Below are 114,493 nucleotides of genomic sequence, written 5' to 3' on the forward strand. Positions count from 1 at the left end.
TACCGGCACGGCTTGTACGAACGCTCCAGGAAACCGGGGCTGTACGACCAGCCGTCACCGATCCACGAGGACTGCGAATTGCGCGCGGAGGTCTCGCCGTCGATGGACTGGGAGTTGTACGACAGCGCCACCGACGGCGCACCGCCGCCCAGGGCGGGCGGGGTGGCGACTGGGTAGCTGTAGGTGAACGCTCCCGATGCGGACTGCGTCCAAGAGCCCGACGCGGACAGCGAGGTCGCCGTGTAGTCGCCCTGCGAACCACCGGTACCGGCCACCGCCGCGACCGCCACCGACATCGGCGCCACCGCGGGGCCGACGATCCCGGACGCCTTCGACTTGAGGGTGCTCACCCGGTTGCCAGTCGGGAGAGTCACCGCTGCGGTGAGCTTCTGCGCCGTGGTGTCGTTGGTGGCGGCCAGCGGGGTTTGGACCTGGCAGGCCGACACCTGGGGGGTGGTCAGGGCGCAACCCGGCATCGTGACCAGATGCAGGCGTGAGCCCCAACCACCGCCATACGCCTGGGCGATCGCACTGTAGTCGAGTGCGACCTGGACCTGACCCGGGTCGTTCCTTCCGTCCGAGCGCGCCAGGCCAACCAGCAGGCCATCGACGTTCGCGGCCTGCGCCGCGCGCCTGCCGGCCGTTTTCACGGTGACCGATGACGGCGGCGGCGGCGCCGTGGTTTCCGCCCCGGCAGCGCTCTTGAACGGCTTGGTTGCGGCATGGGCAGGAACGGAGCTCACCCAGACCGGCGAGTTACCCGCCCGCTTGGGGGAAGTGGCCGCAGCGACGCCCGTGCGCGATTTAGACGTGTCCGCGCCCGACGTCGAGGCCCGCGCACCGCTAAGCGGTGCCAGGACCACCGAATCCGTGCTTGCCGCAGGCCACTTCGGCATCTGAGGTTCGTAGGCACGCTGAGCGCGCGCACCCTTGGGGATAACGGCCCGAGCCGAACCCTCGGCCGCGGTGACCGCATGTCCGTCCACTACCGGCTGAGCCGGCAGCTCGCCGTCCGCCCAGACCTTCCCCTTGTAGTGGTAGCCGCCGACGCCTTCGGCGGATGCCAGCGGAACGATCAGCGACAGCACAGCAACCGTGGCCACAGCCACAGTGGCACGGCGCGTCGCAGGTCTCTTCCGGAAAACAGAAAAAGGGCGCGCTGAAGAACGCACTCTCAAAGTCCCCACCCCAAAGTGCGCGGCCCGAAGGCCGTCATAGGCAGGGCCATCATTCGACCCTGCAAGATCGACGGAACCGTATTGCTACACACGTACGATTCGCAATAGCCTGCCTCGGCACCCCTCCCGGGTAACTGCTGAAACTTTTCGTACTCTTTACGCAAGCTTCACGTAGGGCATGCGGAGCACCGGGGGCGTCGTGCTAGGGGCGAAATCTATACAACCCAGCATCAGCCATCCCGCGTTCGTGGCGGGTCGCTGTCCGAATGGGTTTTTGCAGCAGAAGATATGGGGGGCGACACCACATGCGCAGACATCACCGTCCGGCTCTACGACGCCGGAGACTTAGACAACATTTGACTGTCCTGTCGGCAGCGGCCGGTTTGCTCATCTCGCTTTCTGGCCAAGCCATGGCGGACATCGCGCCACCCGCAGGCCCGACCCAGCCGACCTCGGACAACCCCACCCTGGCGGCACTCCGCCAGGCGGCGGCCGAGGGCAAGCCCGTCCCAGTAGGCTCGCTGACCAACGAGACCAGCGAGGCGGTCGCCAATCCCGACGGCACTGTGAGCACCACCACGAGCCTCAAGCCCGTCCGGGTCGAGAAGGCCGGTGCCTGGAAGACGCTCGACGCCACACTCGCGAAGAACGGTGACGGGAGCTACAGCCCTGCGGCGACCCCTGGCGGCGTCGCCCTGTCGGGTGGAGGCGCGGGGCCGCTGGCGGCATTGACCGATGGCAGCGGGCACCGGCTCGCCATCTCCTTCCCTCATGCGCTTCCCGCCCCGACGGTGAAGGGCAACATCGCGCTGTACGCGGAGGTTCTTCCCGGGGTCGACCTCCAGGCATCGGTCAGCAACCAGGGTGAGTTCAGCGAAGTCCTGGTCGTCCACGACGCGACCGCCGCGGCCAATCCCGAGCTCAAGAAGCTGCGCCTGGCCACCAGTACCGACGGATTGACCCTCAGCACGGACACAGCCGGCCACCTCGCTGCCAAGGCATCCGACGGAAGCCTCGTCTACACCAGTGCCGCGCCGCTGATGTGGGACTCCTCCACCAGCCAGCAGCCGACGGCATCCTCGCCGAAGTCCCTGACCCGCACGGCGGTGGCCCATCGCAGTGGTGCGGCCGCCGACGATCCCACCGGGACATCCTCGGCCACCGGCCCCGGTACCGGGGCGAAGGTCCAGCAGGTCGGTATTACCGCCGAGGCCGGTGCCCTCACCCTCACTCCCGACGCGAACCTGCTCACCGGGTCCGCGACCACCTACCCGGTCTACATCGACCCCACTTTCAGCAGCCCGCTCACCGGGCAGACCGGTCACTTCACCGTGGCCCAGGAGGGCTGCCCCAGCCCCGGCAACCCCAACCCCGCGTATGACAAGGAACAGGACAACGGCCAGGGAGTCGGCTACCAGCACTACTCCTCCCGCTGCTACGGCATGCAGGAGGCGTACTACGAGATCAACACGCGCAACCTCTACAAGAGCATGGTGATCTCCAAGTCCACCCTGACGCTGGCGGAGACTTACGGCGCGGATGTGGGCTGTGACAACACCTGGCCGGTCACGCTGAAGGAGACCGAGTCCATCAGCGACAGCACTTCCTGGGACAACAAGCCCAAGGTGGTGGCCACGATCAAAACGCAGGACGTCAAGAGCGCCTGGCCCGACTGCGGAACGCGGTACGTCAGTTTCGACGTCACCAGCCGCATCAAGGCCGTTGCCGCCGCGGAGAAGCCGACCTGGACGTTCGGACTGTACGGCGACAGCGACAAGTCGTCGACCAACTACGGCTACATGCGGTTCAGCGCCAACCCCTACATCACCACGGTCTTCGACCTCCACCCGGCAGTCGACAGTGCCAGCACCACGCCGGACTCGATGAACCCGAGCGGGGCCGCCTGCAACAACGGCACCCCCGGCTGGATCGGCGCGACCACCCTCACCGGCGGCAACAGCAACATCACACTCAATGCCAAGGTCGCCACGTACATGAGCGGCGTCAACCTCAAAGCCGTCTTCAATGTCTGGGACAACCGCAAGGACAACGGCAAGGGCGTCGGCAGTACCGTGTCCACACCCAGCAGCCCCTATGTGGCCTCCGGCACGACCGTTCACACCAACATCGGCACCGAGGTACAGGACGGTCACGCCTACGGGTGGGAGGTCCATGCCACCGACGGCACCCTCGACAGCCCGCTGCTGACGTCGTGTCACTTCAACGTGGACCTCACCCCGCCCACCCCCGCGGCCTTCGGCGACTCAGCTGCCTACCCGCCACTGGGCAGCGACCGCACCCCCACCGCGCACGCCGGCGACACCGGCATGACCATCCCGGTCACCAGCACCGACCCCACCCCCACCGGCTGCGAACTCGCGCCGTGCGTCAAGAGCGGCATCCGCCGCTTCGAGTACTCCCTCGACATCCCCATCCCGCCGACCGGCGCGAAGACCGTGTCCGCCACACCGGACAGCAACGGCACCGCGAAGGCGAACATCCCGATCAGCCTCACCGCGCAGCAGTGGGGAACCCACACCCTGTACGTGCAGGCCGTGGACGGCGCGGGCAACGCACGCCCCGCTACCTACAGCTTCTTCGCTCCCTGGAACCCGGCGACCAAGGTCACCGCAGGCGACGTGACCGGCGACGGTATCCCTGACCTGCTCACCCCGGACAAGAGCGGCAGCCTGCTCCTCGTCCCCGGCAACACCGACCCCGCCGCGACCCCGGTGACCGCGTCCACCGCGTCCCAGAGCCCCGACGGCACCAGCTGGGACAACTACCTCGTCACCCACCGCGGCAGCCTCAGCCAGTCCGGTGTGGACGACCTGTTCGCGTACAACAAGAGCACGCACAAGATGTACGCCTACAGCAACGACGCCTCCAGTAACGGCACGCCTGGCCACTTCACCGACGCCAGCGGCCTCATCCCCATCCCAAGCAAGCCGGACTGCAACGCGGCATCCGCCTGCGACGGGTACGACACCACCTGGGCGTCCGTCACCCAGCTCCTCGCCCCGGGCAGCTTCGACAACACCCGCGGCCTCGCCGACCTGATCACCGTCGAGAACAAGAAGCTCTGGTACTACCCCGGCACCGCCACCGGCGGGCTGCACCTCGGCAAGGCCGTGCTCCTGGGAACCGGCGACTGGTCACACACCACCCTCATCGCCCCCGGAACAGTCGGCGGCACCCCCACATTGTGGGCCCGCGACGACGCGTCCGGCGTCCTCTACTCGTACGCTTTGCGATTCGACGCCAACGGCATCCCCGCCGCCCTGGCCGCACCGGCCAGCCACGCCCTCGTCTCCGGGGTGACAGGATCAGGCGGTGGAAGCCTGTGCCTGGACGTCGACCACGGCTCCACTACCAATGGCACGAAGATCCAGATCTGGGGCTGCAACAACTCCGCACCGCAGCAGTGGGCTCTGGGCACCGACAACACCGTTCGCAACTACGGCAAGTGCCTGGACGCCACCGGAGGCGGCACCGCCAACTGGACCCCCATCCAGCTCTACACCTGCAACGGATCAGGCGCCCAGCAGTGGAAGCCCGGCCCCGGCGGCTCCCTCGTCAACCCGGCCTCCGGGCGCTGCCTGGCCGACCCGTCAGCCAGCACGACACCCGGCACCCAGCTCATCCTCGCGGACTGTGCCACCCTCGCTGACCAGATCTGGTCCGGCAACGCTGCGAACCCGCTCCCGGCACAGGCCGCGCTCCTCGCCCCCTACCTCGACAAGGCGACCTATCCCCTGGTCTCCTCTCCCGGCGATGTGAACAGCCAAGGCGGCGACCCCGACACCAACCCCGACCTCTACGCCACCACCAACCGCGACGAGATCACTGAATACTCCGGTAAGGCACCCGTCAGCGGCCTTGCCCAGTTCAACCCCCGAGTCACCCTCGGCTACCTGCACAAGCGCACCGGAAGTGACGCCGCGGGCGACCTCAACGGCGACGGTATCCCCGACCTGACTGCCATCGACAAGGACGGCCAGTTGCGGGTCTACCCCGGTACCGGCGACGGTGGCCAGGCCAGCGGACCCCATCTCGGTGGTGGCTGGGCCGGGGGTGACATCAGCCACCGCGGCGACTGGACCGGCGACGGCTACGAAGACCTCGTCGCGCACCTTCCCGGCGACGCGTCCCACCTGTGGCTCTACCGTGGCACCGGATTCGATGGCTTCACCGCCCGTTACGCGCTGAACCGGCCTGCCGGGTCACCCTCGCCCGACTGGTCCAAGACCGCCCAGGTGATCACCGCGGGAGACCTGACGATGGACTCCTATCCGGACCTCCTCGCCATAGAAGACGATGCCCTCTACCTTCTCCCGGGCACCGCCGATGGCCAGCTCGGTGCACCCACGAAGATCGGCACCGCCGGCTGGAGCGGCATGGAGCTCCTTGCTCCCGGTGACGTCAACGGCGACGGCCTGGGCGACCTGTGGGCCCGCCGGAAGTCCAGTGGTGACATCTACCAGTACCTCAACGAGCCCGCCAACCCGGGCACCCCGCTCGGCATCGGCGGCAGTGCCCTGCTTATCGGCGGCGGAGTATCCACCTCCGGATACCCGTCCGTCGCGGCCACCGGCGACGGCAACCAAGACGGCCACCCGGACCTCTGGACCACCGTCACCACCGATGACCACCTGCACTTCTTCGTCGGCACCGGTAGTAACAGCGTCGGCTTCGCCCCCGCTACCGACGTCAGCGGAGGAGGCTGGACCACCACCATCAAGCAGATCGCCTAATCAAAATCCACCGCCGCCCCGCTTGCCGCTCCTCTGAGCGGCAAGCGGGGCTTCTGAAACTGCCAAATGAGTTGGACAAGCGTTCTCGTGTACGACCGCGAGGACGATAGCGGTTCAAGGACTGAGAGGGATCCGGGTCCAGACGGTCTTCCCCGGTGGTGGGGAAGGGGCCCATCCCCAGGCGGAGCTGAGTGCGGCAACGATTTGTAGCCCGTGTGCGGGTTCGCCGTGGCGTGGGGGCGGTAGAAGGCGGGGGGGTGCGGGGCTGGGGTCGCTGACTGCGCAGACCAGGTCGGAGACGCGTAGGTGCAGGGCCAGCCAGAAGGGGCCTGTGAGGCATTGTGCCCTGGGGCTCGCATGGCGCAGGGCGTTGGTCATAAGTTCGCTGACGACGAGTTGAGTGTCGTGGGCGAGGTGGCCGTTGTCGGGCTCGTGCGGGGAGAGCCTCCAGCGGGTGAGACAGCGCAAGACGAATGCGCGTGATTCGGCCACACTGCGCGGTACGGCTCTGAACTGGTGTGCGGCGAACACCGCGGGACTGATGCCGCGTTCGAGTCCGGGGTCTGCGTCGCCCGTTCGAGTTAGTGCAGGGAGTGATTCCGAGCCAACTTCCGGTCTGCCCGCATGTGGCCTGTATGGCGGGATACTGGCGCGCTGGTCTGTGGGCCCGATCACTGCTGGTGGCACCCCCGTGAGGCGTTCTCTTCGAACGGCATCGCCGCCGCGAAGGCATGAGGGTACGGTCATTTATCCCTCCGATGCAATTGCATGTGGAATTGCGTGGTGCCGCGTGGGGGCGGGAGGGGTGTGAGTGGTGAAAGGAGCGAATGGTGATGCATCGGTTTGAGAATGGCATGTCCGCCGACCTTTTGGGCGAGGTCGGGTGGACGAAGAGCAGTCACAGCAACGGAGCCGGGTCGTGTGTGGAGGTTGCGGCGCTGCCCGGCGGGGACATGGCCGTGCGTAACTCGCGGTTTCCTGGTGGGCCCGCTCTGGTCTTCACCCCGAGTGAGGCACGGGCGTTTCTCGCCGGGGCGAGGGAAGGGCAGTTCGATTTCGTGACTGACTGAAAATCCTGGGGGAAAGGGAGATTCGGCGGCGTTGGCCCCAGAGGTCGGGATACTGGTGCTCCATGTGTTGTGACGCAGGAGACCACTATGCCCGCAGCCGAACCGTCTCTCCCTTCCCCCATACGGCTGGTGGGGGCCCGAGTGCAGGGGCCGGCCCCCTCGGAGCGGGCCGCTCTTCGCCGTGCCGAGGCACATCCCACCGCTCTCAAGGTCATCCTGGGCGGGCGCCTGCGCCGGCTGCGCGAGGCGGCCGGGCTGGAAGAGAGTGACCTGACGAAGCAGCTCGGCTTCAAGCCGTCGAAGATCAGCCGGATCGAGAAGGGCCGGCAGGGATGCAGCGAGCTCGATGCGCGCGCCATGCTGGGTTTGTACGGGGTGAGCGACGTTGAAGAGGTCGAGGAGTTCGTCCGGCTGGTCGATCTGTCCCATCAGCCGGACTGGTGGAAATCCTGGCGCGATGTCGTCAGCAAGTTCTTCAGCCCGCTGCTCTCCCTGGAGGGAGCAGCCGAACTGATCCGGATCTACGAACCGGTCTACGTGCCCGGCCAGTTGCAGACCGCCGAGTACGCCCGCGCCGTGATCCGCGCCGAGTGGCCGACCCGCTCCGCCCACGAGATCGACCGGATGGTCGCGCTGCGCCAGGCCCGCCAGCACCAGCTGGAACAGCCCGGCGCCCCTGTCCTGTGGGCGGTCATCAAAATGGACGCACTGCTGTGGTCGGTCTCCGACCCGGACATCCTGGCCGCCCAGATTCGACACCTGATCGGGTGGGCCCAGCGCCCCAACGTGAAGATCCAGGTGGCGCCCGTCGACGTGTTCCGCACCGTCCCGGCCTCTACGAACATGACCCACCTGTCGTTCGCCGTGCCCGACCTGGACAACGCGGTCTACAGCGAGCATCTGGTCGGCTCGATGTTCACACAGGACCCCCGGGAAGTTGAGCACTATCTGACGCTGCTGGACAGCCTCGCAGCCCAGGTCATGACGTGCGATGCGTCCCTTGCCTACCTGCAGAACCTGGCTGCCGGGGGATGAACCCCGGGCGGCGAGCCCGCCCGGGGGCCCGCCGCTACCGCACTTGCGCCACTCCGCCCCACTCCTTCCACTCCCAGCTGCGCTGAGGACGCGCGAGGTCGTTGTCCGGCATCCATGCGGACACCTCCACCAGCCCCGGAGGGTCGAGGAGCGCGAGATCTTCGTGCTCGAAGTAGGCGGCCACCTCGTGTTCTTCCCGAACTCGGCCCCAATGATGGTCAGTGGCTTCATCCATGAAGTCGGTGACGAAGGTACGGACCTTCGGGTCAGCGCTGACCAGCTGACAGATGACCAGGAAGCTGCCCGGCACCAGGCGCCGCACCACATTGCGGATGAGGTGGGCAGGGTCGTCGTCGGGGATGCAGTGCAGCACCGAGACGAACAGCGCTGCCACCGGCTTGGAGAAGTCGATGATGCGCCGGGTGTCGGGATGGTCGAAAATTCGTGCGGTGTCGCGCATGTCGGCCTGGATGACCGTGGTGTACGAGTTCTCGTCCAGCAGCGCCCGGCCGTGAGCCAGCACGATCGGGTCGTTGTCGACGTAGACGATGCGCGCCTCGTCATGCACCCGCTGGGCGACCTGGTGGACGTTGTCCCGTGTCGGCAGGCCGGACCCGTGGTCGATGAACTGCGTGATTCCCTGCTGCTCGGCCAGGTAGCGGACCACCCGGCGCAGGAACTGACGGTTATTAAGCGCGAGTTCCTTCGTGCTGGGCACCTGCTCCAGCAGCGCGGCACACGCGTCCCGGTCCGCCTGATAGTTGTTGGTTCCCCCCAGGTAGTAGTCGTACATACGGGCCACGCTGGGCACCGTCGGGTCGATCGCCGGTGGGCTCCACGGCTCCCCTTGCATGCAGACCTCGCCGCGTCGAGTAGAGATGAGCGTGCGGATGAATCTGCCATGGTAGAGAGCACGGGCCGTAACCGATAGCGCACCCAAGGGTGATCCGGAAGTGCGGATGAGGGTTCCGGCCACGCCGGGCTCTCATCGCTGCGCGGGCCGTCAGTCGGCGCGCCGCCGTGTGCGCTCGGCGTGCCGCAGGTGACTGGTCACCGTCCCCCGATCCAGTCCCATCACCGATGCGATCGCCGTATCAGACAGCTGAAGTTCCTGTCGCAGCAACAGCGCATCGTCCTGGGCGAGCGTAAGGGCCTGCGTCCCCTCGAGTGTGAAACCGCCCGCCGCGCTGACCCACGCACGCAGCACTCCCCACGCCACCGCGGACGGCCGTCCGCTGCCTATCACCGCGGGCCACATCGTGACCAGTTCACCCAGTGCCCCGGCCACACACGCGCGAGCCGTCTCACGGCTCGGCAGCCGCAGCAGGGCATAGCGCAAGTAGGCGCCCTGATACTGGAGGCAAAAAGCCGTGTACTCCACAGGCAGCGTGATCGACACCACCGTCTGCGAGGGGGCGCCCGGCGCCGTCCACGTCGCGCCGCCCCCTGCAGCCCATGGGCGCTGACGGCCTTCACTCATGACTCTCCTTCTCCCATTATCGGCTGGTGGACGGCAAGGCAGGGATCAGCCGGCGCCCTCGCCGCCGAACTGGGGCGGGGCGCCGTCGTGCAGCGGCATCTGCAGACACAGCAGGAAGGCGTAGTTGACGTCGTCCCACACACCGCGCAGGTCCTGCGGCTGGGCGTTGAGCGCGGTGAGCAGTGCGCTCGTGGTCTCCCAGCACGGCACGACCTCCCCCCGCAGCGCACCCTCCACCACCGCAGGCGGCACCACTTCACCGCTCAGACGGCTCACCTGTTCATAAGGCGGGCAGCCGGCGGCCAGATACATGCCGCGCAACGCCGACCCCAGCCGGGCAACCGCCTCCTCCAGAGACGGACGGGGCGCCGGGGCCAGGCCCTGCGCTGCCTCCCACAGCGGCCGCACGTCCCCCGCGTTCGCACCGACCGCCTCGGCCAGTGCCTGCGCCGCGGGCCAGGTGGGCACCCGGTCCCCGGAGACGATCTTCGACACGTAGGAGCGGGACAGCCCCGTGCCGTGTGCGGCCTCCTGCATGGACAGGCCCGAGCGGCGCAGCAGAAACGACAACGCGCACGAGAGGCTGCTCGACGCACGGGACCGGGCTAGAGCCGCCTCATCCAAAACCGACTCACTCGCGCCCGCACGGGCGGCGGGCACGAGGGCGAGGTGAGCCGTGCGGCCGGCCGAGCGCGATGCCGCCCGCCGTTCGAACAGCCGTCGCACCTCGGCCTGGCTCCAGCGTGCACTCGCGGTCGTGGCGCTCGTGAAGGACGAAGCCCCCACCTCCTTCCAACTCGCTCCCCGAGCCCGGGCATCCATGACCGCAGCCGCCGCATAGCACTCCAGCTCCAGGCCGACCCGCCGCGCAAGGGTGAGCAGACTTTCAAGGTCCGCGTGCGCGTGCTCACCCTCCAGCAGCTCCATCACCGCACCCTGCACCCCCTCGGCCGCACTGAGCGCTGTCGGGAACACCGACCGCACCGCCTGCCGTTCACTGGCCTTCTTGCGCTGGGCACCACGTCGGCACCGCCGGTCGCAGAAGACCCGCTTGCGACCAGGCCCGCGCACCCGGGTGAAGGTCTCCCCGCAATGCCGGCACACGCCCTGACGATCTGATTCAGACACAGACAAGCACCACCCCGCCGATTTCGACCGCGCCATTGGTGCGAGCCCTGAGCCCCACGACGACACAAACAGGGGACCAACGCATCGCACTGGGATGGGGTGTGCAGCCGCGGTTTCACCCGCCGCCGCACGCCCCTCACCACTAACGGCAGCGGCACCGGCACCGGGCTGCGACGGCCGGAACGGCACCGCACACCGTCAGCGCCGTCACGGCGAACCACGCACCCGCCGCGGTCTGCCACCTAGGCGTGAACAACACGATGGGCACCACCAGCAAAGCGAGAAGGACACCGAGCAGTCGCGTGACAGCCCAGGCACGCCGACTCCACTCCTGCACCGGCCGGTTGGTACCGTCAAAGCCCGTCGGCTCGTCAGCCGCGAGGGACTGTTGACCGTTCATGAGACTTCCTTCCTGAGCGGTTGGGGCGGGGACTCCTGGTGAAGGATTCGAAGCCGTATTACCAGGGGCCCCCGCGGCAGTGCGATGAAAGTAGCGTGGCCGACGACCGTCGTGCCGCCAGAATGGCCACAAACTCGAAAATCCCGAGGTGGCGGCTAAAATACAGGGCCGAACGCACTCTCGAATTTGGGGCCGAATGTGGCGCAGTGGCGCCTGGGTGATCAAGTCTGCCCTATGGCTGTCCATAGCTGATCGAAATTGATCGCGCCTCATCCGCTTCCCTACCCTAGGCCGGTCGGGTGTTCGAGAGTGGCCAGGCGGCACATTTATGGGGAATAACGGAAAGAAATTGCGTCAGCAGGATCGCAATTGCATTTCTTGCCGAGGTCGAAAGCTGCACTCTGTATCTCCCGGCGGAGGCCCGCGTGACAGGGTCGCGAAGAATCTCGGATCCGCCCACCTGTCGAAGTCTCCGATCCCCGCGCCGGCCGAGCACTTGGACGTGTAGCTCCATGCGCCTGGCACCACCGGCCGCTGGACACCGGCTTGTCCGTGCGGGCCGACGAGCCGACGATGGTCTGCAAGGGGCGGCCGAGTCCGTATGTGTCACCCGGCACCCGCAAGGCTGGCGACCTCCGACGCACATCCCGGCATGTGGACGCGATGGGTGTGACTCTGTCAGGATCCTCGCGGCACAGGAGCTGCACGCATGACGCCCGCAGCTTGGCGGCGGGCCGATCGAGGGACGACCGTGTTTGTGGTCCCCATGCCGGCTCCCCTCGACGTGACCAACCGCATCGTGAGCTGGGGGCAGAAGTGGTGGCGTCATATGTGCAGGTTCGCTGGGACCACGAGTTCGCGGAGGAACCGGCGGTTATCTTCAGCGAGATCGACGACGACTGCTACGAGGTTCGTAAAGTCGAGGTCTACCGGGATGGACGGTCCGACTGGGTCGACGCCAGCCGGGAGACGGACACGATCGGCCTGGGCGAGGTCCCCTTCCCGGACCTACAGGAGATCAACTCCCAGGAGGACTTCCACGCGGAGACCATCACCGCCGCAGAGTTCGAGGTGGCTTGGGCGCGAGCCCGCCGCACGAGGCGACGAGAGTTCAAGGATGGATTGGCTTCAGATCAGGTGGAAGTCACGCGCCCGCAGTGAAGAGCTGCACCCTCGCAGCGTGCGCTGGTCCCCCACAGGGCCGACAGTGTCGAGCAGGGACTGGAGTTCGGAAAGTGGGGACTTGGGCGACCACGCCGCCGGTGTGGCCGAGGATGACAGTTAGCCACGGACAGCCCGGCTAGAGACAGGCGGGGTGTATGCCCAGGTCAGGGCCTTGCGGTCCAAGGGCATCAACGCTGTTGTGAGAATTGTGTGAGACGTAGAAGCCCCCGCCGGATGCTCCGGCCGGGGCTTCTGTGCGCAGCGGGTCACGCTGGTGAGGGGTGCGCCTCTTGGGTCCCGCTGTATTCGGGCTGGCCGCTGTCGAGGACGCGGAGCAAGGATGCGGTGACGACGCGTGTGCTGCGGCCGATGCGTAGTACGCGGCAGGGGAACTGCCCGCGGCGGACGAGGTCGTAGCCCTTCGCCCTGGAGAACCCGAAGGCCCGGGCAGCGTCTTCGACGCTGCCGGTTCCGCCCCAGGTGGCGCGGATCTGCTCGGGGCTGTGCTGGGCGTCCGTATTCGATATCGCGTCGTTCTGGCTGTGCATGTGTGACTCTTCGGTTCCTTTCGAGACGGCTTCGGTCGCGGAAATATCCCCGAACTCTGTGACGTTGCCCTCTGGCAACGTGATCGCGGAGGGGGAGTGGTCGGTCTGAAGCTGTTCAACACGGCGGGCGGAGTGAGTGAGGTCGTGGCGCGTCTGGCTGAGGTCGAGGCGGATGTGCAGGATCTTGTCGAGGGGCACATGGAGAGGATGCTGGGCGTCAGGTTCCTGGCGAGCGAGTTCATCATCGACTGTGTTGATGGCGGGCGGATCGACTCGCTGGGGCTCGACGAGAACGGGGCGCCGGTGATCGTCGAGTACAAGCGGGGCACCGACGCCGGTGTGATCAATCAGGGTCTCTACTACATGGCGTGGCTCGTGGCCCATAAGGACGCCTTCCGGAGCCTGGTCCGCGACCGGCTGGGGGCCGAGGCTGCGTCCCAGATCTTGTGGAGCGCTCCCAGGCTGATCTGCGTGGCGGGTGACTTCACCCGCTACGACGCGCACGCCGTACGCGAGCACCGGCGCAGCATCGACCTGGTGCGCTACCGGTATTTCGGCAGCGACCACTTCGGCCTGGAGACAGTGGCCTCGGTCACGGGGCGCTCGGTCGAGGCCAAGCGGGTACGCCGTCGCGCGCCCGGGGTGCCGCCGGTTGGGCAGCAGGGTGGTGCGATGGCCGAGCTGACTGAGGCGGTCGACGAGGTCTTGGTCGGGCTCGGGGACGGCGTCACCCGGGTGCAGCGCAAGCAGTACCGCGCCTACCGACGGCTGCGGAACTTCGCCAGCGTCTGCCCGCCGCAGCAGACCAAGATCCTCGTCTACCTCAAGGCCGACCCGAACGAGGTCGACCTCGTCCCGGGCTTCACCCGGGACGTGACGGGGCTCGGTCACCACGGTACGGGGGACTTGGAACTGCAACTTCGTACGGAGCGGGACTTGGAGCGCGCCGGAGACCTTCTCCGCCTCAGCTACGCCGCGGCATAGAGACCTTTCGCCGGGGCGCTGGCTCAAACGGGGTGTGGAGTTGTGGGCTGTTGTCGTCGTGGTGTGCCTTTCGAAGTGACGGGCAGGGAATGGCGGTGGACCACTAAGTAGTGCGGACGATCCCCGGTTTTGCTAACCGGGGATCGTCTGCTATGTATCGCCCTGATGCTGTGGCTGCTGGACAGCATGGATGGTCCCGAAGCGAGTGAGGGCCAGACGGGCCGTCCGACTGATCGGCAGATGCATGTGCCGCCTGACCACAGAAGCGGTCACGATTCTGGCGACTCGGTCGGGCTGTTCCAGCAGCCGTGGTGGTGCTGCGGTTCGGAACCGCAGAATTATTGGTCACCAGCGAGCCGATCCAGCCCGACGGATCGCCGTGATGGTGCTGCGGTCCTGGACCGCAGAGGTAGGTGCACGCCCGTCATCACTCACATTAAGTCTCTGTGGCCGCGGTGGTGCTGCGGTTTGAGACCGCAGAGGTGCACTCTCATTCCGGTAGACCTAGGCAATGACGTTCAGCGTGCCGTGGTGGTGTGCGAAAGAGTCGCAGTAACTGACGGGATGCTGTAATGTGTTCGAGCTGAAGATGTGTCCGTGGTGGTGTGTGGCTCGTTAGCCACAGAGATTACGCCAGGCCAAGTATTAGGCTGATATCGGCGCAATCGCCATAATGAGGCCGCGAATTTGAATCGCAGCGATACGTCGAAGCCGTGGCCGCGGGGCGGAGTTGAAGCAACTGCCTGACTAGGTGTTCGTTGATGAGGCTCACAAGTTCAATCCCAGATGGTGCTGCGATTCGAGACCGCAGAGGCAGGCGACCACGTGGCGGACAGCCTCGGTGATCGCGATGCCGTGATGGTGTTCCGGTTCCAGACCGCAGCGGCATCTGGCCTTTGGGATCCACGCCCGGGGTCGCTCATGCCGTATGGTGCTGCGGTTCGAAGCCGCAGGGGCAGATCCGCCGGTACGCGATCCGCGAGCACGCCTACGAGCCGTGATGATGCTGCGGAGCTGGCCGCAGAAGTGGTGCCGCCCGGCAGTGATCAAACCGCCGTACTCGCCCTTGCCGTGATGGTGCTGCGGTTCGCGACCGCAGCGGGGGCTACATGGCCATGCTGAACACCTGCGATCCGAAGCGGCTGTGGTGGTGCTGAGGTTGGGGGACCACAGAGGTAGACGGGCCTTGGCTGAGTCGGCCTTCGCTTCGTGGATGCCGTGGTGGTGCTGCGGTTTGGAGCCGCAGAGCGAACATATGTCGGCGACCAAGTCGACGTCGCCGACGGTGCCGGGGTAACGCTGCGGCTGGAGACCGCAGAGGCGGTAGCGGTGCCGGTGTCCCGAGCTTCTTGCGGATGCTCCGACGGCCGTGGTGGTGCTGCGGCTCCGAACCGTAGAGATAGGCCGCCGCCACGCGCACACGATCAAGCCGGAGCAATCGCCGTGATACTGCTGCGTTTCGGAAACGCAGAGGCAGAGAGGGACAGGTCGCAGTGCACGCCCGCCTCGGCGCGGTTGCTGTGGTGGTGCTGTGGTTCGGAATCGCAGAGGCAGTGCGCGCACCCTCGGGACTGGACATGCAGCCGCGGTGGTGCTGCAGTACGTGACCGCAGAGGCGAGCCCGTAGTGGACCGGGAACCGTCCGGACCAGCCGACGCCGTGGTGGTGCTGCGGTTCGAGACCGTAGAGGCAGGCGATGGCAGCCGAGACGACCGGCGGCGGTGCGTCGCCGTGATGGTGTTGCGGTTCGAGACCGCAGAGACAGTCGAGGGCCGGGTATGCCTTCCCCGCCTCATGGTTGCCGTGGTGCTGCTGCGGTGCTGGCCGCAGAGACGGGCCAGTGAGGCAAGCACCAGCGGAGCCATGCACACGCCGTGATGGTGCCGCGGTTTGGAACCGCAGAAACAAGAGGCCAGTGCGATCGCCCCACAGAGGGCCGGTTTGCCGCCGTGATGGTGCTGCGGCACGTGGCCGCAGAGACGATGCCAAGGTACTGCTCGACCCCGCCCCAGCCAGCGTTGCCGTGATGGTGCTGTGGTTCGGCCCCACCTAGGTACGTCGCCGGGCAGTGCAACCAAGTTGACCTGATGGTAGCCGTGGTGGTGCTGCGGCTCCGAACCGCAGAGGTATCTCGATCTGGCGTCGGGGGATTCCGGTTCCGGTGATGCCGTGATGGTGTTGCGGCTGAACCGCAGAGTCAGTGCAATTGCATCCTGCTGGGAGCGGGTGGACTGCTCGCCGCGATGGTGCTGCGGTTCCGAAGCGCAGAGGTAGCAGGCCCCTACAGATGACCATGCCGGACCGTTCGAAGCCGTGGTGGCTTTGCGGGTCGGAGCCGCAGAGGCAGAACATCGCTGAAGAGACCCATTCGGGGGTCTACCAGCCGTGATTGTGCTGCGGTTCGTGACCGCAGAGGCCGGTCGCGGCCGTCCTGGTGCCGGATCCAGGTGTAGACGCTGTGGTGGTGCTGCGGTTCGAAACCGCAGAGGCAGAAGGTGGCGATCGCGATGTGCTGGCCGAGCCAAAGCCCGTGATGGTGCTGCGGTTCATGACCGCAGAGACAGCTTCGCCCAGCCTCTCGACGACGTAGCGGAGCCCCTTGCTGTGGTGGTGCTGCGGTATGAGACCGCAGAAGCAGCATGCAGGCCATGGCGAGAATCCCTACCCACCGCGGGTCGTGATGTTGGTTCCGAAGTTGTGGGTTCATGGGTAGGTGCGACGGCCGAGTTGGAGAGGGCCGTCGGCTTGTGGGAGGCGCGTGCGGGGGGCGCTGTAGATGGCGGTAACGGCGAGGTTGCGGAGTTTGGCGGGGTCGGGGTTTGGGGTGCGGACGAGGGGGTGTTCGAGGAGGGTGGTGATGCTGGTTGTGGTGAGTGGGGATTGCCAGATGGGCCAGGTGAGTGCGCCGTTGGGGGCGGTGCGGTCCCAGCTGGTGGTTTGGGCGTAGGTGGTGTCGCCGGTGAGGCGGAAGGTGGCGAAGCCGTGGAGGGCGAGCCAGGTGGCTCCGGGTACGCCTTGTTGGGTGGGTTTGCCTTGGCTGACCATGTGGGCGTCGCCGGTGGAGTGGTGGTCGAGGTTGGCGCCGGCGTAGCCGTCGACGCGGCGCCAGGCGGTGAGCGCGGCGAGCAGGTGGGTGGGGTCTTTTCGGCATTCTTCGGCGGCTTTGATCCAGTTGTTGGCCAGGGTCATTTGTCCGCCGCGGCCGAAGAGCGGGGTGCTCGATGTGTAGAGGGCTGGCTGTTTGCCGTGTGTGGGGCGGGTGTTGCCGGGGTTCTTCTCGGTGGCGGCGATGCTCAGTTGGTTGACGAGTGCGGTGAACCAGTGGGCGGTGGGGGTCCTGTGCTCTCGCTCGGCCTGGGCGAGGCTGCGCAGGTGGTGTAGAGCGGTGTCGATGGGCATGCGCAGGGCGTCGCTGGGCCCGGTGCGGGGCAGCGAGAGGATGCGGGGGGCCAGTGGCAGGGGCTCCTTGGCGGGGTCGTCGGGTAGTTGTGCGCTCAGCAGGTCGGCGAGGGTTTGGTGAGTGAGGGGCTGGTGGGTGTGGAAGACGGCGGGTGCGTCCGGGCCGCGCCAGGAGAGTCGGGCGGGCTGGCCGAGGATGGGGTCAGTGAGCTGGAGGATGCCCAGGGCGGCGAGGAAGCCGAGTGGGGAGTTGCTGACCAGGGCGGGCAGTTCGAGTTCGTGGTGGGGCATCGGGGTTAGCTGCCTTCCTCGGAGCAGGCCATGTCGGCCAGGCGGACGACGGCTTCGAGCAGGGCCAGGCCCCAGGGGCCGTAGTGGCGGTTGAGGGCGTCGAAGCGGTCAGGGCCGGTCCAGTCGGTGCCCATGGCGGCGCTGTTCACGGTTACGTGCTGCTGGTTGGGCATGAGGCAGGTGACGTCGACGGGCTCGGGGTCGGTGACCGGTGGCAGGAGCGGTCGGGCGTGTCCGTGGTGCGAGGCCACCAGGTGCACGATGAGGTCCTCGTCGAGGCCCTGGGTGTGGGCGGGGCTGGTGGCGAGCCATTTGTGTACGGCCAGGGCGCTGAGTGCTTCGTGGCGCAGTTCGGGGTGCCAGTTGGCCTGGCGGGCGGCGCGGCGGCGGCCGGTGCGGTCGGCCGGGTCCATGCCGGATTTGGCCAGGGGCTCATCGAGGGATTCGGCGAGGAGGCGGTCGCCGGCGCACAGCATGCACTGGAAGCGGGGATGGTGTTTGCCGCAGTCGTGGGCGTGCGCGCCGGTCTCCACGGCCGCCACCAGGGTGTCGGCCAGTTCCAGTCGTACGGCGAAGTCGGCGGCGCGTGCTGCGACGGCTTTGCTGTGCTGGGTCAGGCTGACGGGGCGGGTGAGGGAACTTCCGTCAGCGTCCTCGTCGTTGACGCCGGCTGTGCGCTCGATGCGGTCGGCCTGCGGGCGGGCGGGGACCAGGAGCAGGCGTGTGGGGTTGGTTGCGTCGAGGATGGCGTGGCCGGTCTGGGCCGAACGGCCGTCGGCGGTGATGTCCCAGGTGGTGATGGTCCGGAGCTGGCTGAGGCGCTGGTGCAGATCGTAGGAGTAGGAGCCGAGCGTCGGCTGCGCGGAGTCTGCGGCCGGCAGCAGGCCCAGGAGTCGGTCGAGGAGGTGGTGGACGATGTCGGTGACGCTATCGTCGTCCTCGCTGGCCAACAGCTTCTTGGATGCCTGTGTGATGGCCGTCGTGGCCGCGTGGGCGGTGGCCTCGTCGAATCCGCCGAGCAGCGCCAGGGGCTCGGCGTCCAGGCGGGTCGCTGGGCTGTCGGTGCGGGGCGGGAAGTCTGCGAGGTCGACGACGGGAGCGCCGGGGGTTCCCGTCCACCCGTACGCGTCGTGGCCGCTGTAGTGCGAGGGCAGGACGATGGTGCTGCCGGGGCGGATGTCGCGAGGGCTGATCGCGGGGACCCACTGGTTGTCACGGTCGTCGTAGCGCAGTGCCGGTGCCATCGACCGCTGTTGTTTGTCCGCAGCAGGCATCGCGTCGTCCGGCATACCTTCCAGGTCGCTGGTGGTGTCGTCGGCGGTCGGCTGGGTCAGGAAGCGGCGCAGCTGCCGGGCGGGGATGGCGACGGTTTCGCCGGGATGGGGTGGGACTTGGGCCATGCGAGCCGCCCACTGGTCCCAGTCCGGCTGCCTGTCCAAGATGGGGAGGTCGCTGCGCCACAGGACCTGGACGTCTTCGGGCGTGGTGCTCAGGCCGTGGAGGAAGGGTGCGGTCGGCTGGTCGGGCACCGGGGTGGGGCTGGTGCGGGCCCAGGAGTCCAGCAGGGTGCGGTGCAGGACGGGGATGCGCGGTGCGGGCACATTCAACGACTCGGTCTTGATGCCGGCCAGCAGGGCGGGCAGTGTGGTCGGGTTGATGACCAGCCCGTGGCGCAGGCTGTCCCGGAGGGCATCGGTGCTCTGGCCGACGGGGTTGGTGAGGGGGGCGTGGGAGGCGAGCCATTCCCAGGTCGCGTGGGCGGCCGGACCGTAGACGGGGATGTCCTGCGGATCCGGTACCGCGGCGCGGATCACGATCGCTGGCGCCCAGGGGAAAGCACCGGTGCGGTCCAGCCGGCCCAGGCGCTGGATCAGCGGAGCCGCCGCCGCGTTCTCGCTGATGAGTCCCGCGAAGGACACATCAACACCGACCTCGACGGTCTGGGTCGCGACGACCACTAGCGGCCGGTCACGATCGGCGCTGATGCCCTCGAACAACTCGCGCACCTGGCCGCTGTTCAACAGGCGCTCGCGATCCTCGCCGCGGCAGCGGCCGGTCAGCAGGACCACGTCGATGTCGTCGCGGGCAACCAGACATTGGAAGGCCGCGCGGGCGGTATGGATGGTATTGGCGACGACGCCGAGCACGGGGCGGGCCACGAGCGGCAGCATGACGTCCACGGCCTGCTCGGCGGCCTGCGCGAAGGCGAGCGAGGGATGCTTGGCGAGCGTGCTCGCGTCCCACAGGGTCAGGCAACGCTGGGCATTGAGGCGGTCCCCCGCGACAGGGTGTTCGCGGTCCCTCTCGGTGATGTGGTGGCGCGGGCGCGCGGGATCAGCAGCGGCAGTGGCGGAGAGGCTGACGACCTGAACGCCACGGTGGGCAAGCTCCGGGTGGAAGGCGGTCCGCTGGTAGGCGGCGCAGTCGACGGCCGTCGTGAGTAACGGCAGAGCGATGTGCGCCTCGTCCACCGCCAGCAGCGCATCGGTGCCGCACAGAGCCGCATCGATGGGCCGCATCCTGGGGCTGGTGTGGTAGCCGCGAAAGAGCAGGCGGCTGCCGTACTGGTCCACGGTCGAGGTGATCACGGCGGGCTGGACGGGGGAGCGCAGCCAGCGCGAGGCCCAGTCCACGCCGCCCCGCATCCGCACGGCTTCCAAAGCGGTGCTCTCACCGCTCAGGGTGCGCAGCGCCTGGGCGACGCGGCCCGTCAGGGACTCGTGTGGGGCGCTCTCCAGGGCGTGCTGGATGGTGCGGGCGTGCTCGTGTGCTTGGTCGACGACCAGACGGCGGTCGACGACGAAGAACAGCCGCAGCGGCACACTCCGCTCCTGCCCAGTGGCGCACTGCCAGGCGAGCAGGAACATCCAGATGTCGATCAGGCTGGTTTTGCCCAGCCCGGTCGGCACATCCAGGTCCAGCCAATTCCCCGTCTCCTCAACCTTGTTGAGGTAGTCGCTCTGCCAGGGGAAGGGGCGGTGGCCATGTACGGCTTCGACGAAGCCGGGGAAGTCTCCAAGGACGAGGCTCATGCGTTGGCCTTCCTTGGGTCCGTGGGCACGCACAGGCCCAGGCCGAAGTTCTTTTTGCTGCCCAGCAGCACGGGCCCGGTGACGGGCTGGGAGAAGGTCAGCTGGACATGGCGGACGGGTAGCGGCCGGTCTCCGTCCCTACGACGTACCGCAACAGGACGAAGTGTCGGAGCGCCGGGCACGAACGCACCGGTGCGCAGGACCTCCACTGCATCGGGCACGGGCAGGCCGGCCAGGCGGCAGCTGGTGGCCACCGAGTCCTCGATGTTGCCACCCCGGGGGAAGTGATCGAGGACCATGGGCAGTGCCGTCGTCCATCGGTGCGAGGCCCGTGTCCACTGCTCCGGCATCACCGACTTGAGGGAGTTCATCGCTGTGACGCTGGCGCGGACATAGGTCAGTGATACGGGTCGCTTCAGGCTGGGTAGTTTGAGCTTGCGCAGTCCGCCGCCCATGCGTAGGAGCACGGCCAGGAGCGCTCTGCGGTGCGCGGGATCCAGGTCACTGGGCAGTGCGACCGCGATACCCCGCAGCCGGCCGTCGGCGTGCGGGTGGCCGACGAACGGCAGCCCCAGGTAGGCGCAGAGGCGGCGCTCGTCTCCCTTTGTCTTGTGGCCGTGGACGGCGACCATGGCCTCGACGTCGTGTCCCGCCTCCGACAGCAAGCCCATCACCTTCTCCCGCAAAGCGCCGGTCGCCTCAACCGTCAGCGCGGGGTCCAGGGAGAACCGGGAAGGGAAAGCGAAGGTCATCAGGTCCTCGAACGGTCCCGCCTGCGGCTCCTCGGTGGAATCCGGCTCGACGGCTCCCTGGCGGATGTAGGGGAACGTCCGGTCCTGCTGCCAGGCCGACTCGCCCTGCTCATGCGCCACCCGCAGCCGCTGCAAGTAGCCCTGATACGGGGCCCGAAGCGGCTGCACCGTGCCTGTCGTGCAAGGCCCCTCGCTGGGGTGCCACATCTCCCACTCGGTGCTGTGGTCCTCGGCCGCGGAGTGCTCAGCTGTGTCGGCGGTGACGAGGGCGTGGCCGCCGGCCCGGCCGATGTAGGGCACTGTCCTGGCCAACTCGGCCAGGACAGTGAACACTCCCCTTGGTGGTTCTGATGGCCATACGAACTCCAGCCGAGGCTGAGCCAAGGAGCGCTGCGGCCACACCTTCGGTTTACCCCCGTTGGTCCGTCCGGGCAGCACCGCATGACCGGGTTTGGCCGCCGAGGCGTTCGTCGGCACCCAGGACATCCTCGGGATCTCGGCCTCCGTGGTGCGGGACGGCACCCGTAGTGCAGGGAGCGGCTGCTGCTCCAGCCAGGACAAGGCGGCGTCCTGGACCGGATCGGTGGGATCAGCCACAGACACCAGGGCACAGAAGATGCGGGAGGGGTGCGGGGGCCACTCGGCGTGGCTGCGATCGAGGGTAGACGCCTGGTAGGAAGGGTCTAGTAGGTCGACGGTGATGCGAAAGGGCATCGGGTCACTCGCTCTCGGCTTCGCCGACCCCGGCGATTACATACGACTTGTCGATCGCCTGCTGAAGGCTCGGGTTGGGGTGCAAGATCAACGGTTCGGACGCCCACTGCACGCCGGCATCATGGGCTCGATCGCGTGCGATCTCGAACAGCTCCAACGCCTCCTCGTGAGTGGACAGCTCCAGCGCATCGAGCACCGGCTCCCCGTCACGGCCGCGCTGGACCCAATCGATGCGCTCTGACACCATGAGTAGTTCGCAGCCGGAGCGCAGGTGCAGGGCAGGGGCAGCAAAGGCGAGCCGGTCGCCCAGGAGCGCAATAGCGGCCACCAGGGCCCGTGCAGCCTGCGTTAGCTCGTCGCTGACGGGACCGAAGCGCAGCATCGCCAATTTCGCCAGGCTCAGCGAGGCGCTGCGCTGTACGGAGGTGACCGAGACGCCACCCAGCCCCTCCGAAGGCGGAATCATGCCGTGCCCGAGCTCCGACATGCGCGCCCTCTTGACGCCCGCCTTCGGCTTCTCGGCGGGCGAGGGAATCCAGCCGGTCTCAGTCAACTGGACCGTCTCACCAGCCAGGTTGAGACGGTCGAAACGCCCGGCTCCCCGGACACCGGCCAGCGGCTTGATGCCGATCATCTCGGACCGATAGGCGCGAGGGATTTTCACCTGGATACGACGCTTGCGGTGCGAATCCCACGCTCCGTAAGCGAGATCGCTCGGGGCCAGACGCAGATACCCGCTCATGTCGCCGGGGCAGGCGTCGCGCAGCGCCATACCCGGCTCCGTCGCATCGAAGACAACACCCGCACCGTCGACAGAGTCTCGGAAGTACGCATCACGCGAGCGATGCGGGGCTTCCAGACTCGTCATCCGCACCGGCACCCCCAGAGACTCGGTCACCATCTCCAGATGCGGAATGAACGCGGTCTGCCGCCGAACCGCATCCAACAGAGCGGTTTCGCACCGGTTGGCTTGCGACTGCGGCTGGTCGAGAAGAACGACTTGGGTCTCAAGACCGTCCACGTACCGGGGCTCGACAAGGTGGGCGGCGGCGTTCGTCTCCTTTCCCTTCACCGTCGGAGGGGACACAGGTGTCCCGACGCCGGCCAGCGGTTCGTAGTGCGCGGTGATGCGAATCGCACCGTCTGCAGACCGAAGGCTCGCAGCGGCCAGCAACCGTTCGTAGACATCCTTCATGGCGGAACCTTCCGTTTCACCGGGGAATGTGCGTGCCTCAGCGCGACGGACGAGAACAGGGGCCAGCCGGTCGAGGCAGACGTCATGCAAGCAGCGACGAAGGCGCGCAACAACGAGCACTATCGCGGTGAAAATGACACGCTGTCAGTGCTGGTAGGTAAGGTGCCCAGCCGTTCAGCGCGAATGTTCGTGGGTGCTGTCGGGCTGAGGCCACCAGGCCGTCGTGTGGCACCAGTCTGTTGCGGGCCGTCGAGCTCGCGTATCGATGTGTGACAGAGCCCCTAACCAAGCGTCAAGAACGGGCGAAGGAACGTTCTCTGACGCGTTGTCGTTGCGCTGGATGCCACGGCACGTCATCGGTGCCGATGAACCGGGCAACGGGGGTGTTGGTACGCACGCCGTCCCTGAGTCACTCGTCTTGAGGCAAGCTAGGCGGCTGCTTTTGGCTCAACTTTGATGTGATCTGAATCACAAAGAAGGTTGTCGCTGTTCGGAGGGTCGAGTCTGCGGTGACGTCCGCGACCTGGGCCGGAGGGGCGGGACGCTGTGCGTCTGGCTGCTGTGGCTCAATGGTTCGCCGAGGATGCAGCGCGGCGTTGGCGGCAGCAAGGTTGGGGACAACACTCATCGTTTCCCAGCCTGTGACGAAGATCTTTGAATTCGGCTCTGGCTGGGGCTTGGTACGTTCTGGCGTATGACGCTGCGTTCGGTGGATCTGCGTAAAGAGCCGGTGGAAGCCGTACTGGACCGTGTGGAGCGAATGCTGGGGGCGCGCCTTGATCCCGGGACTGTGGTGCGTAAGCGCCGGTCTGTGGGGGCGCGTACGGACCGCGAGACGTGGGTGCGCGTCGAGCGGCGTGGACTCGACCGGATCGGGGTTCAGGGCGGGGACGGCACCGCGTCCGCGGAGGCCCTGCGCGGGATCGCCAAGCCGGCCTGGCGCGCCGGTGTCGCGTGGCGGGACGAGGCGGAGCCGGTGATGTGGCGGGCGGACGAGACTGGACTGCTGCCGGGTGCCCCAGTGGGCAGCGCCGTGGTGGCAAAGGACCCGGGACTGGCCGAGGAGTGGTGGGTCTCGCTGAATGCTTCACTGGAGGCCCTCGCCGCGCAGCACACGAACCGGATCGCGACACCGGATACCGAGACCCTCACGCAGGAACTGGTCACGGGAACGACCCACAGTGTCTTCCCCGGCGTCGATACGGCGGTGACCGATTGGCGTCCGGCCCATGCGGACCTCAACTGGGCGAATGTGACGGCGCCGGTGTTCTGCGTGTTCGACTGGGAGGACTGGGGCATGGCTCCGCGCGGCCTGGATGCGGCAAATCTGTGGGGGGCCTCCCTTGCCGTCCCGGCTCTGGCCGACCGCGTCCGCAGCGAGCGGCGCAGCGATCTGGCGAGCCGGGACGGCAAACTGATGACGCTGTTCGTCGCTGCGAAGATCCTTGGTCCCTACGCTGATCCCGACGACCCCCGCCTGGCGCCCGCGCGGAAGATGGCGGAGCAGCTGGTGCAGGAACTTCAGGCAAGCTGACGGGCTTTGAGGAGCTGGCGGTACTCCTGGACCACGTTCTCGTCGACCTCGTACGCCAGGGCTTCGGTCAGCTCCCGCAGGTGGTCGACGTTGTCCGTGCCGACCGCGACCGCGTCAACCCGAGGCAGGCCGTAGGCGGAGCGGAACGCGGCCTGGGCCTTCGTGGCCGGCGCGGATTCCCGCAGGAAGACCCTTGGATCGAACCGCTCCCACACCTGTTGGGCTGTACTTCCGCCAAAGGGGCTCATCCCCCAAAGCAGCGACGGACGCCACCGCGTCGCCAGGCTCTCTGCTGCTTCGAGGACATCGACCCCGACCAGTAGCCCGGCGCGGACCATGAGGACGTCAGGGCACGGCACGTCGCAGTCCACGAGCGGGCGCGGGTCCCAGGTTGAGACCCCCCAGGAACGGCAGAGCCCCGCTCGTGCGGTGTCGGCCAGGGCCGCGCACGCCAGCCCCAGCCTCCCGGTGTCGGATGCCGAGTGCTCTGGGTTGTGGAGGAACACCACATCGGGCTCGCGCCCGAGGTCCTTGACCGCCTGCTCGACAGCGGTCCGCAGTCGGGCGGGATCGACACTGTGGCCCTCGGGGAAGAACCCGACCTTGGTGGAGAGTGAGAAGTGCGGCAGCAGGTCGCCAGCCGTTGACTTCAGGATCTCGTGGGAGCGATGGCGAAGATAGTTGGACGCGGTGTCGATGCGTTTTATGCCGAGGTCGGCGGCTGCTTCGAGGAGGTCACGGGCGTGACCAGACCGGTGTAGCCCGAGAACGATTCGCCCGTCAGCGGTTCGCACAGCCCCTCCGTGATCAACAGGTCGGCCAGAGTGGTGATGTCCACGGATGCGCCGTCGAGGTAGACCGGGTGGCCCGACAGGAGCATCCGGAGACCCGGTTCTGCGCGCTCGTGGAAGGTCAGCCGCTTGCCGCCGGCGCACACTTGGACCGTGTCACCGGAACGGACGATGGAGGGCGTGAACTCGGTGACAGCCGCGACTCCGTCCGGCAGGCCGAAGGCAGCCACGTGAGGCAGATGACGTGCGGGCGGGGTACTGGACCTCAGTTCGTCCAGGTAGCGCTCGGGACTGTAGCCGGCGGCCAGGTCGCTGGGCTTGTCCGCCAGCACCGAATGCGAGGCTCCTTCCGCACTCTCCAGATTCTGGCGGAATGCCTCGTCGGCGCGGGCTGCGTCGGAGAGGAAGTTCGCCCACGTGACACCGGTCCGTCGGGTGAACCCGAACGTCACATGCAGCGAGTGACCACCGCTTCCAGAGCCGAGACGGGTGGCGGTGTGCCAATAGCCGCGGGGGATGTGCATGACGTCTCCAGCACGCATGGTGCCCTTCCACAGCACCTCCTCCGAGGGCGTACGGTTGCGTTCCGCGCCGCGGTACATCGGTGCCGGCCGGGACGGGCCGCGTACCTCCCATGATTTCTCGCCCGAGAGCTGTACAGCGATGACCTCGTGATCGTCCCAGTGCAGATGGAAGCCGTCGGTTTCGCCGACCGCGAGGTAGGCGTTCGCGGAGGTCAGTTCGCCCGACCACCAGCCCAGGGCCCGGCAGGAGACTTCCAGTGTCGGGTCGAAGAAGTCCACATGGTCCAGGACAACGGTGCCCCCGTCGTTGAGGATCCGTCCGAGGGCCGCCATGTCGGCCTGGCTCACGGCCTGCCTGCGCCGGTTGACGGTGGTGGGCAGGAACGTCGACGGGTGTATTTCGTCGCCCTGGGCATAGCAGCGCAGCTGCGGATTGGCCAAGTGGCGGCGCTTGATCAGGTCCAGCAGCTTGTGTGGGGTCAACAGCCGTTCGGGTAGCTCCGGGTCCGTGAGACGGCCGCGTGCGAACGCGGTCCCCACGGAACCCGGCCCGTCCCAGCCGAGAGCCTTCTCGATGTGGGTGACGAGCCGGTGCTCCATGGGTTCCCCTTACTCCTTCGGGAGGTTCAGGCCGCGGTTGTCGCCGTCATCGCCCGCGCTGTTCTGCGAGCTGGTGATGTCGGACCGCTCGGACTCGCTGCGGTCGTGAGCGGTCGCCAGTTCCTCGACGGCGATCAGAAGCGCGGGGCTGGTCCCCGCTTGTGCGGATGTGCTGTCTGCCATGCGCGCTCTCCTCTCGGATTCTCCCGGCCACCACCGGGCGAAGGGTCTGAGTAAACCCGTGTCCCACGCACGGCAGTAGGGTCCGATTCGGACAGGTGTGCGACTGTGTCACGCGGGGCCTCGCTTGCCAATGGCGCCACAGGCTGGTGGCTGAGCGCGCTAGGCGCTCAGCGAGGCGGCTATGTCCGGAGCGGGGCATGATGGTGGAACCGCTGATGCCCTATCCGGGGGCATCGGCCCCATGGTGAGGCCAGTAGGTGTTGCCCTCGCTGCCTTCTGACGCGTACCGGCGGATGCAGCGGCCTTCCACGGCGATGCCGCTCGTGACCGAGCACAGGCGGCCGATCAGCTGTCGCGCCAGGAAGAACCAGAAGGTCTCGAAGGTGGCCAGGACGGCGAGGCCCACCCAGAACATCGTCGTCTGCGCCGGGCAGAGGCTCATCGCCTGCGCCCGGGAAGATGCGCGGCCGGCAGCGCTGCTGCCGCCCGAGCGGGGGCTGCGTTGCGGAGTTCCGGGGCGCCAGCTGCTGGAGGTACGAGGCGACTTCCTTGGCCCTCGGTCATCTCGAAGGCGATGTCCTGCACCAGAGCGGTGGGTGCGTGTGCGGACAGGTGGAGTGCCCAGGTGGGCTGGTGGACGGCGTGGCCGCCCCAGATGGTCCATGTGGGAAGGGAGCCGTTGGTCTTCTGGGCGGCGAAGGCGTCGAACTGTACGCCGCCTTTCTCGGGGCCGGGGGCCTGCCATGCGATGTAGCGCCCGTCGATGGAGTGCTTCCAGCTTGCATCGGCGAGCGGACGGGTCGCCTCGGCGATGGCGGCCTCGTTGCCACGGGGGGACAGGAGCGGACCCCGTGCGTTCTCGGCGGCGACCGTGTTCAGCAGTGCGCTGATGATCGCGGCCGGTGTGGAGGCGGTGGCTGTGCTGTGCCACAGGCGGTCGCTCACCGGCGTTTCGTAGGCGGCGACGGTCCAGTTGATGTCGTGCGGCCCGGTCTTGTGCTCGAACTCCACGCGCAGGGTGAGGGATTCGTGGTTGGCGATGGTGGTCTCGTCGTGCGGGCGGTACTTCTCCCAGGCGGGTTGGGAGTCGAGGAAGTCCTTGAAGAGGGCTTCGTGGTCGCCGGGGTCGGCGGCGTACACCGGCACCAACTCCGTCTTCGCCGCCTGCGGCTCCACGGGCGCGTCAGCGGTGCTGGCCGACGCTGATGTCGATAGGGCGGCGATGGCTTGGGCGGTCTGCTGTTCTGTGTCGGTGGGTGGCGGCGGCCCGGGGCGTACGGCGTCGCCGTACAGGCGCTCGAAGTCGGCGATGGCTTCCTTGGGGGTGTCGTAGGTGCCGCTGACGACCCGCAGGTGGTCCTCGCCGTGGAGGTGGACGCTGTCGGCGTGCCGGTAGGTGCCCACGGCGACGGTGGTGTGGCCGTCGTGAGCGTGCAGGTGGATGACGAGGCGGCCGGAGGCGATGTCGTCGTGGATCTTCTGGGCGTCGGCGGACACGAGCCGGATCTCGTCGCGGTTGAGCCACGTCATGGGGTGGTTGGCCCAGGTCCACTCGGTGTCGATCTCCTCCTGCAACTGGACATGAACGTCCACGGGGATGCCGGCGTCGCGCAGGAGGTTGGCGGTGATGTTGGCGTAGTAGGGCTCCTCGTGGTCGATGCGGACGAGGAGCATCGTGCCGTCGTCGGCCGGCTGGAAGCCTTGCGAGGCGAGGGTGGCGCGGGCGGTGTGCAGCGTGTGGCCGGTGAGGGTGGCGACGACGGCGCTGGGGTGCTGTGGGTGCAGGGCGAGACGAACGTGCACATCGGGTGCGGTGTCGGGCATAGGGGCTCGTTTCGCCGGTCCGGGCCGACGAAGGGTCGGCCCGTACCGGGGGTTTCAGCGGGTGGCTCGGACGGGGGTTGGGGCGGTCCGCGGTGGCGGGCCGGCCCGAGGGGCCGCCGGGGTGCGGGCCGGGCGGGCGGTACGTGGCGTGGCCGGGCCGGTGGCCTGGTGCCAGCGGGCGCGCACGGCGGTCAGGTCGGCCAGGGCCCGTCGGCTGCCGGTGATCAGCTGGTGGGGGCTGTTGGCGGGGTCGTCGGTGAAGGCGGCGATGCTGACGGCGACGCTCTGCGCGCGGCTGAGCAGGGCACGCTCAAGGACCTTCTCGCCCCAGTACTCGGGGGAGCCGACCGGCGTGGAGAGCAGGGCCAGCAGGTCGGTGGGGGCGATGCCGTGTGCGAGGAGGCCGCGGTGCTGGGCTTCCCAGAGCACAGTGATCGGGTCGACTGGGTCGCCGCGATGGGTGAGCGCGGCCAGGCACTGCCATAGCGCCGCGTGCAGGGGGAGCGCGAAGTCTTCGGGGACGAGCCAGCGCATCTGGCTGGTCTGGGCGGGGTGCGCGGTCGCGGTGGCGATCAGGAGGCGTTCCTCGTCGAGGGCTTCCTCGCTGGTGTCTCTGGCAGGTGGGGGTGGTTGTGGGGTGCGGGGCAGGGAGCGGGGGTGCGGGGTGAAGCGGCCGGAGAGGTCGTCCAGGAACCGGGCGAGGGTGTCGGCCTGCTGGACGGTGGCCTTCGCGCGGTGGGGCAGGGTGGTGTCTGCTGCGGTCTGGGCCAGGCGTTCGGCGTGGAGGCGCAGGCTGCGGCGGGCGTGGTCGGCGCGGATCATCCGGGCGTACGTGGCCGCGTGGCTCGGCCAGGGGCAGACCTGGATGAGGGTATGCAGGTAGGAGGCGGTCAGCCCCGGGGCGTGCGGGTGGGCCGCGTCCAGGACGGTGTTCAGCCAGGCCGGGCTCGTGCGGTGCTGCTCGGGGGTGGGGGCCGGTGCCGTGTGCATGGCGCGGAACAGCTCGCCGTGCGTGTGGTTGGAGAAGTGGCCCTGATCCAGCGTGCCGATCTTGTCGAGGCGGTGGGGGTCCAGCAGGAGGGCGCCGAGCAGGGATTGTTCGGCGTAGTGCACGGGTGGGGGCGGCGGAAGGCCGTCCAGGTCGTCGTTCTCGTCGGCGGGGGAAGGGGGCATTAGGCGGCCAGGGTGAAGTCGTCGGGGGTGAGGGTCTTGCCGAGGTGCGGGGCGAGCAGGTGGGCTGCGAGCCGGGGTGGGACCGCGTTGCCGACCTGGCTGAAGATCTGGCCCTTGTTGCCTTGCCAGGGGTAGTCGGCGGGGAAGGTCTGCAGGATCCCGGCCTCGGCGGCGGTGATCCGGATCGGATCCGGTGCCGGGACGGTGCCGGGCGGCGTGGGGGCGACTGGTTCGGCCTGCCGCACGCACTCGTTGGCACGGTGGCCAAAGAACAAGGTCCCGGCCGACTCGTCGATGGTGCGGACGGTGGCGTTGGCCTGGTTGTTGTTGCGCAGGGTCCAGCGCCACACCGTGGGCGTTGCTCGGGTGGCAGGGTGTTCGGTGGGGACGGTTCGCTCCGCCCGGCCATCCGTCACGGGGGCGGTCGAGTTGGCGGGTGGGTGCGGTTTCCAGGTGCCGCGGTCGCGGGCATTGCTGAGGGCTTTGCGGGAGCCGGAGGGGAAGGGTTCAGGTCCGCCGCCGGGTCCGCCTCCGGCGCAGACGGTGGGTACGGGGCGGTCGGTGGCGCCCCAGCCGAGTGCCTCGGCCATGGACACCCAGCGGGCGCGGCCCGGCCCGAACAGGCTCTCCGGCTCGGCGAGTTTGGCGTGCGTGGGCGGCGGGGGCCCAGCGGCGCGGGTGCGGGAGGCGAGCAGGATCGCCCGTCGCCTGGTCTGCGGTACCCCGTAGTCGGCCGCGTTCAGGATGCCGGTCCACACGGAGTATCCCCAGGTGCGCAGGATCGCGGCGTACTGGCGCCACAGGGGCAGCACGTCGGGTACCTCTTCCATCGCGACCCACTCCGGCTGACCGTGCTGGTGCACGGCGTGCAGGTAGCGCATGGGTTCGGCGGCGAGAAGGGAGCGTTCGTCACGGCATGCGGCGAGCAACTTGGCGCGGGTATCCAGCCCCTGAGCGAGGTCGGCGACCGCCTGGTGAACCAGGGGCTGGTCGACGAGCCCGAGGCGCTTGCCGGCCATCGACCATGCCTGACAGGGGGGTGACGCGATCAGCCCGGTGATCCTGCCGAGGAACGGCCACACCGGATAGGCGGCGACATCGGTGCGGATCGTCAACTGCCCCGCTGCCGCGCGGGTTTTGCACGCCCACTCGTCCCATTCCAGGCCCACGTCCCGTACGCCGAGCACGGTAAGAGCCTGGCTCCATCCCCCCGGACCAGCAAACAAATCAAGTATCAAGAAGCCAGCCCGAAATCGTCCTGAACCGGCTCGACTTCACCGCGGCAAGCCCACGGGGAACAGCGTCGATAACGCCGTCTTCCAACTCCTGGGCATCTGCCTTGCTGTCGCCGAGTTCCTGCTGAAGGGCGGCCCATTCGGCGGCGGTCACGTGGTCGATCGGCGCCTGGTCGAGTGGCACGCGCGAGCGGAGCAGGAATGCCTCGCCGAGCAGCCGGTTGCCGGTGGCGGTGGCGGTGGCGCGCGCATTTCCCTTCCGGATGGCCGCGTCGAAGGCCACTACATCTTCCCACTCCTGCGGCGAGGAATCCCTGATATTTCGCCACTGCGCATTTCCGTGAAAAGGGCAAGTTATTGAGAATTGAGACAAGGATGTGACCTTTCGATAGGGGGTGCGGGGGTGTGAAGGGGCCGCGTGGCAAGCCCTCAAGCTGGGGCTTGCTGAACTTGGCAAGGGTGGGGCATAGCAACTTCATGGCCTTCATCGACGAGAGCGCCGCGTAGGGAGGTCGCGGGGTCTGCCTGCACTTCCTGCAGGTGGTCCCCGTAGCCTCAGCGCATGTCCCGTGATTCATTCGATTGCCGCTGCGTCCTCTGCCACGACTATGGCGACCGCGACGAAGCGGACCGGGTAGACCTGACGGTCATTGAGAACGTGCGGCAGCACGGTTGGCACGTCGTGATGGTTCCCGAGGACGAGGTCGGCCCTGGGTTTGCCTACACCGTCGGCCTGGCGCACACGTACGGTGCTCCTGAGCTCGCCATGTTCGGGCTCGACGTCCATGACATGCACCGCATTCTCAACGCGGTCGGAGGCCGGGCCGCTGGCGGTGCGGTACTGGAGGCTGGTCAAGAGCATCAGGGCGTGGTCGAGGGCCATCGATTGGTGCTCAGGGCCGTCGACTTGCGGTGGTACAGGACGTTCTTCGGGAGGGCGATCCGGTTCTACCGGCGGCCTCCTTTCCCTTTCCTGCAAGTTGCGTGGCCCGATGCGGGCGGCCGCTTCTACTGGGAGGAACAGGCTGAGGAGAGTTACTGGCATTCGCAGCCGCGGCTGTGGCTGCCCCCGGGCGACCACCCCGAGGGTGTATGGACCGCGGAACTGTGAACCACAGACCTCGCGATATGGAGAAGACCGTGGCTGCCGCGGACGGTACGGAGCTGCTCAACTACCCGGAGATGGTCCGATACGTCGATGCCGTCGTGGAAGTTCTTGACGGCTTCGGCTGTGCTCCGGATGGGCGTTGGGACGAGTCACGAGCGGTCGCCCTCTGCTGGACGGAGGGCCGCGATTCGTGGCCGTATGGGCTGCTGGTGTTCTGGCGAATGAGGGACGGCTGGCATTCTGTGCCGCTCGATGTCCACGGAGATGCTGCTGTGCACGAGGCTCAGCCGCTTCCTGACCAATGGCTGGAGCGGAACCTGGCCTGTCTGCCGACCGGCATCCGCACCGACGTAGCCGACTGGATGGATGTTCTGAGGAACGGCAACTCCCGCCGCCGGCCCAAAGCCGAACTCACCTGGAAGAACTACCTGCTGCAGGTCCGGCCGATCCTGCTGTCCTGGTCGGGGGAAACACGGAACCCTTCGCGAGATGTCCAAGGCCGAGGTCGTTGCCGCCCTCGAAGCACCGACGTCGTTCGGCGGAGACGGGCACACCCGGCTGACCGCGCTGCGTTCGCTCTTCGCTTTCCTCGAGGCCCAGCAGAAGGTTTTCGCCGATCCCGCCCCGCCGGCTGAGCCGTAACGTCACCCGCAGGCCGGGACAGGGGATCCTCACCCGCCTGCCGGCTTCCGTCCTGGAAGAAATCGGAGTGATCACGCACACCCCCGCAACGTGGCTCGTGACGGTGCTGACCGGTCACCACGCGCTCGGAGCGGTACACCTCCAGGCCCTGGCTCTGGAGGATGCCGATCTGCCCAACCGCCGGTTCACCGTCCAGGGGCAGTCCCGCCCTGTCGACGACCTCACCCGACGAGCCATCCAGCGGTACCTCGATTACCGAAACCGCAGGTGGCCGAGTACGACCAACCCCCATTTCCTGATCACTCAGCAGACTGCCCATCACGACAGCCCGGTCAGCCGGTGGTGGCTCGGACTTGCCCTGCGTGGCCAGGAAGCCAGCCTCGATCTTCTGCGGCAGGACCGGATCCTCGGCGAAGTCGAAGCCGCAGGGGTCCGCGACCCTCTGCACATCGCGGCGGTCTTCGGACTGCGACCCGATACCGCCCAGCGGTATGTCGATGCCGTCTACGGACGCCGCGACCCCACCGCGAACCTCTGAGCGCTTCAAAGGTCAACCTCAAGCTCTCACGGTCCCGAGTGCGTACGTTCGCGGTGAGGAGGATCATTGAGCCCGCCTCTACTTTCCGCGTTCTGGTGGGCGCTTTGGTACCAGGGGAGGTTCGATGCGCCGCGTGCTCGCCCTCGTGCTCTCTGGGCTGCTTGCCGCCGCAGTGGCCTGCTCGGATGAGACGGTCACCACCACGCCAGCAAGCAGCCCCCCGGTGAGCCGTACACCGGCTCAGGAAACGCCTGACACGGAGCAGCCGAGCCCCACTCAGTCCCGGGCCTCTTCCGCCACGGCGGGGAACACCCTCGATCTCACAGGCAACAATGATGGAGAGAAACTCGCCGTCACCGTTGTAAAGGTGGTCGATCCGGCGGGCGCCAAGAACCAGTACTCCAGTCCGGACGCGAGCATGCGCTTCGTGGCGGTCCAGTTCCGACTCAAGAACACCGGGACCGCGGTCTACAACGACTCTCCGAGCAACGGTGCGAAGGTCGTGGACACCCAGGGCCAGCAGTTCGACGCGACGTACGGGGACACCAACGCCGGCCCCGCATTCCCCGGCAGTGTCACCATCGCGCCAGGCGACACCGGACTGGGCTTCATCACCTTCGAGGTCTCAGTGGCCTCCAAGATCGCCAAAGTACAGTTCGCGATGAACAGCGGATTCTCCGGAAACACCGGCCAATGGACTGTGCCCTGACATCACCAGGTGCCGCGTCGTGACCTCGGTGAGGCCGCCTCATTTCCGGCATAGCAGGTATTTTGCGGAGGTCGCCGTTCTGGCCTTCACCGTGACGCCCTCCGTGAACGGCGTCTTTGTCTATCGACTGAAGCGGCGACTGACCTGCGACGTCGGCCTTCGAAACGACTTCTGAACTTGAGGGTGCACACTGGCTAAGCAGCCCTGTCGACCCCTCCAGTTCCGCCGCGTCAGCCCTTCGGTGATCCTGAACTTGTGGCCTCTAGAGGGGCATTGAAGCGAACCGGTGATGCGGATCAAGGGCGTCTTGGCGAATGCTCCCGGACGTCACCCGGAAGATTGGGATGCCTGCCGGTGTGGCTATCTCACGCTCCAGCCGGTCGAGGTGAGAATATGCGGCCTTGGGTTCCCGCTGTGTGTCCGCGAATATCGCATAGTCGATCTTCGGGAGGGCTCCCTCGGCCGACAGGCAAAGTAGCGCTGTGCTTTGAACGCCGGCGCCGGGAGAAAGTGCGCGAAATGCGGGCTGTGTCAAAAGGGGTTCCGATCAGAAGGGGCGGGGTCGCAAGAGGGGAAGGGATTTCAGCGCCCGCGCACCGCACCGGCGGGCGGCGGGGTGAAATGGTGCGGCAGAGAGGCGGGCTGGGCGAGGGTCCTGGCCGCACGCTGGGCGCGGCGGGCGCTGTCGAGGGCGCCGAGGTAGTACGGAAGGAGCCGGTCCTGCAGCCGCCAGGCGGCGCGGGCCGGGCTGGCGGGAACCGTGATGCACGGAGGCGCGAGCATGCGGTCGGTGATGTCCTCGTGCAGGTCGTCGGGGATGAGCGGGCAGACCAGCACGCGCTCGGCCCGGTGGGGCAGTAGATACAGGCCCTGCCCGTTCGGGCCAGTCAGGACGGCGTCGGTGACGGGCTCGAACCGGGCGAGGGAGGGGCGCTCGTCGAACGGGGTCCAGACCCGGTCGGTGCGGGCATGGCGGTGGTCCGGTCCCGAGTGGTGATGGAGCCCGGCGGACCAAAGGCCAGGAAGCCAGCGGGCCAGGGCGGGGGCGAACTCGGCGAGACTTACGTGGGAGATGGACAGGTCCTTCGGTGTACGGGGCAGGGCTAGGTGGCCGCACCGGAGGCGGGCGGGACGCGTCGCGTCGGCGGGTGGTTGAGTCATGCCCGGAAGCGGTGCCGAGAGGCGGGTGCGACAGCCGGTGCTGGCGCGGTGGTGAGCTTCGGCGCCTGTTCGGCCGCAGGTTGCGGCGCGGACGTAGAGGAATCGAGGACGGCGGCAACGTCCGCGACATGCCGGGTGCAGGCGAGAGCCTGCTGGTTCGTTGCGGCGTGAGTGATGGCCCGCAACGTGACGTCGGGGTCGCTGTTGCCGCATTCCAGGCAGCAGCGGTGGCCGGGGTTCCAGTCGTCGGGGACGTTGTGGATCTGTGTCATAGGCGGTTCCAGGTGTGCTGACGCTCGGCGCGCAGATGCAGAGGGACGTGCGGGAAGCCGAGCGGAACGAGGGCGAAGGGTGAGTTCTATGCGGCGGGGCCGTAGTCGGACTTCCTGGGCGCGGCCTTGGCGACGGCCCGCTCGGTGATGCCCGCCGAGGCGCGGGCCGAGGCGGCGGACAGCTCGTCGGCGCCGGGCTCGAGATACCAGGGGCGCAGGTCGAGCATCGCGGCCCGCAGTCCGGTCGCGAACACGAGCGCGGTGCCCTTGGGCAGGGCACGGATGGCGTCGGCGGCCAGGATCCGCTCCTGCCGCATCGACACCGACGTGCTCTTCCCGGACTCGGAGTGCGAGGTGGAGGTGGTCTCGACGTCGTGGTCGCCGATCAGGCGGCTCAGTTTGTCGGCGAAGTCCGGGTCGTCGATTCCGCTCCCGATCACCTTGATCGTGGAGGCGGACCACATGGCGTCCATGCCGGCGTCTGACCACACTTTCTGGCCCTGCCGGTAGGACTGCAAGATCGTGATCGGGATGATCCCGCGGCTGCCGAGGTGGGAGTACAGGTCCGGCAGGTCACTGATCTTGCACACGTTCGCGGCCTCATCGAGGATCGCGAGCATCGGCGGGTCCAGACGCCCACCGGCGCGCTCCGCCTGGGCGGTCGCCGACCGCATGACCGAGTCCGCGCACGCCGCGATGAGGGCCGAGGCGCCGCCCCCGCCATCCTTCGACAGCAGGTAGAGCGTGTCCTTCGAGGTGACGAAGTCGGCCGGCCTGAACTCGGGGACGTCCTTCTGCGGGGTCACCCAGCGGGCGATCTCGCTGTTGAGGAGGGCTGAGGCGTACTGCCTCGCGGTCTCGTAGATTCCGTCCCTCGTTTCGGGCGGACCTTCCACGGTCCCTTTGAGCTGGGCGGCGACCGCGGCGAAGCCGTGGTCACGCAAGACGTCCAACGGAGTGCGGTCGGCGGGGAAGGCGAGCCATTGCATGACGTCCGTGATGGGCCGCTCGTCGAGCGCGGCAGCGAGGAAGAGCTGGCTGAGGATGTTGCTGCCGGCCTTGGACCAGAAGTCGCCCTGCGGGGAGGCGTCGACGCTCGCGGCCAGGAAGTGGCCAGCCAACCGCCCTGCCCCGTCCAGGGACTTGGCGTCAGCGAGGGGGTTCCACCACATCTCGCGGGCAGCATGAGCGATCTGCTGGGGGTCCATCGACCACGTCCGGCCGACAGCTGCACGCGCGTCGAGGGTGGCCGTGTAGGCGTCGCCGGCGGCCTTGTTGGAGGTGAGCAGGACCGGGCCGGGCGCGTTGAGGATGGAGGGGATCGCCAAGCTGGTGGTCTTACCGGAACGCGGCGCCATGATGGCAACGGCGACGTCCTCATACCCCATGCGCACCTCGTACTTCGTGCCCTGGAGGTTGCCGAGGAGGATGCCGGTGTCACGGGCGTCGATGTGCTTGGTGTTTTTCAGGCTCGGGCGCAGCGAGCGGGCTTTGGAGGTGATGGCCTTGGCCATCAGCGGCTCGATGTCGGTGTGCTTGGCCATGCCGTCGATGCGCTTCTTGCGCCCGCCGCTGGTGTCCTTGTGCCGCGTGTAGAGCACGGCGGCAGTGATGCCGAGCGCGATCAGCACGGCGCCGGGCAGGATCCGCGTCCCGATCAGCAGGGACGTTTCTCCCAGGTCGGGCCAGAGCTGTTCGGGGTGCAGGAGGGCTTGAACGGGCTGGTAGGGGGCGCCGTGCCCGGAGTCGGTGGCCCAGGCGGTGATCTGTCCGCCGAGCCAGGCGAGGTTGGACAGGGGAACGCCGACGGCGAGCGCTCCGAGAAGGACCTTGAAGACGATGTCGGTCGCGTCGGTGGACTTGGTGGAGGGCTGGGGCAAGAGGGCGGTTCCAGAGGGGGAGTTGGGTACTGGCTGGTCAGCGGGTCCGGCGCGGCTTGGGCACGTTCAGCGAGGAGGGCGCAGCGGCTGGTGGCGGAGGGGTGCGCCGCTGCGCGAGGGCGGTGGTGCGGCGTTCCAGCGCGAAGGCGAAGGTCTCGGCGCTGATCTGGCCGGGGCTGATGCGACCGTGGGTGGCGGCCAGGTGGGGCACGCCGTGCGGTTCCCGGACCAGGTGCGTCTTGTCGGCCAGTGCGCCGAAGAGCGCCGAGACCAGGTGGGGCGGGGTGTTGCCGTACACGTACGCGCGCCAGATGGAGGGGAGGTGGTGGACGGAGGTCTCGACGATCCAGCTGGCGGTGCGGCCGTCTTCGTGGACGGTGAGGTCGACGCGGGGCCAGGCCGTCGGATGCGGTCATGCCCTGGGGAGAGGTGTGACCGTCGTGGTGGCGGGGAGCGTGCCAGCCTGCCGCGCGCAGCGTCTCGTACGGGTCGCCCGACACCATCGGCCGTGGGCCTGAGGCGGTGAGGGCGTCGGTGACCGCAGCGATGATCTCGACCGGAGTGTGGGCGTCGAAGGTCATCGACCAGGCCCGCTGGTCACCGTGGTGCGCATGGCGCAGGGTCCACCACGGCTCGGCCGGTCCGGGTCGGGGGCGATGCGCAGCTGGGCGAGCTGGTCGGGGCTGGTCAGGATGACCCGGGGCACCAGCGGGTCCTCGGCGGTGCTCCAGTGGCAGGCGCGGTGGAGCGGGACGGTGACCCAGGCCGGGTCGCCGGGGCCGGCGAGGTAGCGGGGCGCGACCAGGACCACGTCGACGTCGTGCGGCAAGCCGGTCACCTCCGGGCCGACGCAGACGGCGCCACGGCGGGAGCCGCAGGGCGTACGTGCGTCGTGGCCGAGGTCAGGGCCGGTGGGCGGAGCGGGTGGTCCTGGGCGGCGGCCTGGATTTCGAGGAGAGCCTTGCCGTGACTGGCCCAGTCGTCGAGGTAGGACCAGGCTTCCTCGTTGCGTTCGGCGAGCGCGTCGTCGTACGCGAAGCTGCCCGGCCGGGCGGACGGGGGCAGCGCGTCACGGGCTTCGAGCCATTGCTGCTGCAGCGTGCCGAGCTGCTTGAGGGCGTCATCGAGGACGCCCAGCTGCCAGGGCCAGCGGGACTGGAGGTGCGCGGGGTTGAGCTGCTGCACCTGGACCTCGGCGGTGGCCAGCAGTTCCTTGGCGAAGGAGCGGACGCGATTGAAGGACCGCCAGGTGTCCGCGTCGCGTTTGACGGCACGACGGCTGTGCTCGTCGTCGTCGAGGGGCCAGCCGTCGAGGTCACTGTGCTCCTCTCGCCAGGCGTCGAAGTCGGCGAGGATCTGCTCGCTCTCACGCAGGAAGGCGGCGAGCTGGTGCAAGCGCTCGCGGTGAATCTCATTGGGGGCGGGGGCAGTGGGGGACAAGAACGCTCTCAGACGGATGAAGGAACAAGGGCGGGCGGTGAGCCGGGCGGCAGCGCCGCCCGGCTCGCTCAGCGGGCCCGGCCGGGGGCGGGAGCGACCGGTGCGACGAGGGGCACCGGTGAGGCCGCGGTGAGCGCGGCCGTGCGGCGGGCCTTGCGCGCGGCGGCACGCATCGCCTTGAGCCGCACCTCGTGCGCAGCGGCGAGCTGCTCGTCCTGCGGGCCGCGCTGTTCCTGGGTGACCAGGTGGGAGTGCGGCACGTCGTACATGCCGCGCTGCACGGGCCCGGCGTCGGCCAGGGCGCTGGCGAATGTGGCGATCAGGTGGGGCGGCGTCTGCTCGTCGAGGTAGGCGTGCCAGATGCGCTGAAAGCCTCCGCCGCCGGTGGGCAGGGCGGCTTGGGCCCGCCAGTGGAAGGTCTCACCCGGCTCGACGGACCATCGTTCCAGGCTGAGGATGCCGTCGGGGTGGCGGGCGATCTCGTTGCCGTGTTCGTCGCGCTCGTAGGACCAGCCCGCCGCGGTCAGCGGCGACCAGATCGGCGGCGTCTGCGCGGGGGCGGGTTCGAGTAGCGCGTCGGTGAGGGCGGCGAGGATCTCCACGGGAGTGTGCGCGCCGAACTCGGTGTACCAGCGCCGGCCGTCTTCTTCCTGGCCGCGGATACGCCACCATGCCCCGTAGGGCTCGGGGTCGGGCTCCAGCACCACGGTGTGCCGGTAGTCGGGGCTAGCCAGCAGGACGTGGGGGAAGGCCGGGTCGGAGTGGTTCGCCCAGCCCGCGGCCCGCAGTGCCTGGGTGATGTGCCGGGGATCGCCGCGTCCGGCCAGATAGCGGGGCTGGGTCTCGAACCAGATGGTGTCGTGCGGGGCGTTGGCGCGGGTGGAGATGTAGGGGCGGGTCACTGGGCGGCTGGCGCCTCTACGGTGAGGTCGAATTCATGACTGCCCAGGTGGCGAATGTCCCGGTGCAGATCATGGCAGTCGGTCACTTCGGGGGCGGCTGCTCGCATCCTGGCGATGATGTGGCGGATCTCGACGGGCCGCGGCAGGAGCGCGTATCCCTCGATGAGGCTGGCGGTGGAGCGCAGGATGTTGCCCAGCGCCATGGGTACCCCGGAGTCCTCGTCGAGGACCTGAGCCAGAACCGTCCGGGCGTCGCAGAAGGACGATGGCTCACGGAGATACTCGTCGACCTCATGCAGGACGTGGAGGGCCTCGGAGATCTCGTCGGCGCTCGGCGCACGACGGGCGGGGCTCATCGGCCGCTCGCTGGAGCGGTGCGGCCGGTGTTCAGGCGCTGTACGTCCCAGTGCAGAACATGCCAGTCCGTGACTTCCTGGGCAGCTTCGCGGAAGGCGTCCATGACCAGGCGGGTCTCGTCGGGCACGGGGAACGCGGCCTGCTGGCCGATGAGGTGCTCGGTGCAGCGCAGGGCGCTGCCGAGCAGGATCGGGACGCCGTCGTCCTCGTCGAGCAGCGGCGCGAGGAGCGGCAGTGCGTCGTCGAGCGGGGGATGCGTTCGCAGGTAGGCCGCGAGGTCGGCGAGGGTGCTCGTGGCCTGGCGGACCTGGTCGGGGGTGGGGGCATCGGGTGCGCGGTGGGGCAAGTCGGGGTGCTTTCGGTTTGAGGCCGGGATGGCCGGAGTGCTGGTCAGCGGCGGGTTCGGGAGCCTGCCTGGGCGTACGGGCCGGCGGCGGGCGTCTGGCGTCGGGGCCGGGTCGTGGCCCAGGAGTTGCGGGCCCAGGTGGCGGCGCGGGCGGCTCGGATGCGGGCCTGCTGCCAGGCGGACAGCTCCTCGGGCCGCACCGACACGGAGGTGGTGCGGATGCGGGTGGAGGGCGGCACATGCCCGCGCGGGCGCATGACCTGCTGCGGGTCGGCCAGCGCGGTGCTGAACGCCTGGACGAGGTGCATCGGGGTGGAGGCGGTGAAGGAGGCGTCCCAGATCCGGCCGTGCTCGTTGCGGGCCCCGGCCCACCACAGAGCCTCGCCGGGCTTGGACTGGTGGAACTGCATCCACGCGCCGCCGTCGGGGCTCATGGCGGTGAAGTGCTGGCCCTGCTCGGTCTGCCAGCGCTGTTCCTGCAGGGGAGCCCACACGTTGGGCGCGTGCGCGGAGCGGGGGCGGGTGAGCGCGTCGGTGAACCCGGCGACGATCTCCACGGGCACCTGGCGGGTGAAGGTCGCGTGCCACGCTTCCTGGCCGGGAGCGGCCGTCCCGGAGATCGTCCAGCCGCCGGGCTGGACGTGCGGGTCGTATCCGATGCGGACCGCCTTGTCCGGGCTGTCGAAGACCAGCGGCCCGCCGGTCCTGGACCTGTCGTTCCAGCCGGAGGCGCGCAGGAACTCGCTGACGTAGCGGATGTCGCCGCCGCCGGCGAGGTAGCGGGGCTCGACCAGGTAGTGCTGTTCGGCTTGCTGGGCGCCGGGGCCCCAGCCGGTCCACTGCTGCTGTTTCACCGGCTTCTCCTGACGACCATGGCGGAGGCGACGGGCGTGGGCGGCAGGGTGCTTGCCGTGGAGGGCGGTGTCCCGAGCTGCTTGATGGCGTCGGCGTGCTCGTCAAGATCCATGCCGACGCTGTGGAGTTCGTTGGCGGCCCGGCCCATCGCCAGCCACACCATGGGCGGGAGCATCCCTCGGTGGGGCTGGCTCTGGGCGAACCGGGAGCCGGTCTCCACCAGGTGCGTCACCCCGGTCAGGAGCCCGTTGTCGATGTCGAGGACCTCGCTGAGGATCTCGGACGCCTGGAGCGGGGTGGCCTCGGTGAGGCACTCGTCCAGGACCCTCAAGCGAAAGGCGATGTCCTTGGCGAGGTCTGCGGCGAAGTTGAACTGGTTGGTCATGGGCCTCCGTAGGGCGAGGGCGAGGAGTGGTCAGCCGAGGCGGCCGAGGCGACCGGCTTCGCTGAGGGTGGCTTCGGGGCGGGCGCCAGCCAGAGAGATGGGGCGCTCCGTGCTGCCGACGGCGACGGCGCGCAGGTAGCGGCGGAACAGGGCTGCGGCCAGGCGCGGCTTTCGCGCGGCGGTGATGGGCGGGGGCGTGCGGTCGAGTGCGGGGATGTGCGGTCTCTCTCGGGTGGCGGGGCCGGCCCCTTTGCAGGGGTCGGCCGAACAGGATGGTCAGGGGGAGCGACGGGAGCGGTGGCCTCTGGCGGAGGGCGATGTCGCAGGGGCTGGGGCCGGTGGCGACGGTCGCTTTGAGGCGCGGGCGGATGGGTAGGCGGTGCCGCCGAAGTACGTCGACGTCGCACTCGTCGGCGAGCGTCAGGGACGGGGGCTCCGGGGCGTTGTGGTTCACCGCCGGGCGGAGTTGGCGCGCCCGGGGGCCTTGGACGCGGGCCGGGCGCCAGCCGGAGGTGTGGCGGTGGGGTGGCGGTGGTTGCGGATGTCCGCGACCGCCTCCTGGTAGGCGGTGGGATCGAAGAGGTCGTCGGGGATGTTGACCACGTATCCGGCCAGAAGCAGGGAGGGCAGGGCCCGGGTGGCGGCCTTCTCCTGCTCGTCCTCGCTGAGGTGGCCGGGGACTTCGTGCCAGACATAGACGGGGCCAGCCGTCACCGTGGTCCTGCGTTCCAGGCCGAGGGCGTCGAGCAGGGCCAGGAGCTGCTCGGGCGCACCGGTGGGGGTCTCGGCGTAGACCGTGTCGGTCAGGGGCTTGCGGTAGATCTCGACATCGCTGCCGTAGTCGTCGGCTCTGTTACCCACGGGCGGGGCTTCTCCCTTCTGATGGGGCCTATCGCCGCCGGGCAGGCGACTTGGACGTGGCCGCCATGGGGGCGGCCTCCAGGGCCGGCTTGGCCTGCGGGAGCCGCACGCTGACGCCGATGCCGAGCCGGTCCAGCTGCGCTGCCGCCCGCTGGATCGCCTGGGCCTGCGCGGCGGTGTCCTTGCCGGACAGCACGAACGCGTCCTGGTCTGGGTCGTAGACGCACCCGTTGGCGGCGAGGATCTGGGCGGCATCCGCCCGCTCGGGCTTGGTGACGTGGAAGTCCCGGCCGCTCAACGTGATCACCACAAGCTCCGGGGACGCGGCCGGGGTGAGACGGGCAGCATGGTCGTGGACCTGGGCGAGGGCCCTGTCATAGCGGGGCAGCAGGTCGGTGGTGATGTCCGCGGCGGCCTGGACCGGGTCGTCGGGGACGACGATGCCGTCGGGCTCGCGCACGGTGCGGAAGGCTTCCGCGGGGATACCGGCCGGAGCGACGGCGCCGACGAGGAACTCCTCGCCGCTGCGGGGGCGCGCGATGACGTACAGGCGGACGCCGTCATCGCGGGTGAGGACCGCGTCCTGGTCCAGGACGTGCTCGGCAATCGCCTGGGCGAGAAGGTTCATGTCCCACACGTGTTCGGCGCGGGCGAACTGGTCGGGGTAGTGCGCATGTATCTGGTGCTCGCTGGTCCAGTGGCCGGGGAGTTCGTCGGCGAGGGCGATGGCGAAAGACGCCAGGTCGGGGGCGGATTCGTAGTCGTGCATGGGTTCCTCGGGGATGGTGATCAGCGCCGCTGTCCGACGGGGGCCGGGAAAGCGGGCGCCGAGCTGGGCGTTGGGGTGGTCCGGGGCGGGGGCGGGCAGCCGCAGACGGCGGAGGCTTCGCGCTCGCCTGGGCCGACTTCGGCGCTGCACACGCTGCGCTGCGGGTGAGGCGTGTGCCGGTCGGCGAGATCGGCGCGCACGCCGGCCAAGTCGGCGCGGAGCACGTCCAGACGGCTTTCGGCGAGGTAGCGCAGCCGGGCGGCGGTGTCGATGTCGGCTGCCCCGCCCAGGCTCTGGCAGAACTCGGCGGTTGCCGCGAGGACATCGTCGAGTGCGGTGAGGATGCCGTCATGGGCGGCGGTGAACTCGTTCAGGGCATCCGCGACCTCGTCGGTGGTGGTCGCCTGGCGGATGCGTTCGGCCTGGTGGGCGACCAAGGCGCCGAGGGGGAGGTAGTGCGCCTCGCGCAGTTCGGTCTCGAACGCCTCGTCGCAGGCGATGTCGTACTTGACGGCGCGCAGCCGGGCCACGGCCCGGGTGGCGAGACGTTCCTCCTCGGCCTCGTCGAGGCCGGTGGGCAGCCGGTGGTACTGCTCGTGTACGCGGACGACGGGGACGAAGCCGGTGCGCTCAAGGATGCTGTGCGCTTCCGGGTCGCCTCCGCGGGCGAGGACTTCGCCGGAGTGCACGTCGCGTTGCAGGGTCAGGTGGCGGTCGGCAAGGGCCAAGGGCAGTGCTTTCTCAGGGGTGTTCAGCGGGAGCGGCGCGCGGGCGCCGAGTGTGGTGCCGGCGGTGTGATGGAGACCAGGGCGGCGCGCTGGCCTGCTCCGGGGAGATCCGCTGCGGTGGTTTCCAGGTCCTGCTGGATGCCGTGCAGACGCCGGGCGATCCACTCCAGCCGGTGGGCCGCGTCGGGCCCGTAGGCGTGGGGCAGCTCCTCCAGCCGGTGGGCGGCCTGCTCGACCAGGCCGCGCACCGAGGCGATGGGCCCGTTGGTCTCGTCGGCGAGCTGGCACATCAGCGTGGCGAGCTGCGCGGCCACCGCGGGCGGGGAGTGATCCGCCACCGTCCTCGGAAGTGCGGGGCGTTGGGCCAGCAGATGTGCGGGCAGCGGGCGCCCGCGGTGGGGCTGGGCGGGCACGAGGCCCAGGTCCCCCTCGATCAGGTGGCACTCCGTGCGGAGAACCTCCTGCAGGGGCCACGGCTGTCGGGCCCAGGCGCCGTCTGCGCGGATGAGGTTGGCGATCACATCGAGCCGGCCGGGGCGGGCCTGCAGAGCGACCCAGCGGCAGGCGCGCTCATCCCCGGCGGGGGCGAGGCCGGTGACGCGGGTCAGCCGCTGGGCGATCTCCGCCCACTCCGGCGGACGCAGGTCCCGGTCGGCGGGGTGCAGCCGGACCGCCACATGGAAGATCTCGGGGTCGTTGGCGTTCGGCCCGGCGGCGTAGGGGTGGAGATCGCGCGGCGCGAGGAGGTACTCCTCCCAGTCGGCGAACCTCCACGCCTGCGGGCCGCCCGCGGCGATGCTGGAGTCCAGGGGCGCGCTGGCCACCACGAGATCACCCAACACATCCTGTTCGTTCATCTCGTGGCCCAGGGCCGCGGACAGCGGGAAGGAGGGGAAGAACTCCGCCTCGTGGATGTACGGGATCACCGGCCGCCCCGGGCATCTGCGAGGTGCACGAGTTGGTTCAGCGCGGTGGTGGAGTACCACCCGCAGTCGATCACGGTGCCCGCGTCGGCGAACTTCGGGATCAGGTAGTCCTTCAGGGCGCGCAGGTAGATCAGGCAGTCGGGGCAGCGCCGCGAGAGATGGACCAGGTAGCGGGGGTGGGCGGTGACGAAGGTCTGCTGCCCGCCGTTGGGGTCGCGCAGCCGCCACCCGTCCTCGTCGGTGGGCGTGTGCCAGGACGGGTTCACCACCGTCATGGCATCGCCCCACAGCTCCCCGCCGGCCACGCCCTTGAGGATGACGACCTGGTCGCCGGGCCGGAAGTGGCCATGGGTCATGTCCCTCGTGGGCGTGAGGATGTCGGCGGGAACGTAGGGCGGGCGAACAGCTTGGGGCACGAGGGGGTCCTTCCACGAACGGCACGGGGTGGCGGCGGGAAGGACAATGGTCCGCAGGATCCCCGGTTTTGCTAACCGGGGATCGTCGGGTATAAGGCATCCCTCGCCTGCCCCGAAGAGTTCACCGTGCCCTAGCGGAACGGGTTCTCCGTGCCGCGATCGGCCTCGGTGGCGGCATCGAGAAGCTCGGGAAGATCAGTGCCTTCAGCGTCCCGCTGGTCGATCCACCACCCGGCGCGGGTGATCGTGCGGATCTTCTCTTCGAGTACGGCCCAGTCCGCCTCGTCCCAGGTGTCGCCTTCGGTGACCAGCGCCGTGTAGGCGGCGGTAACCAGCTGGTGGCGGGAGCGTTCGCCCCACTCCAGAGCCTTTTCGGGGCCTTCGAGCGCGGGCATGTCGAACTGGACGGCCCAGTCGGCAGCCGCCTGCTGTTCGGCGGCGCGGCGGGCGGCGAGCCACTCCTCCTTGCTCGCGCTGTCGCCATCGCGGGCGGCCTTCCAGCAGTCGGTGCACTCCTTGGAGGCGAGCCAGCGGGCGAAGGCGGCCCGCTTGTCGGCGGGGCGGTCGGACAGATTGCGGGTCACGGCGTGTCCACAGGTGTGGACAACTTCATAGGACGTTCGCACAGCCATGGGTGAATCTCCTTGCAGGTAGCGGGTGTTCAGCGGGCGGCGTGCGCCGTTGTGCGGCGGTGCCGGCCCCGGCGGCGGGCGGTGGCACCGGGAACGGCGATGTCGCGATGGTCGACGAGCAGGACGGTCAGCGTGAGTGCGGCGCCGGCGGCGGGCAGGGCCGCACCGAGGTGGGGATGTTCGGCGAGCGTTCCGGCCAGGGCGGTCCCGGCGGCCTGGCCGGTGCCGACGGCGGCGATCAGCCAGGCGTACGCCTCGGTCGTGGTGCCGGGTGGGGCGAGGGCGTCCACGGTCAGGAACGCCGAGGTGATCACGGCGGTGAGCAGCAGGCCCGGCACGGCCGTCAGCGCGACCGCGGAGACGGGGCCGGTGGCAGCCATCAGCGGCAGCCATCCGGCCGCGAACAGGGCTGCTGCCGTGAGGAGTTGCCCGGTAAGCGAGCCCGGCCAGGTCCGGCGCCCGTAGAGGAAGCCGCCGACGAGGCTGCCAGTGGACAGCGCGGCGGGGATCAGCCCGGACAGCAGGTCCATCCCGAGATCCTCGGCGAGCGAGACTGCCCACACATTCATCGATCCCAGGGCGAGACCGGTGCCGCTCACCGCGACGAACAGCCACCGCAGCCCCGGGTGGGCCAGGGGGCCGAGCGCCCCGGTGCGGCGAGCCGTGGGGGCGGGGCGCCAACGCCGGGAGGGCGCGGCGCTCAGCACCACGGCGGCGCCGAGCAGCCCGAGCACGGCGCTCACCACCATCGCGGTGCGCGGGCCCGTCGTCGTGGACAGCACCGCGACCAGCGGGGGCCCGGTGACGTAGATCAGCCCCTGGACGCCGGTGTCGAGCGCGAGCGCGGCCCGGCGCTGCGCCTCGTCGGGCAGGACAGCGGGCCACAGAGCCCGCAGTCCTGCCTCCAGCGGCGGGGTACTCAGCCCGGCGAGCGCGACGAGACCGGCCGCCGTCCCGGGACGGGCGGCGACCTCCACCACCGACAGGGCGAGCAGGCAGACCGTGGTGAGCAGGACCGCGGTGGCGGTCACCAGGCTCTGCCCGCGCCGGTCGACCATGCGGCCCAACACCGGCTGCCCGATGGCGGAGGCCAGTCCGTACAGCGCGCACAGCAGCCCGCCCGTCTTCAGCGATCCACCCTGGTCAGCGACGAGAAGAAGTACTGCGACCGGGCACATGCCGTTGGGAAGGCGGCCGATCAGCGTGCCGAACAGCAGGCGGGCGACGTGGCGTTGCGCGAGCAGCGGGCCGGAGCCAGTGGTAGAGGTCAACGAACGCTTTCTGGGGTGAGACACCCCGGGACGGGGTGCTAGCGGCGGCGGGCCGCGCCGGGGGTCGGGGGTGCGGCCGGTCCTGTGGGCGGCGCGGGCGCAGGTGCCGGGGGTGCGGAAGGGACGTGGAACACGGGGCGTGGCGTGCGGTGGGGTGGCAGAACGCCGGCCCCCAGGCCCTCAGTGGCGGACTCGATTTCCTCTCTGAGCGCGCCCAGCTGCCGCGCGAGGACGGACAGGCGGGCGGCGGAGCGCTGCCCCTGCTTCGTCTCCAGCGCATCGGCGAACGCCGCCGCCCGGTCGAGGAGTTCGGCCAGGCGGGGCAGCGGACCGCAGGAGAAGCCGGAGTCGTCCACGGCATCGAGCAGCGCCATGTAGACATCCCCGGAGTGCCGCGCCTCGTCGACCTGCCAGACCAGCTTCGCGACCGGCACCTCCGCTTGGGGAGCCTGGGGCGCGAAGGGCGCGAAGTTGCGGTTCAGGACTCCTGCGGGTACCGCGGGCGGGGCCGCTTGGACCGCCTCGTTCACGGTGTCGTAGTGGCCGAGGACCCGCACCTGTTCGCTGCCGAGTTCACCGGCCAGCACCACCACGGTCTGCTCGCCGTTCTCGACGAGATAGGCCCGGGTGATCAGCTCGTTGTCGGCGCTGTACCAGACGTCGTCGATATCCAAGTCGCCGCGCCGCCAGGCTGCCTGCGCCAGGTCCGTCCAGAGCTGCTGTTCCTCGGATGTCAGCGCTGGGCCTGTGGGGCGGTGCTGTTCGGCGAGGTTGCTGATGATGAAGGAGCGCTCGGCCCAGGCCGGAACGTAGGGCCACAGCTGCAGGTGACGGACAGCGGATGCATCGGCGGTGGGCTGGTCGGCGGGCGCGGACCGGATGCGGTTGATCTGTCCGGTTGCGTGGGCCAGGTCGTCGATCAGCTCGTGCCAGGCGGCATGGTGCCGGGCCGGCGGCATGGCGTCCACGGCGGTGCGTGCGGAGGCCAGGAGCGTGTCCGCGTGCGGCAGGACGTGACGTTCGAACGCCTCGGCGGCTTCCTGGCGCTGGCCGCGTGCGATGGCTGCCGTGGCATGGGAGGCGTCCGGGGCGTTGGCCGCGTGGGCCCAGGCGCGCTCGTAGCGCGTGTGGATCAGCGCGAACTGGCCGTTGAAGGTGTGCAGTTCGTCGAGGGCGGTACCGAGGGTTTCGGCGCGGGTATCGGTGATGAGGTACTCCGAGGCAGGGTTCAGCGGCGCGGGCCGGGGGCAGGCGCGGCGACGGCCGGCAGGGGCAGCGCGGCGGTGGGCAGCGCCTTGGGCTTGGCCGGGATGACGGACGCAGGGGGTGTGGCGGCGCGTGCCATCTCGATCAGCTCCTCGCCGTCGATGAGCCACACCGCCCCCGCATCGGCGAGCGCCTCGGGATCCGGGTCGTCCAGCGCGTCGAGGTTCAGGCCGTCCTCCATGCGATCCAGGAAGATGGCCTGTTCGACCGGGAGCGGCGTGGTGCCGCCGCGCAGGGTGGCGATGAATGCGATGGCGTGGGTGCGGAACCGGTAGAGCGCCGACTCCAGGTCGACGGTGTCGTACGTCCCGGGTTCGCGCTCCTGGACCCAGCGCAGGTCGTGCTCGGCTTCGGCGAGCCGCGAGAGATGGACGGCCCGCTCGTAGTCGGGCAGCAGGCGCGTCTGGATGAACCGGGCGGCGAGCCGGGCGTCGGAGGCGGTGATGCTGCGCGGAGCCGGGTCTGTCACATGGACGTGATCCGGGCTCGGGGTCAGGGCGCCGACCACGTACGCGCCGTCCGAGGGACGCTCGATCAGCAGCAGCTCGGTGCCGCCGCCGTCGCGGAGGATCGCCGCGAAGCCCAGGCTGTTCTTCTCCAGGAGGTCGTGCAGAGCGCCGGTCTCCCACACGTAGTCCCGCAGATAGTGCTGGTCCTGCGGCTCGCGCAGGGGCTCGATGTCGGCCATCCAGTGGCCGGGCAGCGCCGCCACGATCGTCTCGGCGATGTCGCCGAGGTAGGGGCGGGGGTGGGTGGCGACGCTCACCTGGCAGTCACGGGCGGCTTGGTGGAGATGGGTGAGTGCTTGACGCGCTCGGGGCGGGGCGTCCAGCGACAGGGTGCGGATCTCGTTGTGGTTCGTGGTGAAGCCGGCCAGGTCCAGGGAGGTCTCGGCCCACCTGCGGCCGGTCCCGCTCGGCAGGGCAATGATCTTGTCGTGGGCGCTGAGGTACAGCGTGATCTGGGCGGAGGGGGGCATGGGGCCTTACGTCGTGAGGGATCAGCGTCGGGGCGGCTGCGGGGACTTGGGCGCAGGCTTGGACGGCATCGAGGCGGGGATGCGCGGCGGCCACCAGTTCACCGGCGCGCGGTGCCCGGCGGCGGGCAGCAGGTTCGGGTCGAGATCGACCTGGTAGCCCGCGGCGCTGAGCATCTGGGCGGCATGGGTGGCCTGCCGGTTCTCGTTGTCCTGGCCGGTGTCGAAGTGCAGCCGGATCCACACGCCGCGCAGGGTCGGGCGGAAGATGAAGCCCGCACGGACGAGGATCTGGGCGGCGAACTTGTCGACGGGACCGTCGACTTCGACTTCGCCGCCGTTCTTGCGTGCGATGCGGATGGGCTCGGTGCTCATGCTCACCGCCCCCGTGCCGGCCCTGCGCCCTGGGAGCCTGGGGCGAGGGGGGCGGCGGCCGGTTGGGGTGAGGGCCGTGCCGGGGCGGTGGACAGCGCGGGGGCGCGCTGTGGCGAGGCGACCGCGGCGGCCTGGGCGATGCGCTGGCGGCGCTCCATCAGCCCGTTGCGGACGTACGGCCGGGCGGGCTCGGGGGTGACCGCGGGGTCGAGCGAGTAGTCGGCTTGCACGGTGAACCCGTGGACACGCAGGTCCTGTACGGCCTGGCGGGTGCGGCGCTGGCCGTCCTGTTCCGGCTGGGTGATCCGGTACACGCCCGGCAGGTCGGGGACGGGCTCGAACTGCTCGCGGGTCAGGAACCACTCGGCTAGGTGCGGGGTGACGGCGGCCGTGGGGGCGGCGACGAAGCCGTACTCGGGGTGGACGGCGAAGTGGAAGTGGTCGGACAGAGGGCGGATCCTTTCTGCGTGGGTCAGCGGTGTGCCGCCGACGGCCGGGCCGCGGCGGGGGCTGCCGGGCGGGCGGTGAGCAGGCGCGGGCTCGGAGCCGACAGCGCCACCGGTCCGCCGGGGACGGCGGCACGGGCCTGGCGCTCGAACGCCTCGCTGCCGGCGAGCCAGGTCTCGATCGCGGGCAGGGCGGCGAGACCGAAGCGGCTGCGCGCCTGTTTCCACCCGCCGACGGAGAACAGGACGCCGCTCAGGGCCTTGTCCTCGTCCCGCGTTTCCTGGCTGTCGGCGAGTGCCGTGCGCAGACGGCCCAGCGCGGCAGCGTCCTGGGGCCAGGCGGTCATGGCGGGGCGGCACCGGCTGAGCAGGACGGGAGCGTGCTCGAGAACGTCGCGGAAGGAGAGCCAGGCGTAGTCCGCGAACGTGCGCTCCATCTCGGGAATCATCTGGGCGTCGGCGAGCGGCACAGTCGCTGTAGCGGCCGGACGCCTTGATGGCCTGCAGCGTCTCGTACTCGGACCGGATGCGCTCCAGCGCACGCAGGACCGTGTCGAGCCGCCGCTGGTGCAGGGCCCGGCTGTAGAAGGGCAGGAACGAGGTGACGGCGAGGCGAGCAGCGCGGGCCGGTTCGCCGGGCAGCACGATGCTGCGCGGCGCATTCGGCTCCTCCCAGTTGTCGTCGTACTCCTCGGTCGCGAAGGCGCCCAGAAGATAGCCGCTGCTGTGACCGGGGCGCTCGATCAGCAGCAGTTCGGTACCCATCCCGTTCGTGAGGACGACCGCGCCGGGCACGGGGTCGTGGAGCAGCGCCTGGAGGAGGTCGCCGCTGTCCCACAGCGGGCCGATGAGGTCCTCCTGCACGAGAGGGTTGTAGTAGAGCTCCAGGCGCGCGCTCCAGGTGCCGGGTAGCCGGGCAGCGACGTCCTCGCCGAAGTCCCCGAGGTAGGGCCGGGGGCTGGTGGTGATGGTCGCGCCGTGCTCGTGGGCGCGGTGCACCAGGGCGCTGGCCATCTGGCGGGTGGCCGCTCCATCGGTCAGCGGCGCGGCGAAGGCGCCGCCGGGGATCCGCCGGGGCCGCTCGGCTCTGCCGCCGGCCTCGGTGTGCAGCTGCGCGGCGGTGGCGATCAGCTGGGTCCGGGCGGTGGCGCACTTCTCGGCCGCGATGATCCGCAGCGTCTTGGGGTCGCCTCGCAGGTGCGAGGTCTCCACCCCGGGGATGGCCTCGCGGTAGAAGCCGGTGGACACACAGTCCAGGGCCCCGGTCAGGTGGCCCATGGCGCCGGTGATGGCGGTCATCGCCTCGGCGAGCCGCATCAGAGTTTGGCGCTCGGGGAGGTAGACCGTCTCAGGTTGAGCGAAGCATTCCTGCGCACGTTCGCCGACGTAGAGAAGGTGGTGCGCGAGCACGGCGATGTCGTCGGTGAGCGCCACCGGGTCCACCTCCGCATGGCTGGTGGGCAGCTGTGCGGCGACCTCATTGAGCCGCCGGGCGAGGTAGTCCAAGGTCGTCTGGGTGACACCGGAGGCCATCAGACAGCCAACTCAAGCCCGCCGGTGCGCGAACGTTTCAGCGCGGTGCGCAGCGCACGGCCGTGCCGGAACGCGAACTCGCGGGCGGGGCCCTCCAGTTCAAGGAACGCGGCGCCGCCAGCGGTCATCTGGGCGGGATGCTGTCGGTAGTAGTAGACGACGTGCGGCAGCAGCTCGCCCGGTGCGAGGTTGGTGACGCCGTTGACCATGACGAAGTCCTCGCCCTGGGGCAGTCCCCCGTGCCCGCCAGCGGCCACGACCAGTTCGGTGCGGGCCAGCAGCATGGTCTGGCCGAGCGGGATCTGGGCTTCGGGACTGGTCCAGTACCCGGTCACGTCACCGGGCTGGTGCACGCCGGGGGGCGTCGGGCAGCGCCAGATCGTGGTGGAGCCGTCTTCGTGCAAGTCGGCGCTCCAGCCCGCCACCCAGCCCAGACCGGTCTCGGTGATCCGCTGGTGCCGGACGGCGAGGCTGTCGTGCGGCACGAGATCGTCGTCGTCCATGTAGCACACCAGAGGGGTGCGGACGGTGCGCAGGCCCAGATTGCGGGCGGCGGCAGCACCGACCGGGCGGGGCAGTTCGACCACGCGGATGCGGGCATCGGCGGCCAGCGGTTCGGGCAGCAGCGTGCGGTCGGCCCCGTCGAGGACGAGTACGGCCTCCCAGGGCACGGTCTGCCGCATCAGGCTGGCGTGCAGTTCGGCGAGGTAGCCCAGGCGTTCGGGCCGCAGCCGGGTGGCGATGACGACCGTGATGTCGGGACGGGAGTGCGAGGACAGGACGTTCTCCAGAGACGAAAGGGGCGAGGTCAGCGGTGGGCGGCGGGCCGTGCGGCCGGTGAGGCGGGTGCCGGCGCGGCGAGGGGCGGCGCGCTGCGCGGCGGCCGTGTGGCGGGCACCGGTTGTCCGGGAAGCCACAGGGAGGGATGGTCGCTGAACCGGGTGCGCGGATCGGTGTCCCAGGCGACGACCGGCCCGCGGGCGACTTCCGTGAGGCTGATCACCTCGATCCCCTCGGGGCGCAGGATGTAACCCCACTCGAGATAGCTGGAGTTGGCCTCGGTGATGACCTCCCGCTCGGCCGGGGAACCGTCGGCGTTGACGACGTTGTGCATCTGGCGGCTGGGCCACCGGTCGCGGCCGGCCAGCTGGGTCGCCAGGGACTTGGGCGCGCCGTCGAGTAGGTCGGTGCCCAGCTCGTCCCAGGCGACGTCCACCTCGTCGACGAGGTGGACGCTTATGGCCTCGACATCGCGGTTGAAGCGGTACTGGTAGGCCGCCAGGAGCAGCGGAAGACGGCTGCTGGGGTAGCCGTCGAAGTGGACGTACACCCCGGTGTAGCCGGTGTCGGTGGGGCGGGCCACGAACGAACTGGTGGACAAGGAACCTCGAAGGGGGGAGGAGGGGAGTGGAACGGCTGAAGGAGCGAGGAGTTGGGTGTGCTCAGCGGCGGCAGGGGGCGGCTCAGTGACGTGCGCGGGGGCGGGCGGACACTGCGGCGGATACCGTCGCGGGTGGGGTCTGCGCGGTGCGTGGTGGGCGTGTGGCGGGCACGGGCCGGTCGAATCCCCACAGGAGCTGCTGATCGCTGAAGCGGCTGCGTGGATCGGTGTCCCAGGCGACGAAGGGGCCGATGTCTGCCGCGTGCAGCGGGACGACCTCGATGGCGTGCGGGTGCAGGACGTAGCCCCAGTCCAGGCCATCGGTGTCGTAGTCGGTGATGCGCACGGGCGGATCCCCTGCGGGGCGGTCGTCGTACTGGGCGCCGGGCGAGGTCCAGTTGACGGAGAGATCGGCCCGCAGGTGCGCGGGCATTCCGGTGAGCAGGTCGTTGCCGAGCGTGGACCAGCCGACGGGCACCCGGTCGATCAGGTACGCGGCGAGGGCGTCGACGTCACCGCCGAATCGGTGCTGGTAGGCAGCGAGGAGCAAAGGGAGGCGGGCGCTGGGGTAGCCGTCGTGGTGGACGTATACGCCGGTGAAGCCGGTGCCGTTGGGGCGGGCGATATAGGAACGGGTAGACAGGGGGCGCCTCCGTCGGGGCGGGCCAGGAAGGACTCGTGGGCAAGGAACCTCAGGGGAGTCGAGGTCACCGGCTGGGGGCCGGTCCGAAAGGGGAGTTCGGCGGCTCCGGGAGGGAGCGCGCAGGTGGTGCTGGCCGGGCAATGGCCCTGCGCCGTCGGTGTCGGCGCGGGAAGGTACGCGGCGCGCAGTGAGGCCAGGCTGGCGTGCCTGCCGACGGCGAGCGCGGACCACGCGTGGCTGGCCGCGTCCATGAGCAGCCGCGGCGGTGAGCCCGTTGCCGCACCGCGGTGCTGGTCACGCCACTGGGCGGCGGCCTGGAGATAGTCGCTCACCGCGCGGAGCACGGGCTCGGCGGCCTCCAGCAGATGAGAGGTGACGGCATGGACCTCAGCTGGTGTGTCGGCCGCAGCGAGGGCGTCCAGGTACGGAGCCAGGTCCAGCTCTGGCGCTGGCCGGTCGGGCAGCGGGTGCGCGGCCAGGAAGGACTGGGCGTCGCGCTGCGCCCACCGGCGCAGGTCGCTGCGGGTGACGGCACCCTGGCGCGCGGCGCGCTGCTCGGCGCCGCGCCCGGCATGGTCGTTCGGCTCGAAGTCAGGCGGAAGCGGAGTTCACCGGCGGGCCGGAGGCGTCGGTGCGGGCGCAGGTGTAGGCCAGCAGCGTGGAGGGCGCGGCCTTCGCGGGGACGGTGGCGGCGTCGTTGCAGACGAACGTGTACTGGATGGAGCTGCGCGGAACGTCGTGCAGCCAGGCGCGGTCGTCCTTGCCGGGGTTGAGCTGCAGACCGGAGCGGGCGACCGCGTCGGTCTGGGTGTGGGTGTGGGAGAAGAAGACCAGCGCGCCGCCGTCGGTGGTCTTGAGCGCGTACGCGTCGCCGTAGCGGTTGGTGGCGCTGGCGAACGTGCTGGTGCCCTGGCTGCCGTACTGGGTGACGGTCTCGTCGTGGACCTTGATCTGCAGGCTGCTCGCCTTGCTCTCGGTGAAGATCTTCTTCCCGGAGTTCTGCCCGCCGGTGGCGAAGTTGTCCAGGACGCCCTCCCTGAGCCGATCGGCCCCGACGGCGAGGTCCTTGTTGCTGTTGGCCGCGACGGCGGTGGCGTATCCGTCGGCGTCCAGGGCGACCGTGGGCAGGTCCGGGCCGTACATATCGGCGACGGAGACCATCTCCCACCGCTTGTGCTGCGGCTGTTCGGCGAAGACGGCGAGTCGGCTGGGGGCCTTGCCCGGGGTGGCGGAGAGCGCGGCGGCGAACCAGCGCGGCTGACCGTTCGCGATCCGCGGGATGTACAGCTGGGTGTTCTGCGTGTCGTACGCCCACGGCGTGTACGCCTTGCGCTCGGACGGGGTCAGGCCCTCGGACTCCTTGTACTCGGAGACCGACATGGCATACATCGGGCCGTCTTCGACGGTGTCGAGCAGGTCGCGGTCGTTGTCGGTGTTGGCCTTGTTGTTGACCTGCGAGTACCGGTCGATCGCGTCGAGGGCCTGCTGCTTGGTGAGCGCGGGCGGCAGCTCCCGCGGCTTGTCGGCGCTGGCGGACGGCGTGGAGCTCTTGGTCTCGGGGCTGTCGCTGCCGCTGCCGCAGGCGGTCGCGGCCAGTGACACGCAGACAGCGGCGATGGCCAGGGGGAATCGGTGGAGGGTGCGGCGGATGAGGTGCTCCTGGGGAAGGGGGGTGGGTGATCCGCCTCTAGGGTCCGGGCAATCCCCGGTTTTGCTAACCGGGCATTGCCCGCTATGTTTCGCCCTCCCTGGCCGGTGACGCGGGGCGCGAAGCTGCCCGCAGCGGGGCAGTGCGCGACGTCTGTCCAGGTCAGTGGAGGGTTCTGGAGGCGGTGGGTGATACGGGTGGAGACACGGGCAGTGCGTCAGGTGACCGAGTCCGGTGATGGGGAGAGGGAGACGGTGCACGGCGTGTGCCGACGGCCGCCGCAACGAGCAGGTCGGCGTCCCGGTGCAGGTCGCCGGCCGCGTCGGTCAGGTGCCGGTGGGCGCTGCGGAGCCGTTCGCCGAGGACCGCGCGTGCGCGGCTGAGGGCCTTGGCCCGCTCCGGCGTACGTGGGCCGGCGCTGATCTCATGGAGGCGGCCGATCTGGACGACGGCCTCACCCAGCTTGGCCAGGGCCCAGCCGAGAGGATCGGCCGCACGGGTCAGCAGGACGACCTTGTCGTGGGCAAGGGAGTCCGGCGCGCTGGGATGCCGCTTCACCGCCCGGCCATGGACGGCGGCTTCATGCGCGAGCGAGGCGAAGATGCCCGCAACGACGTGGACTTGGTCTTCTACCTCCTCGCTGATGCTGGCGAGCGAGTGAGCGGACTCCGGGGCAGGCAGGTCGTCGGCGGCATGGTGGATGCGCTCGGCCAGCGAGTGCAGATGCGCTGCCTGGTCCAGGCCGGCGAGCGGACCGGGAGGCTCGGGCGGCGTCACCGGGTGCGACCAGGAGGGGGCGCCACTGCCGTCGGCAGCCCGACGCCGATGCCCGCAACAGTCGCCTTGGTCGTCTGGCGTACGGGAGGACCGGGGAGCCAGGGCGCGCATGCGCTCGACGGCGACGTGCAGGTCTTCACCGAGCCCGCGCAAGGTGGACGCGGCGTCCTCCAGGTCGTAGTGGAGGTCGAAGGCGTCGTCGTGGTCGGACTCCTTGGCCTTCTCGGCTGCCGCTTCGAAAAACTCGGCGAGCCGCTCCAGCAGGCCGTCGGTCGGCTCCAGGACCTGGTCGGTGAGGTCGGCGGCGTGCTCGTAGGACGTCGTGCCGTTGAGCTGATCGGTGAGCGCGAGCACCTGACGGCCGTACACGTAACGGCCGCCTGGATCGGTGGGGGTGGTGACACCCGCAGCGGCGGGGACCGCGGGGAGTGGAGAGGACGTGGGCAGTGGGGATCTCCTGAAGCAGGGGACGGGCAGCGAGGCCCGGGGCGGAACTAGCGGCGGTGGGCGACGGGCGTCGAGCCCGGCAGCGCGGCGCGGGTGTTCAGCGCGGGCGCCGCGGCGGGCGGCGGCAGGCTGTGCCGGAGGTTCACGCCAATGCCGCGGGCGGCGAGCTGCTGTGCCACGGCCTGGACGCGCAGGGCCTGCCCGGCCGCGCCGTACGTGGCGGGCAGCAGGAAGGCGCATTGGTGCGGGTGGTACTGAAAGCCGTGGATGTAGAGCGCATCACGGGCCTCGGCGGGCACCGTCGTGTACGGCGCGCCGAGGACGCCGTCGGCGTACCGGGTCAGCGTGAGGACCTGGTCGACCTCGGGCGGCGCGGGGCGCAGCGGGGGCTCGGGCCGGACCTGCTGGTTGTGGCGCACGGCCGCCAAGGCGCTGCGGTAGCGGGGCAGGACCCGGCGGCTGACCGCGACGGCCGCCCGCAGCGGGTCGTTGCCGACCTTGATGCCGTTGGGCTCCTCCACGCCGGAGAAGTGGTGCGGCTTGAGGCCCTCGCCCGGTTCGAGCGGGGCCACCAGGAACTGGTCGAGATGCAGCGGGCGGTCGATGACGCACAGCCGTTGCCCGTCGGGGCCCGACAGCAGTGCGTCGTGGCGAAGGACGAATACTCCGACGGCCCAGTGGACGTGGCCGACGTCCCAGACCTCGTCGTCAAGGGGGAACTGGTCGCCGTACTGGTCGTGTTGGCGGTATGCGCTGTGCCAGTCGCCGGGCAGGCGGGAGGCGAGAGAGTCGGCGAAGGAAGCGAGGTCGGCGCGGGATGCAGGCATGGGCTCCTCGGAGGTAAGAGGCAGGGCTACCGGCTGCGTGTCGCGCGGGAGGGCGTCGCGCCGGCCGCGTCCGGGCGGATCGGGGCGACGGCTGGACGGCGTGCCGGGGGCGGGGTGGCGTGGTCGGCCGCCGCAACCTGCCGGTAGGCGTGGATGAGGGTCTTGAGGTGCTTGATGGCGTCGGCGCGGCGTGCGGCCAGGATGTCGATCTGCGTGGCGCTGTTCTGCAGGACGCCGAGCGAGTTGATCGTCGTCTTCCCTGTGGCGGCGCGCGTCAGATTGGAGGCCGCGTACTGGGCCGCATCGGCGAACTGCTCGTGCAGGTAGTCCAGTTGGCGCGCGGCCGTGAACACGAGCTGGGCGACGACGTCCGCAGGGCTGTCTGGGGTGTGGCGCCGTTCGAGATGCCGAGGCGAGGCGCCGAGCGCCTCGTTCACCATCTGGGAGCCGACGGCCGAAAGGGGTGGAGTGCTGGAGGGGGCTGCCATCAGGGCGTGGGATCCAGAGGGGTGAGGAAGAGGTGGGATGGGCTGGGCCTTCGCTGGCGCTGTCGGGAGGGGCGTCGGTTCGTGAAGACCTGCGCTCTGCCTGCGACGGGGATGCTTCGGTGCTCCCTACCGGTGGCGTGCGCTCGGCGGGGGCGGTGGGAGCGCCGGGTTCTGCTGCCGGGCCGGGGCCGGGACGAAGCGGTGGAAGTGGAGGTGGGCGTTGAGTTCGCTGACTGCGTCGCGGAGCGATTCCGACGCACGCCGCAGATAGGCGCGTGCCGTTGCGTGGTCGAGGACCATGCGGTTGCCCTGGTAGTGCCGGTCGTCCGGATGGGAAGTCCGGTTCAGGGGCAGGGAGTTCTCTGCGGTCTCGGCGAAGTGCGGTGCCGCGTGGCTCAACATGGTGGCTGCCGTCGCGAGGTGGGCGAGAACGGCGGTGCCGGCGCGGTTCGTGCTGTGAGCGCTCCCGGCGAACTCGGCAGTCAGGTCGACGACTTCGCGGGAGAGGGCCTGTGCCTCGGCGGCATGCTGGAGCAGTTCGGTGTAGGACGGCGTGGCCGGCACACGGCCGGTGTCGTCCAGCAGCTGGCATTCCTCGGCCAAGGCGAGGAGTCTGGCCTTCAGGTCGTTGAGCGCGCCGATCATCTTGAGGGTGTCGTCGCGAGGTATGAGTTCGCGCTGGAGCAGCTTGCGCTGGGCGTCGGGATTCATGAGCCTCCGGGGAAAGTCAATGCATTCGGGAATCTGTATCGAAAAGAGCCAATTCGTGCGGGTGGAGGAGATGTTGGACGATGAAAGATCGTCCGGCGACCTTCCATAGGCCCCTTCCGCGGTTGAGGTGGGAGATCGCGTCGCTCTCCACCGAGGTGAGGCCCAAAAGGGCTGCCGCCGCGTGGAGCTGGTCGGTCTCCTGGCGGTAGATGATGCGGGTGGAGCAGTCGGCGAGCAGACCCTCGGCGAGGGCGCGCCCCCGGGATCCGGCGTCCCCGGCGGTGAGGAGGTCGGACAGCCGGTGGATCACCATCAGGTTGGCGATGCCCAGGCCGCGGCTGAGTTTCCATTGGGACTGCATGCGCTGGAGGAGGCCGGGGTGGCGCATCAGGCGCCATGCCTCGTCGTAGACGATCCAGCGCCGGCCGCCGTTCGGGTCGGAGAGCGCGGACTCCATCCAGGCGGAGGCGCAGGTCATGGCCAGGACGAGGGCGGTGTCGTCGCCCGAGCCGCCGAGGCGGGACAGGTCGATGGTGAGCATCGGGCTGCCCGGGTCGAACACGACGGTGGAGGGCGCGTCGAACATGCCCGCCAGGTCGCCGTGTACGAGGCGGCGCATGGCGTGGGCCAGGTCGCGGGAGGCGTCGCCCAGGCGTCCGGACATCAGACCGCCGACGGCGTCCAGCTCGTCGGGGCTGTTGAGCATGGTGGCGATGTCGCCGAGCAGCGGGGTGCGCCCGGTGGCGGCGGCGCGGGTGACCACGGCATCCAGGGCGACGTCCAGCCCTGTGTGCTCCATCGGCAGCAGGTCCCGCCCGAGGACGGTGCGGGCCAGGGAGCCGAGCAGCAGCAGGCGCCGTTTGCGGATCTCGCCTGCCCAGTCTGTCTCGGAGACCGACGGCGGGCGCGGGGCCGCGTCCAGCGGGTTCAGTTTGCCCGGCAGGCCGGGGCCGAGGGCGATGGAGGTGCCGCCGACGGCGGCGGCCACCGGGGTCCATTCCCCCTTGGGATCACAGGGCACGTAGACGCGGTAGCCGAAGGCCACGGACCGCAGGGCAAAACTCTTGGCCAGGGCGCTCTTGCCCTGGCCGATCACGCCCGCGAGCAGGACGTTGGGGTTCGTGAAGCCTTCGATGCGGCCGTACAGGGCGAAGGGGTCGAAGCAGAAGCTGGCTTCGGCGTGCATGTCGCGGCCGATGTAGATGCCTTCGGCGCCGAGTCCGCCCTCGGCGAGGAAGGGGTAGGCGCCCGCGACGGTTGCGGTGGTCATGCGGTGCGCGGGCAGCTTGAGCTTGCCGCCGCGTGCTGAGGCGGGGCCGGGGCGGCCGTGGGGCGGGAAGAGGGCAGCGGGCATCTCCTGTTCGGCCGGCTCGGTGCCGGACGGGTGCTGGGCGGCTTCGGCGCGTGCCTTGGCGGTGGCCTCGGCGAGCTGGCGGCGTGCGGCCTTGCGGCTGGCGCGGTCGGTGCCGTGCGGGGTGAACAGCGGAGAGGCCGAGGCGCGGCGGGCGCGCCGGGCGGGCCGGTGGGTCATGGCGGAGCGGCTTTCAGATGACGGCGGGCGCGGTGGAGCCCGTGAACCAGCACGGGCAGGCGCCGTTCAGGAGGCGGGAGTTACTGGACACAGGCGGTGGTGTGTGCGGGGTGGCCCAGGTCGCTGGGGGTGGTGGTGCGGCGTACGAGGTGTCCGGCGGCGAGGTGGCGCTGGCAGATGGTCAGCGCCGGAGGGCCTTCGGGGAGCCGCTCGGGGTGGCACTCCGCCTCGTCCGTGGACGGTTCGTGGACGGGCGGTATGAGGTGGAAGGCGTCGTGGACGGCGGCGCTGGCCTGCCACAGCCGGGTGCCCGCGGTGGCCAGGTGACGCCCGGCGGCCGGATGTGGGGGCCGGGTCGCGGTGGAGAGCCGGTCCAGCAGCTGGTGCAGCGCGATCAGATGGGAGTGCAGTACGTCGAGGTGGGCGCGGTCCGCAGGAACGGGGCCAGCCTGTCCCCGGGGGGACAGTGCGCGGGTGTGGTGGCGGACGCCGGCACTGGCGGCCCGCAGATACGGGTGGGCGTCGGTGACGGGAGAGGGAGTGGTCAAAGAGGAGTCCTTCGTGCCGGGCGGCAGGGGCTGGGGGAGGTCAGCGGGCGCGGCCAGGCGCTGACGGGGGCGGTGCGGGCGGCAGGAGCGAGCCGCGCGCCGGCGCGCGGCGGGCGAGGACGCGGGCCTGTTCGAGGCGCAGGTCGATATACGTCCCGGGCCCGCGGACGCCGGGGTGGCTTTGGCCGGGGACCAGGTTTTCCTCGCCCTGGCGGGAGGTGCCGGGGTGGCGGACGTCTTCCAACCACTGGTGGAAGGAAGGCAGTTGGCTCAGCCTCTGGTAGGCGTCGTCCAGGTCGGCGCCGTTGACGACGAACAGCCAGGGCAGGTGGCCCTCGTCGGCGCCGGGTCCGCGCAGAGCGAGGGTGAAGGCTCGGCGCGGCGGGTCGGCGACCAGCAGTTCGAGCTGCGCCACGAGGGTGTCCAGGGCGTCGCTGGCCTCCAGGGCTGTCTCAAGGCGGGCGTCGTCGTACGCGGCGTACTGGTCCTCGATCACTTCCCCGTCCTCGGTGCGGTGGGCGTCCAGCCGCTGCTGGTGGCGCCTCTGGAGTTCCTGCACCGGGGCGAGCAGAGTGCGAAGTTCGTCGAATAGGTACCCCGGGCGGGGGCGGGGCGTCACAGCGCGGTCCGGGCGAGCGGGAGCGCGCCGAGGGTGAAGGCGTCGGGCTGCTGGTAGTAGAGGCGGCGCAGGTCGACCTGGGCGGTGACGGCGGCGGTCTCGATCTGCGCGCACGCGGCATCGAGCAGGGCGTCGGTCTCGGCGGAGACGGTGAGCAGGCCGGTCAGGGCGACGTCGGCGTGGCCGGCGATCAGCTGGCGTTCGCGGGTTTTGACGTCGGCGTACTCGACGCTGTCGGCCTCGGAGTCGACCTGGCCGCGCCGCGAGCGTTCGGCGGCATCCGAGATGATCGCAGCTTTCTTGCGCTGGACGTCGCGCATCGCCGACTCCAGCCCCTGGGGCACGTATATAAGGGACAGGCTGCGCCGTACCCCGGCGCTGAACATCAGCCCGTGGAGGAATCCGGCGCCGGTCTCCGTTCGCGGCCAGTCCTCGACCCAGTAGGTCGCGTGCCGCGCGGAGTCGGTGGCCAAACGGTCGTACTCCTCGACCTGGACGACGGGCCCGGCGGCAGCGGGGTCGGCTTCGGCCCGTCCGCTTTCGGACCACTGCTGCAGGCCGGAGAGCGCCTTGGGGTCATACGCGGTGCGGATGACGGCGGCTATCTCGCGTGCGGTCAGCCAGCCGGTGACCATGAGCCCGGCGCTGCGGGCGGCCTGGGCGATGGCGCTGGTGGTCTGCTCCATCACCGTGAACGCTCCGGGGAAGCCGCCGCCCGCCTGACTGATCAAGCGCTTGGCGGCCTTGAGGTCCAGGGAGATGGCCAGGTACGCCTCGTGCGGGGCGGCGGCCGGGCCGGCGGAGGCGACGAGGTCGGAGTACACCTGTCCGGCCACCGAGGTCTGGGGGTAGCCCTGCTGGGTCCAGTGGCGGGCGAGGGTGTCGCCGCTGTCGGGCACGGTGCGCTCCAGGACCTGCACGGTGGCGACGTGGCCGGTCCGCGCGATGCCCGCGAGTGCGCGTCCCCACCCGGTGACGTTGTGGTTCTGGGTGGCGGGGTCGAGCAGGGCGAAGGCTCTGCTGGAGACGCGGGCGACGGCGGTCAGGGTCTGGTGGTGCGGGTCGTGGACCGCGGCGGCGCCGTTGGCCGAGTCCGAGGGGGTGACGACGCGCAGGGAGGCGGCGGTGCCGGGCAGGTGGAGGGTGCCGTCGTGGCGCGGGCGGGTGACAGGCCGGGCGAGCCACAGGGTCTGCCCGCTGCGGCGGCGCCGGGCGAAACGGACGACGATCGGCGCCCAGTCGATCAGGGACCGGCCGCCTCGGCGGATGGCGACCAGGGCGGCGACCGCGGCCCACAGCGGGGTGAGCGCGATGGCGCCGAGCAGTCCGGTGCTGACGACGGTGACCAGAAGCAGTGCCAACGCGCTGGAGACGAGGACCAGTTGGGGAAGGGTGAGGCCGAGCAGGATGCCGCGCTTCGACCTGTGGGGGAATTTGACCGTGAGGGGGGTGATGGAGAGTTGAGACAAGGGCCGTTCCGGTGGTGCGCGGGCGGGGCCGGAGCGGCACACACGGGGAGTGGTGCGTGCCGCTCCGGCGCGAAGGGACGGGGTCAGATACCGGTGGGCGGAGGCGGCGGAGGCGCTCCGGCGCCGCTGGCACCGGGCGAGGAAGCGGAGTTCGGTGCCTGGGGCGCGCCCTGCGGCGGGGGCGTGGTGGAGGCCGCCGGGTTCGACAGGAATCCGCCGCCGGACGGGGATCCCGAGCCTGAGCCGGGTCCGCCCTGGCCGGGACCGCCGCCGAACTGGCCGCTGGTGTCATCGCGGGTGCTCGTCGGCGGAGGCTGAACGGCCTTCTTCAGACCGCCCTTCATGCCCTGGCCACCCGAGGAGCCGCCGGAGTCCTGGCCGCTGCCGCCGGTGGGGTTGGCGGCAACGTCGCCGGGGAAGCCGCCGCCGGGCACCGAGTCCGGTCCTTGTGGGGCGGCGCCCGCTCCGGCTGCCGCGCCGCCGGTTCCGGCGGTGGCTGCCATCGCGGCGGCCTTGCGGCCGGCGCGCTCGGTGTGCTGCTTGGCGAGCTGGGCTCCGGCACCACCGGCACGGTGAATCGATTCGCCGTCGGTGCCTTCAGCGGCCCAGTGCACGAACTTGAAGGTCGCGTACGGGCACAGCAAAACCAAGATCATGATGACGATGCCGGACATGACGTCGGCGAGTGCGCCGAGTCCGTCCTTGGCCTCGGTCTTGCCCATGGCGGCGATGCCGAGCACGAAGATCACGGTCATCAGCAGCTTGGATACCACGAGGGTGGCGGTGGCTTCGATCCAGCCGCGCCGCCAGCGGCGGGCGACTTCCCAGCCGCCGCCGGCACCGGCGAACACCGCCAGGGTGACCATGACGAGGATGCCGACCTTGCGGACCATCATCACGCACCAGTACATGAAGGCGCCGATGGCGGCTCCGATGGCGGCGAAGACCGCCACGAGCCAGCCCAGTCCGGCGAGTGCCGGGATCTGGGAGACCTTCACGATGCGCCGCACGGCCGATTCGATCGACAGGCGCGACGCCTTGAACAGCCCGTCGGACAGGGCGTCGACGACTTCGATGGCGACGGTGGTCAGGGCGATGGCGCTGAAGGCGAAGATCACGCCGGATGCGGTGCCGGTGAACGCCTGGGTCAGGGCCTCGCCGTCGCGGCGGATCGCGGCGCGCACCAGCTGGGCGCAGAACGTCGCGACCAGGATCACCAGGCCGATCGGCAGCAGCATCGCGTAGTTGTCGCGGAACCAGCCGGCATTCAGGTCGACGCGGGTGGTGGCGTTGACGGCCTTGGCGGCCAGGTCGGCTGCGGTGGCGGCGAGTTCGCCGGAGGACTTGGCCATCCAGTCGCCGATGACCTTGCCCGGATCGCTGGCGAAGTCGACGGCACCCTTGGCGGCGCCGGCGATGCCGCACACCTTGTCGGCGAGGGGGATGTCGCAGAAACCCACGGGGAGGTGGCCTCCTTTCTTGTGTCAGGCGCGGGTCACTGCGTGACGTTCGGGGCGATGGCGGCCAGGGTGCAGTCGTGGCTGGGGCGGCACTGGACGGCCAGGGTCACGGCGCGGTCCTCGGCCCCTTGGCCGCCCTTCTTCCAGGCGATCTGCTGCTTGCCGTTGACGGTGACGACGTAGATGTACGCCTTGGTGATCGCGGACGGGTCCTCGGCCAGGGCCGATTTGAACGCGGAGGGGAAGTGGCCTTCGGTGACCGTCGCGCTGGCGTGCTGGTCGTTGTCGGCCATGCGCGACCACAGGGTCGGATCCGGTACCTGAGCGGTGACCGACGTCCAGTCGGCGTACGTGGATTCCTTGGTCATCCACGCGTTCATGCCGGCGAGCTGCTGGTCGCGGGTCGTGTCCCTGGTGTCGTAGGACCAGAGCATCTTGGCCGCAGCCTTGGCGTAGGCCACGGGCTCGGCGACCTGCGGCGGCTGGGGCACCGACCCCGTCCCCGTGGTGCCGGGCTGCGGCGCGGTCTCGCCGGGGCCGGTGCTGTTCGCGGCCGACGGTGCGGCGGACTCGGAGTGGCCGCCGCCGTTGCCGCAGCCGGTGAAGGAGGCGACGCCGGCGGCCAGCGCGAGCAGGACGGTGAGGCTGATCGCGACGATGGCGATGCGGCGGTTGGCCGACCAGCCGACGCCGTAGGACGAGAGAGAGGGGAAGCGCTTCATCAGTGGACCTGCGCCCCCAGGGCGCTGAAGAACGCGACAATGCCATTGGCCGCGCCCAAGCCGAGGGCTGCGCCCGCGGCGACGATGGCGCCCTTCTTGCCGTTGGCCTCGGCCTGGTGGCCGCCGGTGTGGTGGCCCCAGGCCCACACACCGAGCGAGACGGCCAGGGCCCCGACGACGGCGATGATCCCGAACATGTTGATGCTGTTCACCACGTTCTTCAGCACGCTCAAGCCGGGCAGGCCACCGCCCTTGGGGGAGATGCCGGGGTCGTAGGCGAGGTACATGACGCGGTCTGCGAGAGGTATGGGCATGGGTGTGGCGGGACTCCTTGCGTGCGCAGGCCGGATACGGCCCGGCAAAAGGGGGAAGAGAGGAAGGGGAGTGGCGCGAGCGGCGCCGGGAGGGGCCGGCCCGGCCCGCGCGGTGCGGGATCCCGGGCTGTAGGTTCCGGTTTGATCTGTCGGCCGGTGCTGTTGTGACCTGTGGGTTCGGGTAAGTGTCCGGACGATTTGTCGGTGGTTTTGTCCGGGGCATCTGTCGTGATCCTCAGGCGGGTTGGGGAGCTGTGTGTGGTGTGCATGCGGTGGTCCTCGGCTGGTTGGGATTGCTGCGGCGTTCGATCTCATGGGTGGCTGCTCTGCGGCCTTCGGGGGTGAGGGTGTAGTAGACGCGGCGCTTCCCTGGTCCGCGGATGGCGGGTGCTCTGTTCCTCCAGGCGGTGTCGTCTTCGAGGCGGCTGGTGAGCCAGCCGGTCTGGGTGAGTTGGCGGAGCCGATCGGACAGGCTGCCTTGGTTGAGCCCGGTTCGGGCGGCGACCTGCGCGGCGTAGAACTCTTCGCCGGGGTGGGCGAGGAGGTCGTGCAGGAGTACGAGGGTTTCCCGGCGGACGCGGATGCGGGGGACGGTGATGCCCGGGTAGGGGCGCAGGGGGCCGGGTGGCTGGCGGGTGGAGTTGGCGGCCAGGGCCTGTGCGAGGGTGGTGGGGTCGGGCATGGGCGTGGTCTTGCTGTTGGGCAGCGCGGTGCGCATCAGGGCTTGGACGTGCGCCTTGTCGAGGTGACGAAGGATGGCTTTGCCTCGGGCTGTTGGGCGCTGTGGCTTGCCGAAGGCGGAGCGGTGGAAGAGGAGTGCGCCGATGTCGTGTTCCAGGCGTTGGAACTGGTTGACCAGCGAGCCCTGGTGGGTGTTGAGGTAGGCGGCGGCGGTCTCCAGGCTCGGGAACGCCATGGTGATCTGGAAGCGGTGCAGTCGTTGCCATCCGTGGAGGCCGCCCTCGACGGCATTGCGGATGTCGAGGGGGAGGCGCCGGTCAAGCTTCAGGATCATGACTTGTTGGCTGTGCACTCCGGCCGGCCGCCGGGGGATGCCCAGTTGCTTGAGGCGGCGGCGGACGGTTTCGTCCTCCGTGCCGAGTTCTTGCGCGATGGAGTCGGTCGAGCGCTTGCGGATGAGGTACTGCTCGCGAAGCCAGGTCTTGTCGATGGGGTGAGGGCGTTGGCTGCGGTAGATCGTGAGGCCCAGGGCCCTGGCCTGCTCGACCGCGATGTGCCGGGGGATCGCGATGTCCTTCGCGATGTCGGTCAGGGTGCGGCCGCCGTCGATGTACTCGCGCTGGAGGTAGTCGGGGGTGAGCACAGTGCGGGCGCGTTCGCGCAGCTTCCAGGCGGTCAACGGCGAACTCCTGCCCCAGGCTCGCGGTTCGTGCAGGACGTGGTCGAGAGCGAAGCGGGCGTGGGCGAGTGTGATACCGAGTTCCTCGGCGGCTTCGCTGGGCGGGCGCTGCTCGGTGATCACGATGCGCTGGAGGGCGGGAAGGTCGATGTCGGTGAGTCGGGGGCCAGGAAGGGTAAGGCCGTCGGCCAGGTGCTGGGGTGGTTCCCAGATGACGGGTTCAGCGATGCCGAGTGCGTCCAGGACCTGCTCGGCATGACGGTGCAGGGCCTCGCGCTGGCCCGTGGTCAGCGCGGTGCGGAAGGCGTGGTAGCGGGAGCGCTCGGCCGGTGTTTTCAGGGCCAGCCGGTAGCGGGGGTCCGTGAGGTCGGCGCCGGTCAGTAGTTGGTGCACGAAGCGCTGGGCGTAGACGTAACGGGGTGTTTTCGTCTTGGCATTGGCGCTTTCGCCGGGCTGGGTGTCGGTGTCGAAGCACAGCTGGCGCCAGGCGTCCTCGGTGAGCGGGACGGCGGGAACCAGGGTGCGACGGCGTGCGTAGTCGATGGGGCTGCCGTGATCGTCGAGGTAGTCGGCGAGGTTGCAGAGCGCGGCGAGGACGTCGGGGTGACCGTTCTTGAGGGTGAGCTGGAGGGTGGTGGTCATGGTGTTGGCCAGGTGGGGGTTGAGCCGGTCGGTGATGTGCCGTGCGCTGAGGGCCGCCTCGCGCGGGACGAGCAGCAGGGTTGCGGCGATGGCACGGAACGGGTTCTCCTCCATGCCGTGGCGGGGCATGAGCCGAACGGTCCAGCCGGGCCAGAGCAGTTGAGGAATGTGCCGGACCCGGGCGGTGGGGAGGTGGTCGCCGGGGCGGGGGCTCGCAGCGCGCGCGGTCAGGGACCGGGCGCGCAGCCGGTCCAGGGCGCCCATGTGCGGATCGCCGGCGCGCAGGAACCGGCCGCGGGTGCGCTCGCTGAGGCTGTGCCACCGGTGCGCGGCCATGCCCCAGGGGATGACCTTGTTGGTGGTGTCGTTGCGCTCGCGCAGGACGCGGATGGCTTGGATAGCGGGAGTGTCGTCGGCGTCGGCGAGCCAGGCGGTGGCGGTGTGTGCGATCACTCCGCGGACGGCCGCGGTGAGGTGCCGGGCTCGTTCGGCCGGCGTACGGACGTCCGTCGGACGCTGCCCCCAGGCGTGGATCACGTGGTCTCCCATGCCGGTCAGGTCGCCTTCCTCGATGGCCCTCAGCAGCCAGTGGGTGCAGGAGTTGAGGTCCGCGATCACTCCATGGGTCTTGCGCGGATCGGAGTGCTTCAGCACTTCGTCGACCCACTGCTGAGCAGCGAGCAGGGGATGACCGGCCGTCAGGGGCAGCGGGGCGGTGTCCGTCAGATCGGTGCCGCAGGTGGCATCACGCTGCTTGTCCCGCCTGGTGCAGGTGGTCGGCGGGTAGGCGCGGGTGCGTCCGGGAAGCAGCATGCGGATGCCGAGGGCGCATCCGGGGCACTGATCGTGCAGCAGCGTCTGGTGCCGCGGGCAGGCGAACGTGAAGGGCAGCCACCAGCGCAGCAGCCACCGTCCGTCACGTTCGGCCAGGCACCGCGGGCAGAACCGGCAGCGGCTCTGCAGCCGGGGGCCGAAGGGGAAGCCCGGGGGGATCACAGCCTGGTCCAGGCAGCCGGCGGTCAGGCCGGTGAGCGTTTCGATCTGGCGGAGAGTTTCCGGCGGCAGACCGGTGACCAGGGTCCGGGTGAACATTCCGCGGGACAGACCCAGTGCGCTCACGAAAGCGCTGAGCGACACTCCGTTGCGCCGGGCCAGGGCCTCCAGCCAGCTGTCCAGTCCCTCGTCCTCCAGGATCTTGACCCGGAGCGGCAGGACGCGCATCTGGGTCATGACACGTCCCCGAGCGCGGAGGGGAGGGCGCCGTGGGCCAGGGCGGCGGACAGCTGCTGGCGGGCCTGCTCGGAGGCTTCGTCCAGGCGGACCCCGTCCAGGACCTGGCGGTTGAGGGATTCCCTGCCGGTGCGGATCGCGCGATAGCAGCCACGCATGATGAGCGTGAAGTACGAACCGATATGCCCGCTGGTGCGTTCGAAGAGATAGTCCGCCAGGCGCACGAGCATCCCGGGGCGGTGCTCGGCCAGCACAAGACGCTGTTCGGTGGACTTGAGCAGGCTCCGCCAGTGCTCGCGCCCCTGGTCGGTCTTGAGACGGAACGGATCGACTTCGAGCCGGGTCCAGCGGCGGGCGGTCTGGGCGAGCACTGTGTTCTTGCCGGTCAGCCCGTCGGCGAAGAACCGTCGCTCCGCCAGTCCGACCCCGACATAGATGAAGGTGACCGGGAGCTCGTTGGCCAGCCACTTCAGATGGTTGGACACCGCCAGCCCGTCCCGGCGGTCCAGGTCGATGAAGTGGATGTCGTCGATGATGCCGAGCTGGGTCTCGCAGGACAGTACGCAGTCCAGCGCGTGACTGGCCAAGGCGGCCGCGTTCGCCCGGTCGGTGGCCGGATGGCCGTAGAACTCGCAGATCATCCGGTTCAGCGTCCGCAGTGTGGTGTTCGAGGTGAGCCCGACCCGGAACACGGGGATGCGTTCGTGCCCGGCGTCGGTAACCGCCGACAGGCGGCGCATCTGCTGGCGGTCGAAGGTGCGGCCGTAGAGATTGGCGATGGTGGTCTTGCCCAGCCCCGGCAGGGCGTCGATGACGGCGGCGGAGCGGATGCGGTCGCCGTCCTGCCGATTGCTGGCCACGATCTGGTCCAACTCCTCATGAATATCCGCAAGTTGCGGGGTGTTCACGATGCCGAAGTTGGCGTGCCAGTCATGGCGGGCATCGTTGTAGTCCTCGGCCGCGTCCTCGCCGAGCGCTGTGAGCTGGGCGCGAGTGAGCCTTTCGGGCCGCTGGCGGGCGGGGGCGTCAGCGAAGCGGCGCCAGCCTTCCTTGCGAGACAGGCTGAAGAGATTCGGCTGCCTCACTCGATCACCTCGAACGCGTCGTCATAGAAGTCGTCGTCTTCGGGCGCGTCGAAGATCTCGTCCTCGTCGTCGCCGTCCCCGGCCGGAAGGTCGGGCACCAGGTGCAGCCCCGCCGGGTCCGTGGGCCCGGCCTGTTCCGGCAGCGCCGGCAAGACCAGGGCCGAGCGCTCGGCCGACAGACGCACCGCCATGCGGCGTTCGCGCCGGTCGGTGACCATGCCGGAATCCCAGCGGGTCAGCAGATCCGACAGCGCCTGCGGGGCGTCGATGTGGCGGCCCGCGCGGGCCGCCAGCCTGCGGGCGTAGGCGGCGGCCTCGCCGCTGAACGGCGTGCCCAGCAAGGGGGCGTGCTCCCACTCCAATGCGTGCCAGCCATCGTCGTGCGGGTCCTGGAAGTAGACGAACCGCACGTCATCGGGGTTGACATGGATGGGCCACTGCCGACCCAACCCGGGGTAGGGGCTGGGGGCGTTGCGGTAGCCGTCCAGGACCGGCCCGTTGTAGCGCAGGCCGTCGACCTCGACGCCGTAGTGCTGGATGGTGCGCGGCTTGACCGCCAGGAACTGGAAGACCAGATCCGGCGAGGCGGGCATCCGCAGCCGCCCCGCCCGCGCCAGCCCGATGCGCAGCATCTCCAGCGGCGACAGCATCAGCTTCGGCCACTGCGGGATCACCAGCCCGTCGTGTTCGCGGCGGTGGTAGACCTCGCCGACCCACTCGCGGATGATCTCCTCCACCTCGTGGAGGTAGAAGAACGCGGCCCCCTCAACCCCTTGGCCGCGACTGTGGACATCGGGGCCCTTGTAGGCGGGCAGGTGCTGGATCAGGCCCTCGCGCAGCGTGCGGAAGAAGCGTTCGACGGTCGGCTTGTCGGTGGGTTTCTTCGGCTGGGCCGGCTGGATGGACATCCCCAGCCGGGTGCACACCCCGATCACGTGCGCGGACATGAACGCCTGCCCGTGATCGATGACCAGGGTCTCGGGCGGACACAGCCCCCGGCCCGGCCGCACCTCGTCCTCGGTGAACACCACCTCGTCCCACAGTCCGTGATAGGGGACGAGCTCGGGGCGGACGGCATGCTCCAGCGGCGGGCAGACCGCCTCGAACAGCACCCCGGCGACATCGACCGCCTTGGTGGAGCAGGCGGTGACCCGCAGCCCCACGATGCACCGGGTGAACAGGTCCTGGGCAACAGTGAGTTGCAGGGGCACCCAGCGGCAGGTGACTGGCTCCATGCCGTAGATGTCCAGGTCCTGGGTGTCCAGCACGACGTACTCGCCGGGCCGGGTCGGCCGCAGCCGCCCGTAGGTGCCCTGCGGCCGCTCGGCGATCGAGCGGCGGGCCTTGGCGCTGCCCGAAACCGCGTTCGTGCCCTTGGCCAGCACCGCCAGACGGGCGTAGGCCGTGCTGCGGGCCGGGATCGCCACCGTGCCCTTGCCGTACTCGGCCACCAAGCGGTCCTCGGCCCGCCGCAGCAGGGCCGAACGGGTCGGCGTCGAGGCGTTCACCGACTCCGCCATCACCCGGCGGACCGCTTCCTCCCACCGCGGATCCACGCCGCCGCCCCGGCCCTTGACCGCCCGCGTATCGACCAGCGCAGCCTCGCCGCACTCGCGGTAGGCCCGCACCCACCGCTCCAGCGTGCGCGGGGAGATCCCCAGCTCAGCAGCCTTGGTCAAAATACGGTCTTGAAGCGGGAGTTCGGGCCCGAACCCGGCTCGGGGCTCGTTGGGCAAAGCACTGTCCGCATGGCCTGCCCGATAGCCGCTCAGGACCTCCCGCACATGCCCGGCGCGTTCACGCACGGCGGTGAGCTGGGCCGGGGACAGACTCGCCAGCAGCAGCCCGACACCGTCCAGAACACCGCCCGCAACCGGCTCCAAGGAACGAGCCCCGGAGGCCAGGCGCCCCAGAGACATCGCGCTGAACTCGCCGGTCCGCTCGTTGCGCACGGTCACCCGCAGTCCGTCCAGCTCCAGGACCTCGACCACGTCGCCGCCGAACAACAGGCGCACCCCCGGGAAGACCGCCACGGACAGCCCGTTCATGCCGCCGCCCGAATGCCGGTCGCGCAACCCAGCGGGTGGTGCAGGTCCGCGACGAGTGCACCGGACCAAAGCAGATGCAGGACGACCGGGCGGACCGCCACCGCCGGACACCGTTCCGCCAGGGCCGCCTCGATCCCGCCGATCGTCGCCTGCCGACCGGCCTCCTCCAGCACCGCGGGAACCAGCACCGTCTCCAACAGGCGCGGCCGGCGGTAGCCGGACAGGAACCGCACGTTCTCCACCAGCGCCGGATCGGCCCCCGACCAGGTCTCGTAGACCCAGCCGCGGCCGGCACACAGCTGCCGCGTCCAGTCGAACTGCGCGATCACCTTGGAATCCTTCATGCGTGAGGGGGCTTTGACGTCCACCACGGTCACCAAGCCGTCGGTGTGGACGAGGAACAGGTCAGGGACGTGGCGGCGGATGCGGTCGCCGTCCCGTCCGATCAGCTGGAACGGCTGGGCCGCGATCCGTACGACACTCCGGTCGAAATCAGCGAGCAGGATCCGGGCCAGCTCCAGTCGGCTCTCGTAGGCCACCAGCCGCCCGGTCGTCGCGGCGTGGTACCAGCCGGAGTAGTGCTTTCGGCCGCGGTACCAGCGGAATTCACGGACTGGCAGCCCGTCCGCCACCTCGTCCACCGGCAAACGGCACCAGTCCATCTCGCCGAGACGGCCGTCCCCTTGCCGGTACACCGCCCGGACCGTCCGGCTATCTGTCGTCCTTGCTTCGTCGCCGTTGCCCACCTGGGCCGCCCTTTCGTGTCGGATGCAATCGACACCAGGACATCGGCCGCCACCAGCAGTAACCTGATGGAAAAGCAGGAGAGACCAAACGAAAGACTGGACCTCGCATCGCGAGGGTGACCACGACGCTGTACGTGAGTAGGGCCGCAAAGAACCTGTCGGACCGACAAGTTGACGACAAATCACTTGGACACCGACATTTCTAATCGGAACCTACACGGGCGGAGGGCGGCGTCAGACGACGCGGCGGACGGCGAGAATCGCCCAGTCCTTCAATGGGGTAATGCGTACCGGTTTGCCGGTTTTAGGGGCTTCGATGACGAGGCCCGCCCCCATGAACATCCCGACGTGTTCGGGTACGGCAGCCGTGCCCCGGCTGAAGATCAGGTCGCCGGGCTGCAGCTTGTCGGGCGAGATCGCCTTGCCCTCATTGACCTGCGTGTATGTGGTGCGGGTCAGGTTGATACCGGCCTTGGCGTACGCCTGCTGCATCAGACTGCTGCAGTCGCAACGGCCCATCGGATCGGGGCCGTGGGAGTTGGTGCAGGACCCGCCCCACTGGTAGAGCGTGCCGAGCTGGTGCATCGCCCAGTCGATCGCCGTACGGGCCTTGGGGTCGGCGTCCTTCGGGATGGCGTAGCCCTTGGGCACGCTGCCCTCGGGGATGCGCCCGTAGGAGGAGCCGTCCTCGGCCGGACCGCACCCGGAGGCCGGGGGCTTGGTGTCCTTGGCCTTGTCGCCGTCCTTGGTGGGCTTGTCCTCAGCCCCGGGGAACGTCTTGGCGATGGCGGACTGCAGGGCGGTGGCCAGCGGCTCCCACTGCGCGTACGCGTCCGGGAAGCCGGATGCCTGCACGGCCTGGGCGGCCTGGGTGACGGCCATCTGCTGCCAGCCCTTGACCTTCAGCAACGCCTTGTAGAACCGCTCGCTGGCGTAGACCGGGTCGCGGATCTGCTGGGCGGTGCCCCACCCCTGGCTGGGCCGCTGCTGGAAGAGGCCCAGCGAATCGCGGTCGCCGGCGCCGAGGTTGCGCAGCCGTGATTCCTGCATCGCGGTGGCGAGCGCGACGATCTGCCCGCGCTTGGGCACATCGAGCGAGATGCCGGTGGCGACGATGGTCTGGGCGTTGGGGACCTGCTCGGCGGGCAGGGTCAGGCCCTCGACCTTCACGTCCTTGCCGGACGCCCCGTCGAGGATCTTCGTCACCTGCTTGGTGACGGCGTCGGTGTCGACGTCATGCAGGCAGTTGCTGAAGGAGCTGGTGGTTGCGGCGGCTTCGCTGGAGGCGGCGGCCACCATCATGGCCGTGCCCGCGAGCAGCAGGGGGGAGAGGAAGACGACGCCGATGCCGGCGGCTATCGCCTTCAATCCGGCACGCCTCCCGGCGGCGGAGTTTCAGGCAGGGGAGGGGGAAGAGGTGTCACAAGGGCGTCCTTGAAGGGTGAAGTCCCGTCCGCGCGAGTGTGCTTGGGGAAGGCCGCGGCGGCCGGTGGCGGGTAGAGCGGGGTCGGCGCGCGCGGCGAGTTGCACCTCGCTTGCGTGCGCCGGTCAGGTTCAGGTGCGTCCGGACATGATGGACCTCGGTTCGTGAGGGTGGGGAAGAGCCGTCGGCGGTTGCTGCCGGGCTCCAAAACAGTAAGCGCCAATCCCCGGTGGGCGGCATAACGCTCTGTCAGAAAACAATTCCACGGGAATTTCACCTAACGGCACCGCTCCACCGGGAATCGTCCCCTACAGTTTGGGCTCCTCCCCTTCACACCCCGCATCGCGGACCGTGGGCATCGTCATGCCCGCGCCTGTTTCGCCGGGTTTCGTGTGCGAGCCGGAGTGATGCAACCCACCCTCACCCGAACCGAACTGGGGTATTCCCTTTGTCTTTTTCCCTGCATCAGGGCGACGCGCTGAGCGTGCTCGCCACGCTGCCGGACCACTGCGTGGACTCCGTCATCACCGACCCGCCGTACAACTCCGGTGGGCGGACGGCCAAGGAGCGCACCAGCCGCAGCGCGAAGCAGAAGTACACCTCCGCCGACGCGCAGCACGCGCTGCCGGACTTCACCGGCGAGAACATGGATCAGCGCTCCTACGGCTTCTGGCTCACCCAGATCATGACCGAGGCGCATCGGCTGACCAAGCCGGGCGGCACCGCGCTGTTGTTCACCGACTGGCGGCAGATGCCGACGACGACGGACGCGCTGCAGGCCGCCGGCTGGCTGTGGCGCGGCGTGCTGGCCTGGCACAAGCCGCAGGCCAGGCCGCAGAAGGGCCGTTTCACCCAGAATTGCGAGTTCATCATCTGGGGCTCGAAGGGCGCCATCGACGGCTCCCGTAACCCGGTCTACCTGCCCGGCCTCTACTCCGCCTCCCAGCCCTCGGGCAAGAACCGCCAGCACATCACGCAGAAGCCGGTGGAGGTGATGCGGGAGCTGGTCAAGATCTGCCCGGAGCGGGGGACCGTCCTGGACTTCACCGCCGGATCCGGGTCCACCGGGGTCGCGGCCCTGCTGGAAGGCCGCTCGTTCATCGGGGTGGAGAAGACCCGCGAGTACGCCGAGGTGGCCGCCGACCGGCTGGCCGAGACCGTGCAACAGACCCTGTCCCAGGACGACTTCGTCCTGTCCGCCTAGGCATTCCCCGCCGCCCGGCACGGGGCGATAGCAGCCTTTTTTGCCTGCCGCCCCCGTGCCGCGCGATGCGTTATAGCACCGGATTCCCGGTTAGCGAAACCGGGGATTCTCCGGATCGTGGAGCCGTCATTCACACGCCATCGGCCGCGGCTTCAAGGAGACCCATTTCGTGCCCGAATCCATAGACCTCCCCGACGACGGGGAAATGGAACCCGTCCGGCTGCCGGCCTCGAACCTGGAGAGCGTCGAGGCCACCGTCCGCAAGCTCATGGAGGATCAGGCCGAGCACGCCCGGCAGCTCGACGCCCTCTCCATGCCCCCGGAACCCTCGCCTTACGCGGCGTTCGGCCTGCCCAGCCTGCCCGGGATGCCAGGAGCACCGCTCCAGGCACCGCCGGAGCCGCGCCCGATCCTGGAACTGGAGGGCGACGAGTACGAGGACGAGCTGGACGCGCTCTCCGACTGGGTGGACGGCTACCTCATCCGGATCTACGGGGCCGAGGTCACCACCGCGGCCCCGTGGTGCAAGCAGTGGCAGGAGCACGAGGACGTCGTCGCCTGGCTGCACGCCCTGTGGTTGGCCTACCAGCAGCACAAAGACCCCGAGGCCGGGCTGTCCGGGATGTTCGTGTGGCACCGCGACTTCCTCACGCACTGCCTGGCCCAGGTACGGGCGGCGGGCGGACCGCTCTCGGCCTGCCAGACCGACCCTGACCGTGACGCACACCGTTTGCTGCCCGGCCCCGCTTCCTCCATCCGCTCGGCACGCGCCGCCTCCGCGGACCAACCCGAGCCCGCTGAGCCGGGCGCGGCTGGCGCATGAGCGGGCCCGAGCACCGGCCCGCCTTCGGCCTCTCCTTCGACCCGCGCGCCCTGAGCGATCTCCTGGCGGCCCCCGGCGACATCCGCGACCTGGCCCTCGCCCAGCTCCAGGACGTCGTCAACGCCCGGCAGTTCGGCCCCAAGCTGCTCGGTGAACTGGCCGACTACCGCAAGCTGTACGTCGACAGCCGCAAAGCCTGGCGCATCGTCTACGCCCAGCGCCCCGCCCCGCCGGACTCGGAGCACCGCGCCGAGATCCACGTGGTGGCCGTACGCCCGCGTGACCGCCACGAGGTGTACAACGTCGCCCGCAAACGCCTGGGCATCACCCGCCGCCCCACCAGCGCGCTCGCCCACGCCGCCCGCTCCCGCTCTCCGCAGCTGGAGACGCGCCGCGAAATCCCCAAGCCGGGCCCGCCCCCGTACGCGCTGCCCGGTCTTCCGCGCCCTGCTCTGTCTCCGACCCCGAAGGACCGCACTCTTTGACGACCCACTTCTCCTCCGGCCTCGACGACCTCACGGCCGCCCTCACCGGATTCGAAATACCGCAGGAGAACCCGCACCACCGGGCCATCGTGGACACCTACCGCCGTGTTCAGCAGCTAAACGCGCAGCTCCTCACCGTGGCCGGTGACGGGCCGACCGGCTGTCTTGCCGACACCCACGAGCAGCTGGAGCAGCTCAGCGACGTCCTCATCCTGCGCGTGCTGGCCGGCGCCGAGCTGACCCGCCTGCTGAGCATCCCGTGCTGCCCCCACACCGGCAACGACAGCGAACAGGACGCCGCCCAGGCGGAGGCGGACTGCCGCTCCTGCCCACAGGCCGAGCACACGATCGTCCACGCGTGCCTCGACGTCTTCGCCGCACACAGTGATCCGGACGCGATGTCCTCGGCCGATCTCACCGACCGCCTGCGCGAGCTGCCCGGCATGGCGGAAGGCCGCTGGTCCTACGCCGAACTCACCCCGCACCGGCTGGGCCGTCTGCTGGCCCCGTACGGCGCGCGGTCATGCAATATCCGCGTCGGGCCGTCGTACCAGCTCAAGGGCTACCTGCGCAGCTCCCTTCAGGCGGCGCTGCCCGACTGCTCCTGTTGAAGCACCCCGCCCTCACGGCCCTTCGCCACGTGAGGACCGAGGACTTCTTACTCGTCGACGCCTTCCACCAGCGCTGTTCACCCGCGCACGTGCTGCGCCGCTGGGGCCGTACCCATCTGCCGCACCGAACCCTTGGCCAACTGCTGGCGCAAGCCGACTGCTGGCTGGGTCTCGGAGCGGGCGGCGAGCCGCTCGCGCTGGTCTGCACCGGTCCCGTCAGCCGGGCGGCGGGTGTCTTCGACCTGGGGCTCCAGGTCGCCGATGCCCACCAGCGCCGCGGCATCGGAACCGCGCTGGCTCGGCACGCCGCCCAGTACGCCCATGCGCGGGGCGCTCACACCTTGAGCACCTACACCGAGGCATCCAACCAAGCGATGCTCCGCCTGCTGCGGCGTCTTGGCCCCGTCCGCGAAACGCGGCACGGCGCGCAACTCGACGTGCGCCTGCCTCTCGGCGCGGGCGGCCTCGCGCTCCGGTCCTCGCACCACCCCAAGGAACCTCTCCATGCCCCGCAATGCCCCGGTCAACAAGTGGCTGACCCGGCTTGACCGCCGGATCGAGGCGGCCGTGGGCCACAGCGTCGACCGGCTGTGGCAGCACCGCGACCGCGGACTGCTCGATGAATCGCACACGCACCTGGTCGACGCCCACCGCGCCCTCGTCCAGGCCGAGACCACCGTGGCCTTCTACCGCTCCCAGCTCAACAGCCTCTCCTCCGGCCAATACCCGGTCGACGGCGCGCTGTTCGACCGCATCGAGCGGACCGTCGGCCTGCTGCAGGACGCGGCCCGTAACCGGGATGAGCGGCAGACGCAGGCCATCGCCGCGCTCCAGCCGGTCGAGACCGCCGCCCGGCACACCGCCCCGCGCGACGTGCCGAACCTGCCGACGCCCGACATCGCCGCGCTGCTCGCCATCACGCAAGGCGCCAAGCTCCACCAGAACCTGCTCACGCAGCAGCTGTACGTCGTCACCGCCTCCGGCACCCGCATCCCCTACAGCCAGCTGCAACGCCTCGAAGAGGACCGCCTGGTGGTGCGCGACACCTCCCACCCGGTCACCGCAGGCCAGCCCGTCACGCTGACCGACACCGGCCGCGCCGCCCTGACCGCCCCACGCCCGGCCACGACACCGGGAGCCGCTCCCGCGCCCCGCCCCGGTACCTGGCCTGCGGCTACTCCCGCCCGCCGCTGAACCCGCACACCCCGCGTACCCCCCTCCCCGAAAGCCCCTATGCCCTCGTCCCCGGACTTCCGCCTCGACGGCTACGAAGCCGTCAACGACCGTGTCGCCGAGCAGTTCTGGCAGCACATCGACATCGAAGCCACTGAACTCACCGTGCTCTCCGAGCACCACACCGACGACCAGCGGCACAGCTACTACGTCATGCACAACAGCTCGGTGACCTGGGGCATACCCGGCGAGCCGCAGCTGGTGGCCCTCCACCTTCAGCGCGACGTTCAGGCCCGCACCTTCCGCTTCCAGCACGACCAACTGCCCTTGGTGCCCATGGCGCAGAGCTGGCTGATCGCCCGCGGCTGCCCGAAGGACGCCATCGCCCTGCCCGCGGACATCGGCACCGACCCTGCCGACGAGGCCACCAGGGCGCTGGAGGACCGCCTCACCTCGGACGGCGATCACTTCGCCCTCGTCACCAGTTACACCTCGGACGACGACCCGGACCGCGTACAGATCACGGCGCTCCTGGCCGCCATCGACGAGAAGGCGCCGCTGCGCTTTCGGGTGCTGCTGCAGGAGGTCGACACGGAGCACTGGACGCACACCCTGCGCGAAGGCGGCTTTTCGTCCTACGAGCAGGCCACCGCCTGGTGGCAGGCCCACTGGTCCGGCGACGACGTCCCCCTGCCGACCGCCCAGACAGCAACCCGGCGCAGCGCACCGCCGGCCATGCCCGGTCTTCCTGCGGCTCCCGCTCCACCCACAGGCCCAACTCGCTGAGGGCAAAGCCGAATTCTCCCCGCACCGGATCTCCTTCAGGAAGCTCCGCGAGGCGCCGGCATCCAGCGAAGGGCGAAACATAGCAGCACATCCCCGGTTAGCAAAACCGGGGAATCTCCGGACTCTTGAACCACTGCCCGCACGGCGTCAGCCGCGGGGGTGGTTCCGCATTCCCGTCCCCCTTTTTTTCCTGGAGGTCAATTCCTCATGCGCTCATCCCGCATAGCCGTCTGCGCCGCCGTTATTGGCGCACTCGCGCTGCCGCTCGCCGGTGCAACGTCCGCGAGCGCGGCACCCGCCCAGGCACCGGCCACCCGCGCTTGCGACCGGCCCGGACCGTGGGCCGTACACACGCAGGCGGTCACGATCCGCTCCCAGGCGAGCGCGAAGTCCACCGCCGTCGGCGTGCTCTACCGCAGCCACCGCTTCACGGTCCACAAGACCAGCGGCAACTGGCACTACATCACCGACACAAGCACCGGCGTAAAGGGCTGGGTCTCCGGCTCATACGTCTACCGCGACGCCTACATGTGCCTCGACTAGCTGCCCGGCCACGCCAATTCACCGAACCGGCAGCGCAATTCCTCCCGCCTTCGCTACTGACCCGCCCCACGTATTTCCAAGGAAAGGAGCCGCGCCGTGCCCGACGACGCCGACGACGTGATGGGCGTCATCACCCAGCAGATCGAGGCCCGCTTCCAGATGCCGCTGGCCGACCTGCGCCGGGCGGTGGCCGCCGCCCCGCACGCCAACGACGACGCCACCGTCGTCGTGAAGTGGTACGGCATGCTCGCCGAGGCCCAGGAAGCACTGAACAAGGTCGAGGACGCCCTCGTCGCAGCCCTCGGCAGCGCGCCTGACGACGTCCTGGGCGACCCGGTGATGGCGCTGGCCGACCGGGTCAAAACCGCCGTGGCGGTGCGTGACGGTCGGGCGATGGTGGTGCGCCACTACACCGACCCGAACTCCCTGGGCCGCAGGGGACCGGGAGCCTGGCGGGGCGCCGAAGCAGCCCCCCGGCGTGGTCCGGCCCTGCAGACCGCACCGGCGCCGAGCGCGCCCGCGACGTCCGTCCCGGTGCGCGGAGCGGTGCGGTGAGCGTCGTGCACAGGCCCACCAGCAAGGACGAGGCACTGGCCCAAGCCTTCGGTGCCTCGCTGAGCGAGCTGTACGCGCAGGCCGCCGGCCCCGAGGCGTCCGCCGCCCTGATGCGCGCCTTGGAGCTGCGCTCCTGGCTGGCGGTGGCCGAGGAACAGGTCGCCCGGGTCCGCGTCCGCATCCACGACGCCACGGCCGCCGACCGGGACCTTGGCGACTTGTCCGCCGACGACCTGCGGTTCGACGCGCAGTGGCTGGAGGCGGCGCTGTCCGCCCGCGACGGATACGCCACCGCACTGGCCTGCTGCTGAACACCATGCCGCCACCCGGAACCCGCCCCGAACGACCGGTGCAGCTCGCCCAGCCCAGGCTCACCACCACGCTTCCGCCCGCCCCGGCACCTGTGCGTGCCGGGGCGGTGCGGGCCCGCCGACCCTGAAAGCCCTGCCGAGTGCCCCACGCCCTCTCCCAGACCATCGCCGAACGCATCGAGGACTTGTACGGCCAGCCGATGGCCGCCCTCGAAGCCCATGCCGACACCCACCCCCGCGGCACCATGCTCGCCGCCCTGACGAGCAGCCACGCCGATGTGCAGCGCGCCGAGCGCAGCATCGCCTTCCAGCTCCAGCGGCTGCGTGAACTGGCCCACCCCGAGCGGGAGATCGGCAAGTTCGAAGCGGGCCACCTGCTCGACTGCGCCCGCCGGATCGCCGAATCCGTCGCCACCCGGGACGCCCATGCCCAGACCGTCAGCGCCGTCCTCGCCGGCTTGCACCGCGTCCCCGCCGCACCAGCCCCGTCGCTGGCGGCACCCGCTGTCCCGGCCGCCGGCCCGGCGTCCACTGCCACCCGCACCCGCTGATCCGCCCGCCCGCATGAGGAGTTACCCCCTTTGGTCACCACCGGCCTGCCCCGCTCCACCCAGGTTGACGTTGCCCGCGTCACCGAGTCGCTGGAGATGATCGCCCCGCTGTGGAGCGTGTGGATCCTGATGACGCTGTCCGCCCAGCCCCTGCGCTACGCCGAGATCAAGCCGCGCCTGCCCTGGCTGAACGACGGCACCCTCCACCCCAAACTGCGCAAGCTGTCCGACGCCGGCCTGGTCGAGCGCACCGAAGTCGCCCAGGGCCACGTCACCTACGGCCTGACCGCACGCGGCGCCGACCTGATGCCCGTCCTGACCGTGATCGCCGCCTGGGGCGAGAACCATCTGGAAAAGCCCCTGGTGAAGAACAAGGACACCGGGAGTCTGGAGCTGCGCAGGGTCACGCCCGCGGAGAACATCGAGGACGCCCTCGCGCTGATCAGCCCCCGGCACGCGACGCCGATCCTGTGGGTGCTCAAGGAGCGCGGCGCCTCCAGTGCCAAGGCGCTGTCCGCCGCGGCGATGCCGGGCTACCGGCTCAGCAACGTCTACCCCCAGGTGGACCGCCTGGTCGCGGACGGCCTGGTCCGCAAGGAGGGCCGCGCCTACGAGCTGACCATCACCGGACATGCGCTCTCCCCCGTCTACCGGTCGCTGAGTGCCTGGGCCGCCGGACGCCCGCTCGCCGACGCCGACACCCACCCCCTGTGGGGCACGGTCTCGGTGCCGCAGCTGGCGACGTCCGGACCGTGGCTGACCACCCAGCCCCGCGTCCCGGCACCCGCCACTCCCGCGCCCGCCGCCGCGCCCCCGGCGCTGTCCACCGAGCCTGCGGCCACGCCGGCCACGGCCTGGAAGGGCGGCGACCTGTTCTCGCACCAGATACCGGCGCGTCCCATCGCCCTCCCGCAGGCCCAGGGGCCGCGCCGATGACGCACCTCACCACCGCCGACCACCCGCAGACGCGCCGCGCGATCAGGGCGATGTCACTGCCCGCACTGATCCGCCTGGTCACCGAGATCGACGACAACGGCCCCATCAGCCGCCGCCGCGGCAGCCTGCAGAGCACCTTCGACGACCTGAGCGCGCCCCAGCTGCGCCACGCCATCGACCGGGCCCGCGCGTTCGGCCTCGTCTACGGCGACGAAGACGAGCGCGTCCGCTACCGGCTCACCGACAGCGGCGAGGAACTGGCCGAGGTGTACGACACGGCCGCCCGCTGGGCCCGCACCCACCAATTCCCCAACGTGGCCAGTGACTTCGTCACCCGGGTCCAGCACACCCTCGACCTGCTCGGCCACGCTCCGGCTCTCGCACACGCAGCCGCCCGGCTCGGCAACTCGTACGGGATGGTCGTCCCTGGGGGAGCGGTCCTCGACGGTGAGGCCATCGCCGCCCTGAAGGGCCCGCAGAACGTCCTGGCCACCTGGCTCAAGGCGCATGCGTACGTCTTGCACTACACCGCCTTTGGCTCCTTGCGCGCGGCGGATGAGTGGGAGCCCGCTGCGTGAGATCGAGTGTCGGACCCCGGCATGCCCGTCGGCCGGCCCCCACCCTGCTGCGCGGCATCTACCTGCCCCGCAGCATGGATGCCGGCGCCTTCGCGATGACGACGTACGGCATCCCGCTGCTGGTGCTCGCCACCACCAACTCGGCGTCCCTGACCGGCTTGGCGTTCGCGCTGGAGTGGGTGCCCCGCCTGGGCGCGTTCGCCGTCGCAGGCGCCATGGTCGACCGCCACGGCACCACCCGCGTGCTGCGCACGGCCTGCATGCTGCGGGCCGCGGTGGCCGTGGTCGCTGCCCTTGCTCTGCCGCAGCTGGAGACCGGGCTGGCCACCACGGTGGCCGTCATGCTGCTCGCCGCCTCGACCGGCGTGCTCACGGAGTTCTCCTACATCGCCGCCGAGACGGCGGGCGGCATCGCCAGCCGCCAGGCAGGCGAGCGTGCCCACCGCGTGCAGTCGGTGCTCCTGGGCATCGACCAGTTCGGCACCCTGGCCGGGCCTGCCGTCGCCGGTCTGCTGCTGGAACGCGCAGGGGCCGCCGGGATGCTCGTGACGATCGCCGTCTTCTCGCTGCTGGCCTGCGCCCTCGCCCCCAGGCAGTACACCACCGACCACACGAAGCTGCCGGAGCCGGCCCTTGCGGGGCTGCGCACCGGATGGTCGACCTTGCGCTCGCTGCCCCCGCTGGGCTGGCTGGTGTGCGGACTGACCCTCTCTAACCTCGCGGTCGGTCTGCTCCAGGCCGCAGCCCCGGTGATCGTGGTGAAGGAGTTCGGGCACTCCAGCGCCGACGTGGGCCTCATCTGGTCGGTGGCCGCCATCGCCTCACTGCTCACGGTCACCCTGTGCCGCCGCGCGATCGACCGCTATGGCCTGTGGCCCGTCGGTGCGCTGTCCGCCACCGTCGCTGCGAGCGCGTGCCTGGCCGTCTCCCTCACCCACACCTACACCGCCTACCTCGTGCTCATCGCGGTGCTCATGGCCGGCGAGGGCGGCATGACGGTGGTCCTGCGCACCCTGCGCTCCCACCTCATCCCCGCGTCGGTGTTCGGCGCCACCCTCTCGATGACGATCCTGCTGCTCCTGCTGCCGTTTCCGCTGGCCGGCGTATTGGTCGCCTCGGTGCCGCCCGCCCTGCTCGGCCACGTGATCACCGCCTGCGCGGTGCTGCAGGCCCTGGGTCTGCTCACCGCCTTCTCCCGGCTGCGCACCCTCCCTGTTCTGCGCGCCCGTCTCGCCTGACCCCACCTTGCTGTCCGCTCTCCTGGAGATCCACCCGATGCCCATGCCCGCCGCCCAGGCCGTCATACCGGTCGCTCGCCCCTCCTTCCGCGCGGGATCGAGGCCCACGATCACCGACCAGTTCCTCGCCTTCGACTCCGCGCACCCTTACGTCTACCGGGCCCTGGAGAAGCTGACGGCTGAGCGGTTGGCCGCCGGTGCCACCCGCATCGGGCTCAAGGAACTGTTCGAGGCCCTGCGCTGGCGACTCCCGCAGGGGCTGCGCGGGCTCAACAACAACTACACCGCCTTGTTCGCGCGGAAGTTGATCGAAGACCACCCCGAGTGGGCCTCCGCCTTCGAGCTGCGCCGCCGACGCACCCCCTGAACCCTATCCACGGCGCCCGAACTGCCCCTTATCTGCTTCTTCTTGGAGAGTCCTTGCCCACCATTCTTGTTGTTTCCCCCACTGGTCCAGAGGCCGAGGCATACCGCGGCTACTGCCTCGAAGCGGTCGCCGCCCGGTACGACGTCGCCCTGATCACCCCCGCCGAGCCCACCTGGGAACGGGAGTTCATCACCGACTCCGAGATCGCCGATCCCGACGACGCCCAGGCCCTGGCCGCTGCCGGCGAGGCCCTGGCCGGCCGCAACGAACTGACCGGCGTGGTGACGTGGACCGAGTGGCACCTCGTCCCCACCGCGCGCCTGGCACGGCGCCTGGGACTGCCGACGAACAGCCCGGAGGTCATGGAAGCCGCCCGTAACAAGGCCACCGCCCGTGGCCTGTTCGCCCGCCACGGCGTGCCCTCGGCGGCGTCGATGAGTGCCCGCTCCCTGCTGGAGGCGGCGCTCGCCGCCGAGACGATCGGCTACCCCGTCGTGCTCAAGCCCGCCGCCCGCGCGGGCAGCATCGGCGTCATCCGCGTCGACCGCGCCGAAGAACTCCCGGCTGGCTTCGCGTTCGCTGCCGCCGGCGCCCGCGACGGCATCGAGAGCACCAAGGTCCTGGTGGAGGAGTACCTCGACGGCCCCGAAGTGTCCGTCGAGTGCGTCACCCACCGCGGTCACACCACCGCGGTCGCCGTCACCCGCAAGACGCTTGGAGCCCCGCCGTTCTTCGAGGAGATCGCCCACAGCGTGGACGCCGCCGATCCGTTGCTCGACCAGGTCGCGCCCGTCGCCGCCACGGCCATCAAGGCGCTCGGCATCACCGACGGCGTGAGCCACGTCGAGATGCGCCTGGTGGGTGGCCGCCCCCGCCTGATCGAGGTCAACGGGAGGATCGGCGGCGACATGATCGGCCACCTCGTGAAGCTCGCCACCGGCGTCGACCTGGCCCGCGCCGCTGCCGACACCGCCTGCGGCCAGGCCCCCGACCTCACCCGCACCCGCAACAGCGCCGCCGCGATCCGGCTGCTGTACCCGAGTGCGTCGGGCACCCTGACCCACTGCCACTTCGACGACGACTTCGCCGCCCGCACCCCGTGGCTGGAGCGGGTCGCCTTCCAGCGCACGGTCGGCGACACGGTCATCCTTCCGCCCGACGGCGACATGTTCAGCGCCCGCGCCGGCTTCCTGATCACCACCGGGCCCACGGCCGACGTCGCCCAGGCACGCGCCGACGAGGCCCTCGGCCACCTCACCCTCGCCGCCGCACCCCCGCCGTCCGCGGCGTAGCCCGCGCACCGCCCCGAGCCCGGCCCGCTGAACAGGAACCCCCGCCATGCCCCAGCCCTCCCGTACTCCCTCGCCCGAGCGGCGCTCCCTGCGCCTGAACGACCTTGCGAACATGGGCGCCGCGCAACTCCAGCCGCTCCTGCAGGACAGCTTCCGCAACCTGGTCACGGCCGCCATCGCGGACGCGACCGGACACCTACCCCGCAGCTCCCGCAAGCTGCTGCACGGACCGCACTTCCGCGACGACCTCGTCGACGCGCTGCGCTTCGCCGAGGGCGAGATACAGGTCTCCGCCGAGCGCATGACCTGGACCGGGGACCCGAGGGCCGGACGCACCGGGCGCCAGCTCCAGCAGATCCGTACCGCCCTGGCCCAGGCCCGAGCCGAGGAAGCCGAACGGCGCCGCATCAACCACCGCGCCTCCGCCGGCCACCAGGTAGACACCAGCCCCGACGCCACCGCTCGCCGCTGGCTGCGCAGCGCCTTCCCGGACCGCTTCGAGCAGCTCCTCGCCCAGGAGTACGCCACGGCCCAGCTGGAGCCGCGCCCCGAGCGGCCCGGTCCGGCCGATGTGTTCGACGCCGTTGAATGGGGCGCGGGCGAGGGCTACCTCTTCGCCACCATGACCCCGGCCGTCCACGCACTGCTCGCCCAGAGCCCCCTCGCCTTCCGCAACACCGTCGCCGCCGATGCGCGCGAGCAGGACGAACGCAACGTCGAACTGCGCCACCCCCTGCTGCTGCGCCGCTGGCGCACCGCGCTGGACGAACTCGCAGAGATGACCGCCCCACTCGCCGGGGCCACCAGCCCCACCCTGCTCGGCCCGCTCACCACCGACCTGGACACCCTGCCGCGCCAGGCCGCCTTCGCCGTCCTGAACGCCCGCCGCTTCCTCGTCGCCGTCCACCAGCGCACCGCCGAGAACACCCGCGTCGCCCGCCAGTACGCCCAGACCATCACCCAGCGCGAACAGGACGAGCCCGAACACGCCGCCCACCGCGGCGTCTTCGAGCGGGCCCTTCACTGCCTGGCCGACGAGCAGCCCGACGCCTACGACCACATCCGCCACCGGCTGCGGCCCTTCGAGACCACCCCCGGCCAACTGGACACATCCGTCCTGAACGCCGACCAGCGCGGTGCCCTCAAGCGGCACATCCTGGCCGAACTCACCTCACCACGCGCGGCATCGGCGGCACCCCGCCTGGTCACAGCCACCGCCCCGCCGAGACCGGCCGCGCCTGTTCTGCGCCCGACGGCCACCCGCTGACCTCCCTCCCGACCCCGACGGATACACCCATGACCGACCCCACCGTGATCGAGGGAGATGTCTACGTCTCCCCGCGCTACCTCGCCGGCCTGCCCGGCCACGCCGATCCGAGCTTCGACCCCGTCAAGCACTGGCCGCAGCACCACCTGGACGACGGGCCGTTCCAGAGGGTCGTCACCTCACCCGACCACCGGATCAAGATCGGCTGGGCGGGCGATGACTACGAGGTGTGGCGGATCAGTGCAGCCGAGGACGCCGTGTCCCGCGCGACCTGGACGGCCACCTTCAACCAGAACACCCCGCCCGAGATCGTCCACGGCCTTACCAGTGCCCTCGCCCGCGAGTGGAGCACGGACACCGACAGCTTCCTGGCCGATCCGTCGTACCGCTGGACGGATGCGGTCCAGCCGCTGCTCGCCGCCGGATGGGAACGCCGACCGCCGGCCCGCGGCACGGTGGAGATTGTCGCCCCGGACGGGCTGGCGGGAGCCAGCATCGACGTCGTCGGTACCGGCCCGGACCGCGAAACCATGGAGCTGTGGGCCGGACCCGAGGGCTGGGGAACCCGTGCTGAGGCGATCTTCACCGCCCGTACCCCCAAGCACCTCATCGCAGCGACCGCCGCTGCCTTCGTCGACCCCACCCCGGTCGCCCGCTACAAGGACACCCTCGATCCCCGGCTTACCCGGCTTGCCCAGCTCACCCCCGTCGAGCCCCCGAAGCCGCCCGCGCCCACCCCGCTCGACGTCCAGCAGACCGCCGCCGCCCGGCGTCGCCCGCCCGCGCTTGGTACGCGCAGCGTCCCGCGGTGGAGCACCACCAGCCGTTCGGCCCTGCCCAGCCCACCGCCGGCCCTGCCCGGCCTGCGCCGATGACGCCGGGTGCCACCCCCACCGGAGCTGCCTCGTGTTGATGCACGCCCCCGAGTTCTTCGCCGAACTGTGCCTCCCCTTCGCGCACAGCAACGTCGTGGGCAACACCTACTACGCCACCCCCGTTCCGGGGGCACCGCTGCGGCTGAGGATCAGCTTCACGCCAACCATCCACGCGGACACGTACGGCGGCCTGCGCCTGGCCGTCCTCCATGCCGACCGGGGCGAGATCGACGCCGTGGCGCTCACCTTCGTGGACCACGGCACCTTCCACCGCCGCGACGAGGCTCAGAACACCCCCGAACGCAGCAAGCAGTACGGCACGTTCGGCCCGTACGGCCCCGTCGGCCGCCCGCCCTGGGAGGGCGCCGTCACCGGCGGGCTCCGCGACGCCATCGAGCAGTACACCGCTGTCTGGTTCCCCGGCGCATGGCAGGCACCCGCGCCCCGTCGCGCCGAGGGCCGTACCGCCCATCCCACTCCCGCTCCGCCACCCGCACGCGGCGTCGCCCGTGTCCGCTGAACCTCCCCTCATCCCCGACAGACCCGCCCCAACCTGGAGTTCCTCCTTGCCCACCCGATCCGCCCGCTCTCTTTCCGCTGTTGCCCTCGCCGTCGCTACCACCGTGACCGGCACGCTGGCCTGGGCCCCTGCCGCCTCGGCCCATGCTCCCGAGCCCACCCCGTCCACCCCGACCACGCCCGCCCCGCGGAGCATGGTCGAGTACGGCGGCATCAAGATTCTCAAGAAGGACCCCGGCGGTGACCTGATGGCCGGCGCCGCCTTCGTCCTCCTCGACTCCTCCGGCAAGGAGGTGGCCACCGGCAAGACCGACGTGGAGGGCCAGCTGGTCTTCAAAGACCTCGCCGCAGGCGTCTACCGCCTCAAGGAGACCGGCAGCGGCAGCCCCCTGCACAACACCGTCGCCGACCAGGACGTCATCGTCACCCCCGGCAACGGCACGCCCCTGACGGTCGTCGACCCCTTCAAGCCCGCCGATCTCACCGTCACCAAGACCGACAAGGACAGCGGCACGCCGCTGCCCGGCGCGGTCATCAACATCATCCCGGCGGGCAGCGGCGGCGACCCGGTCACTCTGACCACCGGCAAGGATGGCACCGCCAAGGCCCAGCTCCCGGTCGCTTCTCGCAACGGCACCGCCTACACCGCCACCGAGACGAAGGCCCCCGAGGGCTACCAGCTCGACTCCACGCCGCAGAAGTTCACCGCCAAGCCCGGCTCACCCGTCACCATCACCTTCGCCGACACCAAGAAGGAGAAGCCCACCCCGCCGCCGACCATCCCGCCGACGGTGCCGCCCACCAAGCCGCCGGTCACACCGACGGACAAGCCGACCCCGGACACCAAGCCGTCGCCCTCCGCCTCGGCCGCTCACACGCCGGTCCCGGACGAGACCCCGCCGAGCCCCGGGGCCCCGACCCCGGAAGGCTCCCTCGCCCACACCGGCGCGGACGCCACCCCGTGGCTGCTCGGCGGCACCGGCCTCCTCCTCGCCGCCGGCGCAGCCGCCCTCGTCGCAGTCCGCCGACGCCGCACCGGCGATGCGACCGACGACGGCTCCACCGACAACTAGCACCACCCGCCCTCCTGCCCCCGGAATCCCCGCGATTCCGGGGGCATCGTCATGTCCGGCGCCACACCCGATGGTCCCGGGTGGCGCCGGTAGCCCGCCCGCCGACGCGGCCCTCCACCACGTATGCGGCGACAGCGACGAGGCCGCGAGTGCCGGATGGCTAGGCTCCTGCGGTGATCGAGACCTCTCCGCTCCCCGGCGACCCCACCGAGCTGCGTTTGCGTATCGCCTACGTCGACGAACTGAGCGACACCCCCGACGCGGACACGATGGAACGGTGGGACGTGACCGTCGTGCATCGCCGACGGGTGCACGACGACCGCCGATGCCCGGCCGCGCCGAGCGAATGCGGCACCGACGCGTGCCCGGCGTACGCCTTGGAGGACACTCCTGTCGGCTCGATGACGTTCTACCGGGTGCACCTCGACCGCGGTCGTAACGCGCATGCCGCACTGGCAGATGAATCGGAGGACCTCTACGAGATCGCCCAGGTCCTCCTCGACCCCGCCACCGGCTATTACACGGACGAGGTCGGCGAGCTGCTGGAGTACAGCGGCTCCGCCCTGCTCGTCATGGACCGTGTCGCCCTGAACGCGGAATGGAGAGGGCAGGGGTTGGGGGTCGCTCTCGCAGCCGAGGCCATCTTCCGACTGATGCCCGGCTGCCGAGCCGTGGCCTGTTCCCCGGGGGTCTCCGACCTGAGCGCGGACCGGCTGCGCGACGAAGCCGAGTGGCACCGCATCACGGCCAAGATCGCCAGGGGGTGGGAGCGGATCGGATTCCTCCCCTACCGAGACAACGTCCTCGTCCTGTCGCCCACCTCGCTGGTCTTCGAGGAGCAGCGAGACCAGCTCCGCCGCAGGCTGATGGAGCTGGGGGCGGCCTGGGCGGCGACGGCCCGCGCATAGGCGACTGCCCGACCCTCTGCCGGATGCCTTGCGGCAGTGTAGGTTCTCGCTGCTTGAGGCCAACAACGGCACTGTGGCCTGGTGGTTGTTGTGCGGTCTCATAGTTTGGCCAGTCGCCCGGTCTCACGAGCGAATCCTCGGGACAGCCACTTAGGGGTGCGAAGTCGGTCGCGGAGTCCTAGCCAGATACCTGGGAACAACTAACGCGCTGGCAGCTTTCACGGCTTCATGGCCGTGGACTTCTTCAGCTGACGCAGCACGGTTTTGTTTTTGTCGAGGTGCCCGTACACCGCCGACCTCGCCCCCCCGAACATGTCAGCGATCTGCGGGGCAGTCTTCTCCTGCTCGTCATCGAGTCGTTGGGGGCGCAGTCTGGTCCTTGGCGAGCTTCGGCCTGCGGCCTCGACCCGACTCGCGGAGGTGCCGGGCACTCCGGGCACTCCACCGCTCTGGGGCGAAGCCAGAAGGATGACGAGAAACTGTTCCGCGGGCCGACCGCACCCATGTGGTCGGATGTGAACCCACCCGCCACAAACGGTGACGCTGGCTTGTTACGAGGGCAAGCGCGGGCGCTTCTTCGCCGCCCAGGTACTCCTGGACAGTTCGCCTGCTTTGCTGATCGCTAGACGTTTCACCTCAGCTAGCGGCGGATACATGGTGTCCTTGGTGATCGGGTCTTTTTCTCTACTGAGTAGGTCGCTTAGGGGGCGCTTCCAATGCGCGGGAATGCGGACCGTCCAGGCTGTAGCGGACCACGCCTTCCCCGGTGCGTTGCGTTGCGGGAACCGAATACTGAGAGTCGTGATCTTGGCCAGGTCATCTGCTGCCAATACGCGGCCACGAAACTGCATCTGCCGCCGGGAGTAGCTGGCGATGAGGCCGCCTACGAGGAAGCACCCCCGCTGGGCGCGCATTCGGGGGTCGAGGTCCCGTGGGTCAATGACTGCCACTCGGCCTGTCCAGCTCGATTTAGCGTACCGCTCGCCGCGTGCAGCGTCTGCCCATTCCAACTGGTGTTGGTCGGAAAGGTCGATGGCGTCTATCTCGCCGCCATCGTTTGGGTGGAGCTGGATCAGAAAAAGCCGGCCATCCAGATCATGGTCATGATCCACGGCGAAGAACAGGGCTTCCAGCGGGGACTTCGACACGTCGATGAGCCGGGTCGGGATGCCATGGTGCTGCAAGAGGCCGAGGAGTTGTCCGTCCGTCATAAGCCGTCCAAGCCCTTGCCCTCTCATGACTTGCAGTATGTGTTCCTCGACCCTAGCCATCCTGTATTCGGTGACCTTTGACACTGAGGTGCTAAGGACTCGGAAGAGGCTAGAGGAGAGACCATGATCGGCATTGGACTGGCCCCGATAGAAGATGTTCTCAGCCGATGAGTGGGGCAGCATGGGGCAGCCCGGCGAGTGGCTACTTTCCGCTCCATCCCTGAGCCATTGCCACAGGCTTTCTGGCGTATCGTTCAGTCCAATCTGTGAGTTGATCTCACGTTCTGCAAAGAATTCCCCAGCCAGCGGCCTAGTAGCGCGCACGCGCGCCATGGCGCGCGTGCCGCCGCCTTGGTTACGGGCAGCCGTCCGGTGCGAGTCAGCAGACATGCTCGAAGAATAGGTGAGCGAGGCTGGCGTATAGCGCAATGAGAGGGGCCTAGTGCGAGGAAATGGCAGAGAAATGAACCCCGGAACCTATTGCCGGGTCCCTTGTCCCCTGGTGTCTGGGCTACGACTCGGAAGGCGAGGGTCTCGCGTGTGGCCACTACTTGGCCATCGGTCATGAGCTTCGGCCACGGGATCTGAGATCCCAAAGGCAGCCGGATCCGGCAGTTCGCCGGGGGCAGACAGGAAAGATCGCGAAAGGACTGGCGGAAGCCGCCAGGGGCATGTCAACGTAGACGACCTTCCCCGAAACACCAGGTCAGAGAGGTGATGCCTGTGACCGTGGACGCGTCCACGCCCGGATTCTCCACCACCACCGAGGCCCTGCGGCTGTGTTCGTGGCAGCTGGGACCCGGCCAGCCGACGCTGGTCACCGACCTGTTCAACGCGGAGTTCTTCCACCTCGTCGTGGACGACCGGGCCGATGTCCACGTCAGCAGCAAGGACGGCCGCTTCTACCTCGGATGGTTCCCGCTGGGGCGCCCCGGCACCGACGGCGACGGCTGGGCCCTCGCCGTCACCGGCACCGCCACGGTCCCCGGCTACCGGATCCGCTTCGACACGGAAACGCCGGCGGAGATCGTCGCGGCCACGGTCCAGCGCGTGCTGGCCACGTCCCGGCCGCTGTGACCCCACAGCCATCCGCGCGGCTCGGATCTTCTGCTCACCTACGGCACGTACCCTTCCCTCGTCCCCTGGTGGGGCGCCCGTTACTGCAAGGAGATGAGTCTTGGCCCCGGAGCTGACCGTCGGCGACCTGCTGGACCGCCTCTCCGCCAGCGACCGCGACACGGTGGTCCGTCTGCGGATCAACCCCTTCGCCCCCACGGTGCGCCGCCTGGGCGGCGTGGTCCCCACCCGGGACGACGCCGACCGGCCGGTGGTGTTCATCGCCGAGGCCAAGGACGCCGAGCTGCTCGGCACACTGCCCGAGCCGACCGTCGGCGACCTGCTCGACCAGCTGTCGGCCTGCGACCGCAACGCCGTCGTGCAGTTCGCCCTCAATCCCGACTTTCCGATGGCCCACCGCGTGGGCCCTGTTACGGCTGCCCGTGACGAGACGGGCCGTTCCGTGCTGTTCCTCACCGAGCCGGACGAGGACGAGGCCGAACAGTTCGGCCCCCTACTGCCTCACGTCGCGGTCGCGCTGGCCTGGCACGAACCGACCGAGGCCCCGCCGCGCCGCCGGCGCGGCACCCGCCCCAGCGGCGGGCAGTGAACCACCCCCGAGCCCACGGAGGCGCCCCTGCACCCGCACCATCCCTCTGACCCCTCCTACCCCTCGCCGCTCCCGGTGCACTGGGTCACCCCGCGCCATCTGGCCGGTGACGACGACGCCCTCGCCGAGCGGATCGGCGAGACCCTGACCGGTCTGGGCTGGCGCATGTGGCCGACCTCCCGCGACACCCTGCTCTATGTGAGCCCGGACGAGCTGCGCGGCGCCGAATGGATCCTGGCCAGCAGCCCGTTCACGCTCGGCGGCCTGAGCGTCGCCCTGCAGATCTCCGCCCGCCCGGACGCCGACAGCGCGCTGGTGCAGTGGAACGCCTACTTCACCACCGGCATACCGCCGGAAGCACTCGCCGACTTCCTGATCGCGCTCGACGCCAGCGCGGTGCCCGATACCGGCTTCGAGGAGCCCGAGGCGGTGGTGGCAGCCCTCAGCGCACAGGGCTGGATCCGTGACGTGGACCGCCCCCGCACCGCCGCCACGGACCCGGGCTTCGCCTCGCACGTCTCACTCGAGATGCTGCCGGACCTAATCGCGGACGCCGATCTGCGGGAGGACCTGATGGGCTGGCAGGCATGGGCCGAGCCCACCTTCGGCGCCCCCTACCTGTGGTGCGCGAACTTCAGCCCGAGCGTCCCCCACGAGCTGGTCGCCGTGTTCGCGGCCTCGCTCGCCTCCCCGGTCCCGGTGGCACGCCACCGGCTGCCGCACGGTGCGGAAGAGCGCCTCACGATCGTCCACCGCGCCTGACTCCGGGGCCCGGCCGGCAACACCGGCCGGGCCCAGTCGTCCGCGTGCCGCGTTCCCGCCTCAGACCTTGGAAGAGGTGTCCTTCATGAACGCATCCCCTTCGTCCGGCGCGCCGTGCTGCGAATGCTGCGGCTCTGCCGGCTTCCTCGCCCGCAACCGCGACCTTGTCCCCTCGCCCGCCTGGTGCATCAGCTGTCACGAGAGGGCTGACACCACCCAGGCTCGCGCCGGTCACCCCTGCGAGGACGGCTGCGCCCTCGCCACCGACCACGACGGCCTGTGCGCCGTACGCGCCTGACCGCCTTCTCCCCGCTGCCTACCTCACGGAGGTCCCTTGTCCCTGCCGCTGATCCGGCTCGCCATCGGCCGTACGAACGGCACCGCCCACCTCGGCGTCCTGCTCAACGGCGCCCAGCCGCTGACCGCGTGCGCCACGCACTCGCCCGACCTTCAGCCCATCGGCGAGAACACGGCGCACGGCTTGTGCCAGAGCTGTACGCGCGCCTGGCTCATCCTCACCACGGAGTCGCATTCCGGCGGTGAGCCGGACTTCCGCCCGGCTGCGGGCGCGGGCAAGAGCGCCGCCGCGCACCGGCCGATCCCCGGGCACCTGCTCGGGTACTGCGGCAAGTCGCTCGATGACCGTGCGTCCACCGCGCGCCGGGTATGCGTCAACTGTTCCAGGCTCAGCACCGTTCTTGACGCCTTCCGGAGCAGGGCCGGCGAGCTGGTGCGTCCCAGCGGCGAGCCGTGTCATGTGGACGACAGTGTCCTGTGGGCTCCGAGCGGGCGGGGCAACCTCGTCACGGGCCACCGCCGTGATGCGCTCGTGGGCACCTCCTGGTGCGCGCAGCAGCTCTCCGGCCCCAACGCCGATGCCTCCCAGGAGTGCGGGGTGTGCCGACGTATCTGGCAGGAGGCCGAGGTCACCCGCCAGACCTACACGCTGCCCCGCGCCCGTGAACGGGCCCGCTGGTGGCATCAGCGACAGGACCGCGACCTCGACGTCTTCGACGACCACGCCGGTGCGCTGCAAGTCGGCGACGCCTACTCGCTGTCGGGGTGCGCCGAGACGCACCACGTCGTGGCCGCGGCCGACCGTATCCGCGACAGTCACAGGGACCTCGTCGTCTACCTGCCGGGCGGCGACCGGATCGCCGACGCACGGGTGCACTGTGACCGCCTGGTGGCCGTCCAACGTCCCTCGTACGTGCCCGGGGCGATGCGTCAGCCCACACCGCGCGTTCCGTAGTCTGCCCGATCCACCCCAGCCCGGTGGCCGAGCCTCAATGGCTCGGCCACCGGGCTTTTGCCGTACCGGGGATCACCGGAGCCGACGGGCGCGACGCCGTGGCAGATCAGTTGAGGAACCGGCCGAATGTCAAAGTGGAAATTCATTGGTATTTCCGCGTGTTCGGAAAGAAACGGCCTTTGCGCTCGGCGGCCATGGTTCATGACCCGACCTTGCGGCGGTCAGGCTTCCGGGCCACGCCGGGAACGTTCGCGCAATTCACGGCGCATCAGTTTCCGGCGCTCCTCGTTGATCTTGTCGAGCAGATCCGCATGGATCACCGCCATCCCCGCAATACAGATCGCCGCCATCACCACGCCTGCGGTCGAGGCCGGTTCAGGGAGGAACCAACCGGCGAGAACGGCCCCCGATCGCCAGGGCGACCAGGAGTGTGAACCGAACGGTGCCGGTATCGCGGCGCGGCATGACCGTCCCCTCAGTTTGTGGGCCTCTGGGCTCAGTTCTGTCCCCATAGGCTCGGGGTCGGCGCCCACCCGCACCGTAACAACGCCGAAGGCTTCTGGTGGACCGGCTTCACGCTCCGTCACTGCCCTCCCCGGGTGCGGGGGCGCGCGAGGTCGGGAGCATGCGGCACACGACTCTGCCCGGACTGACTCCAGGGGCGTCCGCCGAAGCGGCGAGGCGATCACCAGGTGCCTGCGTGCGCCCGACCCCGTACTGGACTGGGCGCGGACCGCATGTCCGCGTCTGCACGCCAGGCCCGTCGGGGCTGTGGGTACGGCTGTGGGTTAGGAGGCGGCCTCGGCCTTGGCGAGCGCCTTGCTCAAATGGGTGTCGACGAGTCCGGGCGAGCCGGAGACGATCACCAGGATGTCGCCGGTACGGATCGCCGTCTGCTTGACGATGCTGCGCTGGCCGCCGGCGGAGTAGGTGAGCAGCTGGCTCCACTGCTCCTCGCCAAGCTTGGGCGCGCTGCTCGTCTGGGTGGTCATGTCGATGGCGGTGCTGCCCGAGAGGACCTGGTACGTCGGGCAGGAGGCCATCGCGTCGAAGATGCGGCCGACGCCGTCGGACAGCTTGTTGGCGGTGTCGCTGTACAGCTCCTCGGCCACCTCGGAGTCGCTGCCGCCGCTGTAGGTGAACGCGGCCTTCGCCTTGTTCGGGAAGCCGAGGCTCTGGCCGGTCGCCGCGTCCCCGCCGAGCTGGGCGAGGGCGGGGCAGCCGATCACCGTGACGTCGTCGTTGTGCTGAGCGCGCTCGGCCTTGCGTACGTACCCCTCGCCCAGCTCCTCCTCAGTCAGGAGCCGGTTGCCCAGCGCGGCCGAGGACAGCGGCTTCGCGTCGGCGGCCTTACCGCGGGGCGAGGAGGACGCCGCCGGCGCGCTGCCGGAGGGGGCGACGGAGCAGGCGGTCAGCGTGAGTGCAGTCAGGACGAGGGCGGCCGTGGTGTGGTGACGCAAGTGAACCCCTTGGTGTCGGAGCGGACGGTCTGACTGGGGCCGACACGCGATCCGCTGCCGGCGGGAAGGGGTTGAGGCGGGTCAGTGGCCCAGGTGGCGCAGGCCGTCGTCCAGCGTGGGGTGGAAGTGGTCCACGGGACCGGAGTTGCGGTTGTACCAGGCCGGGTCCAGACGCGGCTCGGCGGTGTTGTGGCCGGCACGGCAGCGCAGCCAGATCGTGTCGTCGCGCATGCTGAAGACAACCCAGTCCCGGTACGCGCCGCACTGCGGGCACTCGCGGACCTCGCCGTCGATGACGAGCGGCTGCTCCCAGCGCATCATCAGTCCCTCGACCTCGTGGCGGGAGGGCACACGCAGGTCCGGCGGCGGGAAGTCGGGCACTTCCTCGATGCCTCCGCTGTGGGCGGGCGGCGCGGGCTCGGCGGCCGGGCCGGTGAAGTCGGGCGTCGGCCAGGTCGCGTGCATTTGCAGCATCGCCTGGCCGGCGAGCTGGGCGTCACGGAACTCGCGGTCCGCGTGGCGTCGAAACATATGTCCCCCTCTTCGTCGTTCATCGGCCACACGGAGAGTGCCCCAGGGTCCTGACCTGCTGCAACTTGCACAATCGGGAATCATCTCGTCTTCCTGGGGCGGTCGTTGCGCCCTGGGGAGGTCCGCTTCGGCCGCCCGGAGCGTTGCGGTGTGGCGGTGCCCGGCTCGGGCAGGGCGGAGGCGTCGGCGGGCAGGTCGGCCAGCCGCCGCAGCCGCCAGACCAGGACGTCGCTGACCGACTCGGCCGTATCGAGTTCGCGGCGTGCGACGGCCTCGGCGAGCAGGGCGGCAGGCTCGTGGCCGGCGGCTTCGACGTCGGCGAGGGTCGCGGCGAGCGCGTGCCAGCCGGGCTCGGCGAGGACCTGCTCGGCCAACTCCGGTACTGCCTGGCGCAGGTGGGCCGCCTGGCGGCGCTGGAGCGGCTGGGACAGGCGGCGGCCACGATGGCGCAGGACGGCCATCGGGTGCTGGGCGGCGGACTGGTAGGCCGCGCGCAGGTGTTCGGCGGCCTGGCGGGCGGCAGCGGCCTGCTGGGCGTGGTTCTTCCGGCCGTGCCAGTGGGCCGCGGCGATGACAAGGAAGGCGACCATGTCGATCACCATGGCGGTGGTGGCGCCGTCCTCGCCGCGCCCCAGAGCGGAACCGCTGTAGACGAGGTCGCGGGCGGCCTGGCGCAGGGCGCGGTCGTGGCCGCGCTCGGCTTGTACGTGGGAGCGGGAGGCGCGCTCGAAAGCGCGTGCCGCCTCTTGGAGTTGCCTGCGGGTGTGGGCGGCGGAGGTTTTAGCGAGGGCGTCGAGGACCTCACCGGCCGCCGCGATGTGGGCTGCGGCGTGAGGGTCGTCGCCGTGGTCGATGATCAGGATCGCCTGCCAGGCAGCGGCTGCCGCACGGCGCCGTGCCCGTGCCGGACCGCTCGGCGCGCTGGCGCGGTCGTCCGGAACGACTGCAGGGTCCTGCTGGGGAGCGGACCAGCGTTCGCGGATGCGGGGTAGTGAGAGGTCGGGGGCGAGCGTGGAGCCTGCGAAGTAGACCGGCTCGTCCTTCTCGTTGCGGTCGTCGGTCAGGGCGACCTTGTAGCCGAACAGGTCACCGGAGGGCGCTTGGCGCTTGCGGATGAGCAGGCCGGCTGCGGCCAGCCGGTCGAAGAACTCCTCCTCGCTGGCCGCGCCGGCCACCGCCCGGCGAACGGTTTCACGCAGTTCCTCGCGGGCGGTCTGCTCCCTGCCCTGACGCTCCGCTTTGTGGCGCTCCGCGCTGGTAGGCCGTTTGGCGGCAGTGCCGTCGCCCGCGTTGACCAGCGTCAGGCCCAACTCCTTCTCGATGAGACGGCATTCGGCCTGGGCCCGCATACCGGAGCGGAAGTCGTCGGGGCGGCTTCCGTCCTCGCACACGAGGGTGGCGACGATGTGGATGTGGTCATCTGCGTGCCGTACGGCCGCCCATCGGCAGCCGGGTTCCCCCTCGCCGGGATCGATGCCGGTGGCGGCCACGACTCGGCGGGCGATGTCCGCCCACTCGTCGTCGGACAGGATGCGGTCGCCGGGCGCCGCACGCACCGACGTGTGCCACACGGGCAGCGCGGGCCGGGAGTGTGAGGGGAGCGCCTCGACGGGCTGATCGATGAGACCCGCCAGCTCCTTGATGGCGCGATGGAAGTCGGCGCTGCGGCCGGGGTCGGGCGCCATGCCGTCGAAGGACGCGACGAGGTGCGGGTCGACGTGCTCCTCGGCGCGCCCGGGGCCGTACAAGTAGTAGAGGAGACCGGCGGTGTCGTCGCCCGGGTCGTTGATGCTGGGAATCATGCCGGGGTCTGCTGTCGGGCGATGACCTGGGATACGGCCTCCTGGACGCGGTCGGCCGCCGCGCGGACAGCGGCGATGGTGTCCTCGAGCTGCGGTGCCGCGGCGCCGGAGTTGAGTGCCTTGACGGCCTGGTTGAGGTTGCTGCCCGCCCAGCCGAGGCGGCGGCGGGAGTCGAACAGCGCGGTGATCACTTCGCGGTCGTCGGCGATCTCGGCGGCGGTGCGGTCACGGTCGCGGGCGGCGCGCAGGGCGGAGCGGGCGAGGAAGCCGGCGACGGACAGATTCGACTGGGCGGCGGCGGACTTGATCAGGGCGAACTCTTCATCGTTGAAGCGCGCATTGGGCTGGTGCAGGCGCTTCTTCTCGCGCGGCTGGCGCGGACGCTGACGGGCGCGCGGCGCGGCGGATGAGCGGCGCGGGCGGCGGTTCGCTTGGTTCTTCCCCCCAGGCTTCGGTCCGCCCTCGGTCGAAGCCTGTCGGACCTGCGCCCCCTGGTGCAGGTCCGCTCCCGACCCCTTCGGGGCGGGGTCGGCGGAAGCTACGCTTCCGCCCCAACTTGCTCCCCGCGAGAGGGAGTTGGTCACCGCCTCGTTGGGGGTGTGGGACTGGGGGTCGTTCGGGCGTGTCATCGGGTGCGGTTCCTCTTGGTGCGGGTGTGGTGCTGGATCTGGGCGGCGAGAGCGACCATGGCTGCGGGCCCGTCCAGGACGCGGACGGGGGCCTCAGGCGCGCTCTGCACGAGCCACTGACCGGTCGGGGCCAGCACGGCGGCGTGCAGGAGACGGCGGCGGACCAGGACCTCAGCCCAGGCGCTCGCTTCGGCTGCGGTCGGGATCGACGTACGGGAGCGGATGGCGGGTCCTCCAGGGCCGGGGCGGTGGCCGGCGCCGAGCCGGGCCACCGCGTCAGGGGGATAGGGCGTTTGACCTGCGGTTATCGCCTGGTCATCCGCATATCGGGCAGCCTTCGAAGTGCTGGCCTAGGGCTTTGGCCATGCGCGACTTCACGGCGAGGGCGTTGGTCGCGCTCGTCTTCGCCGCCTTTGTTCCCTGGCTGCGCTGGGAGTGGTTGCGCAGGTAGGTGATGTCCCGCTCGTAGCCGCTCTTGATGCGCTCGAAGCGCTCGCAGGTCCTCATCGGGCTCTCCTTGTGTCTCGGGGCAGGTGGGCGAGCGTCGGGTCCGCGTAGAGGGCGGCCTGGAGGTTCCTGAACAGCTCGTTGCTGACGGTGATGTTGGCGTTGCGCAGGTGCGGTCGGATGGCCCGGCGGGTCATCCGGCCTTCTTCGAGGGCGGCTTTGCGCGCGACCTCGACCTTTACTTCCCACGGGACCTCGTCCTGGTCTGCGGGCTTGGTCCGCAGGTCCGGCGCCGAGGCGTCGTGGACTGCGGTCCGCGCCCCCTGCGGTCCGCCCGAGGATTCGCCCTCGTCCTGGTCCGCCGGTGGGTCCAGCGGCTGGTCCGGTGCGGGGGTGGTCCGTTGGTCCGCAGCCGTGGCGTCGCGGTCCACAGGCGCGGGGCCGGCTGGTTGGTCCGTGGTCTGCGTGTCGTGGTCTGCGGTCTGCGGGTGCTCGCGGTCCGGCATCTGGTCCGTCGGGGCGCCCTGGTCCGCGCTCACCGGACCAGACCCTTCGGCCGGTCCGCGTACGTGGTCCGCCCGCTCGTGGTCCGCCAGACCATGTGGTCCTGGGGCCGCTTGGCCTGCGGCGTTGCTGGTCCGCCCCTCACTGTCGGCCTCCTGCGGACCAGCGGCGCTCTGCTGGTCCGCAGCGGGACCATCATGGTCCGCGACCTGGCCCGCTCCGTAGTCCGGCTCGTGCGGTGCGGGGTTGGTCCGCTGGTCCGCAGGGGTGGAGTCGGCCGGTTGGTCTGTGGTCCTCGTGTCGTCGACTGCGGTCTCTGGTTGCTCGTGGTCCGGCGTCTGGTCCGTCGGGGCGCCCTGGTCCGCGCCCACCGGACCAGGCCCTTCGGGCGGACCGAGGAGGGTTGCTCGTCCGTCACCGTGGTCTATTCCGGCCTGGTCCGCGCGCAGGCGCTCGGCAAACCCTGTCGCCTCTATTCGGACCGCCGGGTGGTCCGCCGGGGCCTTCGCTGGATCCTGGTCGGCCGGGTGGTAGCGGGTGATGAGGATGTACAGATGGACCGCGCCGGCCAGGGCGAGTGGGGCGAGGGTGGAGAGCACGGCGACGACCGTGTCTCCCAGCTGCAGACCGGAGCGGATGGTCTGCTGGTTGAGGCGGACCGCATGCAGGGCGTTGGCCCAGATGCTTGCTGCGGTGGCGGTACCGAAGAGCACCCAGACGTAGAGCCGGGCACGCAGCGGAGCCTCTGAGAGAACCAGCAGGGCCCGCACCCCGTAGGCGATGAACCCGTCGATCACGAGCGGGAAGAGGTAGGTGAGGAATCCGCGGATGTGGATGGCGACGGCCATCTGCTGCAGGGCGTCGTAGCTGAGGGCGCATCCGGCCAGGCCGAGGACCACGATCGCGAGGCGGTCCCAGAAGCCGACGGGCGCGACGGCGGGGTGTGCAGCGGTGCGGTGGGTCATGCGGCCTTTCCGAGCGAGGAGATCAGGGCGTGGGACTGCACCTCGCGACCGTGCGTCGCCATGTGCTGCTCGTGCGGGCGAGGCTCGCGCAGGGTGCCGTCGGGTTCCTCCACGAGGCCCCAGTACAGGTCGCGTGCCTCGACGGCGCGGGCCGCTTCGCGCATCAGGTCGCGGGTCCAGTCGAGGTCGGCGTTCATCCGGTGGGCTACACGCTCCGGGCTCCAGCCGCGCAGGCACAGTTGGTGGATGACGGTGCTGCGCTCCGCCGTACTCAGGGGGACGTCGCGGCCCTGGAGGGTGGCGCGTACGCGGTCGTAGTCCAGGCGCTCACCGCGCTTCTTCAGCCATTGCTGGCGTTCCTTGTCGGTCAGGCCGCCCCAGATGCCGAAGATGACCTGGTGGTCGATCGCGTAGGTGAAGCAGTCCTTCTTCACTGGGCAGGTGGCGCACATCTGCTTTGCCTCGGCGATGGCCCGGCGGTCACGGACGGTGTGGAAGAACAGCTTGTCGGCGCGGGCTGGGGCCATGCCGTGGCAGGCGCCCCGTGCGTGCCAGCTGTGGTCGCCGGTTCCCCGCAGGTCCGGCGCGGGGGAGTCATTGGTGGTTTTGTAGCGCAAGGGAGTCTCCGAGGTCGCCTCGCAGGAAGGCGGGCAGGCAGCACCGTGGTGCGGCGGTGTGCGGCGAGGCGGGACAGGGTGCGGCGGGCAGGGCCGCACGAGGGGATCAGCGGCGCAGGTTCAGGTCAGGGGCGCTGGAAACGGCGGTCGGGCCCGGTGAACTCGACGGCGGTACACATGCCGGACAGGCGGGAGAGCACGCGGTCGCCGACCTTGTCGCGCAGCACCGCCTGGCGTGCGGGCATCCGGTCGGTACGTACGGGCGGCATGTTGCTGGTGAAGATCGTTGGCAGCCGGTTCTGGCAGCGCCAGTTGATCAGCCGGAAGGTGATCTCCTCGGTCCACTCGCTCGGCTTGGCCGCGCCGAGGTCGTCGAGCAGCAGCAGCGGGATCCGCATGATCCGCCGCAGTATGTGCTCGGGATCCGCCCCGGCGCGCGGACGCAGGTCGGCGTAGAGGTCGGCGGCGGTGGTGGCGTGCCAGTGGACCCCGCACCCGGCGGCGGTCAGGGCGCGGATCGCGCCGAACGCCTGGTGCGTCTTGCCGGCACCGGTGGAGCCCCACAGCAGCAGGCTGGGCCCGTGGGTGACCTCCCTGCGCCCCGCGCTGCCGTAGTGCGGGTTGATCCCCTCAGCGTTCGGCACCCTGGCGTTGCCGGCGATGGTGTTCACCCACGCCGCGACGTCCGGGTGCTCGGGCAGGGCGGCGCGGTAGTCGACCGGGATGCGGGCCTGGGCGGCTTCCAGGGCCGGGATCGGCTCAGGGGTGTCCGGCAGCGGACGCTCCAGGTCCAGGCCGCGCTCGGCGAGCTTGGCCTCCAGACGCTCACGCAGCCGCTCGGAGATCGCGGGCTGCGGGTCGGCGTAGCGGGCGCGGGTCACAGGCTGCCTCCAAACGTCGTGGGCTCGGCAGTGAGGTTGAGATAGGGCGTGTAGGAGGTTCCGGTGCTAGCCCAGGGCCCCGTGCCGGAGGCGGACACCAGCGCCGCTGCGGACTGCGGCGCGGCGTTGACGACCTCGTTCACCAGGCTCGGCAGCACGCTCGGATGCAGGCTCTTGGCCCGCAGCTTGTCGAGCGCGGCGCGGATGTCGCCGGCCTCGAACCGCTCCTCCAGCAGGGCGTTGATCCGTCGGCCCAGATGGGCGAGGAAGTCCTCCGGAGGGCGGCGGTTGCAACCGCGGACGTACTCGCCCACCAGATGCTTCGCCGAAACCTTGCCCGAGGAGGCATCGGATGCGGGCGCCTCGCGCCCCTTTAGGGAAGATCCAGGATCCAAGATCCTAGATCCAGACGCCGAGGGTTCGTCGAGGCTTCGGCGAGGAGTCGACGAGCTCTCGATGAATGCTTCCTGACCTGCGGAAACATCGGGCGTCCGGATACGGGGACCGGCCGTACCGTGCACATGGGCAAGGGCGGATTCCGCTGGAGCCGCCGGGGGCTCGGACAAGGCCGCCGAGGTCGCGGGAGCCGCCTCCGACGCTTGAGCGAGGGTTCCACGAGCCTTCGACGAGTCCTCGGCGAGGGCTCCACGAGGCATCGCCGAAGCGCCCCGGGAAGGGCGCTGGGTCACGCCGGGGCACTGGGCGGCACCGCACCCACCGCACTTGTGGCCCGCCTGGTGCGTAGGGCACCGCGGCAGACGGGAGGCGGACGGGCGGTCGATCTTCTGGTGCCGCTCCCACGTGGTGATGTGCAGCCAGCCGCGCCCGTCGCATCCGGTGTACCGGCAGATCAGCCCGGCAGCGGCCAGTTCCTCCAGGTCCTGCGCAACGTGCGCGGCACTGTGCTCCGGGCGCAGCGCCCACAGCCGCCCGGCGATGATCGCGGGGTGGTCGCGGTGTCGGCCGGAGTCATCGGCCTGCGTCAGCAGCCCGATAAAGGTGAGCATCGCGGTGACCGAGCACTCAGCCAGCGACTCCGACTCGAACATCTCAGGCTTGACCGTGCGAATACGAGCCATCAGGCCCCACCTCCGCCGCGGAGCCCGAGCGGGCCCCGCCGGACCGGTGTCCGGGGGACGGCGGAGGGGGGGCAGACTGCCGCGCTGGCCGAGCGAACCGACCTTTTGCGCAGGGCAGTGCGCATGCAACACTCTCCTCTGAAGTGAGCGCCGCTCCGGGGTGTGTTTGGGAATTGGCCCGGTGCGGTGATGGTGGGTAAATCTCCGGCCCTTGCACAGGCAGGAGTTCCGTTTGGCGTTCGGCGCTTGGGAGTTGCACCTCTCAGGCGCCGTCGCTGGTTTCCGGGTTACCCGGCCCGGCCGGTCCGCGTAAGGCCCACGCAGTTCCTCCTCGTCTCTGGCGCCGGGCGAGGGGCCCGGCGGGGGACGACGAACATATGCGGACGCTGCGACAAGATCCAGACTTAGCTAAAGGCTGCGGTACAAGTAGCAGAGAAGGGCGTCGGCAAGTGGCGGCGGATGGGAAGCGTGCCAGATGAGGAGGTCGTCCTTGGAACCTCCGGTGCGCTCCCAGGGTTAGGCCGGGATGCAGCCATCAAGGAGGTGAACCGGATAGCCGCTATGGGTGATCATGGACCAGCTGCCGATGCTCTCTAGGGGAAGTGGTCTGTCGGTGAGTATCGCTGGCGGCGAGCCGGTGAAGGGCATGTAGAAACTCCGGAGCGGAAGGCTAGGTGGGGGAGCAGGGGCGCTCCTCCTGGATGATTCGAGAATCTACCTGAGTTCGCTCGCGGCTTCAACGGTGGGCGCTAAGGTGGTCTAGTCCCCGCCTTCCTCACGTCCGGAGTGCCTGGTGTCCTCACTGCGGAGTTTCAACGGCCGGCGCCTACGCACGGCGCGCCGTGCCGCTGAGCAGCGTCAGCAAGATCTCGGCGATGCGTTGGGGGTCAGCAAGGTCGCGGTCGCGGACTGGGAGAGCGGCAAGGCCACGCCCCCGCCGGAGCGCCTTCCTGCTATCGCGCGGGCGTTGGGCCAGAGCGTCGATGTGCTGTTCGAGCGCATTGGCCCCCCGGACCTCGCCGGTTTGAGAGCAGATGCGGAGTACTCGCAGACGCAGGCGGCCAAGGCTCTTGGTATCAGCCGAGTGCCCCTGGGTAACGCCGAGGGCGGCAAGCGACGTCTCGCCGTCGACATCGCTGAGCGCGCCGCGGCGTTGTACGGCGTCAGCCTGGCGGAACTTGAAGCCGCGCAGGACGTGTCTTTCGGGATCATGCCTGCGAATCGTCTGGTGGCCGGTCGTCCCGCATCGGGCACTGTGGGCGAGAAGCTGCGAGCTCTGTTGCGTACGCGACCGATGAGTGATGAGGAGCTTGCGGCTGCCATCAACCGGAAGGCGCAAGCCGAAATCGTGGCGCCGGCGGTGATCGAGGCGCTGCGCACAGAACAGCAGTCTGCAGAGGAGATCCTCGCCGGTCTTCCTCTGGGCACGGTGTATGAAGGGCTGGCTGACGCTCTGGGCGTACCGCCGTTTCACTTCCAGACAGGTGAACAGGTGGAACGGGAAATCATGGAGCGCTTGCGGTTCCTGGCACAGGGACTTGGCGAGGGGCGGGTAACGATCAACGCTCGCGGTGGCGGCGGTATCTCCGAGGAGATGCTGGCAGTTGCTGCCGAGCTGGTGATGCGGGAAATGCGCGCTAACGACGCCCCCGACGGCCAGTAGGGCGGCCTTCACGGCCTGCACTTACCATCAGGGTCGGCCGCTGCCGACGCTGATGAGGCAGTGCTTGCTGCTGCCGTGCGGCCGGCCAGCACGGACGAGGATCTCGTCGATGACTCCCGTAGGCAGGTCGACGTAGATGCCCTGAACTCTCAGCAGCCAGCGGGCCTCGGCCTGGCTGTCCGGGAAAGGCTTCATCGGAAGGGGCGCGGCCGGGAGCGCACTGCGCTGGTGGGCGTGGGCGCAGCGCAATGTTGCGGCGATCCAGTACGCCTCCGTCGCAGCCTCGGGATCTGCGTGGTGAGCCGTCGCCTCCTCGACTGCCGACCACAGGTCCTCTGTTGCGTAGTGGCGCAGCTGCTCGACGGCATCGCCGCATTCCTGGATCGCCCGATCCAGCCGTATGTCTAGTGAGGGTGCAAGACGTGTCGCCTCCCGGAAGGGTGATGACAGGGGTTGGAAGCTGAACTCCGGGAACTGCCGCGCCAGGTCCTTGCGCAAGGGGTGAAGGCGATAGAGGAGTCGCCATGTATGCCAGCGCTGAGCGGCGACGCCGGTGGTGGGCAGGCTGGCTCCCGTAGCGAACAGAGCGGCGGCCGCCACATTCAGTAGATCGCCAGCCTTGCCGGCCACCTGTTCCACTGGCGGAGCGACGTGCACGAACATCGCCAGCCACATAAAGGACACGCGGACCACCGAGTACGCTGCGTACAACCATGTCGCGGCTGAACCGAGGGTGAGTCCGGCGCGCAGCGATTTCGTCTCCGCTCGCCGGGCCACGTGCCCCCATTGGAAGGCACACGTTGCTGCCGCCGAGCCGAGATACAGGTAGAACAACGTCATGAAGACCGCTGCCCCCCATTGCCCCGCGTGGTCGGCAGCGAAGTCATGGGTGGGGTGGGAGCGGTCGACCACGGTGAAAAAGAGCACGACCATCGTTGGGATGACGACGACGGTCGCCTGTCGTGAGACGACCGCCACCGTCCGGCAGATGACTATGTGTCGGGGCGGATCACTCTGGGCGCCGTAGCTGGTGACCGCGTAATTCAGCAGCGCCAGTGAAGCGATCATGGAGAAGAAGTACTTCACCAAGGCGCTGAAGTCGACGGCCACGCAGTCCAAGGCAGCCTTGACCGGCGGGAATCTGGCCCACAGAGCCACAGCGAAGCCAGCGCTACAGCCCCACAAAGTGCGGCGTAGCGGGTCGCTGTAGCGGAGCGCTGGCAGACGCCAGAGAGCCACGGCCGTCATCTCCAGGCATACGCAGAGGATGAAGAGGCCCAGCATGAGAGGTCCTTACGACGGGCGGCCGGGCCGCAGTGGGGCAAGAGGATGAGTAAGGCTGGCTTCCATGGCACTGACAAGGTCTGTTCCGCGACCGGCCTGCTGTCGGATGAGCTGGCGGATGAGCGACGCCATCAGCTCCGCTTCGCGCTCGTCGCGACTGTCGTAGTGCACGCGTGCCCGCATCGCCTCGCCTGCACCCAAGCGTCCGAACAGGAAGGCTTGGAAGCTCTCAGGCAATTGACTCTCGCCCGCGCTGTCCTTCCCGTGGTCAAGCCATAGATGGGATAGTTCGTGACAGATTGAATGAAATGTCTGATTTGGTGTTGGTTTCTGTCTGTACAAAATGAAATTTGTGGGTCCTGTGTGAATGCGCAGACCGCACGGGCTGCGAAGGTCGGTTCCCGCAGATCCCAACGTCACAAGCTGGATAGAGCAGTTGCGCGCCAACTCTATGTTGGAGACCAGGCCGTCGAGGGTGAACGGATCGGGTAGGGGAAAGTTCAGCAGTTGCTTCTTGCAGTACCGGCTCAACTGGCGTATCTCGCCGCCGGCGAACAAGCGGCGCACCGGTGCTATCGGGTGCTCCTCACTCATCCATGACTTCGAGGGAGAGTTCGCAGCGCGGTCGCGAGGCCACGGCATGTCAACGGACCGCGGCCGGGCCGAAGGTGCGAGGTGCCCTGCCCGATAGGCGACTTGCGCTTTGGTGACGGCGTGGCAGATGGATTTGCCTAGCCGTGCACTGCAAAGCGGCAGCGGCGGCGGAGTGGGTCACGTGGCCACTCTGCTGCGCGGTGCTGAACATGAGAATTCCTTCAGTGGCACTCATCGGCGAACGCCTAGAGAAACGATCTTCATTCGGGCGCAGTCCGCCAGGCATGCATCCTGAGCTGGGGGCAAGGTGGACTTGGCGAACCGGTTTCGTCCCCCTGCACCCTATAGAGGGGGCCGCGCGCCTCAGTCACCCGTCGGGAGGTGCGGATTCGCCTCGCGGCGCAGTCGCCACCCAGATGACCTGCGGATTTTATGCATTGGCGGGCACTTTCCTGCGACAGGTTAAGCCCCGATCGGTGTGCCGTGGCCGAAAATGTGTCCCACGACTCATCGAGGGCTATGTGTACCTTTTGCCGCGCCTGTCCTCATTGTTCCAATCCCGCTTGCGGGCTTGCGTGCTCGGGCTCGCGGATCTGGAAGCCTTTTGGCTCGCGGCGCCACTGCCCTGACTTCTGTATGCAGGCGTGTCAGCTGTGATGTGCCTTACTGGATCACCCAGACTTCCTGGCATTACCGCTGACCACCGCGCTGCCGTCGCGGCTATCCGGGATGCGCGAATGCAAACTGCATGTAGGATTCCCGGGTGAGAATCTCAGCCGAAGCTCTGCTGTTCGACAGTGACGAAACCCTGGTATCCACATTGCGCTCCGTGGTGCGCTGTTGGACCCAGTGGGCTGCGGACTATGGCATGACACTGGAAGATGTGAAGCAGGTCGAGGTGCACGGCCGCCCGGCTGCCGCGATCGTCGCGGACCTTTTGCCCGCTGAGCAGGTGGCAGAGGCAGTTGCACGGCTCGAGAACGCCGAGGTGGCCGACGCCAACGCCGGCGGCGTGACGTTGGTGACCGGGGCAAAGGAGTTCCTGGCCAGTCTGCCCCCAACCCGGTGGGCGGTGGTGACATCCGGCACCCGCCGTGTGGCTGAGGCCCGTCTGTCCCAAGTGGGCATCCAGCCCCAATGCCTCGTCACCGTTGAGGACGTCACCTGTCACAAGCCGCACCCGGAGCCCTTCCTGCTCGCCGCTGAACGCCTCGGCGTGGACCCCTCGCTGTGCGTTGTGTTCGAGGACGCGCCAGCGGGCCTTGCCTCTGCGCGCGCGGCCGGCATGAGGACGATAGCGCTCACCACTACGCACGCTGTCGAGGCCCTGGATGCCGACGCCGTCGTTGCCGACTTCAACAGCATCTCGGCCCAAGTCTCCGACAGCGGCTTGGAAATCGTGATTGCACACTGAGCTTTTTCAGAGTGGCCTCTGATCGGGTGACGGCCGGTGTCCCGCAACGCACGAGGCTCCTGTGCCGTTGAGAGAGGTGTTTCGACGTCTCAACTCAGTAGCACAGGAGCCTCGTTGGTTCCCTATCCTGCCGCACTCGACCTGCCTCACGCCCTGGTCGAGTGGGTATCCATGCTCATCGTCACCCGTGAGGGTGACCGCCGCTGCAAGCTCCGACCTCACCAGCGTGCGCTCGTCGGCCTGGTCTACCTGCGCCGGCATGACACGCTCGCTCAGATCGCCGCCGGCTTCGGGATATCCGTCGGCACCGCCCACGCCTACGTCACGGCCGTCGTCCGCCACCTCTCCCGGCGGGCGCCCGGACTGCTGCGGGTCCTGCGGGAAACCGATCCCGATCACATTCTGCTCGACGGGACGCTCGTCGAGTGCGACCGTGTCGGTGACAGCCGGGCCGACTTTTCCCAGAAGCATCGCCGTCACGGCGTGAACGTGCAGGTCGTCGCCGGCCCCACCGGCAAGCTGCTGTGGGTCTCACCCGCGCTGCCCGGTCGCAGCCATGACCTGACCGCGGCCCGCACCCACCGCATCATCCGGATCTGCGAACGCCAGGGCGTCCCCGTCCTCGCCGACCGCGCCTACATCGGCGCCGGCCCCTGGGTGACCACACCCATCAGACGGCTTCCCGGGCGGGACCTCACCACGACCCAGCGAACGATCAACCGAGCCCTGTCAGCCGCACGAGCACCGGTCGAACGAAGCATCGCAAGGCTGAAGTCCTGGCGAATCTTCCGCCGGGCCCGCTGCAGCCCGAACCGCATGACCGTCATCGCCGCAGCCATCCTCACCCTGGAGCGTCAACGCTGAAAAGGCTCACTGACTTCGGTTCTATGCGGGGCCCAAGATCCAGGACCCCGTTCGGCCCTGGATCTCGCCGAGGTTCTGGATGTCGGGGCCTGCTCCTGCATCTCCCCAGCGCCCTTGGCTCAGGTCCGGGGTGACACAGCGACTGGCTTCGGTGAGAAAGGACAGTCCCATTCGCTGTCCAGTGCCACCGAAGATTCAGTGCGTGCCGTTGAGGTTTGAGAGGACCGAAGGAACTCTTGACCAGCTAGTCTCTCCTCCGAGCCATCGCGCCGGCCCAGTGACAACGGCTCCGCCGGTTCAACAAGGTGCTTCGCGCCGCGCTCCTGAGTCTCTTCTCATGCCTGGAGCGGCCTGTGCCTGCTGATCAGGCCCGAAAGGCTGCGATCCGCCAGCGAACGGCCAGGACTCGTGAGCGCTACGGCCAAACGGCCCGCGCCATCGCCACCGTCTGCGCCAGCCCTGAGCCCCACCCTACTGCGGGGTGCACGAGAGTTCGGGGGACTACCCCACGGTTGCGCCGCCCGCGAGACAGTCCATGAGATCCCCGAATACCGCGCCTGGCTGGCTGCCGTCCCTCGCTTCCCCGCTGATTGTCCTGGCCGTGAAACCTGCCAGGACCTGGACTGCTACAACGGATGTAATGACTGTTGGATCCGGATGTGCGCAGACTGCATGTACGTGTTCGGCGTGGACCACTACAACCCGGCGGACGGAAGAAATCCACGTCCCCGCTGACCGCTGGGCCAGGACAGTCCGTGCCACTCCTGTCCGGGGTGCGGCATGGTCCAACACGGTTTTCTGCTCGTCGCGGGGATCATCCGAGCCTCAAGGGTTCGAGCTGCCAGCAACAGACGCGAGCGCGAAGTACCTTTGATGCAAGGGCAGGTAGAACCGGTGCGGGGCAACTCGGGAGGAGGGAAGCGGTTGAGTGATCCGCTGGTGGCGGTGATGCCTGGGGTGTGGGATCCGTGGGTGCGGGTCGACACCCATGCGGTTGGCCGTGTGCATGGAGGCGAGGTCCTTGCGATCCACCTCACGCGGTACGCGATTCCCGATGACAGCGGGAATGATTGCGCCCCTCCGGACACCCTCACCCTGCACACCCTGGGAACGGCACCGCTGCCGTTCCGTGTGCTGGAGCGCCGCATGGCGAGGGTTACGAACCCGGATTACCAATTGAGGATGCGGCGCGAGAACGACCTTCAGGAGCGGCGGGCGGCGAATGAGTCGAGCGTGATCATCGGGCGGGCTTTCGACAGCGATCCGCCCGAACTCGTCCTCGACGCGATGATGCGCAGGTACATCGCGGCGCACACCATCGGCATCCGTATCGACGACCGCACCTGCCTGGTGGCCATGCGCACCCGCCAGCTGCTCGGCGTGCGTAGCCCTGTGGACGATGATGCGGGCTTCGTCGTCGTGATGCGGGGAGAAGAAGGGGCGCCCGCACCGCTGTTCCCCTCCGCGCTGGAGGGATGGGCGATCTGGTGGCGGAGCAAGGCCAGTGAGCTGCTCGAACGTCCCGTTGCTTCGGCGCAGCTCCCACAGCCGCCACCAGATTTGGATGTCGTGGAAGGGCGGAAGAGCTACCGAATCCGGGTGGATGGCTGCAAACCCGCCAGATGGCCGCGGCTGCCCGAGATTCCCCGTGCCGACCTGGGTGACGACTACTTGTGACAGAGTCCGAGGAGGTCGAACAGGCGGCGTCGCCCTCGCGCGAGGTTCGCGCCAGCATTCGAGTTCGGGCAGCGGTCCGTGTGGAATGCGCCTAGATTCAGCCATAGCCGTGGAGACGGCCTAAAACCTCGTAACCGCTCTGGCAGACGTGCCTATGGAGACGGCAACGTGCCCTGGGGCAGGTGGCGGTCGATGCGTCCGCGGAACTGCAGGTCCCCGTCTGGCCCGTTGACCTCGATCCGCTCTTCGACGCGGATCTGCCCAACGTCCTCTTGGCCGTCGTGTTTGCTGTGTACACCGACGAGGACCCAGACGCGGCTGTCCTGAGAAACGGTAATCGGGTGGCGGTGCGAATGCCTGGCCCGCAAGCGCATCACGGCCGTTTCAAGACCAAGGTGACTGCGGATCGCTGCCGTGACGTCCGCGATCGTCTGCTGCGCTTCTATGCCCTCCGTTGCGGAGACCCGCCGCCTGATCGGTTGGCTCCTCACACCCACCCTCGGCGGTTCAGAAGTCCACGTCCCCGCTCACCGCAGCCATCACCGTGGAGCGCACCGTGCCCAATCGCCGGAAAAGCGTGTCCAGTTCGCCGCGCAATGCGACGGACATTTGGGCTTCCTCCCACCGGCAGGCGTGATCGTAGCGCAGAGCCATCCGGCCCGTGTCCGCCGCGATACCCAGCCGCCGTGATTCGGCCTCAACACGGTCCGCTGCAGGCTCGGGCAGGTCGGCATCGCGCCAGGCCGCCGCAAGGCACTGGGCGTGGTCCAGCAGCGGCTGCCCAAGGCCGGCGTACATCTCCAGCAGCTCCCGCATCGGCGATGCGGCCAGCCGATCACGCCAGGCTGTCAGGAGCTCTTCCCGAGTCCGCCACACCCCTTCCGCACCGGCCGCGACCGCCTCGGTGCAGGTCTGCTCCCACGGCTGCGTGCCGCGTGGGAACTCCGGCCGCCGGCGCCGCTCTGCCCGGCGGAGCAGGTGGAAGAACGCGGCCCCAGCCTCCCGTTCCTCTGGTGAGGGGCACCACTGGCGGCGGTTGAGCAGCAGGGCGATCTCACTCAGCCGGTCCGGCGGCGCAGTCGGAGATGCATTCATGATTCCTACGGTACGGAGGTGCGGGCACGGGCCGCCACAAGTCCCGACGCCCGCGCCGCCCCGGGCCTCGTGCGCTGGGGCTCGGTGGGCGGCTGACTTCCGTGCGAAGGGGCTTCGCTGGCGACCCGCGGGCCCGCCCGCCGCCCCCACGGCGTACGCCAGCCATGTGCTGTCGGCCGATGTCCGGCTGGATCGGGCCAAGCGATCCCGCCACGCGCGTCCGAGCCCTATCGTGAGAGCCATGTCGCAGACGAAGACGGTCGGGCCGTGGCACAGGGCCTGGGCCCTTGTGGAGCTCGTGCCGCCCGGGCACCCGGGACGTCAACGCTGGGAACAGGCAATCGACTGCGCCGGGCGCCTGCTCGTAGCACGGTGGCCGCAACCGGGCGAGGAATACCTGTCGGCGTTCGCGATGGAGACCTGCGCCCTAGTGCTCTACGGCGGCCCCTGGCCGCTCTCCGCAGGCACACCGACGGCTCTGTCCGCCGACGACTTGACTGCCGTGCACAAGCAGATGGGCCACCTCACCCAGCACGAGGGCATGGACCGCCTCACCCAGCACGAGAGCGACATGGCCGACCGCGTGCGTGCCCGAGGCCACGATGTGACCGACACCGAAGACTCGCTCGCACGCCTGCTGGCTCACCTGCTGAAGTACCAGCACCCCGGGAAACTCTACGACTTGTCGCTGGTCCCTTCGCTGGAGCAGCCGTACGAGGGCCCCAAGATGCGGCGGGCCGCGCGGTGGGTGCGCTGGGCCCTGGAAGCGCACCACCCCGTCGGACCCTGACGGCCCACCGTGCGCCGTCCGGACCACATTCCGGGCCGGGCGGCACGTCTTCGGTCATCCGAGAGGCGTGGCGTCGAGGTCCGTGCTGACCGCCGCGTGGCCGGACGACCGGCTACGTACAGGCGCGTCGTACCGGGTAGGTGCCGGCGAGGTAGTCGCCGATCTGCTGGCGCATGCTGGGGTGGATGTCGTAGCCGTCGAGGTCGGCGGGCTGGACGAAGCGAACACCGTCGGCTTCGTCGTTGATGGTGGGCTCGCCGCCGATGGGGCGGCCGATGTAGGTGGTCTCGTACTGCTGGCGGATCTCGCCGTCGTCGTAGGCGACGATGTGGTGCGGGTTGGTATACACGCCGAGGAACCCGGTGATCTCGGAGAGGATCCCGGTTTCCTCGGCGCATTCGCGGATGGCGCATTCGGCGGCGGTCTCGCCGATGTCCTGGGCGCCACCGGGAAGGGCCCACTGTTCGGTGTCACGGCGCCGCTGGAGCAGGATCGCGCCAGCTTCGTCGACGACCAGCAGGTTGCTAGCCGGGATGAGCGTGTTCGCCTTCGGCGCTTTCGGGTCGTGGTAGTACTCAGTCCTGCCCACGAGGCTCTCTCTTCCTTGCTGGCCATCGGTAGGCGGCCCCCGATGTTCTCGGAGCGACGCAGCCCAAGAACGGGTGGCCGTTGATCGGCAATACCGCTGGTCGTCACGATAGTTGGCTGCTGCCTCTGCGGTAAGCCGGTGCCGGAGTGGGCCTCGGAATTGCGCGAGTGAGGCAGAACGAGCCGCGACTCCTATCTATAGGCCATCAGGCAAATCCGGGAGCGGCAGGACGTCTTGCCCCGTCGGCGGAGGCGCGGGGACGGCACGGCCTTCAGGCCGCTGTCCAGGTCTCCAATGCGCTGCCCAGGCTGGGTCTGGCAGCGATGCGCCGCTGTTCCCCCTCGGAGGCTACAAACACCACGAGCGGAGCAAGGCTGTCCCGGGACGGCGGCGATTCGGCTCGCCACGGGACAGACGAGGCCGTAGGGGGTCAGGCCGACGTACATCGGCACGCCCATGGCGAACTCAGGCGCGCGCTCGTCCGGCAGGAAGGGATAGGTTCCATCTCCTTGGCGGGGCGGGGCATGTCAGGAGTTGGGAACCGGGGTGCCCGGTCCGGTCAGTGCGATCGTGTGGAGCGGGGTGAAGTCGAAGTCCCAGGCTGGTTGCGTTCCTTCGGCCAGGGATGCGGTCTCGGTCAGGGTGAATGTGACCTCCACCAGCACCACTGCGACGACGGTGAACGGGGCGTGACTGGGGCTGATCGCGCGCAGCGCGGACT

112 protein-coding genes and 6 pseudogenes (1 of these 118 cut by a window edge) are annotated in these 114,493 nt (G+C 69.6%); 41 read left to right on the forward strand and 77 right to left on the reverse strand.

The genetic code is table 11. From position 1 onward, the window contains the following. Positions 1-1,109, reverse strand: a pseudogene (locus AB0G17_RS06250) (hypothetical protein); the annotation flags it as partial. A 479-nt stretch (positions 1,110-1,588) separates the two neighbouring features. Here AB0G17_RS06250 and AB0G17_RS06255 point away from each other — a divergent pair. After that, entirely contained in the window at positions 1,589-5,932 is a 4,344-nt protein-coding gene (locus tag AB0G17_RS06255) for a ricin-type beta-trefoil lectin domain protein (RefSeq protein ID WP_361376323.1), read from the forward strand. A gap of 114 nt (positions 5,933-6,046) precedes the next feature. On the opposite strand, the gene AB0G17_RS06260 is transcribed toward AB0G17_RS06255, so the two are convergent. After that, positions 6,047-6,679, reverse strand: coding sequence for an ATP-binding protein (locus tag AB0G17_RS06260; RefSeq protein ID WP_361376326.1), 633 nt, complete (start codon positions 6,677-6,679; stop codon positions 6,047-6,049). An 86-nt stretch (positions 6,680-6,765) separates the two neighbouring features. Here AB0G17_RS06260 and AB0G17_RS06265 point away from each other — a divergent pair, with 86 nt between their 5' ends. Continuing rightward, the gene (locus AB0G17_RS06265; RefSeq protein ID WP_361377166.1) at positions 6,766-7,002 is read left to right on the forward strand and encodes a DUF397 domain-containing protein; all 237 of its coding nucleotides are present in this window, start codon (positions 6,766-6,768) and stop codon (positions 7,000-7,002) included. 87 nt (positions 7,003-7,089) lie between these two features. Continuing rightward, entirely contained in the window at positions 7,090-8,037 is a 948-nt protein-coding gene (locus tag AB0G17_RS06270) for a helix-turn-helix transcriptional regulator (RefSeq protein WP_361376329.1), read from the forward strand. 34 nt (positions 8,038-8,071) lie between these two features. Here AB0G17_RS06270 and AB0G17_RS06275 read toward each other — a convergent pair whose 3' ends face one another. From AB0G17_RS06275 to AB0G17_RS06285, 3 genes are all read right to left on the reverse strand, one after another. Beyond that, complete coding sequence (locus AB0G17_RS06275) at positions 8,072-8,890, reverse strand: SAM-dependent methyltransferase (protein ID WP_361377169.1); 819 nt, start codon at positions 8,888-8,890, stop codon at positions 8,072-8,074. A gap of 150 nt (positions 8,891-9,040) precedes the next feature. Next, on the reverse strand, positions 9,041-9,517 hold the full coding sequence (locus AB0G17_RS06280) for a hypothetical protein (protein WP_361376332.1): 477 nt from the start codon (positions 9,515-9,517) through the stop codon (positions 9,041-9,043). 45 nt (positions 9,518-9,562) lie between these two features. Beyond that, entirely contained in the window at positions 9,563-10,588 is a 1,026-nt protein-coding gene (locus AB0G17_RS06285) for a helix-turn-helix transcriptional regulator (RefSeq protein ID WP_361376335.1), read from the reverse strand. A gap of 1,288 nt (positions 10,589-11,876) precedes the next feature. Between AB0G17_RS06285 and AB0G17_RS06290 the strand changes: the two genes are divergently transcribed. After that, positions 11,877-12,206, forward strand: coding sequence for a hypothetical protein (locus AB0G17_RS06290; protein ID WP_361376338.1), 330 nt, complete (start codon positions 11,877-11,879; stop codon positions 12,204-12,206). Positions 12,207-12,475: 269 nt separating this feature from the next. Here the strand turns inward: AB0G17_RS06290 and AB0G17_RS06295 are convergent, their stop codons facing one another. Then, positions 12,476-12,955, reverse strand: coding sequence for a helix-turn-helix domain-containing protein (locus AB0G17_RS06295; protein WP_361377217.1), 480 nt, complete (start codon positions 12,953-12,955; stop codon positions 12,476-12,478). Between AB0G17_RS06295 and AB0G17_RS06300 the strand changes: the two genes are divergently transcribed. Then, positions 12,854-13,741 carry a DUF5655 domain-containing protein gene (locus tag AB0G17_RS06300; RefSeq protein WP_361376341.1) on the forward strand — a complete coding sequence of 296 codons (888 nt, stop codon included), beginning with the start codon at positions 12,854-12,856 and terminating at the stop codon, positions 13,739-13,741. The two genes, AB0G17_RS06295 and AB0G17_RS06300, sit on opposite strands and share 102 nt — an antisense overlap. A 2,703-nt stretch (positions 13,742-16,444) precedes the next feature. Here the strand turns inward: AB0G17_RS06300 and AB0G17_RS06305 are convergent. Genes AB0G17_RS06305 through cas7u form a run of 4 tightly spaced genes read right to left on the reverse strand, consistent with a single transcriptional unit; the run spans position 16,445 to position 23,124 of the window. Continuing rightward, positions 16,445-17,431, reverse strand: coding sequence for a hypothetical protein (locus AB0G17_RS06305; protein WP_361376344.1), 987 nt, complete (start codon positions 17,429-17,431; stop codon positions 16,445-16,447). A gap of 5 nt (positions 17,432-17,436) precedes the next feature. Beyond that, positions 17,437-20,463 carry a type I-U CRISPR-associated helicase/endonuclease Cas3 gene (cas3u, locus tag AB0G17_RS06310; protein ID WP_361376347.1) on the reverse strand — a complete coding sequence of 1,009 codons (3,027 nt, stop codon included), beginning with the start codon at positions 20,461-20,463 and terminating at the stop codon, positions 17,437-17,439. Further along, complete coding sequence (gene csb2 / locus AB0G17_RS06315) at positions 20,460-21,929, reverse strand: type I-U CRISPR-associated protein Csb2 (RefSeq protein WP_361376350.1); 1,470 nt, start codon at positions 21,927-21,929, stop codon at positions 20,460-20,462. The genes cas3u and csb2 overlap by 4 nt, the downstream gene beginning before the upstream one ends. 4 nt (positions 21,930-21,933) lie before the next feature. Further along, on the reverse strand, positions 21,934-23,124 hold the full coding sequence (gene cas7u / locus AB0G17_RS06320) for a type I-U CRISPR-associated RAMP protein Csb1/Cas7u (RefSeq protein WP_361376353.1): 1,191 nt from the start codon (positions 23,122-23,124) through the stop codon (positions 21,934-21,936). A 694-nt stretch (positions 23,125-23,818) separates the two neighbouring features. Between cas7u and AB0G17_RS06325 the strand changes: the two genes are divergently transcribed. Continuing rightward, positions 23,819-24,658 carry a hypothetical protein gene (locus tag AB0G17_RS06325; protein ID WP_361376356.1) on the forward strand — a complete coding sequence of 280 codons (840 nt, stop codon included), beginning with the start codon at positions 23,819-23,821 and terminating at the stop codon, positions 24,656-24,658. Here AB0G17_RS06325 and AB0G17_RS06330 read toward each other — a convergent pair. The 8 genes and pseudogenes from AB0G17_RS06330 to AB0G17_RS06365 all read right to left on the reverse strand — a co-directional run. Beyond that, positions 24,646-25,452, reverse strand: coding sequence for an aldo/keto reductase (locus AB0G17_RS06330; protein ID WP_361376359.1), 807 nt, complete (start codon positions 25,450-25,452; stop codon positions 24,646-24,648). The genes AB0G17_RS06325 and AB0G17_RS06330 overlap by 13 nt on opposite strands. Next, positions 25,362-26,573 carry a cupin domain-containing protein gene (locus AB0G17_RS06335; RefSeq protein WP_361376362.1) on the reverse strand — a complete coding sequence of 404 codons (1,212 nt, stop codon included), beginning with the start codon at positions 26,571-26,573 and terminating at the stop codon, positions 25,362-25,364. The genes AB0G17_RS06330 and AB0G17_RS06335 overlap by 91 nt, the downstream gene beginning before the upstream one ends. A gap of 9 nt (positions 26,574-26,582) precedes the next feature. Continuing rightward, the gene (locus AB0G17_RS06340) at positions 26,583-26,756 is read right to left on the reverse strand and encodes a hypothetical protein (protein ID WP_361376365.1); all 174 of its coding nucleotides are present in this window, start codon (positions 26,754-26,756) and stop codon (positions 26,583-26,585) included. Between the two features lie 220 nt (positions 26,757-26,976). Continuing rightward, positions 26,977-27,198 (reverse strand): hypothetical protein, encoded by a 222-nt coding sequence (locus AB0G17_RS06345; RefSeq protein ID WP_361376368.1) that lies wholly within the window; start codon positions 27,196-27,198, stop codon positions 26,977-26,979. Next, positions 27,195-28,580, reverse strand: a complete 1,386-nt coding sequence (locus AB0G17_RS06350; protein ID WP_361376371.1) for a DUF317 domain-containing protein — start codon at positions 28,578-28,580, stop codon at positions 27,195-27,197. The genes AB0G17_RS06345 and AB0G17_RS06350 overlap by 4 nt, the downstream gene beginning before the upstream one ends. A gap of 54 nt (positions 28,581-28,634) precedes the next feature. Further along, positions 28,635-29,753 (reverse strand): DnaB-like helicase N-terminal domain-containing protein, encoded by a 1,119-nt coding sequence (locus AB0G17_RS06355; protein ID WP_361376374.1) that lies wholly within the window; start codon positions 29,751-29,753, stop codon positions 28,635-28,637. Further along, complete coding sequence (locus AB0G17_RS06360; RefSeq protein ID WP_361376377.1) at positions 29,753-30,991, reverse strand: DNA cytosine methyltransferase; 1,239 nt, start codon at positions 30,989-30,991, stop codon at positions 29,753-29,755. The genes AB0G17_RS06355 and AB0G17_RS06360 overlap by 1 nt, the downstream gene beginning before the upstream one ends. Further along, positions 30,988-31,346, reverse strand: a pseudogene (locus AB0G17_RS06365) (hypothetical protein); the annotation flags it as partial. The gene AB0G17_RS06360 and the pseudogene AB0G17_RS06365, both read right to left, overlap by 4 nt. A 204-nt stretch (positions 31,347-31,550) precedes the next feature. Between AB0G17_RS06365 and AB0G17_RS06370 the strand changes: the two are divergent. The 4 genes from AB0G17_RS06370 (at position 31,551) to AB0G17_RS06385 (ending at position 33,985) form a co-directional block, all read left to right on the forward strand. Next, positions 31,551-32,099 (forward strand): DUF4262 domain-containing protein, encoded by a 549-nt coding sequence (locus AB0G17_RS06370; protein WP_361376380.1) that lies wholly within the window; start codon positions 31,551-31,553, stop codon positions 32,097-32,099. A gap of 486 nt (positions 32,100-32,585) precedes the next feature. Next, on the forward strand, positions 32,586-32,738 hold the full coding sequence (locus AB0G17_RS06375; protein WP_361376383.1) for a hypothetical protein: 153 nt from the start codon (positions 32,586-32,588) through the stop codon (positions 32,736-32,738). 67 nt (positions 32,739-32,805) lie between these two features. Next, entirely contained in the window at positions 32,806-33,276 is a 471-nt protein-coding gene (locus AB0G17_RS06380; RefSeq protein ID WP_361376386.1) for a hypothetical protein, read from the forward strand. A 124-nt stretch (positions 33,277-33,400) separates the two neighbouring features. Beyond that, positions 33,401-33,985: a DUF4352 domain-containing protein gene (locus tag AB0G17_RS06385; protein WP_361376389.1), complete on the forward strand. Its 585-nt coding sequence runs from the start codon at positions 33,401-33,403 to the stop codon at positions 33,983-33,985. Positions 33,986-34,250: 265 nt separating this feature from the next. On the opposite strand, the pseudogene AB0G17_RS06390 reads toward AB0G17_RS06385, so the two are convergent. From AB0G17_RS06390 to AB0G17_RS06595, 42 genes and pseudogenes are all read right to left on the reverse strand, one after another. Continuing rightward, positions 34,251-34,520: pseudogene (locus tag AB0G17_RS06390) on the reverse strand (hypothetical protein); the annotation flags it as partial. A gap of 47 nt (positions 34,521-34,567) precedes the next feature. After that, positions 34,568-35,146 (reverse strand): hypothetical protein, encoded by a 579-nt coding sequence (locus AB0G17_RS06395; RefSeq protein ID WP_361376392.1) that lies wholly within the window; start codon positions 35,144-35,146, stop codon positions 34,568-34,570. Then, the gene (locus AB0G17_RS06400; RefSeq protein WP_361376395.1) at positions 35,143-35,418 is read right to left on the reverse strand and encodes a hypothetical protein; all 276 of its coding nucleotides are present in this window, start codon (positions 35,416-35,418) and stop codon (positions 35,143-35,145) included. Before AB0G17_RS06400 ends, AB0G17_RS06395 begins: the two co-directional genes overlap by 4 nt. A gap of 86 nt (positions 35,419-35,504) precedes the next feature. Further along, positions 35,505-37,298 carry a TraM recognition domain-containing protein gene (locus AB0G17_RS06405; protein ID WP_361376398.1) on the reverse strand — a complete coding sequence of 598 codons (1,794 nt, stop codon included), beginning with the start codon at positions 37,296-37,298 and terminating at the stop codon, positions 35,505-35,507. Between the two features lie 37 nt (positions 37,299-37,335). After that, entirely contained in the window at positions 37,336-37,596 is a 261-nt protein-coding gene (locus AB0G17_RS06410) for a hypothetical protein (RefSeq protein WP_361376401.1), read from the reverse strand. 277 nt (positions 37,597-37,873) lie between these two features. After that, positions 37,874-38,176: pseudogene (locus AB0G17_RS06415) on the reverse strand (hypothetical protein); the annotation flags it as partial. Beyond that, positions 38,133-38,693: a hypothetical protein gene (locus AB0G17_RS06420; protein ID WP_361376404.1), complete on the reverse strand. Its 561-nt coding sequence runs from the start codon at positions 38,691-38,693 to the stop codon at positions 38,133-38,135. The gene AB0G17_RS06420 and the pseudogene AB0G17_RS06415, both read right to left, overlap by 44 nt. 113 nt (positions 38,694-38,806) lie before the next feature. Then, positions 38,807-39,640: a DUF317 domain-containing protein gene (locus AB0G17_RS06425; RefSeq protein WP_361376407.1), complete on the reverse strand. Its 834-nt coding sequence runs from the start codon at positions 39,638-39,640 to the stop codon at positions 38,807-38,809. Then, the gene (locus AB0G17_RS06430) at positions 39,637-39,996 is read right to left on the reverse strand and encodes a hypothetical protein (protein ID WP_361376410.1); all 360 of its coding nucleotides are present in this window, start codon (positions 39,994-39,996) and stop codon (positions 39,637-39,639) included. Before AB0G17_RS06430 ends, AB0G17_RS06425 begins: the two co-directional genes overlap by 4 nt. Beyond that, a complete protein-coding gene (locus AB0G17_RS06435; RefSeq protein ID WP_361376413.1) occupies positions 39,993-40,343 on the reverse strand; it encodes a hypothetical protein in 351 nt (116 codons plus the stop codon). The genes AB0G17_RS06430 and AB0G17_RS06435 overlap by 4 nt, the downstream gene beginning before the upstream one ends. A gap of 44 nt (positions 40,344-40,387) precedes the next feature. After that, positions 40,388-41,197, reverse strand: a complete 810-nt coding sequence (locus AB0G17_RS06440; protein WP_361376415.1) for a DUF317 domain-containing protein — start codon at positions 41,195-41,197, stop codon at positions 40,388-40,390. Next, a complete protein-coding gene (locus AB0G17_RS06445; RefSeq protein WP_361376417.1) occupies positions 41,194-41,583 on the reverse strand; it encodes a hypothetical protein in 390 nt (129 codons plus the stop codon). The genes AB0G17_RS06440 and AB0G17_RS06445 overlap by 4 nt, the downstream gene beginning before the upstream one ends. Before the next feature lie 450 nt (positions 41,584-42,033). Beyond that, entirely contained in the window at positions 42,034-42,444 is a 411-nt protein-coding gene (locus tag AB0G17_RS06450) for a hypothetical protein (protein WP_361376420.1), read from the reverse strand. 28 nt (positions 42,445-42,472) lie between these two features. Continuing rightward, on the reverse strand, positions 42,473-43,213 hold the full coding sequence (locus AB0G17_RS06455; protein WP_361376423.1) for a hypothetical protein: 741 nt from the start codon (positions 43,211-43,213) through the stop codon (positions 42,473-42,475). 20 nt (positions 43,214-43,233) lie between these two features. Next, positions 43,234-43,941, reverse strand: a complete 708-nt coding sequence (locus tag AB0G17_RS06460; RefSeq protein WP_361376426.1) for a hypothetical protein — start codon at positions 43,939-43,941, stop codon at positions 43,234-43,236. Between the two features lie 23 nt (positions 43,942-43,964). Continuing rightward, on the reverse strand, positions 43,965-44,867 hold the full coding sequence (locus AB0G17_RS06465; protein WP_361376429.1) for a hypothetical protein: 903 nt from the start codon (positions 44,865-44,867) through the stop codon (positions 43,965-43,967). Then, entirely contained in the window at positions 44,864-45,223 is a 360-nt protein-coding gene (locus tag AB0G17_RS06470) for a hypothetical protein (RefSeq protein WP_361377172.1), read from the reverse strand. The genes AB0G17_RS06465 and AB0G17_RS06470 overlap by 4 nt, the downstream gene beginning before the upstream one ends. A 191-nt stretch (positions 45,224-45,414) precedes the next feature. Next, the gene (locus tag AB0G17_RS06475) at positions 45,415-45,915 is read right to left on the reverse strand and encodes a hypothetical protein (protein ID WP_361376432.1); all 501 of its coding nucleotides are present in this window, start codon (positions 45,913-45,915) and stop codon (positions 45,415-45,417) included. A gap of 29 nt (positions 45,916-45,944) precedes the next feature. Beyond that, positions 45,945-47,186 carry an MFS transporter gene (locus AB0G17_RS06480; RefSeq protein WP_361376435.1) on the reverse strand — a complete coding sequence of 414 codons (1,242 nt, stop codon included), beginning with the start codon at positions 47,184-47,186 and terminating at the stop codon, positions 45,945-45,947. Positions 47,187-47,224: 38 nt separating this feature from the next. After that, positions 47,225-48,562: a hypothetical protein gene (locus AB0G17_RS06485; RefSeq protein WP_361376438.1), complete on the reverse strand. Its 1,338-nt coding sequence runs from the start codon at positions 48,560-48,562 to the stop codon at positions 47,225-47,227. A gap of 890 nt (positions 48,563-49,452) precedes the next feature. Further along, entirely contained in the window at positions 49,453-49,803 is a 351-nt protein-coding gene (locus AB0G17_RS06490; RefSeq protein ID WP_361376441.1) for a hypothetical protein, read from the reverse strand. A 2-nt stretch (positions 49,804-49,805) separates the two neighbouring features. Continuing rightward, positions 49,806-51,782, reverse strand: a complete 1,977-nt coding sequence (locus AB0G17_RS06495) for a hypothetical protein (RefSeq protein WP_361376444.1) — start codon at positions 51,780-51,782, stop codon at positions 49,806-49,808. Further along, on the reverse strand, positions 51,782-52,699 hold the full coding sequence (locus tag AB0G17_RS06500; protein ID WP_361376447.1) for a glycosyltransferase family 2 protein: 918 nt from the start codon (positions 52,697-52,699) through the stop codon (positions 51,782-51,784). Before AB0G17_RS06500 ends, AB0G17_RS06495 begins: the two co-directional genes overlap by 1 nt. Further along, the gene (locus tag AB0G17_RS06505) at positions 52,591-53,163 is read right to left on the reverse strand and encodes a hypothetical protein (protein ID WP_361376450.1); all 573 of its coding nucleotides are present in this window, start codon (positions 53,161-53,163) and stop codon (positions 52,591-52,593) included. Before AB0G17_RS06505 ends, AB0G17_RS06500 begins: the two co-directional genes overlap by 109 nt. Positions 53,164-53,245: 82 nt before the next feature. After that, the gene (locus tag AB0G17_RS06510) at positions 53,246-53,713 is read right to left on the reverse strand and encodes a hypothetical protein (protein ID WP_361376453.1); all 468 of its coding nucleotides are present in this window, start codon (positions 53,711-53,713) and stop codon (positions 53,246-53,248) included. Positions 53,714-54,397: 684 nt separating this feature from the next. Then, positions 54,398-55,408 (reverse strand): hypothetical protein, encoded by a 1,011-nt coding sequence (locus AB0G17_RS06515; protein ID WP_361376456.1) that lies wholly within the window; start codon positions 55,406-55,408, stop codon positions 54,398-54,400. Positions 55,409-55,616: 208 nt separating this feature from the next. Further along, positions 55,617-56,600 (reverse strand): hypothetical protein, encoded by a 984-nt coding sequence (locus AB0G17_RS06520; RefSeq protein WP_361376459.1) that lies wholly within the window; start codon positions 56,598-56,600, stop codon positions 55,617-55,619. A 125-nt stretch (positions 56,601-56,725) separates the two neighbouring features. Next, on the reverse strand, positions 56,726-57,505 hold the full coding sequence (locus AB0G17_RS06525) for a hypothetical protein (RefSeq protein ID WP_361376462.1): 780 nt from the start codon (positions 57,503-57,505) through the stop codon (positions 56,726-56,728). 26 nt (positions 57,506-57,531) lie between these two features. After that, positions 57,532-57,993, reverse strand: coding sequence for a hypothetical protein (locus AB0G17_RS06530; RefSeq protein WP_361376465.1), 462 nt, complete (start codon positions 57,991-57,993; stop codon positions 57,532-57,534). 126 nt (positions 57,994-58,119) lie between these two features. Further along, positions 58,120-58,704 (reverse strand): hypothetical protein, encoded by a 585-nt coding sequence (locus tag AB0G17_RS06535; protein ID WP_361376468.1) that lies wholly within the window; start codon positions 58,702-58,704, stop codon positions 58,120-58,122. Between the two features lie 16 nt (positions 58,705-58,720). Then, a complete protein-coding gene (locus tag AB0G17_RS06540) occupies positions 58,721-60,235 on the reverse strand; it encodes an ATP-binding protein (protein ID WP_361376471.1) in 1,515 nt (504 codons plus the stop codon). Between the two features lie 80 nt (positions 60,236-60,315). Then, entirely contained in the window at positions 60,316-60,783 is a 468-nt protein-coding gene (locus tag AB0G17_RS06545; RefSeq protein WP_361376474.1) for a DUF6238 family protein, read from the reverse strand. A 40-nt stretch (positions 60,784-60,823) separates the two neighbouring features. Continuing rightward, complete coding sequence (locus AB0G17_RS06550; protein ID WP_361376477.1) at positions 60,824-61,342, reverse strand: hypothetical protein; 519 nt, start codon at positions 61,340-61,342, stop codon at positions 60,824-60,826. A gap of 56 nt (positions 61,343-61,398) precedes the next feature. Continuing rightward, complete coding sequence (locus AB0G17_RS06555; RefSeq protein WP_361376480.1) at positions 61,399-62,871, reverse strand: SCO6880 family protein; 1,473 nt, start codon at positions 62,869-62,871, stop codon at positions 61,399-61,401. 83 nt (positions 62,872-62,954) lie between these two features. Continuing rightward, a complete protein-coding gene (locus tag AB0G17_RS06560) occupies positions 62,955-64,331 on the reverse strand; it encodes an ATP-binding protein (RefSeq protein WP_361376483.1) in 1,377 nt (458 codons plus the stop codon). Positions 64,332-64,366: 35 nt separating this feature from the next. After that, positions 64,367-65,053: a hypothetical protein gene (locus AB0G17_RS06565; RefSeq protein ID WP_361376486.1), complete on the reverse strand. Its 687-nt coding sequence runs from the start codon at positions 65,051-65,053 to the stop codon at positions 64,367-64,369. Further along, positions 65,053-65,367, reverse strand: a complete 315-nt coding sequence (locus AB0G17_RS06570; protein ID WP_361376489.1) for a DUF6112 family protein — start codon at positions 65,365-65,367, stop codon at positions 65,053-65,055. Before AB0G17_RS06570 ends, AB0G17_RS06565 begins: the two co-directional genes overlap by 1 nt. 235 nt (positions 65,368-65,602) lie before the next feature. After that, positions 65,603-68,599: a TniQ family protein gene (locus AB0G17_RS06575; RefSeq protein ID WP_361376492.1), complete on the reverse strand. Its 2,997-nt coding sequence runs from the start codon at positions 68,597-68,599 to the stop codon at positions 65,603-65,605. Beyond that, positions 68,596-69,684 (reverse strand): AAA family ATPase, encoded by a 1,089-nt coding sequence (locus AB0G17_RS06580; RefSeq protein WP_361376495.1) that lies wholly within the window; start codon positions 69,682-69,684, stop codon positions 68,596-68,598. The genes AB0G17_RS06575 and AB0G17_RS06580 overlap by 4 nt, the downstream gene beginning before the upstream one ends. Then, the gene (locus tag AB0G17_RS06585) at positions 69,681-71,732 is read right to left on the reverse strand and encodes a helix-turn-helix domain-containing protein (RefSeq protein WP_361376498.1); all 2,052 of its coding nucleotides are present in this window, start codon (positions 71,730-71,732) and stop codon (positions 69,681-69,683) included. Before AB0G17_RS06585 ends, AB0G17_RS06580 begins: the two co-directional genes overlap by 4 nt. After that, positions 71,729-72,478, reverse strand: a complete 750-nt coding sequence (locus AB0G17_RS06590; RefSeq protein ID WP_361376501.1) for a TnsA-like heteromeric transposase endonuclease subunit — start codon at positions 72,476-72,478, stop codon at positions 71,729-71,731. The genes AB0G17_RS06585 and AB0G17_RS06590 overlap by 4 nt, the downstream gene beginning before the upstream one ends. A 234-nt stretch (positions 72,479-72,712) precedes the next feature. After that, the gene (locus tag AB0G17_RS06595; protein WP_361376504.1) at positions 72,713-73,846 is read right to left on the reverse strand and encodes a C40 family peptidase; all 1,134 of its coding nucleotides are present in this window, start codon (positions 73,844-73,846) and stop codon (positions 72,713-72,715) included. 503 nt (positions 73,847-74,349) lie between these two features. Between AB0G17_RS06595 and AB0G17_RS06600 the strand changes: the two genes are divergently transcribed. The 21 genes and pseudogenes from AB0G17_RS06600 to AB0G17_RS06700 all read left to right on the forward strand — a co-directional run bounded on the left by AB0G17_RS06600 (position 74,350) and on the right by AB0G17_RS06700 (position 89,996). Next, positions 74,350-75,105: a site-specific DNA-methyltransferase gene (locus tag AB0G17_RS06600; protein WP_361376507.1), complete on the forward strand. Its 756-nt coding sequence runs from the start codon at positions 74,350-74,352 to the stop codon at positions 75,103-75,105. Positions 75,106-75,310: 205 nt separating this feature from the next. Further along, positions 75,311-75,928, forward strand: coding sequence for a DUF4913 domain-containing protein (locus AB0G17_RS06605; protein ID WP_361377175.1), 618 nt, complete (start codon positions 75,311-75,313; stop codon positions 75,926-75,928). Next, the gene (locus tag AB0G17_RS06610) at positions 75,925-76,413 is read left to right on the forward strand and encodes a hypothetical protein (protein ID WP_361376510.1); all 489 of its coding nucleotides are present in this window, start codon (positions 75,925-75,927) and stop codon (positions 76,411-76,413) included. The genes AB0G17_RS06605 and AB0G17_RS06610 overlap by 4 nt, the downstream gene beginning before the upstream one ends. Then, positions 76,410-77,024 (forward strand): DUF3631 domain-containing protein, encoded by a 615-nt coding sequence (locus tag AB0G17_RS06615; protein WP_361376513.1) that lies wholly within the window; start codon positions 76,410-76,412, stop codon positions 77,022-77,024. The genes AB0G17_RS06610 and AB0G17_RS06615 overlap by 4 nt, the downstream gene beginning before the upstream one ends. 29 nt (positions 77,025-77,053) lie before the next feature. Further along, the gene (locus AB0G17_RS06620; RefSeq protein WP_361376516.1) at positions 77,054-77,572 is read left to right on the forward strand and encodes a GNAT family N-acetyltransferase; all 519 of its coding nucleotides are present in this window, start codon (positions 77,054-77,056) and stop codon (positions 77,570-77,572) included. Continuing rightward, complete coding sequence (locus AB0G17_RS06625; RefSeq protein ID WP_361376519.1) at positions 77,529-78,218, forward strand: hypothetical protein; 690 nt, start codon at positions 77,529-77,531, stop codon at positions 78,216-78,218. Before AB0G17_RS06620 ends, AB0G17_RS06625 begins: the two co-directional genes overlap by 44 nt. A 39-nt stretch (positions 78,219-78,257) precedes the next feature. Further along, entirely contained in the window at positions 78,258-78,983 is a 726-nt protein-coding gene (locus AB0G17_RS06630; protein ID WP_361376522.1) for a hypothetical protein, read from the forward strand. 207 nt (positions 78,984-79,190) lie between these two features. Beyond that, complete coding sequence (locus AB0G17_RS06635; protein WP_361376525.1) at positions 79,191-79,526, forward strand: SH3 domain-containing protein; 336 nt, start codon at positions 79,191-79,193, stop codon at positions 79,524-79,526. A gap of 96 nt (positions 79,527-79,622) precedes the next feature. Next, positions 79,623-80,081 (forward strand): hypothetical protein, encoded by a 459-nt coding sequence (locus tag AB0G17_RS06640; protein WP_361376528.1) that lies wholly within the window; start codon positions 79,623-79,625, stop codon positions 80,079-80,081. Continuing rightward, positions 80,078-80,520, forward strand: a pseudogene (locus AB0G17_RS06645) (hypothetical protein). Before AB0G17_RS06640 ends, AB0G17_RS06645 begins: the two are co-directional and overlap by 4 nt. Before the next feature lie 12 nt (positions 80,521-80,532). Then, complete coding sequence (locus AB0G17_RS06650) at positions 80,533-80,943, forward strand: hypothetical protein (protein ID WP_361376531.1); 411 nt, start codon at positions 80,533-80,535, stop codon at positions 80,941-80,943. Between the two features lie 30 nt (positions 80,944-80,973). Continuing rightward, positions 80,974-81,879: a helix-turn-helix domain-containing protein gene (locus AB0G17_RS06655; protein WP_361376534.1), complete on the forward strand. Its 906-nt coding sequence runs from the start codon at positions 80,974-80,976 to the stop codon at positions 81,877-81,879. Continuing rightward, positions 81,876-82,457 carry a hypothetical protein gene (locus tag AB0G17_RS06660; protein WP_361376537.1) on the forward strand — a complete coding sequence of 194 codons (582 nt, stop codon included), beginning with the start codon at positions 81,876-81,878 and terminating at the stop codon, positions 82,455-82,457. The genes AB0G17_RS06655 and AB0G17_RS06660 overlap by 4 nt, the downstream gene beginning before the upstream one ends. After that, entirely contained in the window at positions 82,454-83,695 is a 1,242-nt protein-coding gene (locus tag AB0G17_RS06665; protein ID WP_361376540.1) for an MFS transporter, read from the forward strand. The genes AB0G17_RS06660 and AB0G17_RS06665 overlap by 4 nt, the downstream gene beginning before the upstream one ends. 37 nt (positions 83,696-83,732) lie before the next feature. Then, positions 83,733-84,062, forward strand: a complete 330-nt coding sequence (locus tag AB0G17_RS06670; protein ID WP_361376543.1) for a hypothetical protein — start codon at positions 83,733-83,735, stop codon at positions 84,060-84,062. Positions 84,063-84,124: 62 nt separating this feature from the next. Beyond that, positions 84,125-85,354 carry an ATP-grasp domain-containing protein gene (locus AB0G17_RS06675; protein ID WP_361377178.1) on the forward strand — a complete coding sequence of 410 codons (1,230 nt, stop codon included), beginning with the start codon at positions 84,125-84,127 and terminating at the stop codon, positions 85,352-85,354. Between the two features lie 46 nt (positions 85,355-85,400). Then, positions 85,401-86,621 (forward strand): hypothetical protein, encoded by a 1,221-nt coding sequence (locus tag AB0G17_RS06680; protein ID WP_361376546.1) that lies wholly within the window; start codon positions 85,401-85,403, stop codon positions 86,619-86,621. 29 nt (positions 86,622-86,650) lie between these two features. Further along, positions 86,651-87,496 carry a DUF317 domain-containing protein gene (locus AB0G17_RS06685; protein ID WP_361376549.1) on the forward strand — a complete coding sequence of 282 codons (846 nt, stop codon included), beginning with the start codon at positions 86,651-86,653 and terminating at the stop codon, positions 87,494-87,496. A 31-nt stretch (positions 87,497-87,527) separates the two neighbouring features. Next, the gene (locus AB0G17_RS06690) at positions 87,528-88,016 is read left to right on the forward strand and encodes a hypothetical protein (RefSeq protein ID WP_361376552.1); all 489 of its coding nucleotides are present in this window, start codon (positions 87,528-87,530) and stop codon (positions 88,014-88,016) included. A gap of 103 nt (positions 88,017-88,119) precedes the next feature. Then, positions 88,120-89,088, forward strand: a complete 969-nt coding sequence (locus AB0G17_RS06695; protein WP_361376555.1) for a SpaA isopeptide-forming pilin-related protein — start codon at positions 88,120-88,122, stop codon at positions 89,086-89,088. A gap of 173 nt (positions 89,089-89,261) precedes the next feature. Further along, positions 89,262-89,996, forward strand: coding sequence for a hypothetical protein (locus AB0G17_RS06700; protein ID WP_361376558.1), 735 nt, complete (start codon positions 89,262-89,264; stop codon positions 89,994-89,996). Positions 89,997-90,547: 551 nt separating this feature from the next. Here AB0G17_RS06700 and AB0G17_RS06705 read toward each other — a convergent pair. Further along, complete coding sequence (locus AB0G17_RS06705) at positions 90,548-91,597, reverse strand: FRG domain-containing protein (protein WP_361376561.1); 1,050 nt, start codon at positions 91,595-91,597, stop codon at positions 90,548-90,550. Positions 91,598-91,930: 333 nt separating this feature from the next. Between AB0G17_RS06705 and AB0G17_RS06710 the strand changes: the two genes are divergently transcribed. The 5 genes from AB0G17_RS06710 (at position 91,931) to AB0G17_RS06730 (ending at position 94,887) form a co-directional block, all read left to right on the forward strand. Beyond that, entirely contained in the window at positions 91,931-92,284 is a 354-nt protein-coding gene (locus tag AB0G17_RS06710) for a DUF317 domain-containing protein (protein WP_361376564.1), read from the forward strand. Positions 92,285-92,384: 100 nt separating this feature from the next. Further along, entirely contained in the window at positions 92,385-92,873 is a 489-nt protein-coding gene (locus tag AB0G17_RS06715; protein ID WP_361376567.1) for a hypothetical protein, read from the forward strand. Positions 92,874-92,948: 75 nt separating this feature from the next. Further along, a complete protein-coding gene (locus AB0G17_RS06720) occupies positions 92,949-93,635 on the forward strand; it encodes a DUF317 domain-containing protein (RefSeq protein WP_361376570.1) in 687 nt (228 codons plus the stop codon). 85 nt (positions 93,636-93,720) lie between these two features. Further along, complete coding sequence (locus tag AB0G17_RS06725) at positions 93,721-93,933, forward strand: hypothetical protein (RefSeq protein ID WP_361376573.1); 213 nt, start codon at positions 93,721-93,723, stop codon at positions 93,931-93,933. A gap of 36 nt (positions 93,934-93,969) precedes the next feature. Then, entirely contained in the window at positions 93,970-94,887 is a 918-nt protein-coding gene (locus AB0G17_RS06730; RefSeq protein WP_361376576.1) for a hypothetical protein, read from the forward strand. A 221-nt stretch (positions 94,888-95,108) separates the two neighbouring features. On the opposite strand, the gene AB0G17_RS06735 is transcribed toward AB0G17_RS06730, so the two are convergent. The 11 genes and pseudogenes from AB0G17_RS06735 to AB0G17_RS06785 form a co-directional block, all read right to left on the reverse strand. Continuing rightward, complete coding sequence (locus AB0G17_RS06735) at positions 95,109-95,474, reverse strand: hypothetical protein (RefSeq protein ID WP_361376579.1); 366 nt, start codon at positions 95,472-95,474, stop codon at positions 95,109-95,111. 201 nt (positions 95,475-95,675) lie between these two features. After that, a complete protein-coding gene (locus AB0G17_RS06740) occupies positions 95,676-96,347 on the reverse strand; it encodes a hypothetical protein (protein ID WP_361376582.1) in 672 nt (223 codons plus the stop codon). 81 nt (positions 96,348-96,428) lie between these two features. Continuing rightward, positions 96,429-96,878 (reverse strand): hypothetical protein, encoded by a 450-nt coding sequence (locus tag AB0G17_RS06745; protein WP_361376585.1) that lies wholly within the window; start codon positions 96,876-96,878, stop codon positions 96,429-96,431. Between the two features lie 80 nt (positions 96,879-96,958). Next, the gene (locus tag AB0G17_RS06750) at positions 96,959-98,680 is read right to left on the reverse strand and encodes a relaxase/mobilization nuclease domain-containing protein (RefSeq protein ID WP_361376588.1); all 1,722 of its coding nucleotides are present in this window, start codon (positions 98,678-98,680) and stop codon (positions 96,959-96,961) included. Then, positions 98,677-99,309 (reverse strand): hypothetical protein, encoded by a 633-nt coding sequence (locus AB0G17_RS06755; protein WP_361376591.1) that lies wholly within the window; start codon positions 99,307-99,309, stop codon positions 98,677-98,679. Before AB0G17_RS06755 ends, AB0G17_RS06750 begins: the two co-directional genes overlap by 4 nt. Continuing rightward, entirely contained in the window at positions 99,306-99,581 is a 276-nt protein-coding gene (locus tag AB0G17_RS06760; RefSeq protein WP_361376594.1) for a hypothetical protein, read from the reverse strand. The genes AB0G17_RS06755 and AB0G17_RS06760 overlap by 4 nt, the downstream gene beginning before the upstream one ends. 43 nt (positions 99,582-99,624) lie before the next feature. Continuing rightward, positions 99,625-99,816, reverse strand: coding sequence for a hypothetical protein (locus AB0G17_RS06765; protein WP_361376597.1), 192 nt, complete (start codon positions 99,814-99,816; stop codon positions 99,625-99,627). A 983-nt stretch (positions 99,817-100,799) separates the two neighbouring features. Then, a pseudogene (locus AB0G17_RS06770) lies at positions 100,800-101,225 on the reverse strand (DUF2637 domain-containing protein); the annotation flags it as partial. After that, complete coding sequence (locus AB0G17_RS06775) at positions 101,222-101,842, reverse strand: WhiB family transcriptional regulator (RefSeq protein ID WP_361376600.1); 621 nt, start codon at positions 101,840-101,842, stop codon at positions 101,222-101,224. The pseudogene AB0G17_RS06770 and the gene AB0G17_RS06775, both read right to left, overlap by 4 nt. 125 nt (positions 101,843-101,967) lie before the next feature. Further along, on the reverse strand, positions 101,968-102,723 hold the full coding sequence (locus AB0G17_RS06780; protein ID WP_361376603.1) for an ATP-binding protein: 756 nt from the start codon (positions 102,721-102,723) through the stop codon (positions 101,968-101,970). Then, the gene (locus AB0G17_RS06785; protein WP_361376606.1) at positions 102,720-103,802 is read right to left on the reverse strand and encodes a hypothetical protein; all 1,083 of its coding nucleotides are present in this window, start codon (positions 103,800-103,802) and stop codon (positions 102,720-102,722) included. Before AB0G17_RS06785 ends, AB0G17_RS06780 begins: the two co-directional genes overlap by 4 nt. 793 nt (positions 103,803-104,595) lie before the next feature. On the opposite strand from AB0G17_RS06785, the gene AB0G17_RS06790 reads away from it, so the two are divergent. Next, positions 104,596-105,465: a helix-turn-helix transcriptional regulator gene (locus AB0G17_RS06790; RefSeq protein WP_361376609.1), complete on the forward strand. Its 870-nt coding sequence runs from the start codon at positions 104,596-104,598 to the stop codon at positions 105,463-105,465. Between the two features lie 27 nt (positions 105,466-105,492). On the opposite strand, the gene AB0G17_RS06795 is transcribed toward AB0G17_RS06790, so the two are convergent. Both AB0G17_RS06795 and AB0G17_RS06800 read right to left on the reverse strand, forming a co-directional pair. Continuing rightward, the gene (locus tag AB0G17_RS06795) at positions 105,493-106,749 is read right to left on the reverse strand and encodes an MAB_1171c family putative transporter (RefSeq protein ID WP_361376612.1); all 1,257 of its coding nucleotides are present in this window, start codon (positions 106,747-106,749) and stop codon (positions 105,493-105,495) included. Positions 106,750-106,758: 9 nt separating this feature from the next. Then, positions 106,759-107,343, reverse strand: a complete 585-nt coding sequence (locus AB0G17_RS06800; RefSeq protein ID WP_361376615.1) for a hypothetical protein — start codon at positions 107,341-107,343, stop codon at positions 106,759-106,761. Between the two features lie 763 nt (positions 107,344-108,106). Between AB0G17_RS06800 and AB0G17_RS06805 the strand changes: the two genes are divergently transcribed. The 3 genes from AB0G17_RS06805 to AB0G17_RS06815 all read left to right on the forward strand — a co-directional run bounded on the left by AB0G17_RS06805 (position 108,107) and on the right by AB0G17_RS06815 (position 111,298). Further along, positions 108,107-108,757 carry an HAD-IA family hydrolase gene (locus tag AB0G17_RS06805; RefSeq protein WP_361376618.1) on the forward strand — a complete coding sequence of 217 codons (651 nt, stop codon included), beginning with the start codon at positions 108,107-108,109 and terminating at the stop codon, positions 108,755-108,757. 114 nt (positions 108,758-108,871) lie between these two features. Further along, a complete protein-coding gene (locus AB0G17_RS06810; protein WP_361376621.1) occupies positions 108,872-109,621 on the forward strand; it encodes a transposase family protein in 750 nt (249 codons plus the stop codon). Positions 109,622-110,545: 924 nt separating this feature from the next. Next, on the forward strand, positions 110,546-111,298 hold the full coding sequence (locus AB0G17_RS06815) for a hypothetical protein (protein ID WP_361376624.1): 753 nt from the start codon (positions 110,546-110,548) through the stop codon (positions 111,296-111,298). A 507-nt stretch (positions 111,299-111,805) separates the two neighbouring features. On the opposite strand, the gene AB0G17_RS06820 is transcribed toward AB0G17_RS06815, so the two are convergent. Continuing rightward, positions 111,806-112,393 carry a hypothetical protein gene (locus tag AB0G17_RS06820; protein WP_361376627.1) on the reverse strand — a complete coding sequence of 196 codons (588 nt, stop codon included), beginning with the start codon at positions 112,391-112,393 and terminating at the stop codon, positions 111,806-111,808. 241 nt (positions 112,394-112,634) lie between these two features. On the opposite strand from AB0G17_RS06820, the gene AB0G17_RS06825 reads away from it, so the two are divergent. Continuing rightward, positions 112,635-113,183: a hypothetical protein gene (locus AB0G17_RS06825; protein ID WP_361376630.1), complete on the forward strand. Its 549-nt coding sequence runs from the start codon at positions 112,635-112,637 to the stop codon at positions 113,181-113,183. A gap of 112 nt (positions 113,184-113,295) precedes the next feature. Here AB0G17_RS06825 and AB0G17_RS06830 read toward each other — a convergent pair whose 3' ends face one another. Both AB0G17_RS06830 and AB0G17_RS06835 read right to left on the reverse strand, forming a co-directional pair. Further along, a complete protein-coding gene (locus AB0G17_RS06830; RefSeq protein ID WP_361376633.1) occupies positions 113,296-113,772 on the reverse strand; it encodes an NUDIX domain-containing protein in 477 nt (158 codons plus the stop codon). A 527-nt stretch (positions 113,773-114,299) separates the two neighbouring features. After that, on the reverse strand, positions 114,300-114,493 hold the 3' portion of the coding sequence (locus AB0G17_RS06835) for a 2'-5' RNA ligase family protein (RefSeq protein ID WP_361376636.1). Its footprint extends 406 nt past the window's final position; the window shows 194 of its 600 coding nt (coding positions 407-600); its start codon lies beyond the right edge, outside the window; the stop codon is at positions 114,300-114,302.

The organism is Streptomyces sp. NPDC023838, assembly GCF_040639555.1.
Lineage (GTDB): Bacteria > Actinomycetota > Actinomycetes > Streptomycetales > Streptomycetaceae > Streptomyces.

Coding starts and splice junctions, on each gene's coding strand:
- AB0G17_RS06495 (WP_361376444.1), bottom strand. CDS start 51,782: ATGGCCTCCGGTGTCACCCAGACGACCTTGGACTACCTCGCCCGGCGG.
- AB0G17_RS06325 (WP_361376356.1), top strand. CDS start 23,819: ATGACGCTGCGTTCGGTGGATCTGCGTAAAGAGCCGGTGGAAGCCGTA.
- AB0G17_RS06625 (WP_361376519.1), top strand. CDS start 77,529: ATGCCCCGCAATGCCCCGGTCAACAAGTGGCTGACCCGGCTTGACCGC.
- AB0G17_RS06375 (WP_361376383.1), top strand. CDS start 32,586: ATGTCCAAGGCCGAGGTCGTTGCCGCCCTCGAAGCACCGACGTCGTTC.
- AB0G17_RS06475 (WP_361376432.1), bottom strand. CDS start 45,915: ATGGCTGTGCGAACGTCCTATGAAGTTGTCCACACCTGTGGACACGCC.
- AB0G17_RS06670 (WP_361376543.1), top strand. CDS start 83,733: ATGCCCATGCCCGCCGCCCAGGCCGTCATACCGGTCGCTCGCCCCTCC.
- AB0G17_RS06370 (WP_361376380.1), top strand. CDS start 31,551: ATGTCCCGTGATTCATTCGATTGCCGCTGCGTCCTCTGCCACGACTAT.
- AB0G17_RS06570 (WP_361376489.1), bottom strand. CDS start 65,367: ATGCCCATACCTCTCGCAGACCGCGTCATGTACCTCGCCTACGACCCC.
- AB0G17_RS06685 (WP_361376549.1), top strand. CDS start 86,651: ATGACCGACCCCACCGTGATCGAGGGAGATGTCTACGTCTCCCCGCGC.
- AB0G17_RS06605 (WP_361377175.1), top strand. CDS start 75,311: ATGGAACCCGTCCGGCTGCCGGCCTCGAACCTGGAGAGCGTCGAGGCC.
- AB0G17_RS06765 (WP_361376597.1), bottom strand. CDS start 99,816: ATGAGGACCTGCGAGCGCTTCGAGCGCATCAAGAGCGGCTACGAGCGG.
- cas3u (WP_361376347.1), bottom strand. CDS start 20,463: ATGAGCCTCGTCCTTGGAGACTTCCCCGGCTTCGTCGAAGCCGTACAT.
- AB0G17_RS06255 (WP_361376323.1), top strand. CDS start 1,589: ATGGCGGACATCGCGCCACCCGCAGGCCCGACCCAGCCGACCTCGGAC.
- AB0G17_RS06445 (WP_361376417.1), bottom strand. CDS start 41,583: ATGACCAACCAGTTCAACTTCGCCGCAGACCTCGCCAAGGACATCGCC.
- AB0G17_RS06490 (WP_361376441.1), bottom strand. CDS start 49,803: ATGAGCACCGAGCCCATCCGCATCGCACGCAAGAACGGCGGCGAAGTC.
- csb2 (WP_361376350.1), bottom strand. CDS start 21,929: ATGCCCTTTCGCATCACCGTCGACCTACTAGACCCTTCCTACCAGGCG.
- AB0G17_RS06430 (WP_361376410.1), bottom strand. CDS start 39,996: ATGAGCCCCGCCCGTCGTGCGCCGAGCGCCGACGAGATCTCCGAGGCC.
- AB0G17_RS06825 (WP_361376630.1), top strand. CDS start 112,635: ATGTCGCAGACGAAGACGGTCGGGCCGTGGCACAGGGCCTGGGCCCTT.
- AB0G17_RS06260 (WP_361376326.1), bottom strand. CDS start 6,679: ATGACCGTACCCTCATGCCTTCGCGGCGGCGATGCCGTTCGAAGAGAA.
- AB0G17_RS06705 (WP_361376561.1), bottom strand. CDS start 91,597: ATGTCTGCTGACTCGCACCGGACGGCTGCCCGTAACCAAGGCGGCGGC.
- AB0G17_RS06785 (WP_361376606.1), bottom strand. CDS start 103,802: ATGGCTCGTATTCGCACGGTCAAGCCTGAGATGTTCGAGTCGGAGTCG.
- AB0G17_RS06585 (WP_361376498.1), bottom strand. CDS start 71,732: ATGAACGGGCTGTCCGTGGCGGTCTTCCCGGGGGTGCGCCTGTTGTTC.
- AB0G17_RS06575 (WP_361376492.1), bottom strand. CDS start 68,599: ATGACCCAGATGCGCGTCCTGCCGCTCCGGGTCAAGATCCTGGAGGAC.
- AB0G17_RS06455 (WP_361376423.1), bottom strand. CDS start 43,213: ATGCACGACTACGAATCCGCCCCCGACCTGGCGTCTTTCGCCATCGCC.
- AB0G17_RS06265 (WP_361377166.1), top strand. CDS start 6,766: ATGCATCGGTTTGAGAATGGCATGTCCGCCGACCTTTTGGGCGAGGTC.
- AB0G17_RS06275 (WP_361377169.1), bottom strand. CDS start 8,890: ATGCAAGGGGAGCCGTGGAGCCCACCGGCGATCGACCCGACGGTGCCC.
- AB0G17_RS06470 (WP_361377172.1), bottom strand. CDS start 45,223: ATGACCCATGGCCACTTCCGGCCCGGCGACCAGGTCGTCATCCTCAAG.
- AB0G17_RS06820 (WP_361376627.1), bottom strand. CDS start 112,393: ATGAATGCATCTCCGACTGCGCCGCCGGACCGGCTGAGTGAGATCGCC.
- AB0G17_RS06270 (WP_361376329.1), top strand. CDS start 7,090: ATGCCCGCAGCCGAACCGTCTCTCCCTTCCCCCATACGGCTGGTGGGG.
- AB0G17_RS06540 (WP_361376471.1), bottom strand. CDS start 60,235: ATGACCCACCGGCCCGCCCGGCGCGCCCGCCGCGCCTCGGCCTCTCCG.
- AB0G17_RS06280 (WP_361376332.1), bottom strand. CDS start 9,517: ATGAGTGAAGGCCGTCAGCGCCCATGGGCTGCAGGGGGCGGCGCGACG.
- AB0G17_RS06565 (WP_361376486.1), bottom strand. CDS start 65,053: ATGAAGCGCTTCCCCTCTCTCTCGTCCTACGGCGTCGGCTGGTCGGCC.
- AB0G17_RS06355 (WP_361376374.1), bottom strand. CDS start 29,753: ATGCCCCCTTCCCCCGCCGACGAGAACGACGACCTGGACGGCCTTCCG.
- AB0G17_RS06745 (WP_361376585.1), bottom strand. CDS start 96,878: ATGTTTCGACGCCACGCGGACCGCGAGTTCCGTGACGCCCAGCTCGCC.
- cas7u (WP_361376353.1), bottom strand. CDS start 23,124: ATGAAGGATGTCTACGAACGGTTGCTGGCCGCTGCGAGCCTTCGGTCT.
- AB0G17_RS06630 (WP_361376522.1), top strand. CDS start 78,258: ATGCCCTCGTCCCCGGACTTCCGCCTCGACGGCTACGAAGCCGTCAAC.
- AB0G17_RS06530 (WP_361376465.1), bottom strand. CDS start 57,993: ATGGCAGCCCCCTCCAGCACTCCACCCCTTTCGGCCGTCGGCTCCCAG.
- AB0G17_RS06395 (WP_361376392.1), bottom strand. CDS start 35,146: ATGACTCAACCACCCGCCGACGCGACGCGTCCCGCCCGCCTCCGGTGC.
- AB0G17_RS06350 (WP_361376371.1), bottom strand. CDS start 28,580: ATGCCCGACACCGCACCCGATGTGCACGTTCGTCTCGCCCTGCACCCA.
- AB0G17_RS06535 (WP_361376468.1), bottom strand. CDS start 58,704: ATGAATCCCGACGCCCAGCGCAAGCTGCTCCAGCGCGAACTCATACCT.
- AB0G17_RS06800 (WP_361376615.1), bottom strand. CDS start 107,343: ATGAGTGAGGAGCACCCGATAGCACCGGTGCGCCGCTTGTTCGCCGGC.
- AB0G17_RS06635 (WP_361376525.1), top strand. CDS start 79,191: ATGCGCTCATCCCGCATAGCCGTCTGCGCCGCCGTTATTGGCGCACTC.
- AB0G17_RS06340 (WP_361376365.1), bottom strand. CDS start 26,756: ATGGCAGACAGCACATCCGCACAAGCGGGGACCAGCCCCGCGCTTCTG.
- AB0G17_RS06385 (WP_361376389.1), top strand. CDS start 33,401: ATGCGCCGCGTGCTCGCCCTCGTGCTCTCTGGGCTGCTTGCCGCCGCA.
- AB0G17_RS06335 (WP_361376362.1), bottom strand. CDS start 26,573: ATGGAGCACCGGCTCGTCACCCACATCGAGAAGGCTCTCGGCTGGGAC.
- AB0G17_RS06755 (WP_361376591.1), bottom strand. CDS start 99,309: ATGACACGCCCGAACGACCCCCAGTCCCACACCCCCAACGAGGCGGTG.
- AB0G17_RS06400 (WP_361376395.1), bottom strand. CDS start 35,418: ATGACACAGATCCACAACGTCCCCGACGACTGGAACCCCGGCCACCGC.
- AB0G17_RS06610 (WP_361376510.1), top strand. CDS start 75,925: ATGAGCGGGCCCGAGCACCGGCCCGCCTTCGGCCTCTCCTTCGACCCG.
- AB0G17_RS06660 (WP_361376537.1), top strand. CDS start 81,876: ATGACGCACCTCACCACCGCCGACCACCCGCAGACGCGCCGCGCGATC.
- AB0G17_RS06680 (WP_361376546.1), top strand. CDS start 85,401: ATGCCCCAGCCCTCCCGTACTCCCTCGCCCGAGCGGCGCTCCCTGCGC.
- AB0G17_RS06725 (WP_361376573.1), top strand. CDS start 93,721: ATGAACGCATCCCCTTCGTCCGGCGCGCCGTGCTGCGAATGCTGCGGC.
- AB0G17_RS06525 (WP_361376462.1), bottom strand. CDS start 57,505: ATGCCTGCATCCCGCGCCGACCTCGCTTCCTTCGCCGACTCTCTCGCC.
- AB0G17_RS06345 (WP_361376368.1), bottom strand. CDS start 27,198: ATGAGCCTCTGCCCGGCGCAGACGACGATGTTCTGGGTGGGCCTCGCC.
- AB0G17_RS06305 (WP_361376344.1), bottom strand. CDS start 17,431: ATGCCCCACCACGAACTCGAACTGCCCGCCCTGGTCAGCAACTCCCCA.
- AB0G17_RS06795 (WP_361376612.1), bottom strand. CDS start 106,749: ATGCTGGGCCTCTTCATCCTCTGCGTATGCCTGGAGATGACGGCCGTG.
- AB0G17_RS06750 (WP_361376588.1), bottom strand. CDS start 98,680: ATGATTCCCAGCATCAACGACCCGGGCGACGACACCGCCGGTCTCCTC.